Here is a 114,893-nt window from a genome sequence, read left to right on the forward strand (position 1 = left end):
GAGTACCAAGACACCCACGGCACCTTCCTCGGGGACACCGGATTCGTCTGGGGCCCCGAGGGCATCGGCGAGGCGGAGCTCCGGGTCCTCGGCGACGTGGGCGGCAAGGACGTGCTGGAGCTGGGCTCGGGGGCCTGCCAGTGCTCGCGGTGGGTCAGATCGCAAGGGGGCCGCGCGATCGGCCTGGACCTCTCCCATCGGCAGTTGCAGCATTCCCGGCGCATCGACGACTCGACCGGCATCGTCGTACCTGCCGTGCAGGCGACGGCCACCGACCTGCCGTTCGCTGCGGCATCCTTCGACGTGGTGTTCTGCTCCTTCGGCGCACTGCAGTTCATCAGAGACATCGATGTCGCTGTGGCCGAGGTCGCGCGCGTGCTGCGCCGCGGCGGTCGGTTCGCTTTCTCCATCACCCACCCGACGCGCTGGATGTTCCCCGACGACCCGGGCGAGGACGGCCTGGTCGCCTCGCAGTCCTACTGGGACCGGACGCCGTACGTCGAGGTCGACGACGCGACCGGTCTGACCACCTACGTGGAGCACCACCGCACCCTCGGTGACTGGGTGGCGCTGCTTGCCGGTGCCGGCTTCCGGATCACCGATCTGGTCGAGCCGCAGTGGCCCGAGGATCACGACCGGGTCTGGGGCGGTTGGTCGCGGGTGCGCGGGCTGCTCACCCCCGGCACGGCGATCTTCGCGGCGAACCTCGACTGAGCCGGCCGGCGCTGGAGTAACACGCTGCTCGTGGGAGTAACACGACGTTGCTAGGGGGTAGCAGCCTGTCTGGACAGGCCGCTACCCCCTCGCAACGTCGTGTTACTCCCTCGCGGGAGCCCGGGTCAGGCCCGGAAGCGACGCCGCAGCAACACCCCGCCGGCCGCGACGACCAGCAGGCCGCCGGCGAGCAAGGAACGGGTGACGTTGCGGCTGTCCTGGCCGTCCGCACCGGTGATCACGAAGTCGTACGCCGTCAGTGCGGTCGCGCCCTGAGGTGCGCCGACTGCCATCGCACCGGTGTTGGCGCGCTTGGCCTCCGCGACGAGCTCGGCGTACATCTCGCCGTAGCTCTGCGCGGTGTCCTCGCCCGCCGCGGCGATCTTCTGGCTGCCCTTGACCGAGAGCTTCTTGGCTCCGGACACGATCTGCGGGGCACCGTCCGAGGCCGTGCCGAGACCGTCGTTGATCTGGCCGGCGCCGTCGGCGGCGGTGCCGAGCCCGTCGGCCAGCTGGTGCGCACCGGAGTTGGCCTGGCCAAGACCGTCGCTGAGCGTGCCGGCACCCGCCGCCAGCTTCGTGCTGCCGGCCGCGAGCTGGTTGACGCCCGAGCGCAGCTGCGGAACCGCCTCGTCGAGCTGCTTGCCGCCGTCGACGAGCGCCGACGCACCGCATCGCAGCGTCGCGGTCGGGTCGCAGCCCTTGGTCGGTGTACCGATGGCCGCCGTGAGCTGGGCCTTGATGCCGGCAGTGATCTTGTCGACCATGACGGGAAGCTGCGACGCGATCGTGTTGACGACGGACGAGCTGGAGTCCAGATCGTCCGCAAGGTCCGCCAGCGAGCCATGCGCCGCGGCATCGGACGTGACCTTGTCCACCTTGGCCTGGTCGCCTCCGCTCAGACCCGTGATCGACGACAGTGCCTCCATGTCTGCCCGCACGGACGTCAGCGTGCTCTTGCCGTTCGCATTGATATTGAGCAGCCGCGGAAACAGGGTTCCGGTCAAGAACTTGTAGTCCGGGTCGGCGTTGACCTGGTCGCGCACCTGCGAGGGCAGACCCTCGACGCCGACGTAGAGCTGCCGCAGGCCCTCGGCGAGCGCCTTCTGGCCACCGTAGATCTGGCTCACGCCGTCGGCGAGCTGAGGCGCCTTCGACTTGAGCTGGTGCAGGCCGTCGTTGAGCTGACCAGCGCCGTCCTTGAGCTTCTTGCCGCCGGCGTCGAGCTGCGAGGTGCCGTCGGCGAGCTTGGCGGCGCCGGGCACGGCGGTCGCGGTCAGGCCGGTGCTGAGCTGGCCCGCGCCGTCGTGCAGCTTGATCAGGCCCGCGACCAGGTCGGAGGCGCCACCTTGGAGCTTGACCAGGCCGGCGTCCATCTTCAGCGCGCCGCTCGTGAGCTCGACGCCCGTGTCGGCGCCGCCCTTGTAGCTCGAAGCCGCGCTGGCGAAGGTCGGGCTACCCAGCGGGTCGACCGGCAGAGCACTGATCTCCGCCCGGGGCACGACGCCGTCGGTGATGTCGGCGCTGTAGCCGAAGGTGGAGGTGGCCGGACCGACCGGCGGCAGCAGGGTCAGGGTGAACTGCATCATCGTGCCGCCGTGCCCGTCGCCACCCATGCTGGCCTCCTTGGAGGAGACGTTGCGGAAGTTGTCCGGGGTGGTGGTGCTCATGCTCGCGACCATCGGGATCGGCACGTTCACCGTCTTGGTGACGGTGCCGCCCTTGCCGTCGGCGAAGGTCAGCTGGGTGGGCTTCCCACTCACGTTCTCGATCGTGTACGAGACGTCGAGGTGGCCTGACTTGCCGACGATGTCGGCGGCCTTGACCGGCTTGCCGTCGAGCTTGTAGGAGACGGACAGCTTCAGCGGCAGGTCGCCGTGGTAGTCGCTGACGGTACGCAGCTGCTTCTCGCCGTCGACGGTGGTGTCGACGACCTGCTTGCCGTCCTTGACGTCGACGCCCGAGAAGCCGTCCAGGTTGCGCAGCCCGGTCGTCGTGATCGGGTTGGCCAGGTCGGCCTTGCCGTGACCGGTCAGCACGAGTTGCTCGTAGATGTGCTGGTCGCCGAGCTTGCCGTCCGGGCTGACGTAGACCTGCACGGTCTCGGTGTTGGTCACGTCGACGCCCGAGGCCGTGCCGGTCGCGGCGCTGGCGGCTCCCGTGCCGACCAGTCCAGCGGCCAGGACGGCGGCGACGGCCAACGGCCGGACGAGGATGGTGCGGTTCATCGGGTCACCTCGGTGTTGGTGGCGGCGGTGTCGGTCAGCTCGCGGCGGCGGGGTCGGGTCGACCGCAGCGGTACGCCCGGGGCGTCGTCCGTCGCCGCCTCGCGGCTCTCCGCCGGCACACGCCGGCCGGAGGCGACGACCGCGACCGCGAAGCCGACCGCGACAGCGAAGATGAGTGCGGTGGCAGCGTCGAGCGAGGTCGAGGCGACCTCGGGCTCGTTGGCCACGAAGGCCGCCTCGTACGCGGCGCTGAACAGAGCGACGCCCAGCAGCATCGCCGACAGTGGCAGCCGGGAGCGCCCGAGCGCGACCGCGACCAGGCAGATCAGCAGGGTGACGACAGCACCGGCGGCGCGGCCGCCCTCGGTGTCAGGCAGGAGGGCGGCACGCAGCACGAACCCGATCCAGACGGCGACGAAGCCGATCGCGAAGGCAGCGAGCCGGGACCAGGCCGAACGGTCAGGGATCAGCGCCACGATGCCACCGGCGAGTACGCCGGCAAGCGCGTAGGGCTCGATCTCCAGATCGAGAGCGGAGCTCACCCCGATCACGACTACCACTGCGACGGTCAGCAAGACCCCCGTCAGCAAGGACGACAAAGTTGCGCGCATGGCGCGTGCTCCTCCCAGAAATGTCCGCGTACGCCGGTGCACGCGGAGCGTCTACCCCTCCCACAGGCGCAAACGCTCGAAGTGTAGGGTCCGTCACATTCTTTTCACATTCATCGGGACTTTCGTTGCCGATTTGTGCACGTTGGGTCTGGGTTTGCCAGATCGTTACCTGCCCGCGGCGACCCGTGTCCCTGTCTTCCCTTGGCCTAGGCTCTGCCCGTGACTTTGACCGCCACCCCCTCCGCGCGCTCCAGGCTGCTGTCCTTGCTGCAGGGCAGCGGCGGCCTGGCGATCGCGATCGTGGTCATGAATGTCGCGACGTACGGCTTCCAGATCGCCGCAGCGCACCGGCTCGGTCCCGAGCAGTACGGCGGGGTCGCCGGCCTGATGGCGCTCCTCATGGTGATCGGTGTCGTGCAGCTCGGCCTGCAGGCCACCGCGGCGCGTCGGATCGCGGCGGAACCTGACCACGTCGCCAGCATCGAGCGGCGGATCAAGACGGTCAGCCTGCGCGGCAGCCTCGTCGTGGGCGCGATCATGCTGATCGCGTCGCCGCTGGTGTGGAAGGTGCTGCAGCTCGACAGCATCGTGCCTGCCCTGCTGGTCGCGCTCGTCGCCGTACCCCTGACGATGATGGGCGGCCAGGCCGGCATGCTGCAGGGCGAGCGCCGGTGGCTGCCGCTCTCGCTGCTCTATCTGGCCCTCGGCATCCCACGGCTGGTGATCGGGATCGTCTGCATCCTGATCAGTCCTACCGAGACCTCGGCGATGCTCGGCGTCACGCTGTCGGCGTTCCTCCCGGTGCTGGTGGGCTGGTGGGCGCTGCGCCATCCCCGCCCCGACTCCGCGCCCGCGGGCGCGGAGGAGCACTCGCTGCGCAACGTCGTCGTCGAGACGGTGCGCAGCTCGACCGCGCTGCTGGCTTTCTTCGTGCTCTCCAACCTCGACATCGTGATCGCTCGCAACACCTTGAGCCACCACCAGGCCGGGCTGTACGCGGGCGGCCTGATCATGACCAAGGCGGTGCTGTTCCTGCCGCAGTTCGTGGTGGTGGTGGCGTTCCCGTCGATGTCGACCGAGGGCAGTCAGCGCAGCACGCTGATGCGCAGCCTGATCGCCGTCGGCATCGTCGGTGTGGTCTCGACGCTGGGCGCGTGGCTGCTCTCCGGGTTGGCGATGGTCTTCGTCGGCGGTGCGTCGTACTCCGCCGTGGAGCACCGGCTCTGGCTGTTCGCCGTCATCGGCACGCTGCTCGCGATGCTGCAGATGCTCGTCTACGGCGTCCTCGCGCGCCAGCACCGTGGCGCGTCCTACCTGGTCTGGGGAGCGGCCCTCGCCCTCACCCTGGCGGGCCTCACGACGAACTCAGTGACCAACCTGCTGTTGGTCGTGGTGACGATCGACGCGGTGTTGACCGCCGTCCTGCTGGTGATCAGTCTGCGGAACCTGCGCGACGAGAAGCCCGCCGCGACCGCCTGAGCTCGGAGGGCTCGGAGTGGCCGCCGGGCGACGGCACGCAGCGAGCGCGCGCCCGGTCGCGCTAGTGGGCCGCCTCATGCCAAGAACGGCCCGTTCCCACCGACACGTCCAGCGGTACGGCGAGGGCAGCGGCGCCGCCCATCTGCTCGCGGACCAGCACCTCGAGCGCGTCGTGCTCGCCGGGCGCGACCTCGAACACGAGCTCGTCGTGGACCTGGAGCAGCATCCGGGACGTCAGCCCTGAGGCATCCAGCGCCGCCTGGGTGTTGAGCATGGCGACCTTGATCAGGTCGGCGGCCGACCCTTGGATCGGCGCGTTGAGGGCCATCCGCTCGGCCATCTCGCGACGCTGACGGTTGTCGCTGGTCAGATCGGGCAGATAGCGGCGACGGCCGAGGATGGTCTCGGTGAAGCCGGAGCGCCGAGCCTCGTCGACCACCCCTGCGAGGTAGTCGCGAATGCCACCGAAGGTTTGGAAGTACTCGTCCATCAGGCCGCGCGCCTCTCCCGGCTCGATGCCGAGCTGCTGGGAGAGGCCGAACGCGGACAGGCCGTAGGCGAGGCCGTAGTTCATCGCCTTGATCTTGGCGCGCTGTTCGGAGGAGACCTCCTCGGCGGGCACGCCGAAGACGTGCGAGGCGGTGGTGGCGTGGAAGTCGTGCCCGGACTTGAATGCCTCGATCAGCGCCTCGTCCCCGGACAGGTCGGCCATGATGCGCATCTCGATCTGGCTGTAGTCGGCCGTCATCAGGGACTCATAGCCCGGGCCCACCACGAACCCCTCCCGGATCCGGCGGCCCTCCTCGGTGCGGATCGGGATGTTCTGCAGGTTGGGATCGGTGCTGGAGAGTCGACCGGTTGCCGCGATCGTCTGGTTGAACGTGGTGTGGATGCGGCCGTCAGGTTGCACCGTCTTGAGCAGACCCTCGATCGTCACCCGCAGCCGGGTGACGTCACGGTGGCGCAGCAGGGCGAGGAGGAACGGGTGCTCGGTCTTGACGTAGAGCGCCTGCAGCGCATCGGCATCGGTGGTGTAGCCGGTCTTGGTGCGCTTGGTCTTGGGCATGTCCAGCTCGTCGAAGAGCACGACCTGGAGCTGCTTGGGCGAGCCGAGGTTGATCTCCTTGCCGATCACCGAGTAGGCCTCCTCGGCGGCCTGCTTGACCTCGCCTGCGAAGTGGCGCTCCAGCGACTCGAGGTGGTCGGCGTCGATCGCGATGCCCGTCTGCTCCATCCGGGCGAGGAGACCGAGCAGGGGCAGCTCGAGGTCGGCGAGCAGACGGGTGCCGCCAGCGCCCTCGAGCTCGACGTCGAGCGCCTGCGCCAGGTCGACCACCGCGCGGGCATGGAGCATCCCGGTGGCCGCCAAGTCGTCCGCGCCGCCGTCGAGCTCGTCGAAGAGCGCTCCCTGCCCGTCGTCCGATTCGTGCTTGAGCTCACGCTTGAGGTAGCGCAGCGTCAGGTCGGCCAGGTCATAGGAACGCTGGTCGGGGCGCACCAGGTAAGCGGCCAGGGCGGTGTCGCTGGCCAGCCCGGCGAGCTCCCACCCATGGGCGGCCAGCGCGAGCTGCGGGCCCTTCGCGTCGTGCAGCACCGTGGGGCGGCTCGGATCGGCGAGCCAGCCGGCGAGAGCGGTCTCGTCCTCAGGTGTCAGGTCGGCGACGTCGAGGTATCCCGCACGACCGGCGCCCTCCTGCTCCGGCGCGGTCGCGAACGCGATGCCGTCCACCCGGCCGGTGCCCGAACCCCAGGCACCGCGCACGTAGAGGCCGACGCGGTCGGCGCCGAGGCCGTCGAGGAAGTCGCCGGCCGCCCCCGCGGCGATGCGACGACCGTCGAGCTCGAAGCCGCCCTCCTCGACCTGCTCCTCGCTGGTGAGCGTCTCGAAGAGGCGATCGCGCAGCACTCGGAACTCCAGGCTGTCGAAGAGCGTGTGGACCTCCTGTCGGTCCCACGGCTGCACGGCCAGCTCTGCCGGGCTCCGGCCCAGCTCCAGATCGCAGACCAGCGCGTTGAGCCGACGGTTGCGGATCACGTCGCCGAGGTGGGCCCGCAGGTTGTCGCCGGCCTTGCCCGAGATCTTGTCGGCGTGGGTGATGACGTTGTCGAGGCCGTCGTAGGTGGCGATCCACTTCGCCGCAGTCTTGGGACCGACGCCCGGCACCCCGGGCAGGTTGTCGGAGTCCTCCCCCACCAGTGCCGCCAGCTCGGGATAGCGCTGCGGGGTCACGCCGTACTTGGTCTCGACCGCCTCAGGGGTCATCCGGGACAGGTCGGAGACGCCGCGCATCGGGTAGAGAACCGTCACCTCGTCGCGGACCAGCTGGAGCGAGTCGCGGTCGCCGGTGAGGATGAGGACGTCCATCCCCTGCTCCCGCGCCCGGGTCGCGAGCGTGGCGATGATGTCGTCTGCCTCGAAGCCGTCCTTCTTCAGGAACGGGATGTGCAGCGCGGTCAGGACGTCCTCGATCAGCGGCAGCTGGCTCTTGAACTCGTCAGGCGTCTTGTTCCGCTTCGCCTTGTACTCGCTGTACTGCTCCAGCCGGAAGGTCTGCCGCGAGACGTCGAAGGCGACCGCCACGTGCGTCGGCTGCTCGTCGCGCAGCACGTTGATGAGCATCGAGGTGAAGCCGTAGACGGCGTTGGTGTACTGGCCGGTCGTCGTCGAGAAATTCTCCACCGGCAGCGCGAAGAACGCTCGGTAGGCCAAGGAGTGGCCGTCGAGCAGGAGCAGGCGCGGACGGGCGGGAGAGGCGATCTGGCTCGGCACAGCAGGAGCCTAGACGACACCGCCGACATCTTCGGACGGCGCGTTCTGCCACCATGCTGGCATGACGAACGCGGAGAGCACCGAGACGACCGGGACGACCGGGAACAGCGCCGAGCAGATGCGCGCCTTCATCGACTCCATGCCGCACGGAATGGGTGGACTCAACGACAAGATGGGCGTCGAGCTCCTCGAGGCGAGCCCCGAGCGCGTGGTCGCCACCATGCCGGTCGAGGGCAACACCCAGCCTTACGGGTTGCTCCACGGAGGCGCCTCGATCGCCCTCGCCGAGACCCTCGGGTCCGTCGGCGCGGGGATGCACGCGCACGCGATGGGCAAGCTCGCCGTCGGCGTGGACATCAACGCCACCCATCACCGTTCGGCGACCAGCGGGATCGTCACCGGCGTGGCGACGCCGGCGCACCTGGGTCGGACGTCGGCGACGTTCGAGGTGGTGGTCACCGACGAGCGCGGCAAGCGGGTCTGTACGGCGCGCATCACCTGTGCGCTGATCGACCCGGAGCGGATCGGCTGATCCCCGGACCGGGGGTCTGCCTCAGACCGAGGCCGAGGTGCCGCGCGGGTGCCGCATCGAGCGCCGTGCGGCCAGGACCTGACCGAGGTGCCCGCGGTTGGCCACCGCCCGCTGACCGGCGGTGAGGCGGGAGGTGAGCCGACCGCGCAGCATCGCGGTCGGCGCGACCCGTAAGGTCGCGTGCGAGCCGAACCCCAGCCGGGCCAGGAACCGGTTGCCGTCGCGCGATGTCGACGACGCGGCGGTCATCACGTGGCCGACGCCGAGCTCGTCGGCGAAGGTGACCGCCTCCTCCATCAGCGCACGCCCGACGCCCTTGCGACGTGCCGAGGCCAACACGTGCGGTGCGATCACCTGCACGATCGGCTCCAGGTTGATCGGACTCATGCTCGCGGCACGCAGGAAGACCGCGCCGACGGGCTCGCCGTCGTACTGGGCGATCACGAGACGCTGCTCCGGAGAGACAGCGGCGGCCTTGATGATGACCTCGAGGTCGGCAACCTGATCCTGGCGGTCCGCACGGCGCAGGCTCTCGTGCCAGACCTCCGCCAGGAACAGCGCATCGCCGACCACGGCCTCCCGCAACGTCACGACTGAGCGCGTCACTCCACTACACCCCACTAGTCGCTGGATCCCTTGTGTGCTGGGAGCGCTCCCGTCCTCCCCCGGACTGTTGGGCTCCCAGCGGCAGAGAGTACGCCGCCAGACCCGCTCGGTACACCCTTGACAGAAGTCGCCCAGACTGCATAGATCCGGTGGGGCCGGACGGCGGTGCCACGCCTTGTTACGAACGTGAAAACTCCGTCCTGCAACGGTGCGTCAGAGTCCGACCGCGGGTCTAGGGTGTGCGTCCATGATCAAGCGCACGTTGCTCGGCGTCACCGCCGCAGCCGCCACCCTGATGCTCGCCGCCTGCGGCAGCTCCTCGAACACCGCGACCGACACCTCCTCGACAACAGCAAGCGGCCCGGCCGCCAACCTGTCGCTGGTCTCCTCGGGCACGCTCACCGTGTGCAGCGACGTCCCCTACGCCCCGTTCGAGGACTTCGACAAGTCCGCTCCGTCGGGCTTCAAGGGCTTCGACGTCGACATCGTCTCCAAGATCGCGGGCGACCTCGGCCTCAAGCTGAAGTACCTCGATGAGGACTTCGACGGCCTGCAGAGCGGCCTGACCCTCAACGCCGGCACCTGCGACCTGGTGGCCTCCGCGCTGACCATCACCCCCGACCGCGCCAAGCACCTGGACTTCTCCGACGGCTACTACGACTCCGAGCAGTCGCTGCTGGTGCCGAACGGCTCGTCGATCACCTCCATCGCCGACCTGAAGGGCAAGAAGGTCGGCGTCCAGAAGGGCACCACCGGCAAGGACTACGCCACCCAGCACGCCAGCGGCGCAAGCATCGTCGACTTCCCCAGCGACGCAGAGGAGTTCCAGGCTCTGAAGGCCGGCCAGGTCGACGCGCTGCTGCAGGACCTTCCGGTCAACCTCGCCCACCAGCAGGCCGGCGGCTACAAGGTCGTCGAGACCTACAACACCGGCGAGAAGTACGGCCTGGCCGCGAAGAAGGGCAATACCGGCCTGATCACCGCGGTCAACGCGGACCTGGCCAAGATGCACAGTGACGGGTCGTACGACACGATCTACAACAAGTACTTCTCCACCAAGTGATCTCGTGAAGAGATCAACCAAGCGGCGACTCCGCCAGGGTGGCTTGTACGCCATCCTGGTGGTGGTCGTCGTCTTCCTCGCCGCCTCGGTCAACTGGACGAAGGTCCACGACAACTTCTGGGCGCCCGGCCTGGGAGGCAACTGGCACGACCTGATCCTCACGGGCTTGAAGAACACGGTGATCTATACCGCGATCGCCTTCGGGCTCGGCCTCGTCCTGGCGCTCGCTCTTGCGCTCCTGAAGCTCTCCCCCGTCGCGCCGTACCGCTGGATCGCGACGGTCTACATCGAGATCTTCCGCGGCCTTCCCGCCCTCGTCACCATCCTGCTGATGGCCTTCGCCGTACCGATCGCGTTCGGCTGGCACGTGCCCGGCGGCACCGTCGGCGCAGGCCTTCTGGGCCTGGTGCTGGTGGCGGGCGCCTACATGGCCGAGACCCTGCGCGCCGGGCTGCAAGCGGTGCCGAAGGGTCAGGCTGAGGCGGCCCGCTCCCTGGGCATGGGGCCCGTCGCGACGATGGCGCACGTCATCATCCCGCAGGCGTTCCGGGTCATCATCCCGCCGCTGACGAACGAGTTCGTGCTGCTGATCAAGGACACCTCGCTGCTCTCGATCGTGGGGGCGACCGCCGGTCAGCGGGAGCTGACGAACGTCGCGCGTGACTTCCTGACCTCGGGTCCCACAGCGGGCACCGGGACAAGCCTCACCCAGGTCGCGATCCTGTACCTGGTCATCTCCCTTCCCCTCACCCGCCTGGTGGCGTGGTTGGAGAAGCGTCAGCAGAGGGCTCGGTGAGTGCCGTGACGGTAGAAGCGACGTCAGCAGCGATCCATGTGAGCGCCCTGCACAAGTACTTCGGCGAGAACGAGGTGCTCAAGGGCATCGACTTCCAGGTTGATGCGGGCCAGGTCGTGTGCGTGATCGGCCCCTCCGGTTCGGGGAAGTCGACGCTGCTGCGCTGCGTCAACCGCCTCGAGGAGCCGACGAGCGGCCAGATCCTCGTCGAGGGCATCGACATCACCGATCCCGAGACGGACCTGGACAAGGTCCGCGCCCGGATCGGAATGGTCTTCCAGCAGTTCAACCTCTTCCCGCACATGACGGTGCTGCAGAACCTCTGCATCGCCCAGCGGACCGCGAAGAGGCGTTCCAAGGCCGAGGCCGTCGAGGTCGCGCGAGCCAACCTCGCCAAGGTCGGCCTGGCGGAGAAGGAGTCGGCCTACCCGGCCCACCTCTCCGGCGGCCAGCAGCAGCGGGTCGCGATCGCGCGGGCACTGTCGATGGATCCCGACATGATGCTCTTCGACGAGCCCACCTCCGCGCTCGACCCCGAGCTCGTGGGCGACGTCCTGGCGATCATGAAGCAACTCGCCGCCGAGGGCATGACGATGATGGTCGTCACCCACGAGATGGGCTTCGCCCGCGAGGTCGGCGACAAGCTGGTCTTCATGGACGGCGGCGTGATCGTCGAGGAGGGCGATCCGCGCGAGGTGCTCGCGGACCCGAAGCACGATCGCACCAAGGCGTTCCTGTCCAAGGTGCTCTGAGCAGCAAACCCGCGCACGACGTACGACGAGGGCCCCAGCCGATATCGGCTGGGGCCCTCGCGCTGTGCTGGGTTGCTCTCAGAGGTCTCCACCCAGATAGGCGGCCTTCACCGAGCCGTCCTTGGCCAGCTCAGCACCGGTCCCGGACCGGACGATGGAGCCGGTCTCGAGGATGTGGGCGGAGTCGGCCCGCTTGAGCGCCTGAGCAGCGTTCTGCTCCACGAGAAGCACCGTGGTGCCCTGTGCCTTGATCTCGTCGATGATCGAGAAGATCTGCGCGATCAGCTTGGGCGCCAGCCCCATGGAAGGCTCGTCGAGCAGCACCAGCTTCGGCCGCGCCATCAGGGCGCGTCCCATCGCCAGCATCTGCTGCTCGCCACCCGACATCGTGCCGGCGACCTGGCTGACTCTCTCGAGCAGGCGCGGGAAGAGCTCGAAGACCCGGTCAAGGTCGGCCTTGTACGCGGCCGTCTTGGTATCGGTGCGGACGTAGGCGCCCATCTCGAGGTTCTCCCGCACGGTCATGCCGGGGAAGATGCCACGCCCCTCGGGTGACTGGCTCAGCCCCATCTTCACCCGCTCGTAGGGAGGCAGCCCGGTGATGTCCCGGCCGTCGAAGACGATCTTGCCCGCTCGCACGGGGCGCAGTCCCGAGATCGTCTTCAGTGTCGTCGTCTTGCCCGCGCCATTGGCTCCGATCAGGGTCGAGATCGAACCCTCCTCCACATCGAAGGTGATGTCGCGGACGGCCTCGATGTGTCCGTAGTTCACACACAGGCCCTGCACCTCAAGAAGCGGCATCGTCGTCGTCCTCCTCCACGCCCAGATAGGCAGCGATCACAGCAGGGTTCTCCCGCACCTCGGCCGGCGTACCCTCGGCGATCTTGCGACCGAACTCCAAGACCACGATCCGATCGGTGACGCCCATGACGAGCCGCATGTCGTGCTCGATGAGCAGCACGGTGTAGCCCCGGTCGCGAACCTTGCGGATCAGCTCCATCAGTCGCTGCTTCTCCGCGGGGTTGAACCCCGCCGCGGGCTCGTCGAGGCAGAGCAGCTTCGGCTTCGTGGCCAGTGCCCGCGCGATCTCGAGCCGGCGCTGGTCGCCATAGGAGAGGTTGGCCGCCAGCTCGTCCGCGCGACCGCCGACGCCGACGAACTTCAACAGCTCGCGGGCCTCCTCGATCGCCGCCGACTCCGTACGTCGATGCCGCGGAGTCCGGAACAGGGCGTTGAGGACCCCGACCTTGCTGTGCGCATCCGCCCCCACCATGACGTTCTCGAGGGCCGTCATGGTCTTGAAGAGCCGGATGTTCTGGAAGGTGCGCGCGATGCCCAGCTTGGTGATCTGATGCCGCTGCATCTTCGCCAGCGGGCTCCCGGCGAAGCGGACCTGACCGCTCGTCGCCTGGTAGACGCCCGTCATCACGTTGAAGCAGGTGGTCTTGCCGGCACCGTTCGGCCCGATCAGACCGAGGATCTCCCCCTCCTTGATGTCGAAGGTGACTCCGTCCAACGCGGTGAGTCCACCGAACTTGATGGTGACGTCGTCGACCTCGAGCAGTGCCCTGCGGGTGTCGGTGGTCTCCTCAGACATCGACTGCCTCTCCTTCCAGTTCCTCGATCTGGGCCTCGGCGGCCAAGGCCCGACGGGTGCGTCGTGGCGGGAAGATGCCCTGGGGTCGCCAGATGGCGAGGGCCATGAGCGCCAGTCCGAACACGAGCATGCGCCAGTCCGAGAAGCTCCGGAAGCGGTCGGGCAGGTAGGCCACCAGCACGCCGCCGAAGGCGGCGCCCCAACGGTTGCCGGCACCGCCGACGATGACGGCGGCGACGAAGAGCTCGGAGAGCAGCAGCAGGAACGTCGCCGGTGAGATGAAGCCGTTGCGGGTGGCGTAGAACGCCCCTGACAACCCGCCGACGGCAGCCCCGAGGGCGAAGGCGAGCAGCTTGAACTTGAAGGTCGGCACGCCCATCAGCTCAGCAGCGTCCTCGTCCTCACGAGTCGCCTCCCACGCCCGGCCCACGCGACTGTTCTTCACCAGGATGTCAGCGATGATCACGATGAAGAACGCGGTCACGATCATCCAGTAGAACGGGATCGCGTCGATCGGGCCGAACTTCAGGAACGGCGTCTTGTGGCCCACGTCGATGATGTTCGGGAAGGTGCCCCAGGACAGGTGCGGGACCTGGAAGAGCCCACCGCCCTGCCCTGGCGCGTTGGGGCCGATGTTCGGTGGGGCAGGGATGTTGTCGATGCCCTGCGCGGCGCCGAGCCAGTGCGTGTTGACGATGACGAGCCGGATGATCTCACCGAAACCCAGCGTGACGATCGCCAGATAGTCACCGCGCACACGCAGGGTCGGCGCGCCCAGGATCAGACCGCTGAGCATGGTGACAGCGATGGCCACCGGCAGTGCGAGCAGGAACGGCCAGTGGAAGTGGTACGTCGTCAAGATGCCGGTGGTGTAGGCGCCGATGGCATAGAAGCCGACGTACCCCAGGTCGAGCAGCCCGGCGTATCCGATCACGATGTTGAGACCGACGGCGATCAAGGCGTACGCCGCTGCATCGAACATCACGCCGCCGAAGTCGACACCCGAGGTCGTGATGACGGGCAGATTGAGCAATGGGAGCGCGTAGACGAAGACGATGCCGACAGCGATGAGGGCCACCCTCGTCGGCTTGTTGTCAAGGAGCCCACCGAGCCAGCCCCTGAAGGCACTCCAGCCCCTACTGAGACCGGACGGGGCGAAGTCGTAGTAGCGATTCATGCGCGTGCCTTCCCGAGGGACTCGCCGAGCAGGCCCTGCGGCCGGATCAGCAGGATCACGACGAGGAGCACGAAGGCGACGACGTCCTTCCACTGGCTGCCGAGGAACGCCGATCCCCAGTTCTCGGCCACGCCGAGGATCAGACCGCCGAGGAGAGCACCGCGAAGGTTGCCGATGCCGCCCATGACGGCTGCGGTGAACGCCTTGACACCGAAGATGAAGCCTGCATCGTTGCGCGTGCTACCGATGCGCAGCATGTAGAGCGTCGCCGCGGCGCCGGCCATCAGGCCGCCGAGGAAGAAGGTGAGCTGGATGACTCGGGTGGAGTTCACCCCCATCAGGGCCGCCGACTCCGGGTCCTGGGCGACGGCACGGATGCCGCGGCCGAAGCGGGTCCGGCTGACGAAGACCTGCAGCGCGAACATCATGCCGAGCGCCGCGACGATCGTGATCACATCGATGTCGGTCACCGTGTAGTCACCGATGGTGAACAAGCCCTTGGGATTGATCTGCACGGGCATGGTGTAGTTGTTGCGGGCGTTCCCCACGTAGTTGCCCAGATTGTCCTCGAGGCCGAACCACGCCGCGATCCGGTCGCGCAGCCCCATCGCCTCCGATAGCACGAACGACGCGCCGATAGCGGAGATGAGCGCGATCAGCTTCGGCGCGTTCTTCTTGATCAACGGCCGGTAGGCCACGCGTTCGAGGAGCAGGGCGACGCCGCCGGAGACCAGCATCGCCACGACCAGGGCGATGAGCAGGAAGCCGATCTCGCCGCCGATGCTATTGACGCCGGTCTGGTCGAAGAAGACGAAGACCCAGGCAGTTGCGAAGGTGCCGTACATGAACACTTCGGAGTGTGCGAAGTTGATGAGCTGAAGGACGCCGTAGACCATCGTGTAGCCGAGGGCGACGAGGGCGTAGATCGAACCTAGTACGAGACCGGTGATCGTCAGCTCGAAGAATTGGTGCGTGAAGGTATGCACAGGTGAGGTCTCTCCACTCTGCTGCAGTTGACGGGCAGGCACACGCGGTGGCGGGTCCGCGGCCGCGGCTGATGAGCCTCGGCCGCGGACCCGTCGCGGTGCCTCAGCGGATCACTTGATAGGTGCCGGGTTGGCCGTGTCGAGCTGGCCGTTCTTGACGCTGTAGGCGTAGATCGTCGACGTCTGGATGTCGCCCTTGGAGTCGAACTTGATCGGACCGCTCACGCCGGTGCCCGAGTAGTTGGTCACGAAGTCATTCATCTTCGACAGCGAGGTGTCCCCCGCGTCGATGCCGGCGAGGAAGATGTTCGCCGCGTCGTAGGACTGGGTGGAGTACAGGCCCGCGGTCTTGCCCGGGTTGGCCGAGGCGTACTTGGTGCCGAAGTCGGCCGGGGCCGGAGCAGCCGGGGCCGAGAGGACAGCACCCTCGGCGGCCTGCGAGCCGGCGACCTTGACGAACGCCGGGTCCTCGGAGCCGTCACCGGACATGAACAGGCCCTTCCAGCCAGCCTGGCGCAGCTGCTTGACCAGGAGGCCCGACTCGGCGTAGTAGCCGCCGTAGAAGACGGCGTCGGCGCCGGAGCCCTTGATCTTGGTCACGGTCGCGGAGAAGTCCGTCTGACCCGTCTGGACCTCGTCGTTGCCGACCGGCTTGAGGCCCTTGCGGACGACGTCCGCCAGTCCCTTGCCGTAGACCGAGGCGTCATCGACGACGAAGACCTTCTTGCCCGTCAGGTACTTCGCGTCGGCGGCGCCCTGGGCCGAGTCGTTTCCGATGACACGGTGCCAGGTGGTCCAGCCCTGCTCCGTCAGGTCGACCTCGGTCGCCGACGGGGAGATCGACGGCAGACCGGCGCTGAAGAACGTCTTGCCGGTGGCCTTCGACTCACCCGAGAAGCCGGGACCGATCAGGCCCACGACCTTGGTGTCGTTGACGACGTTCAGCGCGAGCTTGCTCGCCTGGTCCGGGTCGCCCTGGGAGTCGAAGGTCTTGACAGTCACCTTGCAATCCGCGTGCTTGGCGTTGTACTCCGACAACGCGGTGTTGATGCCGCCGAGCATGTTCTGGCCGAGAGCGCCGTTCGGGCCGGTGAGCGCCCCCATGTAGGCGATCTCGTAGTGACCGCATGAGCCGCTGCCGGAAGAGTTGCCGGAGCCGGCGTTCGCGCTGTTGTTGCCTCCGGTGGTGCCACAAGCGCTCAGGGCGAGCGCAGCGACACCGGCCAGCGCGAACACGCGCGCGGTCTTCTTGGTTCCCGTCATGGGTAGGTCCTCCACTGTTTCACTGGGACGTGATCGGGCGAATGTACCCACAGCGTGGACCTGCGTGCGACCCAAGTCACAAAAACGCGTCATTACGAGGCTGAAGCGTTACCTGCGCGACTCATACGACGGCGCACGACGGTCGTGACGTTTACTCGGGCGCAGCACTGCCCGCAGCGCGCGGGCCGTGCTCGAGGACACCGTCGGCGACCTGACGCATCGAGAGCCGCAGGTCCATCGCCGTCTTCTGGATCCAACGGAACGACTCGGACTCGGTGAGGCTGAGCTGCTCCTGCAGCACGCTCTTCGCGCGGTCGATCACCTTGCGCGTCTCCAGCCGCTCCGTCAGCCCGGCGACCTCGGCCTCGAGCTGGGCGAGCTCCTGGAAGCGACTGACGGCCAGCTCGATCGCCGGGACCAGGTCGCTGGGGTTGAACGGCTTGACCAGATAGGCCATCGCACCGGCGTCGCGGGCCCGCTCGACCAGGTCTCGCTGCGAGAACGCTGTCAACATCACCACCGGTGCGATCCGCTGGCGGGCCACCTGCTCGGCGGCGGCGATGCCGTCGAGGATCGGCATCTTCACGTCGAGGATGACCAGGTCCGGCCGCAGCTCCTCGGCGAGGCGGATCGCCTCCTGGCCATCGCCGGCCTCGCCGACGACGTCGTACCCCTCGTCGGTCAGCATCTCCTTGAGGTCCATCCGGATCAGGACCTCGTCCTCGGCGATGACGACGCGGCGGGCAGTGCTCGGGCTCTCGGTCACGAGCGAAAGATTAGCGGGACTCCCTGAGTCGGCGTCGGCCGCGGTGTTCCGGTAGGTTGTGCGAGCGTTGGCCCCGGTACTCCAACGGCAGAGAGAGTGTGCTCAAACCACATACAGTGTCGGTTCGAATCCGACTCGGGGCACCACACAGACCGCGACCGCTGCAAGCGTGCAGACATGCCTCCGCTGCGACGTGGCAAAGGCTCCGGCCCTCCTGGCACACGGGGTAGCGTCGCGTCGATGCGCTGGCAGTCACCAACGCACCGATGCATCCGAAGAGGCCGCCCTCACTCCTGGGTACGCCGGGTGCGTGCATCGCAAGACGGAGGAGCGAAGGCGGCCTTTGATCGGAGCGGCCCGTCGAGCGACGACAACGCCGCGAGGTGCGTTGCCGGCGCCCTCAGGAGCGGCGGTACGCCGGGGCGACCTCATTGATCGCGTCGCCGATCCGGTGGATGCGCAGCGCGTTGGTGGAGCCGGGGATTCCCGGCGGCGAGCCGGCGATGATCACCACCAGGTCGCCCTCCTCGACCCCGCCGAGCTGGAGCAGCTGCTCGTCGACCTGTCGCACCATCTCGTCGGTGTGCTCGACCTCGGCGGTCTTGAAGGTCTCGACACCCCAGCTCAGCGCGAGCTGCGAGCGGACCGAGGGGAACGGCGTGAACGCGAGCAGCGGGATCGGTCCGCGCAGTCGGGCCAGGCGACGGGCCGAGTCGCCGGAGGTGGTGAAGGCGACGAGGAACCTGGCGCCGACCCGCTCGGCGACCTCCTCGGCGGCCTTGGCGATCACGCCGGAGCGGGTGTGCGGGTCCCAGCTGATCTGGGAGAGGTGCCCGACGCCGGAGCCGCCGGCGGCGAAGGCGTGTCCCTCGGTCGCGGAGATGATCCGGGCCATCGTCTCGACGGTGTGGATGGGGTATTCGCCCACGCTGGTCTCGGCCGAGAGCATCACCGCGTCGGCACCGTCGAGCACCGCGTTGGCTACGTCGTTGGCCTCAGCGCGGGTCGGCTGGGGGTTGGCCACCATCGAGTCGAGCATCTGGGTGGCGACGATGACCGGCTTGGCGTTGAGGCGGGCCTTCTCGACGATCCGCTTCTGCAGGAAGGGGACCTCCTCGAGCGGGCACTCCACGCCGAGATCGCCTCGGGCGACCATGAACATGTCGAAGGCGTCGATGACCTCGTCGAGGTTGTCCACCGCCTGCGGCTTCTCGATCTTGGCGATGATCGGGACCATCCGGCCGACCTCGCGCATGATCTCGCGCACGTCCTCGGCGTCCTTGGCGTTGCGCACGAAGCTCAGCGCGATCATGTCCACGCCGAGCTCGAGGGCGAACTTGAGGTCGTCGATGTCCTTCTCGCTCAGCGCGGGCACGGAGACGGCCACGCCGGGAAGGTTGATGCCCTTGTGGTTGCTCACCGGGCCGCCGACGAGCACCTCGGTGACCACGTCGGTGCCGTTCTCGACGGCGGTGACGCGCAGCCGCACCTTGCCGTCATCGATGAGCAGCGGGTCACCGACGCTCACGTCGCCCGGCAGGCCCTTGTACGTCGTACCGCTGATCGTGTCGTCGCCCTCGACATCACGGGTCGTGATCGTCCAGCTCTGCCCGCGGCGGAGCGTCACCGGGCCATTCGCGAACGTCTCCAGCCGGATCTTCGGGCCCTGAAGGTCGGCGAAGATGCCGACGCCGCGGCCACTCGACGCCGCGGCCTCTCGCACCATCCGGTAGCTCTCGGCGTGGTCGGCATGGGCACCGTGACTCATGTTGAGCCGCGCCACATCCATCCCCGCATAGACCAACTCACGGATCCGGCGCTCGGTCCCGACGGCCGGCCCCAACGTACACACGATCTTCGCTCGCCTCACGGAGTAGAGCCTAGCGGGAATGGAACGTTCCAATGAGAGTCGGGCCACGGACTGGTGGGTAACAAATGGCGAACAGGCGCAGACCCACGCGGTGAGGCATGGACCTGCGCCTGCTCAGGCGGTGCGAAAGCTCAGACCATCAGCGGACGGTCTGTGGGCTTGATCGGCGCCGGCAGCGTCGTCGAACCGGTCAGATAGGCGTCCACGGCTGCGGCCGCGGCACGTCCCTCGGCGATCGCCCAGACGATGAGCGACTGCCCGCGACCGGCGTCGCCAGCGACGTACACGCCGTCGACCGACGTCTTGAACGAGCTGTCCCGCACGATGTTGCCGCGCCCGTCCAGCTCCACGCCGAGCTGCTCGACCACGCCGGGCTGCTCGGGCCCGGTGAAGCCCATCGCGAAGAGGACCAGGTCGGCAAGGATCTCGCGCTCGGTGCCCTCGATCTCGGTGAGCTTGCCGCCCTCGAACACGACGTCGACCAGCTTCAGCGCGCGGACGTTGCCCTCCGCGTCACCGAGGAACTCCTTGGTGGAGACGCCGTAGACCCTCTCCCCGCCCTCCTCGTGCGCCGAGGAGACCCGGAAGACCATCGGGTACGTCGGCCAGGGCTGGCCGGTCGGCCGGTCGTCGGAGCGACCGCTCGAGTCGGCCGGTCGCGGCATGATCTCCAGCTGGGTGATCGACTTGGCGCCCTGACGGATCGAGGTGCCGAGGCAGTCCGCGCCGGTGTCACCGCCACCGATGATGATCACGTGCTTGCCGTCGGCGAGGATCTGATCCTCGACCGTCTCCCCCAGCGCGACCCGGTTGGCCTGCGGGAGGAACTCCATCGCCTGGTGGATGCCGGCCATCTGACGGCCGGGGACCGGCAGGTCACGCGCCACGGTGGAACCGACCGCCAGCACGACGGCGTCGTAGCGATCGCGCAGCTGCTCGCCGGTGATCGCCGTACCGACCTCGACGCCGGCGCGGAAGACCGTGCCCTCGCGGCGCATCTGCTCCAGCCGCCGGTCGACGTGCTTCTTCTCCATTTTGAACTCGGGGATGCCGTACCGCAGCAGGCCGCCGATCTTGTCGGCGCGCTCGTAGACGGCCACGGTGTGGCCGGCCCGGGTGAGCTGCTGGGCCGCGGCCAGGCCGGCGGGGCCCGAGCCGATCACGGCGACGGTCTTGCCCGAGAGCCACTCCGGGGGCTGGGGCTTGACGTTGCGGTCGTCCCAGGCCCGGTCGATGATCGAGACCTCGATGTTCTTGATCGTCACCGGGTCCTGGTTGATGCCCAGGACGCAGGCCGTCTCGCAGGGGGCGGGGCAGAGCCGACCGGTGAACTCGGGGAAGTTGTTGGTGGCGTGCAACCGCTCCATCGCCCCCTCCCAGTCGTCGCGCCAGACCAGGTCGTTCCACTCCGGGATGATGTTGCCCAGCGGGCAACCCTGGTGGCAGAACGGGATGCCGCAGTCCATGCAGCGGCTGGCCTGGGTGTTGATGATCGGGAGCAGCGCCTTGCCGATGCCGCCCGGGTAGACCTCGTTCCAGTCCCCCACGCGCTCGTCGATGGGGCGGCGGGTCGCGACCTCGCGCCCGCTCTTCAAGAACCCCTTCGGGTCAGCCATGCAGCACCTCCATGATCCGGGCCGCGGCCTCGTCCTCGGAGAGGCCCTCCTCGAGGGCCTCCTCCTGGGCCTCGAGGACCCGCTTGTAGTCACTGGGCATGATCCGGGTGAACCGGGTCAGTGCCTCGGGCCAGTCGGCGAGCAGCGCCGCCGCGACCTCGGAGCCGGTCTCCTCGTGGTGAGACCGGACGATCTGCTGGAGCTCCTCGGCGAACTTGCCCTCCACCGCCCCGAGCTCGACGAGCTCAGGGTTGACCCGCTGCTGCTTGAGGTCGAGCACGTAGGCCACGCCGCCCGACATGCCGGCCGCGAAGTTGCGGCCCGTCGGACCGAGCACGACCACCCGGCCGCCGGTCATGTACTCGCAGCCGTGGTCGCCCACGCCTTCGGTGACGACCGTGGCACCGGAGTTGCGCACGCAGCACCGCTCACCGACGCCGCCGCGCAGGTAGATCTGCCCGGAGGTGGCGCCGTAGGCGATGGTGTTGCCGCCGATGATGTGCTTCTCGGGCTGGAACGTCGCGGCCCGGTCGGGACGGATCACGATCCGGCCGCCGGAGAGCCCCTTGCCGATGTAGTCGTTGCCGTCACCCTCGAGCCGCAGGGTCACACCGCGCGGGAGGAAGGCACCGAACGACTGGCCGGCCGAGCCGGTGAAGGTGATGTCGATGGTGCCGTCCGGCAGCCCGGCGCCGTGGTAGCGCTTGGTGACCTCGTGACCGAGCAGGGTGCCGACCGTGCGGTTGACGTTGCGGATCGGCAGCTGGGCGCGGACCGGCTCACCGTTCTCGAGCGCCGGCTTCGCCAGCGGGACGAGGGTGGTGTAGTCGAGCGAGCGCTCGATGCCGTGGTCCTGCGTCTTGGTGTGGCGCAGGTCCTGGTCGGCGAACTGCTCCGGCGATGTCACCACGTGGAAGATCGGCGCCAGGTCGAGACCCGCGGCCTTCCAGTGGTCGACCGCTTCGCGGGTGTCGAGCACCGCGGCCTGGCCGATCGCCTCCTCGATCGAACGGAAGCCCAGCTCGCCGAGGAGCTCGCGGACCTCCTCCGCGATGTAGCGGAAGAAGTTCACGACGTACTCGGCCTTGCCGGTGAAGCGCTCGCGCAGCACCGGGTTCTGGGTGGCGACGCCCACGGGGCAGGTGTCGAGGTGGCAGACCCGCATCAGGATGCAGCCACTGACCACCAGCGGGGCGGTCGCGAAGCCGAACTCCTCCGCGCCGAGCAGCGCGGCGATGACCACGTCCCGACCGGTCTTGAGCTGACCGTCGGTCTGCACCACGATCCGATCGCGCAGGCCGTTGAGCAGCAGCGTCTGCTGGGCCTCGGCCAGGCCGAGCTCCCAGGGACCACCCGCGTGCTTGAGGCTGGTGAGCGGGGAGGCGCCGGTGCCACCGTCGTGGCCCGAGATCAGCACCACGTCGGCGTGCGCCTTGGAGACACCCGCGGCGACGGTGCCGACACCGACCTCCGCGACCAGCTTCACGTGCACCCGAGCCGCCGGGTTGGCGTTCTTCAGGTCGTGGATCAGCTGTGCCAGGTCCTCGATGGAGTAGATGTCGTGGTGCGGCGGGGGGCTGATCAGGCCGACGCCCGGCGTCGAGTGCCGGGTCTTGGCCACCCACGGGTAGACCTTGTGGCCGGGCAGCTGACCGCCCTCGCCGGGCTTGGCACCCTGAGCCATCTTGATCTGGATGTCGTCGGCGTTTGTGAGGTACTCGCTGGTGACGCCGAAGCGCCCCGAGGCGACCTGCTTGATCGCCGAGCGACGGCTGGGGTCATGCAGCCGATCGGGATCCTCGCCACCCTCACCGGTGTTCGACTTGGCGCCGAGCATGTTCATCGCGATCGCGAGGGTCTCGTGCGCCTCCTTGGAGATGGAGCCGTAGGACATCGCGCCGGTGGAGAACCGCTTCACGATCGCCTCGACCGACTCGACCTCGTCGATGCTGATCGGCTGGCGCCCGGTCGCGGCGGCGTCCCTGAACTTGAACAGGCCGCGCAGCGTCATCAGCCGCTCGGACTGCTCGTCCACCCGCTGGGTGTACTGCTTGAAGATGTCGTAGCGCCCCTCGCGGGTGGCGTGCTGCAGCCGGAAGACCGTCTCCGGGTCGAACAGGTGCGGCTCGCCCTCGCGGCGCCACTGGTACTCCCCGCCGATCGGCAGCTCGCGGTGCGCCGGAGCGACCCCGTCGCGCGGGTAGGCGGTGGCGTGCCGCTGGGCGACCTCCTCGGCGATGACATCGAGCTCGATGCCCCCGAGCTTGGAGGTGGTGCCGGTGAAGTACTTGTCGACCACGGCCTGGGACAGGCCCACGGCCTCGAAGATCTGGGCACCCGTGTAGGAGGCCAGCGTGCTGACGCCCATCTTCGACATCACCTTCAAGACACCCTTGCCGAGCGCCTTGATCAGGTTCGCGACGGCCTTCTCCGGGTCGTTCTTGACGAAGAAGCCCTCGTAGGCGAGGTCCTCGACGGACTCCATCGCGAGATAGGGGTTGACCGCGGCTGCGCCGTACCCGACCAGGAGGGCCACGTGGTGGACCTCGCGGACGTCGCCGGCCTCGACGAGGAGACCGACCTGGGTGCGGGTCTTCTCCCGGACCAGGTGGTGGTGCACGGCACCGGTGAGCAGGAGCGACGGGATCGGGGCCAGGTCGGCCGTCGAGTGCCGGTCGGAGAGCACGATGATGCGCGCACCGTCGGCGATCGCCCTGCTGACCTCGGCGCAGATCTCGTCGAGCCGCGCCGCCATCGCGGCGCCGCCGCCCTCGACGTCGTACAGACCGCGCACGACGTGGGTGATGAAGCCGGGCATGTCGCCGTCACGGTTGATGTGGCGGATCTTGGCCAGGTCGTCGTTGGAGATGACGGGGAAGGGCATCACGACCTGGCGGCACGAGCGCGGGCCCGGGTCGAGCAGGTTCGCCTCGGGGCCGATGGTGCTCTTCAGGCTGGTCACCAGCTCCTCGCGGATGGCGTCCAGCGGCGGGTTGGTGACCTGGGCGAAGAGCTGGCTGAAGTACTCGAAGAGCATGCGGGGCTTGGCCGAGAGCGCCGCGATCGGGCTGTCGGTGCCCATCGAGCCGATCGGCTCCGCACCGGTGTTGGCCATCGGAGCGAGCAGCACGCGCAGCTCCTCCTCGGTGTAGCCGAACACCTGCTGGCGGCGGGTCACCGAGGCGTGGGTGTGCACCACGTGCTCGCGCTCGGGGATGTCCTCGAGCTTGATCTGGCCCGCGTGCAGCCACTCGTCGTAGGGGTGCTCGGCGGCGAGCTCGCCCTTGACCTCGTCGTCCTCGATGATGCGGTGCTCGTCGGTGTCGACGAGGAACATCCGGCCCGGCTGCATCCGGCCCTTGCGAACCACCTTCGCGGGGTCAATGTGGTCCAGGACCCCGGCCTCCGACGCGTAGACGACCAGGCCGTCCTCGGTCACCCAGTAGCGACCCGGGCGGAGCCCGTTGCGGTCCAGTACGGCGCCGACCTGCGTGCCGTCGGTGAACACGACGTTGGCGGGGCCGTCCCACGGCTCCATCAGCGCGGAGTGGAACTCGTAGAACGACGTGCGCTTGGCGTCCATCTCGGCGTGGTTCTCCCACGCCTCGGGGATCATCATGAGCACGGCGTGGGGCAGGCTGCGGCCGCCTAGGTGCAGCAGCTCGAGCACCTCGTCGAAGCTCGCCGAGTCCGAGGCGCCCGGGGTGCAGATCGGGTAGAGCCGCTCGAGGTCGCCGGGGATGACGTCCGAGCCGAGCAGAGCCTCGCGGGCCCGCATCCAGTTGCGGTTGCCCATCACGGTGTTGATCTCGCCGTTGTGCGCGATGTAGCGGAACGGGTGGCTCAGCGGCCAGCTCGGGAAGGTGTTGGTGGAGAAGCGCGAGTGCACCACGGCGATCGCCGACGTCATCCGCTCATCACGCAGGTCGGGGAAGACCTCGCCCAGCTGGTGGGTGGTCAGCATGCCCTTGTAGACCAGCGTGCGGCCGGAGAGCGAGGGGAAGTAGACGTCCGTCTCGAGCTCGGCGCGCTTGCGCAGGCAGAAGGCCTGTCGCTCCAGCGCCATCCCCGTCACGTGGCCGCCTTTGGCCTGGACGAAGAGCTGGCTGAAGGTCGGCATCACCGCGAGCGCGGTGGCGCCGAGGCTGTCGGGGTTGACCGGGACCGCGCGCCAGCCGAGCACCTCGAGGCCCTCGTCGGCAGCGATCTGCTCGATCTGCTCCCGGCTCTTGGCCACGTGCTCGGCGTCGCCGGGCAGGAAGGCGGTGCCGACGGCGTAGGAACCCGCTGCAGGCAGCGAGAAGCCCGCCTCCGTGGCGACGGCGCGCAGGAACGCGTCGGGGACCTGGAGCAGGATGCCGGCACCATCGCCGGAGTTGGTCTCGGCGCCGGCGGCACCACGGTGATCGAGGTTGACCAGGGCGGTGATGCCCTGCTCGACGATCTCGTGGCTCGCCTCACCGGTCAGGGTCGCGACGAAGGCGACGCCACAGGCGTCCTTCTCGAATCGCGGGTCGTACAGCCCTTGCGGGGTGGGGAATGAGTGCTCGTACGGCACCAGGTTCTCCCGTCGTTGTCGGAGCGCCAGCGCGTCCCGGCTCCCCCATGAGGAGTCGACAGGTGCGCGCACCTTGCTATTTTCGGCAATGGCAGGTGGTGTGCATGGGACGGCATTGGCCCGCGCGATGACCAAACGTTACCACCTTGTAACGCCGGCTGTCGCCTGAGATTACCCAGGCGTGGGATGAGGCTGGTGCGAGCCCGGATCAGGCCTCGGCCGCACCGTCGTCCGCGACACCCTCGGAGGTCTCGTCGCCGACCGGATCGCGGCCGTCGACGTACACGCTCTCCTCCCGGCCAGGACGCTTGATGGTGGCCCAGATGAAGTAGGCGGCGGCGACAACGAACAGGATGATCGCCATCCAGTCGGCCCATCGCAGACCGAGCACGTCGTTGAGCTCGATGGTGTCGATCCGCAGTTGCTCGATCCAGAAGCGACCGACGGTGTAGGTCATCACGTAGAGGGCTGCCGTGCGGCCGTGGCCGAGCCGGAAGCGGCGCTCCATCCAGATCACGAAGAAGAAGCCCAGCAGGCACCAGAGCGACTCGTAGAGGAAGGTGGGGTGGAACGTCGTACCGACAGGGAACGTCCGCCCCTCGGGCCAGTTGCTCGGGTCGATCTTGAGGCCCCAGGGCAGGGTGGTCGGGCGGCCGTAGAGCTCCTGGTTGAACCAGTTGCCCCAGCGCCCCATCGCCTGGGCAATCAGGCAGGTCGGCAGTGCCACGTCGAGCAGCGGCGCGACCTTGATGCCCATCCGCCGCGCGGCGATGATTCCACCCACGGCGCCGAGAGCGATCGCGCCCCAGATGCCGAGCCCACCGCGCCAGACGTAGAGCGCGTCGATGGGATGCCGGCCAGCGCCGAAGTAGAGGTCGTGGTCGGTGATGACGTGGTAGAGCCGGCCGCCCACGAGGCCGAACGGGACCGCCCAGAGCGCGATGTCCTGGATCTGGCCCGGCTGACCGCCACGGGCCTTCCAGCGGCGCTCGGAGAGCCATACGGCGACGACGATCCCGGCGATGATGCACAGCGCGTAGCCGCGGATCGGGATGGGGCCGAGGTGCACGACACCCTTGCTCGGACTCGGAATCGACAACGGCAGCATGCTCGGGCCCTATCTTCTGGTGCAGCCCTCAGGCTGACTTCTGCAGCAGCGCGTGGATGTCGGAGGCGAACTCCGCCGACGAGGTGTCCATGTCCCACAGCACCCGTGCTTCGTTGTCGGCACCGATGGCCGTCACCTGGGTGGAGTGGGTGTTGAGGTCGTAGCCGCCGTCGGGCAGCTTCTGGCCCTGGGCCACGTAGACCGCAAGTGGCTCGGAGATGGACGCGATCGTGCCGATCGGCCCGGTCAGGCCGACGAAGCCCTTGTCGTAGTGGTCCAGGTAGCGGCGCAGGACGGTGGTGGTGTCGCGGGACGGGTCGGTGGTCACGAAGACCACGTCGACCTTCTTGCGATCGGCGCTGTCGAGCCGGGTCATCGCGCTGGCCAGGTTCGACATCACCATCGGGCAGTAGTCGGGGCAGTGCGTGTAGCCGAAGAAGACCAGGGTGAGGGGCTTCTTCGTGCTCGTGACCAGACTGTACGGCTCGCCGTCGGTGTCGGTCAGCGGTGTCGGCAGCACCTTGTAGGCGTCGTGGGTGATGCCGGCGAACTTCGCCTCTCCCCCACTGCTGCCGCACGCCGAGACCGCGAGCGCCAGCACGGCGAGGGCGGCGGCCAGACCGCTGCGGATGGGACTACGCACCGCGGCGCACCCCGCCGGCCAGGTCCTCGGTGAGCGCGGTCAGCGCGCCGAGGGCGGCCGTGCGGTCGCCAGGATGGTCGAGGATGGCGCGCACGAAGGCGCTGCCGACGATCACGCCGTCGGCGTAGCGGGCCAGCTCGGCCGCCTGATCGCCGTTGCTGACCCCGAGGCCGACGCCGATGGGCAGATCGGTGGCCTTCTTCGCACGAGCGACGAGCGGCCCCGCCAGGTCGGAGGTGGTGGTGCGGGCACCGGTGACACCCATCACCGCCGTCGCGTAGACGAAGCCACGACAGGCGGCGGTCGTCATCGCGATCCGCTCGTCCGTGCTCGACGGCGCAACCAGGAAGATCTTGTCGAGCTCGTGCGCGTCAGCGGCCGCGATCCAGTCCTGGCCGTAGTCGGGCGTGATGTCGGGCGTGATGAGGCCCGCTCCGCCGGCGCTGGCCAGGTCGCGGGCGAAGCGCTCGACGCCGTACTTCTCGACGGGGTTCCAGTAGGTCATCACCACGGTCGGCACCCCGGTGGCAGCGACCGCCTCCACGGTGCGCAGCACGTCGCGGGTGCGGACGCCCTGGTCGAGCGCCTGCTGGGCAGCCGCCTGAATGGTCGGACCGTCCATCACCGGGTCGCTGTAGGGCAGCCCGATCTCAATCACGTCACAGCCCGCCGCGACCATCGCCTTGATCGCCTCGATCGAGCCGTCCACGTCGGGGAACCCCGCCGGCAGGTAGCCCACGAGCGCGGCACGATTCTCGGCCTTCGCGGTGGCGAAGGCGGTGCTGGTGCTCACTTGCCGGCCTCTCGATCCTGCGCGGCCTCAGCCGTCACGTCGCCGGTCTCCTCGTCGGGGTCACCCAGCTTGAACCACTCCATCGCGGTTCCCATGTCCTTGTCGCCGCGGCCCGAGAGATTGATCAGCAAGGTGGCGTCAGCGCCGTACTCCTCGCGCAGCTGCGGCGCGATCCGCAGCGCGCCGGCGAGCGCGTGCGAGGACTCGATCGCCGGGATGATGCCCTCCGTCCGGGCCAGCAGCGCCATCGCATCCATCGCCTCGACATCGGTGACCGGCTCGTACGTCGCTCGGCCGCTCTTGGCGAGCCACGCGTGCTGCGGACCGACGCCGGGGTAGTCCAGACCCGCCGAGATCGAGTGCGACTCGATCGTCTGGCCGTCCTCGTCCTGCAGCACGAATGTGCGGGCGCCGTGCAGCACGCCCTGGTCGCCGGCGAAGATCGTGGCCGCGTGCCGACCGGTGTCCACGCCGTCGCCGCCGGCCTCGAAGCCGTAGATGCGCACGGACGGGTCCTCCAGGAACGCGGTGAACAGCCCGATGGCGTTGGAGCCACCGCCGACACAGGCCGCGATGGCGTGCGGCAGAACGCCGTACTGCTCCAGGCACTGCGCCCGGGCCTCGTCGCCGATGCCGCGGGTCAGGTCGCGCACCAGCGACGGGAAGGGGTGCGGGCCCGCGGCGGTGCCGAACAGGTAGGCGGTCTGATCGACGCTCGCCACCCAGTCGCGCAGCGCCTCGTTGATGGCGTCCTTGAGCGTCGCGCTGCCCGAGTCGACGGCGATGACCTCCGCGCCGAGCAGGCGCATCCGGGCCACGTTGAGCGCCTGCCGCTCGGTGTCCACCTTGCCCATGTAGACGGTGCAGTCCAGACCGAAGTAGGCGGCTGCGGTGGCGCTGGCGACGCCGTGCTGACCGGCACCCGTCTCGGCGATGACGCGGGTCTTGCCCATCCGCCTGGTCAGCAGCGCCTGGCCGAGCACGTTGCGGATCTTGTGCGCGCCGGTGTGGTTGAGGTCCTCGCGCTTGAGCAGGATCCGGATGCCGGTGCGCTCGCTGAGCCGCTGCGCGTGGTAAAGCGGGCTGGGCAGGTTGGCATAGTCGCGCAGGATCGCGTCGAACTCCGCCACGAAGGCCGGATCCTGCTTGGCCTCGGCCCAGGCGACGTCGAGCTCGTCGAGCGCCTTGATCAGCGCCTCGGGCATGAATCGCCCGCCGAAGCCGTCGGCCGCGCCACCGAACCAGCCGAGCGGGTCGGCGTCGAAGCTGGTGGTCTCGTTGAGGTGGGTCGTCATCGGGTGAGTCCTGTCATGCTGCGCACGGCAGCCTCGGGGTCGCCGTCCTTGACCAGCGCCTCACCGACGAGCACCGCGCGAGCGCCCTCGGCGACGTACGTCTGGACATCGGCGGCGGAGAAGATGCCGGACTCGGCGACCTTGACCCGGTCGTCGGGGATGAGCGGAGCGAGCCGCCCGAAGACCGCCGGGTCGACCGCGAGGGTCTTGAGATTGCGGGCGTTGACGCCGATCAGCTCGGCACCCAGGCCCACGGCACGCTCGGTCTCCTCCTCGTCGTGCACCTCGACCAGCACCGTGAGCCCGAGCTCGCCTGCATAGGAGAAGAGCCGGCGCAGCGCCTCATCGTCGAGTGCGGAGCACATCAGCAGGGCGAGGTCGGCGCCGGCGGCACGTGCCTCGAGCAGCTGGTAGTCGTCGACGATGAAGTCCTTGCGCAGGATCGGGGTGTCCACCACGGCCCGTACGGCGCGAAGGTCCGCCAGCGAGCCGCCGAAGCGACGCTGCTCGGTCAGGACCGAGATGGCAGCGGCACCGCCGCGGGCGTAGCTGGCGGCCAGGTCCGCAGGGTCGGTGATCTCGGCGAGGTGGCCCTTGCTCGGGCTCTTCCGCTTCACCTCCGCGATCACGCTGCTGCCGGCACCACGGAAGTGCGGCATCGGGTCGCGCGGAGCGTCGACGTCGGCAAGCGCCGCGCGCAGGTCGGCGACGCTGACCTGCGCCTTGCGCCCCTCGAGATCCTCCCGGACTCCGGAGACGATGTCGTCCAGTACCGACATCACGCCTCCGTCAGTGGGTCTCGGTGTTGTAGCCCATCTTCGCCAGCACGAGGAAGAGGACACCGGACGCGACGACGATGGCGACGCCGACCCAGAACACCACGTAGCTGATCGGGCTGAGCATGAGCCCGACGGAGCCGACTAGGAAGCCCAGGAGCCCCACGACGACGGCGCTCCAGGCGGCCGGGGTGTTGCCGTGGCTGTCGGACATTGCGAACTCCTTGGTGGTGCGAAGGCTTGGACGGGTCGTGCTCTGGGAGAGTCTATTCAGTCCGGGCGTCAGTCCACGTCCTGGGTCGGGTCGTGGCCCTCGTCCAGGGACTTCCACAGGTCCAGGCTGCTCTGCTCCTCGAGCGGCTGCTGGGTGGTGATCACCGTCGCGCCAGCGCCGACGGGGGCGTCGTACTTGGCGCCCATCTCGGGCCACTGCGGAGCCTTCCGTACGGCGATGACAGCCATCGCCGCGCTGAGGAGCGCCGCGACCAGCGCGATCCAGGGCCAGGCGTTGGCCTGGCTGCCGCTGTTGCTGGCGAGAAGGTGGTGGCGGGTGGTGAATACGGTCGGCACGACCGCCAGCGCGGCCACACCGCCGAGGATCGCGATCCCTCGGCGTACCCACCCTCGGGTGACCAGGACGACCCCCCATGCGGCCAGCGCCACCAGCGCGAGCGCGGTGGTGGCGGGGCTGTCCAGGCCGGCCTGCTGACCGGCCGAGAACGGGTCGGCATGGTCGAGGCTCACCCAGTGGTGGTGCCCGGCGTAGGCGGCAAGGCCGGCGCCGGCCGCACCGAGCAGGACCGTGGGCCAGAACGTGCGGCGGCCCTCAGCCATAGACGAGGTCCGCGTCGAAGCAGGTCCGGTCACCGGTGTGACAGGCGCCGTCGACCTGCTCGACCTTGACCAGCAGCGTGTCGCCGTCGCAGTCCAGCCGGATCTCCTTGACCGCCTGCGTGTGGCCGGAGGTCTCGCCCTTGACCCAGTACTCCTGGCGGCTGCGGCTCCAGTAGGTCGCGCGGCCGGTCGCGATCGTGCGGGCCAGGGCCTCGTCGTCCATCCAGCCGAGCATGAGCACCTCGCCCGTGTCGTGCTGCTGCACCACCGCCGGAACCAGTCCATCGGCGGTGCGCTTGAGACGGGCAGCGATCTGCGGGTCGAGGCTCACAGGGCCATTGTCCCAGACCCGTGGTCGTCGCTCCGACCCGCCGCCACTGTGGTGACCGACACGCCTGGGCGCTCGCGGCACCCAGCCCACGGACGACCGACTCAGGCCCGCTGCTGCGCCATCCAGGAGGCGTGCAGGCCGGCGTACACGCTGCCCTCCTGCTGCACGAGATCGCGGTGCGGTCCGCGCTGCACGATCCGTCCGTGGTCCACCACGATCACCTCGTCGGCGTTCTCCGCCGTGGTGAGCCGGTGCGCGATCGTGACGCTCGTGCGCCCGAGCATCAGCCGCTCCAGGGCACGGCTGATCCGCATCTCCAAGGCGGGATCGACGGCTGAGGTGGCCTCGTCCAGGACGAGCAGGTCGGGATCGGCGAGCTGCGCGCGCAACAGTGCGACGAGCTGTCGCTCGCCGGCCGACAGGGCCTCGCCCCGCTGCCCCACCCGCGTGAGCACGCCGTGGGGCAGCCCTGCCAGCCAGTCCCCCAGTCCGAGGTCGGCGGCGGCCGCGACGATCTCCTCATCGGTGGCGCCGATCCGGCCGTAGCGCGCATTGGCCGCGAGGGTGTCGTCGAACAAGAAGCCCTCCTGCGGCACCAGCACCACGCTGCGCCGCAGACCGCTGCCCTCGATCTGTCGGACATCGACACCGTCGAGCCGGACACTGCCCGTGGTCGGATCCATCAGTCGGGTCAGCAGCTTGGCGATCGTCGACTTCCCCGACCCGGTCTCGCCGACCACCGCGACCCGCCGGCCGGGCACGATCTGCAGGCTCACGTCGTGCAGCACCGGCACACCGCCCGGGTAGGCGAAGGACACGTCCTCGAAGGTGACGCTGAGTGGCCCCCGCGGCAACGTCACGCCATCGGCTCCCGGGTCGACGAGGTCGGCGGGGGTGTCGAGGATCCCGATCACGCGTCGCCAGCTGGCGACGGCGTTCTGGGCATCGGTGAGGATCTGCGACCCGGTCTGCACCGGACCGACGAACAGCGAGACGAGGAAGGCGAAGGCCAGGATCTTGCCGCTGGTGAGGTTGCCGTGGATCCCGAGCTCGACGCCGAGCACGACGACGCCGGCCAGCGCCAGACCGCCGGCGAGGCCACCCAGGCTGAAGAAGCTCGCGACCAGGCTCTGCGTCCGGATCTGGGCGGCCATGTTCTCCGCGACGGCCTCGTCGATGCGCTGTTGGGTGCGGGCCTCCACGGCGTAGGCCTTCACCACCGCCGCACCGACCACCGGCTCCGCGATCGCCGAGAGCAGCGCGCCCACCTGGCGGCGCACGATCGTGTAGGCCTGCGAGAGCCGCTTCTGGAAGAACGGCAGGGTGGCGAAGAGCGGTACGAAGCAGATCCACACCACGAGTGCCAGCTGCCAGGAGTAGACCACCATCACCACGCTGGCGATCAGCATCTGCCCGACCGAGACGACCAGCAGCAGGCCGCCGTAGACCACGAACTGGCTGATCTGGTCCACGTCGCTCGTGACCCGGGAGACCAGCGCGCCCTGGCGTTCGGTGTTCTGCGTCAGCATCGGCAGGTCGTGGACGTGGCGGAACGCCTTGGTGCGCAGCGTGGCGAGTCCGCGTTCGGCGGCGGTGAACAGCCGTGCGGTCATCAGGTAGGAGGCCCAGCTCGCGACGACCAGTGCGATCGCCGCCGCGACGCCCATCCACACGGTGAACGACACGTCCGGTCCACCGGCGTGGTTGAGACCGTGGTCGAGAGTCTGCTGCACGGCGACCGGCACGATCACCTGGCCGAGGCTGGCGACCACGGCCAGCGCGAGCGTCCGACCCGCCCCCTCGACCAGCTCGGGTGAATGGTGGATGCCACGGCGGATGGTATCGATACCGCCGAGCTGCTCGCCGGACTCGACGGCGCTCATCGCTCCACCTCGGTCTCGGCGAGCTCGTCGAGCTCGGTCTCGTAGGCGTTGACCAGCTCGGCATAGGCCGGGCTCGTGACGAGGAGCTGCTCGTGGGTGCCGCAGGCGAGGATCCGGCCGCCGTCGAGGTGCACCACCTCGTCGGCCAACGCGATGGTCGCCTTGCGATAGGCCACCACGACCAGCGTGGCGCCGCCTTCGGACGCGCCCGTCGCACCGCGCAGGGCAGCCAGGATCCGCTGTTCCACCTCGGGATCGACCGCCGAGGTGGCATCGTCCAGGATCAGCAGTCGCGGACGGCGTACCAGGGCGCGGGCGAGGGAGATCCGCTGCCGCTGGCCGCCACTGAGGCTGGTGCCACGCTCGCCGAGCCGGGTGTCGAGGCCGCGTGGCAGCGCCGCCACGAAGCCGTCGGCCTGGGCCGCACGCAGAGCCGCCCAGACCTCGTCATCGGCGTACTCGCCACCGAGGGTGACGTTGTCGCGCACGGTGTCGTCGAAGACGAACGCGGTCTGCGGCACCACGGACACCGCTTCGGCGAGGGCCCCGGGTGCGAATTCGCGCAGGTCGATGCCGTCGACACTGATCCGGCCGGCGTCGGGATCCACCAACCGTGACATCAGCGTGGTCAAGGTGGACTTGCCGGACGCCGTCGGACCGACGATGGCGACCGTGCGGCCGGCCGCGACCTCGAAGGTCACCCCGCTCAGCAGCGGTTGCTGCGGCTCGTAGGCGAAGGCCACGCCGTCCAGCTCCAGCCGAGCACCACCTCGGATGCCGTCACCCGAGAGAGCCGGGAGGCGCTCGTCGCCGTACTCGAGGCCTCCGGTGGCGTCGAGGACGTGCTGGACGCGGCGGAAGCCGACGACGCTGCGCGGGAACTCCCCCAGCACCCAGCCCAACGAGCGGATCGGGAAGGCCACGATGGTGAGCAGGTAGCCGATCTGGACCACGTCGCCGGCGGCAGCGTGGCCGTGCAGGACCCGGATGACGCCGACCGAGAGCACGACGAGTACGCCGATGTCAGGCAGCGCTGCCAGCGTCGGATCGAAGGCGGCGCGGATCCGGCCGGCTCTGATGTTGGTGTCGCGCAGCTCGCGGGCCTTGGCGGCGAACCTGTCGGTCTCCTCGCCCTCACGGCCGAGTGTCTTGACCACCAGCGCGCCGTCGAAGGACTCGTGTGCCACCTCGCTGAGCTCCGCACGCAGCTGCTGCGCACGCGTGATCAGGGGACTGGCACGGCGCTGGTAGGCGAGGTTGGTCAGGATGACGGCCGGGAACACCAGCATGCCGAGGCAGGCCAGCACGGTGTCGGCGAGGAACATCTGCGCCACCGCGATCACCATCATCGCGATCGTGCCCACCGCCATCGGCAGCGGCGCGATCGGAGCCCACGCGGCCTCCACGTCGGCGTTGGCGTTGCTCAACAGCTGCCCCGTGGGGTGTGCCTGATGCCACGCGAGGGGCAGCCGGAGGTACTGCCGGGTGACGGCACGGCGGTAGTGGGCCTGCATGCGGTACTGCATGACGCCCGCGCCGAGACGACGCGCGATCACCCCGACCGCGCGCCCGATCGCGACGGCCACGAAGAGCGCCACCACGGCGATCAGCCAGCCGGTGCCGATGTGTCCGGTGCGGAACGCCGGCAGGATGACGTGGTCGGTCGACCAGCCGAGCACCCAGGCGTCGGCGACGGTCAGGGCACCGAAGAGGGCACTACCGACGGTGGAGAGGGTGAAGATCCACGGCTCGCGCCTGATCGCCACGGCGAGCACCTTCAAGCCATCCATCGTGCTCGCCCGCTCCACTCGGAGAATCCTAGGACTCGGCTGCTCCCGTGCCCGCACGGGTGCGGCCTAGGGTGGGTGATCATGACCGATTCACTGGCGCGCCGCGAACGCCTGGCGCTGTGCGACCTCGCTCTCTCCGTCGGCCCGTCGGCGCCGACGCTGTGCGCTGGGTGGACCGTGCAGGACCTGGTCGTGCACCTGTTGGTGCGGGAGCACAAGCCGCTGGCCGCCGGAGGGACCCTGGTGCCGGCGCTGCGTGGGTTGACCGAGCGGGCCTCGGCTCGACTGCGACGCGAGCCCTTCGAGACGTTGGTCGAGCGGCTGCGAACGCCCGCGTTGCTGATGCGAGCGGCGCCGGTGGAGGCGCTGGTGAACACGACGGAGTTCTTCGTCCATCACGAGGACGTACGCCGTGCGCAACCCTCGTGGACGCCCCGCGACCTCGCGCCGGCCGACGAAGCGACGCTGTAGCGACAGGTCGCGATAGCCGGAAGGGGCCTCGTACGACCGGCCGGAGTGCCGGTGACGATCTCCTCCGGGTCCCGGCGTGCCGTGCTGAGACGCGGCGAGGATCCGGTCGCCGTCGCCGGACCGGTCGGCGAGATCACGCTGTTCGTCTTCGGCCGCGGGCAGGTGCGTGAGCTGAGCTTCGACGGTCCGGCCGAGCGGATCGCGGCCCTGCGAGCCGCGAAGCTGGGTTTCTAGCGGCCGAGCCGCGTCGGTGCGGTCATCAGCGCCACTCCGTCGACGTACTCCGCTCGGACGTCGCTCGGCAGCGCGTTGAACGGCGTGCGTCTTTGCGATAGCAGCCCTTGCCGCTGTCGGACCCCGGTGCGAGGCTCGACCCATGACCACGATCACGAGCATCAGCACTGCCATGTTCACGGTTGCCGACCAGGACGCCGCGATCGAGTTCTACACCAAGAAGCTCGGCTGGGAGCTGCGCTCCGAGACGACGTTCGGTGAGGGCGACCAAGCCGGCCGCTGGATCGAGGTCGCTCCGCCCGGCTCCGGTGCGGTGCTTGCCCTCAACCCGCCGATGAACGGTGAGCCCGGTGGCGGCGCGATCGGTGTTGACACCCCCGACGCCGAAGCCGAGCGGACGCGCCTCAGCGGTGTCGACGGCGTCCAGGTCGGCGACCTGATGGGCGGGGAGGGGCCGGTGCCGAAGATGTTCCCGGTGACCGACCCCGATGGGAACTGGATCTGGGTCGTCCAGACCGGGAGCTGAGCCCCCGCCGAGCTCGAGCGATCGTTCAGTCCAGCGGCAGTACGGCGTAGCGCAGCTCCGCGAACTGCCTGACCTGCTTCACCTCAAGCAGCCGCAACCGCGAGGACTCGATCCGGCGCGGCAGCAGCGGCGCCCCCGAGCCGAGCGTCACCGCGGCGACCGAGACCATGATCTCGTCGAGCAACCCCGCCTCGTGGAACTGACCGGCCAGGTCTCCCCCGCCGACGATCCAGACGTCCTTGCCCGCGGCAGACTCGCGCAGCAACTCCGCGTGCGTGGCGACCGACCCGCTCAGCACCCGGATGTCAGCACCCGGCACCAGCGGCAGATCGGTCCGCGTGGAGAAGACGTAGGTGATCTTGTCACCGTAGAGCTCCTGCCACTTGGCAGGCGAGGCCATCAGCTTCTCGTGTGCGAGCACCCACTCGTAGGTCGTCGACCCCTCGACCATCACGCCGACGCCCGCCACGAACGCCGACAGCCCGGCGATCGACTCCTCCCCGCCGTCGACGGCGAAGAGCCAGTCCAAGGAGTTGTCTGCGTCGGCGAGGAAGCCGTCCAGGGAGGTGGCGGTGGCGTAGACGAAGCGGGTCACACCCTGACGCTAGCGGTCGGCGTGCCCCGACTCGAACGCCGTCGGGGCGCCGGCGGGCGCCGTCGGGGTCAGCGCACCGGCAGGCCGGCCTCCGACAGCGCCGACTTCACCTCGCCGATCCGCAACGTGCCGAAGTGGAACACCGACGCCGCCAGCACCGCGTCGGCACCGGCGGCCACCGCCGGCGCGAAGTGCTCCACCGCGCCGGCGCCACCTGAGGCGATCACCGGGATCGAGACCTCGGCCCTGACCGCACGGATCAGCTCCAGGTCGAAGCCGTCGCGGGTTCCGTCGGCGTCCATCGAGTTGAGCAGGATCTCGCCGGCTCCCAGCGAGGCCGCCTGCACCGCCCATGCGACCGCGTCGATCCCTGCCGATTGCCGACCACCGTGGGTGGTGACCTCGAAACCCGACGGCGTACCGGCAGCGCGGCGCGCGTCCACCGACAGCACCAGCACCTGGTTGCCGAACCGGTCCGCGATCTCGGCGATCAGCTCCGGTCGCGTGATGGCGGCCGTGTTCACGCCCACCTTGTCCGCGCCCGCTCGCAGCAGCCGGTCCACGTCCGCAACCGCGCGCACGCCGCCACCGACGGTCAACGGGATGAAGACCTCCTCGGCCACGCGAGAGACGATCTCCATCGTGGTCGCCCGGCCGTCCGCCGATGCGGAGATGTCGAGGAAGGTGAGCTCGTCGGCGCCCTCGGCGTCATACGCCCGCGCCAGCTCGACCGGGTCACCGGCGTCGCGCAGCTGCTTGAAGTTGACGCCCTTCACCACCCGGCCTGCGTCGACGTCGAGACACGGGATCACCCGTACGGCGAGGCTCACGAGGCACTCACCCGAGTCACGGCGAGCGCCTCCTCCAGCGAGAGCGAGCCGGTGTAGAGCGCCGTACCGGCGATGGCGCCCTCGACGCCATCGGCGACCAGCGTCATCAGCGCCCGGATGTCGTCGATCGTGGTGACGCCGCCCGAGGCGACGACCGGCGCCGAGGTCCGTGAGCAGACGTCGCGCAGCAGGTCGAGGTTCGGCCCCTGGAGCATGCCGTCCTTGTTCACGTCGGTGACGACGTAGCGAGCGCAACCCTCCGAGTCGAGGCGGGCGAGCGTCTCGTAGAGGTCCCCGCCGTCGCGGGTCCAGCCGCGGGCTGCCAGCGTCGTACCGCGGACGTCCAGGCCGATCGCGACCCGGTCGCCCCACGTGGCGATGGCGGCTGCGCACCACTCCGGCTGCTCGAGCGCCGCGGTGCCGATGTTGACCCGTCGACAGCCCGTCGCCATCGCCGCTTCGAGCGATTCGTCATCGCGGATGCCGCCACTCATCTCCACCGAGATGTCGAGACGGCCCACGATCTCGGCCTGCAGCTCGCGGTTGGAACCGCCTCCGAAGGCCGCGTCCAGGTCGACCAGATGGATCCACTCCGCGCCCAGCTCCTGCCAACGCAGCGCGGCCTCGATCGGGTCGCCGAATCGCTTCTCGGACCCGTCGACGCCCTGCACCAGCTGGACGGCCTGGCCGCCCTTGATGTCGACGGCGGGGAGCAGCTCGAGATAGGACACGTTTCAGGCCTTTCGGAACAACACGGTGTACAGGACAGGGGCCACCAGCACGCTGGCGACCAGGGCCAGCGCGCGCGCCGCCCAGGAAGGATCGATCAGCCATACGACCACGTTGGCCACCACGAGCAGGGCGATCAACAGTCTGGTCTGGTTGCGGCGGCGTACGGCCAGCGCACCGGTCTGGCGACCGCGGCCGCGCGTCGACGGGCTCAGCGACCGGACGCCGAGCTTGTCGAACCGGACGCCGAGCTTGTCGAGGCGGGCGCGTCGTCGCGCAGCAGCCGCCGCCCGCGCTGTCCGCTCGGCAGCCGCTTCGGCAGCGAGCCGCTCCCGCTCCGCCCGCGCTCTCGCACGCACCCCGGACGGCACGACTCAGGCCGACTTCAGCGACTGGACCCAGTTGCGCAGCAGCGCAGCGCCGGCGTCACCGGACTTCTCCGGGTGGAACTGGGTCGCTGACAACGGACCGTTCTCGACCGCGGCCACGAAGCGATCGCCCGCTCCGGACACCGATCCGGTCTCGGCCCAGGTCACCAAGGGTGCCTTGGTCCGGTCGTTGGTGACCAGCTCCCAGCGCCGGACGCCATAGGAATGCACGAAGTAGAACCGCTCGTCCTCCACCCCGGCGAACAGCTCGGAGCCGGCCGGCGCCGCCACGGTGTTCCAGCCCATGTGCGGCACGACCGGGGACTCCAGCCGCTCCACGACGCCGGGCCACTCGTCGCAACCCTCGGTCTCGACGCCGTGCTCGACGCCGCGGGAGAAGAGGATCTGCATGCCCACGCAGATCCCCAGCACGGGCCGACCACCGGAGAGCCGGCGCCCGATGATCCGCTCGCCGCGAATGGCCCGCAACCCACGCATGCACGCCTCGTAGGCTCCGACTCCGGGCACGAGGAGGCCGTCGGCCGCCATCGCCGCGTCGAGGTCACCGGTCAGCTCGACCGAGGCACCAGCTCGCTCCACCGCTCGTACGGCGGAACGCAGGTTGCCGGAGCCGTAGTCCAGGACGACGACCTTCGGTGCCGTCACAGAGCGCCCTTCGTGGACGGCACGCCGGTCTCGCGCGGGTCGAACGCGATCGCGTCGCGGAACGCCCGGGCGAAGGCCTTGAACTGCGTCTCCACCAGGTGGTGCGGGTCACGGCCGGCCAACACCCGCACGTGCAGCGCCAGGTGGGCGTGGAACGCGATCGTCTCGAAGACGTGGCGGGTCAGGGAGCCGCTGTAACCCGGACCACCCGTGCCGTCGTTGCCGATCGTCACGTAGATCTGGCCCTCGGGCTCACCGGTGTGCACGCAGTAGGGGCGACCGGAGATGTCGACGACCGCCTGCACCAGTGCCTCGTCGAGCGGCACGGTGGCGTCGCCGAAGCGGCGCGTGCCGCGCTTGTCGCCCAGCGCCTCTCGCAGCGCCTGGCCGAGCACGATGGCGGTGTCCTCGACGGTGTGGTGCGCGTCGATGTGAGTATCGCCCGAGGTCTGGACGGTCAGGTCGAGCAGCGAGTGCCGCGCGAAGGCGATCAGCATGTGGTCGTAGAAGCCGACGCCGGTGGAGATGTCGTGCCGGCCGGTGCCGTCGAGGTTCACCTCGACCAGGACCTTCGATTCCGACGTCTGACGCTCGATGCGGGCGGTGCGGCCGGTGCTCATCGGGTGACCTCCAGTAGGGCCTTCTTGAATGCGTCCATCTCGGCGGGAGTGCCGATCGAGACCCGCAGCCAGCCGCTGGGGCCGGTCTCGCGGATCAGCACGCCGCGCTCCAGCAGACCCTCGAAGACCGCGTGCCGGTCCGGGAAGGTGCCGAAGAGGGCGTAGTTGGCGTCGCTCTCGGCGACGGTGAACCCCTGTCCGCGCAGCCACGCCACGGTGGCGTCGCGCTCCTCGCGCAGCGTCGCGACGTTGCCGAGGAGCTCATCGGTGTGGCGCAGCGCTGCCAGCGCGGCAGCCTGCGTCACGGCGGAGAGGTGATAGGGCAGCCGTACGACGCGGATGGCGTCACAGATCGCCGGGTCGGCGGCGAGGTATCCCAGCCGCAGGCCGGCCCCGGCGAACGCCTTCGACATCGTCCGCGTGACCACGAGGTTGCGGTGGGTGGCGAGCGACTCCAGCGCCGAGGGCACACCGGCACGGCGGAACTCGCCGTACGCCTCATCGACGACGACGATGCCCGACTCGCCCACCGCTGCGCACAGTGCACCGATCGACTCGGGGTCGAGCGCCGTGCCGGTGGGGTTGTTGGGGCTGGGCAGGAGCACGACGCTGGGGCGGACCTCCTCGACCAGCGCGCGCGCCTTCTCCAGGTCCAGGGAGAAGTCGGACTCGCGCTGACCGGTGACCCACTCGGTGTTGGTGTCGCGGGCGTACTCCGGATACATCGAGTACGTCGGCGCGAAGCTCAGCGCGGTGCGGCCCGGACCACCGAAGGCCTGCAGCAGCTGGAGCATGACCTCGTTGGACCCGTTGGCCGCCCACACCATCTCGGGCGTGACCGGCGCGTCCCGCGAGAGGTAGTCGGCCAGCGCCTCGCGCAGTGCGACGAACTCGCGGTCCGGATAGCGGTTGAGCTCGACCGCCGCCTCCGCGACCGCCGTCGCGATCTCGGCGATGCATGCCTCGGACGGGCCGTAGGGGTTCTCGTTGACGTTGAGCTGGACGGGCACGTCGAGCTGCGGGGCACCGTAGGGCTCGATGCCCGCCAGCTCCGCGCGGATCGGAGGGAACATCAGGCCTCGGCCCCTGCGTTCGCCGAGCTTGTCGAGGCGTCGGCGAATCGCGCCGACACCGCCGCGCCGTGACCCGGCAGGTCCTCGGCGTGCGCCAGCGTGACGACGTGGTCCTTGACCGCGGCCAGGCCCTCGCGGGAGTAGTCGATGACGTGCACCGACTTGGTGAACGCGCGCACGCTCAGCCCGGAGCTGTGGCAGGCACATCCGCCGGTGGGCAGGACGTGGTTGGAACCGGCGCAGTAGTCGCCGAGGGAGACCGGTGCGAACGGCCCGATGAAGATCGCGCCGGCGTTGCGGATCCGGCCTGCATCGACCGTCGCGTTGCGGGTGTGGATCTCCAGGTGCTCGGCGGCGTAGGCGTTGACCACCTCGATGCCCTGTTCGATGTCGTCCACGAGCACGATGCCCGACTGGGAGCCGGCCAGCGAGGTGCGGATGCGCTCGACGTGCTTGGTCACGCTGACCTGCTTGTCGAGCTCGGCCTCGACCTCGGCGACCAGCGCCTCGGAGTCGGTCACCAGGACCGCGGCGGCCAGCGGGTCGTGCTCGGCCTGGGAGATCAGGTCTGCGGCGACGTAGGCGGGGTGGGCCGAGTCGTCGGCGAGGATCGCGATCTCGGTCGGGCCGGCCTCGGAGTCGATGCCGACCTCCCCTTTCAGAAGACGCTTGGCGGTGACCACGTAGATGTTGCCCGGGCCGGTCACCAGGTCGACCTTCTCGCACCCTTCGGCGGTCGAGCCTGTCGCTCCGGCGGTCGAGCCTGTCGAGACCCCGTAGGCGAACATCGCGATCGCCTGCGCGCCGCCGACCGCATAGACCTCGGAGACACCCAGCAGCTCGCACGCCGCCAGGATGCTCGGGTGCGGGAGGCCGCTCGCCCACGAGTCGGACTGGGTGCGTTGCGGCGGCGAGGCCAGCGCGATCGACCGCACGCCGGCGACCTGCGCAGGCACGGTGTTCATCAACACGCTGGAGACCAGCGGCGCCAGCCCGCCAGGAACATAGAGCCCGACCCGGCCGACCGGGACCTTGCGGTGGGTCACCCGGGCACCCGGACCGAGCTCGGTGACCGCATCGGTCTCCAGCTCGTTGGCGCACGTCGCGCGCAGCCGGGCGATGGACTCCTCGAGACCGGCGCGGATCACGGGGTCGAGCTCGGCGAGGGCGCGGGTCAGTGCCTCGCGAGGCACCCGGATGTCGTCGACACGTACGCCGTCGAAGCGCTCGCCGTACTCTCGGATCGCCTCGACGCCGCGCGTCTTCACCGCATCGAGGATCGGCTGCACAGCATGCGTGGCCGCCTCGATATCGAACTCAGCGCGCGGCACGACGGCGCGATAGTCCAGGGGCGCGCCGCTGGCAGCGCGGACGCCTCGGAGGTCGATGCGGCGGATCCGTTGGATCGAGCCTGTCGAGATCCGCTGGGCCGAGCCTGTCGAGGTCATGGGTCGATTCTACGAGTACGGCGCCGGTGGACCCTGCTCGGACGACGTCATGCGGACGGCGACCTCAGGGCATGCGCGCTTACGGACGCAGCCGGCGCCCAGCCACTAGGTTGGTCGCGTGTCCGACACGCTCCCGATGTTCCCCTTGAACGCGGTCCTGTTCCCCGGCGTGACCCTGCCGCTGCACGTCTTCGAGGAGCGCTACCGCGCCCTCGTCGAGCACCTGCTGACCATCGAGGACCCGGCCGAGCGGGTCTTCGGGTCGGTGGCGATCCGCGAGGGTTACGAGGTCGGCGATCACGGCGCCCAGTCGCTGTTCCGGATCGGCTGCCGGATGCAGCTGACCGAGGTGGCGACCAATCCCGACGGCAGCTTCGAGGTCGTCGTGGTCGGCATCGACCGGATCCAGCTCGATGCGCTGGACGGCCGTGGGCCGTTCCCTGTCGGCGAGGTCCAGGATCTGCCGGAGCCGTCCGTCGCCGTACCGGACCATGTCGTGGAACGAGCCCGTGCGACCTTCTCCGCGTATCGGCTGGCGGTGACCGAGTTCCGTCCGGACCCGTACGACGGCACGCTGCCGCGCGACGCGGAGTATCTCTCCTGGACGCTGGCGGCGTGCGCGCCGCTGCCCATGTCCGAGCGCCAGAGTCTGCTGGAGGCGAACGATGCCGAGGAGCGGCTGACCCTGGTCACCGATCTGCTGCGCAGCGAATTGCAGGCGATGAACGTCATTCCCTCGCTGCCGGCCACCGAGGTCGCTCGCAACCGCTGGTCGCCGAACTGAGCCGGGTCGACGCAGCCGCCACTGAGCCACTACTTGGTGCTCAGCCGCATCAATCCGTGCGAGATGCCGTCCTCGACCCAGCTGCTCGACCCGAACGCCTGCAGGTGCTGCAGGTTGGCCCGCGCGTCGGCGGGGACCCCGGCGGCGTCGCTGTCGAGGATCTTGCGCATGTTGTCGAAGGAGACGAAGAAGGCTGAGGTCGCCTTGTCGGCATGCGGGATCACGTCGGTGAAGGCGTGGCTCTTGCCCAGTGAACCGTCCTTGACCAGCTCGGCACGGTAGTCCGCGTCGGGGCCGACGGCTACCACGCCGTCGCCGCTCGTCGTACCGAGGATCTGCTGGGCGTCCGGAAGCTTGAGCTTCTGCAGCACGCCGTTGATCTGCTCGGGATCGCCCTGCAGCTTCAGCCCGACGGCCAGGTCGGTCGGCTCGGTGGAGTTGCTCAGTGCCTCGGGGTCGATCGATCCGGAGGCGGCGAATGTCACGCCCTTGCCGAACAGGGTGTCCAGGTCGGCGGGCAGGGTCAGGCCGGTCAGCTTGGTGAGACCCTGGCTCACCTTGGCGGGCGTGGTCCCGCAGCTCTGGGCGAAGTCCTGGGTGAAGCTGGTGAACCACGTGTCGCTCGCCTGGCCGCCGTTGCCGCTGCCGAACGCGACGGCGGTGTCCGAAGGCAGGGTCGCAAGACCGGTGCTGCCAGCGGTCGAGCCGGAGGCCTGGGCGTCCTTGGCCGCCGCTGCGGACTCGACCTCGAAGCCGCCGTGGGCGAAGCGGAGGGTCGCGGCACCACCCTGCAACTGCTCCAGCGCCTGCTTCTGCAGCTCGAGCTGGGGGGTGCTGAGCGCCGTGCCGCCTGCCGCCCCCGAACCGGGGCGCGGGCAGATCGAGAGGAACGACGACATCGGGCCGTCACCACCCGAGGTGTCGAAGAGGCCGAACGGATCGGCGGGGTCGTCGGTGGGGCCGTCGTCGGCGGCGAGACCGCTGGCGGAGGTGTAGCCGGCTGGCGAGAATCCGGAGCCCGAGGACTTCTCGGCGTATGACGACGAGCCGCTGCTACTCCCCGTGGCGGAGCCGAACTCGGTCATCGCCTTGTCCAGGTAGCCGGCCATCGTCTTACCGGCGTCCTTGGAGGCATAGAAGGTCGCGACCCCCGGATCGCCGGTGCGATCGACCCAGGTCTTGAAGTCGGTGTCGTCACCGAGCGAACCGCTCTCGGCGCCCGTGCTCACACCGCGCGCGACGTTGTCGGTGGCTGCGACCACCGCCCAGCCGTGGGCGACCGAGAGACCGTGCGGCAGCTGGGCACAGTCGAGCAGCTTGGGCAGGTCCTTCTTGGCGGCCGCCTCGTCCGTGACCGCGAGCACCGCCACTGGCTGCGCGCCGTTGCCGGCGGTGGGCACCAGTGCGGCCCCGATGTCGTTGCCGAGCCACGGCGCGACGTCCTTGCTCCAGTCAAGGCTGCAGCCGTCGCTCTTCAGCTGGTCCTGGACCAGCAGCTTGCGCAGGTCGCTGCTCGGATCGATCGAGAGCCCGTGGGCGAACGCCGGGAACGTGCGCAGCGCCTTGATCGCCTCGATCTTCTGTCCCGCGGACGGATCCAGGTCGATCCCGGCGTAGGCCAGCGTGTCGCTCGGCAGCCCGGCTGCTGGGCCCGGGTCGTGGTGGTTGCCGATGTGGCTGGCTGCGAAGACGGTCCCGCCTGCGACCAGCGCGATCGCCGCCACGGCGCCGCCGCCGACATACCACCAGGTCCTGCCGTGCCGATCACCCTTCGGGTCGTTCCAGGCACCCCCACCGAGGGTGACGGTGTCGGGGGGCGGCATCGGCATGTTGCTGCTCGGGGCGCCGTAGTTGGGCTGGGATCCGGACGAGGAGGGGCCGTAGGACGGACCTCCGGCTGGCGGCTGCTGGTCGGACACGGATCCCCCATGACTCGGTGCCGGCGCCGATATCGCCGGCGAACTCCTCGAGTTTACGCCGCTGGGGGCGCAGCCGCTGCCGGTTCTCCCACGCCCTGTGGATGACGCCGAGGCGCACGTTTGGAGACGGTCAGGAAGACCACGCTGAGCGTGGCGAGCGCGCCCCCGGGCACCGCCATCAGCATCCACCAGTTGGTCAGGGTGAGCTGGCTGGGCAGCTTGGTGCCGTCGGCCGCCGTCTTCGCGATCCGCTGCGGGTCACCCGGACCCCGATGCAGGCCGACCACCCGCATCAGGTACGCCGCCAGCAGTCCGCCGACGACCACCGCTGCCAGCGTGACCAGCTCGGCGCGATCGCACAGCCAGGCCGCAAGCGCGCCCACGATCGCGCCGGCGACCATCCCGATCACGACATACCACCCCGTGCCGGCGAAGTAGGTCGGCTGAGCCCGGTCCCAGGAGATCGGATACCAGACGTGCTTGACCACCTCGCCCTGGGCCGGGCTCCATGCAGCCTCCCAGATGAAGCCGCAGACCACACCGACCACGGCGAAGGCGACCACGATCGCGCCCGCCTGCATCAGTGCTACTCGCAGGTCCCGTCCCCGCTCGGAACGCCGCTCGGCGGGCTGAGCGGGCTCGGCAGTGCCGGTGGTCAGCTGGTCAGACATCCAGGTCCCAACAGGTGCTTGAGGTCGGCGAACAGCGCGGAACTCGGGGTGACGCGGAGACGGTCGTCGAGCCGCAGCACCCTGGTGGACTCGCGTGTGAGCAACCGTAGCCGCACTTCGGTCATCCCGGGATGGGAGGCGAGCACGTCACGCAGCTGCGCCACCACAGGCGGCGTGCAACGGGTCGCCGGCAGGCTCACCACGACCGGCCCGCTCGGGCCGTCGGTCAGGTCGGGTGCGCTCACCTCCTGGCCACGGATCTCCGGCTGCTCCTTGTCCCGGGAGAGCTGGCCCTTGACCCGGATGATCGCGTCCTCGATCAGGTGGGGCGCCGCCAGGACGTAGCTGCTGGGGAAGAACAGCACCTCGATGGCACCGTCGAGGTCCTCCACGGTGACGGTCGCCCACGGATCGCCCTTCTTGGTGATCCGCCGGTTCACGGCAGTGACCAGCCCGCAGATGTTGATCGTGCTGTTGTGCGGCCGCGTCTCATCGACGAGCAACTGGCCGATGGTGCAGTCGGAGCCGTTGGCGAGCACGTGCTCGAGCCCGAACAGGGGGTGGTCGGAGACGTAGAGGCCGAGCATCTCCCGCTCGTGGCCGAGCAGGGTCATCTTGTCCCACTCGTCGATGTCGGGGATCGTCACCGATACGCCGAAGGATCCGCCCATGTCGTCGTCGAGGCCGCCGAAGAGCGAGTCCTGACCGATCGCCTCGTTGCGCTTGATGTCGACGAACTGGTCGACAGCCGTCTCGTGCACCGCCACCAGAGCGCGGCGCCGGTGCTTCATGTCGTCGAAGGCACCCGCCTTGATCAGCGACTCGATGACGCGCTTGTTGCAGGCCATGGCCGGCACCTTGGCGAGGAAGTCGTTGAAGTCCTCGTAACGGCCCTTCTCCTCACGGGCGCTGACGATGCCGTCGACGACGTTCCACCCGACGTTGCGCACGGCCGTCAGGCCGAAGCGGATGTCGTTACCGACAGCGGTGAAGTTGTGGGCCGACTCGTTGACGTCAGGGGGCAGGACGTTGATCTTCATCCGGCGACACTCACCGAGATAGATCGCCATCTTGTCCTTGTCGTTCTTGACCGAGGTCAGCAGCGCCGCCATGTACTCGGTCGGGTAGTTGGCCTTGAGGTAGGCGGTCCAGTAGGTGACCACGCCGTAGGCGGCGGAGTGCGACTTGTTGAAGGCGTAGTCGGCGAAGGGGACCAGGATCTCCCACAGCGTCTTGACCGCGTCCTTGGGATAGCCGCGCTCCAGCATGCCGGCCTCGAAGCCGGCGTACTGCTTGTCCAGCTCCTCCTTCTTCTTCTTGCCCATGGCGCGGCGCATGTTGTCTGCAGCGCCCAGCGAGAAGCCGGCGAGCACCTGCGCGATCGCCATCACCTGCTCCTGATACACGATCAGGCCGTAGGTCTCGCCCAGCACCGGCTCGAGCGCCTCCGCTAGAGCCGGGTGGATCGGCTCGATCGGCTCGCGGCCGTTCTTGCGGTGGGCGTACTTGTTGTGCGAGTCGGCGCCCATCGGGCCCGGTCGGTAGAGGGCCGAGACAGCGGTGATGTCGGCGAACTGGTCGGGCAGCATCGAGCGCAGCAACGCCCGCATGCCACCACCATCGAGCTGGAAGACGCCGAGCGTGTCGCCACGGCCCATCAGCTCATAGGTCGCCCGATCGTCGAAGGGCAGCTCCTCGAGAAGCAGATCCTCGCCGCGGTTGGCCAAGATGTTGGCGACCGCGTCTTCGAGCGTGTGGAGGTTGGACAGACCCAGGAAGTCCATCTTGACCAGTCCGAGCGCCTCGCACATCGGGTACTCGAACTGGGTGATGACGGCGCCGTCCTGCTTCGGGTCCATCAGCGGGACCACATCGAGCAGCGGCTCGCTCGACATGATGACGCCCGCGGCATGGACACCGGTCTGCCGGATCTGGCCCTCGAGCCCGATAGCGACCTCGTAGATGCGCCGCACCTCGGGGTCGGTGTCATGCAGGGCGCGGAACTCGCCGCCCTCGCCATAGCGCTTGTGGTCGGGGTTGAAGAGCTCCTTGAGCGGAACGCCCTTGCCCATCACGTCGGCCGGGAGGGCCTTGGTGATCCGGTCACCGATGGCGAAGCCGTGGTCCAGGATGCGGGCGGCGTCCTTGATCGCCTGCTTGGCCTTGATCCGGCCGAAGGTGGCGATCTGGGCGACGCGCTCGGAGCCGTACTTCTCGGTGACGTACTGGATCACCTCGCCGCGGCGGTGGTCATCGAAGTCGATGTCGAAGTCTGGCATCGAGGGTCGCTCAGGGTTGAGGAACCGCTCGAAGAACAGGCCGTGCTCCAGCGGGCACAGGTCGGTGATCTTCAGCGCGTAGGCGGCGATCGAGCCGGCACCGGATCCACGGCCCGGACCAACGCGGATGCCGTTGTTCTTGGACCACTGGATGAAGTCGGCGACCACGAGGAAGTAGCCGCAGTAGCCCTTCTGCGAGATGATCCCGAGCTCGAACTCGGTGCGATCCTTGACCTCCTGGTTCAGCCGCTCGCCGGGGTAGCGCAGCTCAATGCCTCGCCAGACCTCCTTGCGCAGCCAGGACTCCTCGGTCTCCCCCGCTGGGATGTCCGCGCGCGCCATGTAGCCACCGGTGGACTCGGTGAACTCGACGTTGCACCGCTCCGCGATGAGCAGCGTGTTGTCGCAGGCCTCCATCAGGTCCTGGGAGCCCCACAGCTCACGCATCTCGGCGGCCGACTTGATGTAGTAACCGGTGCCTTCGAAGGCGAACCGCTTGCCGCCCTGCGCATAGGTCGGCTCGGAGAGCCGGCTGCCGGAGTTGACGCACAGCAGCGCCTCCTGGGCGCTGGCGTCCTCGGGGTTGTTGTAGTGGGAGTCGTTGGTGGCGATCGGCTTGATGCCCATCTCCCGACCGAGCTTGAGCAGGTCGTCGCGGACCCGCTTCTCGATCGAGATGCCGTGATCCATCAGCTCGAGGAAGACATTGTCCTTGCCGAAGATGTCCTGCAGCTCACCAGCCTCGCGGATCGCCTCGTCCCACTGGCCCAGTCGCAGCCGGGTCTGGATCGCACCACTCGGGCAGCCGGTCGAGACGATCAGGCCCTTGCTGTAGGTCTGCAGCAGCTCCTTGTCCATGCGGGGCTTGAAGTAGTAGCCCTCGAGGCTGGCCTTGGAGGAGAGCCGGAAGAGGTTGTGCATCCCCTCGGTCGACTCGGCCCACATCGTCATGTGGGTGTAGGAGCCGCCGCCCGAGACGTCGTCGCCACCCTCCTCGGACTGATCGCCCTTGCCCCAGCGGATCTTCTTGCGCACGCCACGCGGCGTGCCCGGCGTGAGGTAGGCCTCGATGCCGATGATCGGCTGCACGCCGTACTTCTTCGCCTTGGAGTAGAAGTCGTAGGCGCCGTGCAGGTTGCCGTGGTCAGTCATCGCGATCGCGGGCATCTGCAGATCGCTGGTGCGCTTGAACAGACCGTCGAGGAGTGATGCCCCGTCCAACATCGAGTATTCGGTGTGGACGTGGAGGTGGACGAACGAGTCGCTCGACATCTCACGCTCCTTCTCGCTGGGTCGATCTGGGCATGCGTCACCAGGGTCGGTCGCAGGCCGCGACCAGGCTCTGGGGGAAGGCCCTCAGACTACCTGGTCATCAGCCCGTCCCGGACACCCCCAGAGCGTGTCATCGACCCCCGACAACTTTGCTCAGCCGCGTCGGTCGGGACCGACCCACTCCATCCGCAGGTCAGGCTCGCGCTCCTCGTTGGCGGAGCCGTCGTAGCGGTCCGTGACGACGAAACCGCGTCGGGCATAGAAACGTTGGGCCGGCAGGTTCGAGGCGAAGACGTAGAGGCCCAGTCCGCCTGGCCGCAGCGACTTCACCAGGTCGAGCAGCATGCCGCCGAGCCCCTCGCCCTGCCAGGCGGGGTGCACGTAGAGATCGTCCAGCCAGGTGCTGGTGAAACGGGCGTAGGCGACCGCCTCGCCGTCGACCTCGGCCACCCACGCCTCGTCGGTGTCGAGCCGGGCGGCCAGGAAGGCAGCGATGTCGGCCCCGGGATGGATGCTCACCGGCATCGGCGCTCCCATCCGGGCCCCGACCTGGATCGTCGCCATCTCGGCGACGTCGGCCGGAAGGGCGGGCCTCAAGACCGTCACCGGACGACCTCGAGGGGGTCACGGAGCGACGTCTCCACGGCCATCGCGTGCCCCCGGACCTCAGTCCGCCTGGCGGATGACGTCGAGAGCACGCTGCAGGTCGTCAGGGTACGGCGAGGAGAACTCGACGTACTCGCCCGTCTCCGGGTGATCGAAGCCCAGCCGGTGGGCATGCAGCCACTGGCGGGTCATGCCGGTCCGGCTGGCAAGCGTGGGATCGGCGCCGTAGGTGAGGTCGCCGACGCAGGGGTGCTTGGTGGCGCTCATGTGGACCCGGATCTGATGGGTCCGCCCCGTCTCCAGGTGGATCTCCAGCAGCGAGGCGAACCGGTGCGCCTCCAGCGTCTGGTAGTGGGTGATCGACGGTCGACCGTCGGCGCGCACGGCGAACTTGTGGTCGAACTTCGGGTTGCGCGCGATCGGGGCGTCGATGGTCCCCTCCAGCGGGTCCGGGTGGCCCTGGACCAGCGCGTGGTAGACCTTGCGCGGCGTGCGGTCACGGAAGGCCTGCTTGAGCACCGAGTAGGCATGCTCCTGCTTGGCGATCACCATCAGGCCGGTGGTGCCGACGTCGAGTCGCTGCACGATGCCCTCGCGCTCGGTCGCGCCCGAGGTGGAGATCCGGAAGCCGGCCGCGCGCAGATGACCGACCACCGTCTGCCCCGTCCAGCCCGGCGAGGGGTGTACGGCGACGCCGACGGGCTTGTCGATCACCACCATCGCATCGTCGTCGTAGACGATGCCGATGCCCTCCACGATCTCGGGCACGATCTCGAGCGGGTCGCGCTCCACGGGGATGGTCGCATCCAACATCGAGCCCGCGGAGACCCGGTCGGACTTCATCGCCGCCTTGCCGTCGAGGGTCACCAGACCCTCGGCTATCAACTCGGCGGCGCGGGTCCGGGAGACGCCGAAGAGGCGCGCCATCGCCGCGTCCAACCGCTCCCCCTCGAGCCCATCGGGCACGAACAGCGTGCGCTGGTCACTCATCAGGCTTCTCCTCGCCTGACCGGATCGCGTCGTCCGACCCGGACACCGCCCTGGTGCCGCCCACCCGCACGCCCTTCCAGGCGAGGATCAGGATGAGCACCGCAGCAACGTTGATGCAGACGTCGGCGATGTTGAAGATCGGCCAGTGCGGAAGCTCGAGGAAGTCGACCACGTGGCCGCTGAAGCCCTGAGGCGCACGCACGATCCGATCGGTCAGGTTGCCGGCGATGCCCGCGGCGAGCAGACCGAGCGCAACCGCCCACATCCGGGTGCCGGCGCGGACCGCGAAGTAACAGGTGACCACGAGGGCGACCATCGCCAGGACGGTGAAGAAGACCGTGTGCGACGTGCCGGTGCTGAACGCCGCCCCGGCGTTGCGGGTCAGGTCGAGCCGCAGCAGCGAGCCGACCAGGTGGCGCGGCTCGCCCGGCGTCAGGTGCGACGCAGCCAAGGCCTTGGTGACCTGGTCTACGGCGTACGCACCGAGCGCGACAGCGACGAAGAGAAGTCGCAATGTCGTGCTCGGGCCGGACGGGTGGTCCTGGGTTGCCTCGTCGCTCAGCGACGTTCCTCGCGCGTCTTGCATGTCATGCAGAGTGTGGCACGCGGGAAAGCCATCAGCCGCATCTTGCCGATCGGCTGGCCGCAGGACTCGCACTGGCCATAGCTGCCGTCCGCGATCCGACCCAGGGCGCGCTCGATCTGGTGGAGCTTGTCTCGCTCGCTGTTGACCACGGTCAGCTCGTGGTCGCGCTCGAAGCTGGTTGCGCCGACGTCCGCCTGGTCCTGCCCGGCCCCGTCACCGGAGTCCTTCATCAGACCGTCGAGCTCGGCCTCGGCCGCCTCGAGGACCTCGATGCTGTGCACGCGGGTCGTGGTCAGCTCGTCGAGGACCTCGTCCAACTCGTCCTTGGTCCAGGGGTCCTCGCCCTCCTTGACCACGAGGGTCTCGGCAGAGGCCTTCAGGGGTGCTGCCTTCTTCGCCACGACGCTCACTTTCTTCGGAACGGACTGCGACAGTGTTGCGGATGCGGCCAACTCGTCGGGCATGGTTTCTATTCCCGCTCTCTCCCCTGGCCTGCTCCCGGATCGCAGGCGCGTCCGGGGAGGTTAACCGCTGGGGAGCGCACGCTCAACCGACAGGCCGGGCCCATTTCTCGGTAGCTGTATGAATTCTTGGCACCCAGACGCGCCGACGGCCGGCCCCCAGGAGGGAGCCGGCCGTCGGCGGTGCTTCGGTGAAGGACTCAGCCTTCTTCCTCGCCGAGGATCGAGCGCAGGCGCTTCGGCGCTGCCGGAGCCTCCTCGCTGCCGCCCTGACCGGGCGTCTCGGGCGTGGTGTTGAGCGACTCGAGCTGCTGAGTGAAGTAGCTCTTGAGGCGCGAGCGGTACTCGCGCTCGAAGGAGCGCAGCCCCTCGACCTCGTGGGTGAGCTTGTCCTTCTCCCGCTCCAGGTCGCCGAAGAGCTGCTGGCGACGCGCAGCGGTCTCAGAGTCGAGCATCGACGCGCGGGTCCGCGCGTCCGACTCCATCTTGTCTGCCTTCTCCTTCGACTCCGACTCCAGGCGCTCGGCCTTGGTGCGGGCCTCGCCCACGATCTTGTCGGCGTCGTTCTTCGCCTGGTCGATCAGCGCATCGTGATTGCGCGTCGCGAGCTCGAGGAGTCGAGCCGCGGCGTTGGACGCCTCGGGCACGGTCTCCACGCGGATCGTCTCGATCCCACCCGTCGCCGGCGCGGCGGCCGGAGTGGCAACCGGAGCAGGCTGAGCCGGCGGCTCCGGGGCCTTCTCGACCACCGGTGCCGGGGTCTCGACCGCGGCACTCCGTGCGCCACCGCCGCTCTGCGCGGCAGCGAGCTTCGCGCGAAGGTCCTCGTTCTCCTTGGTGAGCCGCGCGAGCTCTGCCTCGACCTCGTCGAGGAACTGGTCGACCTCGCCCATGTCGTAGCCCTCGCGGAGCCGGACGGGAGTAAAGCGCTTGTTGCTCACGTCCTCTGGCGTCAGCGGCATGACCTCACCCATTCATCTCGTTGTTGCAAAACAATGTGGTGCTCGAGTCGAAACTCTAGCGCTTGCGGACCGGGTGGACTCCCCCACCGTCCCTGCCTCACCTGCCGAAGACGGCGTAGTGCGGTTCAGAGCAGGTATCTGACATCGATCTGCAGCAGGATGTACGCCGCCAGCATGACGATCAGGAAGCTCAGGTCCAACGCCACCGTACCGATGCGCAGCGGCGGGATCACCTTCCTCATCGCCTTGATCGGCGGATCGGTGGCGCTGTAGACCCCTTCCAGCACGACGAGGAGCGCTCCCCGTGGCTCCCAGGAGCGGGCGAAAACCTGCACCCAGTCCACGATGAAGCGGATCCACATCAGGCCGAGGAAGACCCAAAGAATGACCTCGATGACGGCGCCGATCGTATGCATATCGGTCGTAACCCTAGTGGAGGCCGTCAGCTCTGGTTGAAGAACCCACCCTCGGCCAGCCGCGCCTTGTCCTCAGCGGCGATGGTGACGTTCGGCGGGGAGAGCAAGAACACCTTGTTGGTGACGCGCTCGATGTCGCCCCGGGTCGCGAAGACCAGGCCGGCGGCGAAGTCCACCAGCCGCTTGGCATCGGAGTCGTCCATCTCCGTGAGGTTCATGATCACCGGGATGGCGTCGCGGTAGGTCTCGCCGACCGTGCGCGCCTCGTTGTAGGTGGTGGGACTCACCGTGACGATCCGGGACAGCTCGACGTGCGCGGGCGCTGACGGCACCGGCGTGGGGCGACGGCGCTCGGCCAGGTCGGCGACCGGCGCCGGGCGCTGGGGCTCGCGCACGCGGGGCGCCTGGGTGCTGGTGGCACCTCGGCCGTCGTGCTCGTCCTGCTGGTAACCCCGCTCGTAACCCCGCTCGTCGCGGCGGTCGTAACCGCGGTCGTAGGCGGACTCCTCGTCGTACCGGCCGGTGTCCTCGACCAGGCCGAGGTACTCACCGATCCTGCGCATCGCGCCGCTCATGTTGTTGCCTTCCGGTGATATCGAACTGTTTCGGACACTACTTGACCGCCGGCCTCGAGCCGAGGACCGCCGAGCCGACACGCACGTGTGTCGCGCCGTGGCGGATCGCCTGCTCGAGGTCACCGCTCATTCCGGCGGAGAGCCGGGTCGCCTCAGGATGATCGAGGAGGAAGTCTGCGCGAATCTCAGCGAGCCGCGCAAAAGCCTCCTCGGGGTCGGCACCCAAGGGTGCGACCGCCATCAGGCCGCGCAGTCGCAGCCCGTCGTACGTCGTGGTCTGCTCGGCCAGATCCGCCAACACCTCGGGCGCGGCGCCGCTGCGATGGGCGGCATCGGCGGCGTCCAGGCTGACCTGCAGCAGCACCTCCACCGGCCGGCCTCGCTCGGTGGCGCCGCGATCCAGCCGGGCCAGCAACTCGGGACGATCGACCGACTCGACCACGTCGGCGTAGCGCGCCACGGCCGCCGCCTTGTTGGTCTGCAGACCACCGATGAAGTGCCAGGCGATCGCGAGGTCGGCGCACTCCGCGGCCTTGCCCTGCGCCTCCTGGTGCCGGTTCTCGCCCACCTCGCGAACCCCCAGCTCCGCGAGCAGGCGTACGTCGGAGGCCGGGAAGAACTTCGTCACGACCACCAGTCCCACCTCGCCGGCGGCCCGGCCTGCGGCCGCCTCGGCAGCGGCGATGCGCACTCGCACGGCCGCCAGGTTGTCCTCGAGCTCCCGCGCCCGCTGCTCGCCACTCATGCGACCCACACCAGGGCGGCCAGGCGCCCCGCCTTCTCACCGTCGCGACGGAAGGAGTGCAGGGCCTCGTCCTCGAGGGTGCAGCGCTCGACACGCCTCACGCAGGCGGCTGGCACCCCGGCGGCGGTGAGCTGAGCGCCGACGGCTGCGCCGAGGTCGAGCGACGGCGTACCCCAGGAGGTCTCGGCGTGGGACTCCGGCACGACCGCCGCAACCTCGGCACGCATCTCCTCGGGCACCTCGTAGCACCGGCCACATACGTGTGGCCCGATCCAGGCATGGAGGTCGGTGGCGCCGAGCGCAGCCATCCGCGCCACGGCGCGACCGACGACGTTGAGGGCTACACCCTTGCGACCGGCGTGGACGGCACCGATGATCCCGCCAGCAGGGTCGGCCAGCACGATCGGGACGCAGTCGGCGACCCGGACCATCAGTCCGACGTCGTGCCGCGTCGTGATCAGGGCGTCGGCGAGCGGCAGGTCGTCGTCCGGCGCCAGTGCCGTCGTTTCCCGGATCTCGAGCACGTCGTCACCGTGCACCTGATGCAGACGGGCGAAAGGCACGCCCGTGACCGACTGGACCCGTGCGAGCGCGTCGGCGAAGCCGGGCTTCATGCCCTGCAGGTCGATGGTCGCGTCGGTGAATGCGACCTCGACCCGGAGGCTGTCCGGGCCGAGGTCGCAGGTGTCACGAAACGCGAACATGGCCGGTGAGGAGGGAGCGTCGCGAAGCACGGCTCACTTCAGGAAGTCGGGAACGTCCAGGTCGTCGTCCTCGAACTGGACCGACGGAGCCGCCTGGCGCGGAGCCGCCGGGGGCGGGGTCGACGGGCCGGCCGGAGCAGCGGCCTGCTGCGGCGCCTGGTGCGCCTGGTGCGCCTGGTGCGCCTGCGCCGGAGCGGCGGCGACCGGGGTCGGGCGCTCATCCCGGCGTACGGGGGCCTGGGCGGCCGCCGGACGGGTGTCCTGGCCGCGGAGCGTGGTCTCACGCTTCTTCGGCATGCCACCGTCGAAGCCCGCCGCGATCACCGTCACCCGGACCTCGTCACCGAGGGCGTCGTCGATGATCGTGCCGAAGATGATGTTGGCCTCCTCGTGGACGGCGTCGGCGACCAGCGCGGCGGCCTCCTGGATCTCGAACAGACCCAGGTCCGAGCCACCCGCGATGGAGAGCAGTACGCCGTGGGCGCCGTCGATGCTGGCCTCCAGCAGCGGGCTGGCGACAGCGATCTCCGCGGCGGCCACCGCGCGGTCCTCGCCGCGGGCCGATCCGATGCCCATCAACGCGGAACCGGCGTTGGACATGACGGCCTTGACGTCGGCGAAGTCGACGTTGATCAGGCCAGGGGTGGTGATCAGGTCGGTGATGCCGGAGACGCCCTGCAGGAGGACCTGGTCGGCCTGCTTGAACGCGTCGATCACCGACACGCTGCGGTCGGAGATGGAGAGCAGCCGGTCGTTGGGGATGACGATGAGGGTGTCGACCTCCTCGCGGAGCTTGTCGATGCCCTCGTCGGCGGACTTCCGGCGACGAGCGCCCTCGAAGGCGAACGGGCGCGTGACCACGCCGATCGTCAGGGCACCGAGGCTGCGTGCGATCCGAGCGACGACCGGGGCGCCGCCGGTGCCGGTGCCACCGCCCTCTCCGGCCGTCACGAAGACCATGTCGGCCCCCTTCATGACCTCTTCGATCTCGTCCATGTGGTCCTCGGCGGCCTTCTCGCCGACCTGCGGCTGCGCGCCGGCACCGAGACCGCGGGTCAGCTCGCGACCGATGTCGAGCTTGACGTCGGCATCGCTCATCAGCAGCGCCTGCGCGTCGGTGTTGATCGCGATGAACTCGACCCCCTTGAGGCCGACCTCGATCATGCGGTTGACGGCGTTGACGCCGCCTCCACCGATACCGACGACCTTGATGATCGCCAGGTAGTTCTGTGCAGCTCCCACGATGGTCGCTCCCTCACTTGTTGCTTGCCGACGCTCTTGCTTCTGAAGTCTTCCGGCGTGTCCCTCAACCCTGACCCTCATCCTGAGGGTTATAGTTATGTCAACCTCGCCGTGATCAGAACAGTAGGCAGCGCGACGCCCCAGATCGTGGAGACACGCAGGGCGTGTTGTGGCCGATGGACAAATCGCTGTGCAGCCGGGCCGCCGGCGGACGCGCCGGGGCCGGGCGGTCGTCGTGGGTGGCGCCAAAGGGCGCTGGGGCCGGGCGATGGTCGTGGGTGGGTGCCAAAGGGGCGCTGCCGCAGCCGGAGCGCGTCGTGAGGGACGAGCGAGGCGCGGAGCGAGGCCTGCCCCGTGGCAGCTACCCACGGCCGCCGCCCGGCGCCGCCACGGAGGCCCGACTCAACCCGGACGGAGGCCCGACTCGACCCGGACGGAGGCCCGACTCAACCGGACGTGATCGGCTGCCCCGGAACCGAGACGTCATAGCTGCGAACGTCCGGCTGCGCCTTCATCAGAGCTGCCAGCACTTGTGCCTTGGTACCGGAGTCCGAGGCGCTCCCCCACTGCACGTCCTGGCCGGACGCGAGGGCCAGGGAGATCTCGTCGACGCTCTTCACCTCGACGTGGTCGACGTCGGCGGACAGATCGTGCGGCAACGCCGTGACCACCTCGGCGGCCTGCTGCAACGCCTCGGAGTCGGTGCCGGCGGGCGTGGAGACCTTCGGCAGGTCGCTCGGCGCGTGCCGGTAGGACGAGAAGACCACGCCGTTGGCGTCGAGGGCGTGCAACGCGCCACCGATCTCGATCACCGCAACGGGCGTCCGCTCGACGACGTCGATGCGCACCTTGGAGGGCCACTCCCGCGAGACCTCGACCGACTTCACCGCCGCCAGCGCCGCGATCCGGCGCTGGACAGCGCCGAGGTCGGCGCGCAGCAGTGGCCCACCGGTCGGTACGTCGGCGACACGGCGCACCTGTGCCGCGGTGAGGGTGGTGTCGCCCGAGACACCCTTGATGTCGACGGTCTTGACCGAGAGCCAGGAGGAGAAGTACGCCGCCCAGATGCCGCCGCCGACCAGCGCAACGACCACGAGCGCTGCCACGACGTACCGCCAGGCGAGCCAGCGGCGACGCCACTGCCGCCGCGCGAAGCGCTTGCGGGTGCGCTCCGCGGTGTCGGCGTTCGCGGTGCCGCCCGCGCCTCGGCGCAGGCTACGCACCCCGCTCACCGAGCAGCTCGAGCACCATCGGGCCCACCTCGGTGACATTGCCGGCCCCGAGCGTGACGACCAGGTCGCCCGGCCGAGCGAGGTCAACCAGTGCGGCGGCTGCCTCCTGCAGGGTGCTGACGAACCGCTTGTTGCCGTGCGGCACCGCGTCGGCGACCAGCGCGCCGGTCACCGCCGGGTCGGGATCCTCGCGTGCGAGGTAGACGTCGAGCACCACCACGTCGTCGGCGGCCCCGAGCTCGCGACCCATCTGCTCGCCGAAGATGCGCGTCCGTGATACCAGGTGCGGCTGGAAGGCCACGATCAGCCGGCCCTGCCCCGCCACCGAGCGGGCGGCGACCAGGTCGCCGGCGATCTCGGCGGGATGGTGGGCGTAGGAGTCATAGACCCGCACACCGGCGACCTCACCCTTGCGCTCCATCCGCCGGCGGGTTCCGGTGAAGCTCTCCAGACCCGCCTTGAGCAGGTCGAAGGAGTAGCCCAACCGCAACCCGACGGTGAGCGCCGCCAGCGCATCGGCGACGTAGTGCCGCCCCGGGATCTGCAGGGTGATCCTGCCGAGCTCGCGGACCACGGTGCCGTCGCGATCGACCACGGTGAACGCGGAGGTGGTGCCCTCGAGAACAACGTCCACGGCGCGCACGTCGGCCAGGTCGGACTCGCCGACGCCGACGAACCGACGGCCGAGCGAGGCGGCGACGGGGCGTAGCGCGGCGGCTCCGTCGTCGTCGACGCATGCGACCACCAGGCCACCCTTGTCGGCCGGGTCCACCCGCCCGATGAACTCGGCGAACGCCTCTTGGTAGGCCTCCTCGGTCCCCCACTGGTCGAGGTGGTCCGCCTCGACGTTGGTCACCACCGCGACATGCGGGCGGTAGACCAGGAACGCACCGTCACTCTCGTCGGCCTCCGCCACGAACAGGTCGCTGCCACCCTGGCCGGCATTGGTACCGCTCGCGGTGAGCTCGCCACCGACGGCGTACGTCGGATCGGCGCCCGCCGCCTGCAGGGCCACCGTCAGCAGCGAGGTGGTGGTGGTCTTGCCGTGGGTCCCGGCGACCGCCAGTACCCGGCGGCCGGCCATCACCGCGGCCAGTCCGGCCGAGCGCGGCAGCAGCCGCAGGCCCAGCCGTCGTGCCTCCAGGATCTCGGGGTTGTCCTCGCGCACCGCGGTGGAGACCACCAGCGTGTCGGCACCCTGGACGTGGTCGGCGTGATGGCCGACGAAGACCGTCGCGCCCGCTTCGCGGAGCTTGTCCAGCGTCGGGGAGGCCACGCCGTCCGAGCCGCTGACGGTGATGCCACGGGCCAGCATCAGCCGAGCGATCGCGGACAGGCCGGCACCGCCGATGCCGACGAAGTGGACCCGGCCGAGCTCGTCGGCCGGCAGGATCTGCTCCGGAACAGGGACTCTCATCGGCCCGCGACCTCCTGCACCATCCGGGCCAGCCTCTCGTCGGCGTCGCGCGGGATGAGGGCGCTGGCACTCGCGCTCATCGCGGCGAGCCGATCCGCGTCCACGGCGAGCGGGACCACGGTGTCGGCCACCCAGTCGGCCGTGAACTCCGCGTCGGCCACCAGCAGCGCGCCGCCGGCCTCCACGACCGGCAGCGCGTTGAGCCGCTGCTCACCGTTGCCGATCGCCAGCGGCACGAAGACAGCAGGTACGCCGACGGCAGCGGCCTCGGTGACACTCGACGCACCGGCCCGGCACACCATCAGATCGGCAGCCGCCAGGGCGTAGTCCATCCGGTCCACGTAGTTGACCGCGACGTAGGGAACGCCGCTGGGCGGCACCTGCGGCAGCTCGTTCTTGGGACCGACGACGTGCAGCACCTGCACCCCCGCCTGCGCGAAGACCGGTGCCGCGGCGGTGATCGCCTCGTTCAGCCGGCGCGCACCCTGGGAGCCGCCCGTGACCACTACCGTCACTCGCTCGAGGTCCAGGCCGAAGAACGCGCGCGCCTCCGCCCGGAGCGCGGCCCGGTCCAGCGTCGAGACGAGCCGGCGGATCGGCAGGCCGACGTACTCGGCGTGCGGGAGGGGGGTGTCGGGGAAGCTCACGCCCACCCGCACAGCCACCCGGGCGCCGATCTTGTTGGCCAGGCCTGGCAGGGCGTTCTGCTCGTGCACCACCACCGGCACCTTGCGCCGGCGAGCCGCCAGGTAGACGGGCAGCGAGACGTAGCCGCCGTATCCGACGACGACATCGGGACGGACCCGGTCAAGAACCTCCCGGGCCGCGCGCACCGCGCGTCGCAGGTTGGTCGGGACTCGCAGGAGCTCGGCGTTGAGCGCACGCGGCAGCGGCACCGGCGGGATCAGCTCCAGCGGGTAGCCGGCGGCCGGGACGACGGTGTTCTCCAATCCCCGAGGCGTGCCGACGCAGGTGATCTCCGCGCTCGGATCGAGCCGTCGAAGGGCGTCGGCGGTGGCGAGCAGGGGCGAGGTGTGGCCGGCGGTGCCGCCACCGGCGAGAAGGACGCGCATGGTGCTTGAAATCTACCGGGCCGAGATACCAGCGGAACGGGACCTCTTGCGCTGCGCGAGCGCCTCGGCCGCCTCGGGCTCGCGGCGGGCGAAGCCGATCACCAGGCCGAGCGCGACCAGCGAGGGCAGCAGCGCCGATCCACCGTAGGAGACCAGCGGCAGCGGGATGCCGATGACCGGCAGGAAGGCCAACACCATGCCGATGTTGATCACCGCCTGCCCGACCAGCCACACCACCACGCCGAAGGTCACGTAGCGGACGAACGGGTCGGCGGTCTGGCGCGCCACCCGCAGGGCCGCGTAGGCGAGCACAACGAACAGGCCGATCACCAGCAGCGTGCCGACCAGGCCGAGCTCCTCGCCCAGCACCGCGAAGATGAAGTCGGTGTGCGCCTCGGGCAGCTGGCCCCACTTCTGCCGCGACGCACCGATCCCCTCCCCGAACCAGCCGCCGGAGGAGAGCGCGTAGAGGCCGTGGCCGGCCTGCCAGCCGGCTCCCTGGAAGTCGTTGAACGGGTTCAGGAAGTTGGCGATGCGCACCTGACGCTCGTGGCTGATGCCGACGAAGAACAGCGCCACCGAGCTGACGACGAGAAGGGCGATGGTGAACCACTTGCTGGGAAAGCCGACCACCCACAGCAGGCCCAGCAGGATGGCGCCGAAGACCAGCGCGGTGCCGAGGTCGTGTCCCACCAGCACCAGCGCCGTGGCCAGCAGGAGACCCGGCACCACCGGCATCACCATGTGGTGCACGCTGCGAAGTCGACGCTCCTTGAGCGCGTAGATGTGCCCGGCCCACAGCACCAGCGCCAGCTTGGCGATCTCCGAGGGCTGGATCTGGATCGGGCCCAACGCCAGCCAGTTCTTGTTGCCGTAGACCGAGATGCCCATGAAGGCGGTCATCAGCAGCAACCCGAGCGAGAGCACGTACGCCGGCCACACCAGCCGACGGATCCAGCGCTGCGACATCCGACTCGCCAGATAGGCGACCGGCAGCCCGAGCAGCACCCACATCAACTGCTTCTTGACCACCGCGTAGGAGTCGCCGTTGTAGTGCTGGTAGGCGTAGACGCTGGAGGCGCTCATCACCATGATCAGCCCGATCACCAGCAGCAGCGCCGAGGCACCGAGCAGCAGGTAGTAGGACGTCAGCGGGCGCTCGAGTGCCTCTTGCAGGGTGCTGAGACGGTGGTTGAGCCAGGAGGCCGACGAGGCACGGAGCGGCAGCCGCTCCGGGGAGGAGGTGCCGGCGGTCTCCTCGGGGTTGGCCGTGGTCACCGCTCCCCCTTCCGCTCGACAGCTAGCTGATCTGTTCCTTCACCGCGGCGACGAACGCGTCGCCCCTCGCCTTGTAGTCGCGGAACTGGTCCTGACTCGCGCATCCCGGCGCCAGCAGCACCGTGTCACCGGCGACTGCGAGCCGGGTCGCGGCTTGGACCGCGTGCCCCATGACTGCCGCACCAGTCTCGTCGGCGGGCAACGCGATCACCGGGACATCGGGCGCGTGTCGCGCAAGAGCCTCGGCAATCACGTCCTGGTCACGTCCGATCAAGACGACGCCGCGCAACCGCTCCCGGATCACCGGCACTAGCTCCTCGAACCGCGCCCCCTTGGCCAGCCCGCCGGCGATCCAGACCACCGGGTCGTAGGCCTGCAGCGAGGCCTGGGCGGCGTGCGGATTGGTCGCCTTCGAGTCGTCCACCCACGTGATGCCCGCGTGGGTCGCGACGGTCTCGATCCGGTGGCCGTCGGGCCGGAAGGACCGCAGCCCGTCTCGCACCGCCTGCTGGCTGACGCCATGGGCTCGAGCGAGGGCGGCCGCTGCCAGGGCGTTCTGCACGTAGTGCGGGGCCGGGGTGTGACCGAGCGCCTCGCCCAGGTCGCTGATGGTGCACAGCTCGGCGGCGCTGCTCTGCCGCTCGGCGATGAAGGCCCGGTCGACCAGGATGTCCTCGACCACGCCGACCATGCCGACGCCGGGCATGCCGAGCGTGAAGCCGATCGCCCGCGCGCCTTCCTGGACGTCGGCCTCCTCGACCAGGCGGCGGGTCACCTCGTCGGCGGCGTTATAGACGCAGGCCCTGCTGACGCCTTGGTAGATGCGGCCCTTGTCGGCGACGTACTCCTGCATCGACGGATACCAGTCGAGATGGTCCTCGGCGACGTTGAGCACCGCCGCGCTCTCGGCGGCCATCGAGTCGGTGTAGTGGAGCTGGAAGCTGGAGAGCTCCACGGCGAAGACGTCGTACGGCGCCGGGTCCATCACCGCCTCGACGATCGGCAGGCCGACGTTGCCGACTGCGACCGACCGCAGCCCAGCGGTCCGCAGGATGGTGTCGAGCATCTGCACGGTGGTGGTCTTGCCGTTGGTGCCGGTGATCGCGAGCCATGGGGCCGCGTTGCCCCCAGGGCCGGTGTCGCGCAGCCGCCAGGCCAGCTCGACCTCGCCCCAGATCGGGATCCCGCGGTCACGGGCCTGCGCCAGCAGCGGGGCCGAGGGCTTCCACCCCGGTGACGTCACGAGGAGGTCGACGTCCGCGGGCAGCCGTGCCGTCTCGCCGGCATCGAGTCGGATGTCAGCACCGAGCACCCGCAGCAGCTCGGCCTTCTCCTGGCGCTCGCCGTCGCCGGTCGACTCGTCGAGTGCTGTCACCGTGGCACCGAGGTGCAGCAGGTTGTCCGCCGCGGCGAAGCCGGAGACGCCGAAGCCTGCCACGACCGCCCGCACGCCCTCCCAGGAGTCGCGCCGACCAAGCTTCGTCGGGTCCGGACCGGTCATGCGGGCTCCTCGTTCGCGGCGTCGCTGTGGCAGAGGAAACCACGCGAGTCGTCGAGCACGGTCGTCACGAGACGGCCACCCAGGCGCCGTAGAAGAGACCGAGTCCGGCCGTCACGCAGATGCCCGCGATGATCCAGAACCGGATCACGACGGTGACCTGCTCCCAGCCGAGCATCTCGAAGTGATGGTGGATCGGCGTCATCCGGAACAACCGCTTGCCGGCACCGCCGTTGCGCTTGGTGAGCTTGAAGAAGCTGACCTGCAGGATCACCGAGACCGTCTCGAGCACGAAGATGCCGCCGATGACGGCCATCAGCAGCTCGGTGCGGCTCAGGATCGCGAAGCCGGCCAGCGCGCCACCGAGCGCGAGCGAGCCGGTGTCGCCCATGAAGATCTTGGCCGGCGAGGCGTTCCACCACAGGAAGCCGAAGCACGCACCAGTGATGGCGGCGGCGACGATCGCCAGGTCGAGCGGGTCGCGAACGGTGTAGCAGTGCAGCTGATCGACGTTGGGCCGGCTGCTGCCGCAGCGCTGGTTGTTCTGCCAGATGCAGACCAGGGTGTAGGCGCCGAAGACCATCATCGAGACGCCGGTCGCGAGACCGTCCAGACCGTCGGTGAGGTTCACCGCGTTGCTGGTCGCGGTCACGATGAACCAGATCAGCACGATCACGACGACCAGCGGCAGCTTCGGGCCCCAGTCGTGGATGGTGGAGAGGTAGCGCGAGGCGGGGTGCACACCGCGGTCGTCGGCGAAGAACATCGTGGCGAGGATGCCGAAGATCACCGCGACTGCGGTCTGCCCGATCATCTTCGCCCCGCTGCGCAGACCGAGGTTGCGCTGCATGAAGACCTTGATGAAGTCGTCGAGGAAGCCCACCAGCGCACACCCGACGAACAGGAACACCAGCAGCCAGCCGCTCGCGCTGGGCGCATCGCCCTCGGCCAGCTTGGCCACCAGGTAGGCGATCACCGCGGCGAGGACGATCGCCACGCCACCCATCGTCGGCGTACCGCGTTTGGTGTGGTGGCTGGTCGGCCCGTCGTCGCGGATCTCCTGGCCATAACCCCACCGGGTGAACTGGCGGATCGCCAGCCTGGTGCCCAGGAGCGAGAGGAGCAGCGCAATCACGCCGCTCAACAGAATCGCCCTCATGCACCCACCCTCACTTCGCTGACACGGCCGTCGGCCATTCTTCCTCACCCCGAACCCGGGGGGACGATGCCCCGCCGTCGCTATGCGTCAGTTGTGAGACTGCTCTCGGTCGGATCCGGTGATGCCTCCACCGCGAGACGCGCACGGATCACCTCGCGGGCCACGTCGCGGTCGTCGAAGGGGTGCGTCCGCTCCCCCACGGTCTGCCCACTCTCGTGACCCTTGCCCGCGATCAGCACGATGTCGCCGGCCGAGGCGGCGACGATCGCGGCGATGATCGCCTCGCGCCGGTCGCCGATCTCGCTGACCTCGGCGCGACCGGCGGTGGTGCCGGCGAGCACCGCCTCCCGGATGGCGGCCGGGTCCTCAGTGCGCGGGTTGTCGTCGGTCACCACGAGTACGTCGGAGAGGCGCGCGGCGATCTCGCCCATGATGGGCCGCTTGCCCGGGTCGCGGTCGCCGCCCGCGCCGAGGACGGTGATGATCCGGCCGTCGGTCAACGGGCGCAGGGTGCGGATCGCGGCCTCGACCGCGTCCGGCTTGTGGGCGTAGTCGACGACCACGGTGAAGTCCTGGCCCTCGTCGATCCGCTCCAGCCGACCGGGGACGCCGCCCGAGCCGCCGAGCGCCGCCGCGAACGCCTCGACGTCCAGCCCGGCCTCGGCGACAGCGGCGACAGCGGCCAGCGCATTGCTGACGTTGAAGTCACCGGGCAGCGGCACCTGCACGTCGTAGCGGCCGGTCGGACCGACCGCGGTGAACGTGGAGCCCTCCGCCTCGAGGTGGATGTCGCGGGCCCGCCAGTCCGCCTTCGCACCCCTGGTGGAGAACGTGCGGACCGGGATGTCGGTCTCGCGCACCAGCCGCCGACCGTGCTCGTCGTCGATGCAGACCAGGGCGAGCCGGGCGCGCTGCGGCGTGAACAGCGACGCCTTCGCGCGGTAGTAGTCCTCGATGTCGGCGTGGAAGTCGAGGTGGTCGCGGCCCAGGTTGAGGAAGACCGCCACGTCGTAGACGACACCGTCGACGCGGCCCATCACCAGGGCGTGGCTGGAGACCTCCATCGCGCACGCCTCGACGCCCGACTCCCGCATCACGCCGAAGATCGCGTGCAGGTCCGGGGCCTCGGGGGTGGTGAGCGCGGTCCGGATGTCCCGGCCCGCGACGCGGGTGCCGACGGTGCCGATCACGCCGGCCGGCACCTCGGCGGCCTCCAGACCCGCGGTGATGAGCCGGGTGGTGGTCGTCTTGCCCTGGGTCCCGGTCACGCCGATCATCCGCATGCCCGCGGCCGGCTCGCCGTAGATCCGGGCCGCCAGCCGCCCGAGCAGCCGGCGTGGCTCCTCCGCGATGAGCACGGGTACGCCGGCCAGCACGGGCGCGTTCGGCCGCACCCGCTCGATGCCCTCCTGGTCGGTCAGGATCGCCACGGCACCGGCCTCGACGGCATCCTCGACGTACTCGATGCCGTGCACCCGGCTGCCAGGCAGCGCTGCGTAGAGGTCGCCTTCGAGGATCCGCTGCGAGCTCAGCGAGAGCCCGGTGACCTCGGTGTCGGGATCCCCCGCCAGCGTGAGCATGGGGTCGCCGGTCTCGGCCAGGATCTCCGCGGCGAGCGCACCGACCCGGGTCCGCAGGGGTCGCTGCGGACGGGTCGAGGCGATCTGACGCTGGCGCTCGCGCTGCTCGCGGTCGGCAAGGTTCATGGTGGGCACAGGCTAGTCCAGCACCATCCGAGCTCGGTCGCTCAGGGGCGGCCGTGCGGGTTGTTGCCCTTGCCCCACATCGTCGGCAGGTTGGACGGCTTGGTGTTCGTCGGCGCGACGCCGTAGCGACGCAGGGCGAAGCTCATGATCTTCTGCCACACCGGGCCGGCCGTGACACCACCACCGGCCGCGCCGCTGCGCGGGTCGTTGACCACCACGTAGACGGTGAAGCGCGGGTTGTCGGCCGGGGCGAATCCGGCGTACGAGACCGTGAGGCTGCCGTCGTAGCCGCCGTTGACGGCGCGCTGCGCGGTGCCGGTCTTGCCGGCCACCCGATAGCCCGGGATCTGCGTCTGCGGCGCCGTGCCGGTCTTCGGATCCGGCACCCGCTCCATCATCTTCATCATCTGGGTCGCGGCCCGCTTGCTGACCACCCGGTGGCTGGTGGTCTCGTCGGTGCCCACCACCTGGCCCGAGTCGGTGGTGGCCTTGCCCTCGATGAGACTGGGATCGACCCGTACGCCGCCGTTGGCGACCGCGTTCACGGCGCTGATCTCCTGCAGCGCGTTGACCGAGACCGACTGACCGAAGTCGACGCGGTCCTGGATCTGGTGGTTCCACTGCGCCATCGTGGGCAGGATCCCGGGCGACTCGCCGAGCAGGCCGACATTGGTGCGCTGGCCGAGGCCGAACTGCTCGAGGTACTGGTGCAGCTGGCCGGAATCGAACCGGTCGGAGGCCAGCACCGTGCCGATGTTGGACGACTGGGCGATCACGCCGGCCAGGGTGAACCTCAGCGTGCCGTGGGTGAACCAGTCGTGGATGACCCGGTCCTGGCGATGCAGCTCGCCGGGCACGACCAGCTTGGTCCGGTCGGTGACCTTGCCGGCATCGATCAGCGCCGACAGGGTGAGGATCTTCTCCACCGACCCGGGCTCGTAGACCTCGTTGAGCGAGCGAGCGCCACGGTCGGCCTTCGGCGAGGCCCCGGGATCGGAGGCGTCGAAGGTCGGGTCGTCGGCCAGCGCCAGGATCTCGCCGGTCTTCACGTCCTGGACGATCGCGATCCCGTTGAGGGCGTTCGACTTCTCGTCGGCCTGACGCAGCACCCGCTGGGCATACCACTGGAGCTCGCGGTCGATGGTCGTGTGCACGTCGGTGCCGTTGACCGGCTCGACGGTCGAGGAGTCACCCAGCGGGATCCGGGTGCCACCGGAGGCCTCGTAGGTCTCCTTGCCGTCCTTGCCTGCGAGCTCGTTGTTGAGCGACTTCTCCAGACCGGCCAGCGGACCGTCGGTGCCCAGGAAGCCGACCACGTTGGCCGCCACGTCGCCCGCCGGGTACTCACGGATCGGGTCGTCGGCGGTGTAGAGGCCCTTGAAGCCCGCGGTCTGGGCAGCGTCGACCGCCTCGGTGACCTTGGCCGCCGGCTGCTTGCGGGCGACGTAGACGTAGTGCTCGCCGCTGCCTGCGGCCTTGCCCTCCAGCGCGGTCAGCGTCGTGGCGTAGTCCAGGTCGAGCTTGTTCGCCAACAGGGTGGCCAGCTGGGGGGCGTACTGACGCGTGATCGTCGGATCGGCAGTGATCATCAGGCCGTCGGCGGAGTCCGCCAGGGGCTTGCCGTTGCGGTCCAGGATCTCGCCGCGCTGCGCCGGCAGCACCTGGTGCTGCAGGTTCACCTGCTCAGCCGCCTGCGCGTAGGCGTGCGGATCGAAGCCCTGCAGCTGCACCAGGCGCGCGCCGAAGAGCGAGAGCACCATCGCGATCAGCACGAAGCCGATCCGCATCCGCAGGTGCGGTGATCCGCGGCGCGAGCCCCGGCGCTGATCGTTCGGGCGCACTGATTCCCTCATCTGTGACTGGTGTGACTGTTGGGGACTTGTCTATCGCGTCGAGACGTTGCCGCCGGGCACCGTGGGCGCGTGTCGCGTCAGTGCTGCGCCGCGTGATTCTTCGCAGCCTGCTTCTTCGCCTGCTTCTTGGCCTGCTTCTGGGCGGCGCTGTCCGAGGGGCTCGTCACCGGCTTGGTCTTCGGCGCTGTCGCCGTCGGCTTCGGGTTGCGCGCCCACAGCTGCGGGGTCGAGTCCGCGGTGGCCGGCGCGGGCGTCCCCTCCACCTTGCCGGACGGCACGTCCAGCACGGCGGGGTTACCCGCGATCACCATGCCGTGCGCCTGAGCCTTGGCCGCGATCACCTGCGGATCGTCGAGCCGCTGCAGGTCGGACTGGAGCCCCTGCTGGCGCGCGGCCAGGTTGTCGGCCTGTGTCTGGAGCCTGCTCTCCACGAACGCGGCCTGCTGCATCGAGGTGTTGAACATCAACAGTCCGATCACACCCGCCAGCAGGATGGCGGTGATCAGTGCGATGAACGGCAGTCGTGGCGCAGTCGAGCGACGCACGCCCGGCACCACGGTGAGCCGGGCGCGCTGGAGCGCGGCCGGATCTGCCCAGCCCGCGATGCGGCGTACGGAACGGACCGCTGCTGATGCGGTGTTGCTCATCGTCTGTCTCCCCCGGATGCAGTTCTCTTGACGCGTTCGACAGCGCGCAGCCGGACCGAGGCCGCGCGCGGGTTCTGCTCGATCTCGTCGGGCGAGGCCTGTTCGGAGCCTCGGGTGACGAGTCGGAAGTCGGGTTCCATGCCCTCGGGCACGAACGGCAGGTCCGGCGGAACGTCGAGCCGGGTCACTGCCGTGAAGGCGTGCTTGACCAGCCGGTCCTCGAGCGAGTGGTAGGACTCCACCACCACCCGGCCGCCGACACCGATCGCGGCCAGCGATGCGGGCAGGGCACGGCGCAGCGCGCCCAGCTCGTCGTTGACCTCCATCCGCAGCGCCTGGAAGGTGCGCTTGCCGGGGTGTCCACCGGTACGCCGCGCGGGCGCCGGGATCTCGGCGTAGAGCAGCTCGACCAACGGCCCGCTGGTGGTCCACGGCACCGTCTCACGTCGCCGCACGATCGCACCGGCGATCTTCTTGGCGAACTTCTCCTCGCCGAAGTCGCGCAGCACCCGGGTCAGCTCGCCGGCCGAGTAGGTGTTGAGCACGTCGGCCGCGGTGATCCCGCGAGTGGCGTCCATCCGCATGTCGAGCGGTGCGTCCTCCGCGTAGGCGAAGCCACGCTCACGCTGGTCGAGCTGCATCGAGGAGACGCCGAGGTCGAACAGCACGGCGTCGACGTGGTCGAGCCCCTGCTCCTCGAGCACCTCGGCGATCTCGTCGTACACCGCGTGCACCGCCGTCCACCGCTCGCCGAAGGGCGCCAGCCGGGCCCCTGCGAGGGCGAGTGCGGAGGTGTCGCGATCGATGCCGAGGACCCGTACGCCGGGCAGCCGCTGCAGCACCGCCTCGGTGTGACCGCCGTGTCCGGTGGTGGCGTCGATCATCACCGCGGGCGCCTCGGGAGTGCCGTGGGCGAGCGCCGGAGCGAGCAGGTCGACGATGCGGTCGAGCATCACCGGCACGTGCTGTTGCTCCACTTCTCCCCACCTCCCTGTGGCGTCGATCTGTCCTGGTGCATCCCGGGTCCGAGGACCCGAAAAGCGGACCCGCAGAGCCAGGTCTCATGCCCGCCTCCGGGGCTGCGTTGAAGCCCTGGGCGACCTCTTCTGGAGCCGGGGAAGTGACCCCAGAGAAGTCGGGAGAGCGGGACTGAGACCTCGTCCTGCGGATCCGCTGTTGTGTTATTTCCGGCTACTGCAGTGGTGCCTCGTCCAGGTCGGAGAACTTCTCCGCCGTCTCGGCGTCGTACTCCAGCCAGCGCGCCTGGTCCCAGACCTCGATCCGGTCCCCGACGCCGATGACGGCGACGTCCTTCTCCAGCCCTGCGTAGGCCCGCAGCAGTGGCGCGATCGCGATCCGCCCCTGCTTGTCGGGGGTCCCGGAGTCGGCGCCGGAGAAGAAGGAGCGGGTGACGTCACGCGTCCCCCGCAGCTCCCTCGGCTGCGCCATCACCCGGGCCGCCTCGGCGGAGAAGACGTCCTCGGGCCACACGACCAGGCATCGCTCCTGCCCCCGTGTGACCACAACGCCCTCCGCCAGTCGGTCCCTGAACTTGGCCGGGAGGATCAGCCGCCCTTTCTCATCGAGCTTGGGAGTGAAAGTCCCCATGAAGAACATGGCGCCCCTCCACTTCCGTGGCCTCTTCCTCCACTTTGCTCCACCCTACTCCACTTCCCTCCACCGTCAACCACTTCGCAGGCGTTTCGCCCCACGACGCGCCTCGCGTCGCGCTCCACCGCGGCCCCGCTCGACTGCGCCTGAGTGGCAGACACCTCCACCGCTCACGCCGTACGGTGGAGGGGTGAGTACGCCGAGCGCCGATCTGGAGACCGTGGCCCGGGTCTCCGGCCGCATCCGTGGCAATGTGGAGCGCGTCATCGAGGGCAAGTCCGACGTGGTCTTCTCGACGCTGGTCGTGCTCCTGGCGGAGGGTCACCTGCTGATCGAGGACGTGCCCGGTGTCGGCAAGACCCAGCTCGCCAAGGCGCTCGCACGCTCGATCGATTGCACGGTCCGCCGGATCCAGTTCACGCCCGACCTGCTGCCCTCGGACGTGACAGGGGTGTCGGTGTTCAACCAGAACACCCGCGAGTTCGAGTTCCGGCCCGGCGGAGTCTTCGCCAACATCGTGGTCGGCGACGAGATCAACCGCGCCTCACCCAAGACCCAGTCGGCGCTGCTGGAGTGCATGGAGGAGCGCCAGGTCACCGTCGACACCAAGACCTACCAACTGGAGTCGCCGTTCCTGGTGATCGCCACCCAGAACCCGATCGAGATGGAGGGCACCTACGTCCTTCCCGAGGCGCAGCGCGACCGCTTCATGGCCCGGGTCTCCATCGGCTACCCGCCGACCGCGGCCGAGATGGCGATGATCACCGCGCACGCGGGCGCGAACCCGCTCGACGACCTCGAGCCGGTGACCGACGCCGCCGAGATCCGCAAGCTGGTCGGCATCGTCAGCCAGGTGCACGTCTCCGAGCCCGTCCAGCGGTACGCCGTCGGCATCGTCACCGCCACCCGGGCCAGCAGCGAGCTATCCCTGGGCGCCTCGCCGCGTGCCACCCTCCACCTGGTCCGCGCCGCCAAGGCCGCGGCCGCGCTGCAGGGTCGGGACTTCGTGCTGCCCGACGACATCAGCGCGCTGGCACTGCCGGTGCTGACCCACCGCCTGCTGCTCAGTGCCGAGGCCGCCCTGGGCGGGCGCCAGGTCGCCGACGTGCTGCGCAGCCTGCTCGGCGCCGTACCTGTGCCGTCGGCCTGATCACGCCGAGCGGAGTCGAGAGCGATGCGCGAGGCACTACGAGGACTCACCCTCCGCGGCCGCGCCTTCCTGGCATCAGGGGCGACGGCGATCGCCTGCGCGGTACTGCTCGGCCAGCCAGGGCTCACCCGGGTCGGCGTGCTCCTGGTCGTGCTGCCGCTGGTGGTGGCGGTCGTGGTGGGGCGCAGCCGCTACCAGTTGGCGCTGACCCGCTCCGTGGTGCCGGCGGTGGTCGCCGTCGGCCAGCCCGCCCGCGTGCGGATCAGGCTGAGCAACGAGGGCACGCTTCCCTCGGCGCCGCTGCTGCTGGAGGAGACCGTGCCGTTCACGCTCGGCGCGCGGCCACGGTTCGTGGTGCGCAGGCTGGGCCGCCACCGCGAGCTGGACTACCAGGTCCGAGCCGAGCTGCGCGGACGCTTCGACCTCGGCCCGATGACGGTGCACGTCTGCGACCCGTTCGGGCTGGTCCGGCTGGGCCGGGCGTTCTCCTCCACCGCTCCCCTGGTGGTCACGCCGCGCACCGTGCCGCTGGATCAGATCAACCTCACCGCCGCTCGCAGCGGCACCGGCGACAACCGGCCGCGGGCGTTCGCCGGCGGTAGCGCCGAGGACGTCACCGTGCGCGAGTACCGCCGCGGCGACGATCTGCGCCGGGTGCACTGGCGGAGCTCCGCCCGCATCGGGGAGCTGATGGTGCGCCGGGAGGAGCAGCACTGGCAGGCGCGCGCCACCGTGCTGCTCGACACCCGTGCGGCTGCCCATCGCGGGGTCGGCTCGGCGGCCTCGTTCGAAGCAGCCGTCAGCGCGACGGCGTCGATCGCGGCACACCTGACCGAGCGCGGGTATGCCGTCCGCCTGGTCGCCACCGACGGTCGCGACCTCACCGCCTGGCAGCGTGCCTCGGTACAGGCCGCCAGCACCGCGACGCTGCTCGAGGCCCTTGCGGTGGTCGACACGACGCCGTCGGTGGGCATCGAGGCGGACTGGCTCGACGGCCCGGGTGCCGGCGGCCTGCTCATCGCGGTGCTCGGTGCGCTCGACGGGACCGAGACCGCCGCCCTGCGCCGGCTGCGCAACCAGTCCCCCGCAGCCTTGGCGCTCGTCCTCGACGTCGCTGGCTGGGCTCCGGCCCGCCCCGAGGACATCGCATCTCCCGTCGACGCGACGGTGCTGCTCAGGCAGCAGGGCTGGCAGGCCGCTCCGCTGAGAGCCGGCGAACGCCTGGAGACGGCGTGGCGAGGACTGGCGGTCAGCAGAGCCGGCATCAGGCTGGGAGGTGCGACCTGATGCGCGCCTCCCGCGACTTCCTGCTCACTCTCCTCACCGCAGCGACCGTCCTGCTGGCGGTCGGCTCCTGGAGCCGCATCGTCTACGGCCTGGACCACGCGATGGTGCCCATCGTGCTCATCGGCACGTTCGTGGCGATCGCCGGCTGGGGCCTGCGGCTGACCACGACGCCACGCTGGGTGATCCCGCTGGTCCAGCTAGCGCTGGCCTGGTCGGTGGTCTCGAGCCGGCTCACCCGCACGCCTGTCCCGCTGCGACACGTCCCCCGGCTGCGGTTGGAGGACGCGTTCCTCGCCGCCGGCGACGCCATCGCCCATGCCGCTCCGCCGGTACCGGTGATCGATGGCGTGTTGCCGTTCGTTCTCTGTGGCGCCGCGCTCGCCTTCGTGGTCGCCGACCTGCTCGCGCACACCCTGCGCCTGCCCGCTGTCGCCGGCCTGGTGCTGCTCACCGTGCTGGCGGTGCCGATCAGCGTCGTCAGCGGCCAGGCCGGCATCACCGGCGCCGCCCGCAACGGAGTGGCGCCGTGGCTCTTCGCGCTCGTCGTCGCCGGCTGGCTCGCGCAGGTGGTGATCGCCGAGGGCGACCGGCTGGACCGTGGGGGTCGGCAGCTCGACGTCGACGATGCTGCGAGCTCAGCGGTCACGTCCCGCTCGGTCGTCGCGACCGTCGCCGTGGGTGGCACTGCCACCGTGCTGGCCCTCGTCGTACCGTTCGCGATCCCGACCATGCATGTGCGCCTCGACGGCTTCGGCGCCGGCCCGGGTGGCGGGCACGTCACGGTCACCAACCCGATGGTCGACGTACGGCGCAACCTGGTGCAGGGCGCCGACGTCCCGCTGGTCAGGGTGACCACGGACGACCCGGACCCCGGCTACCTGCGGATCGCGGTGCTGACCCGGTTCAACGCCACCCAGTGGTCGGCCGGCGATCGCAGCATCCCCAAGTCGCAGGGCTCCCACGGTGAGGTGCCGATCGCCGGGCTGTCGCCGAAGACGCCCGTGGCGACCTACAACTACAGCATCGCGATCAATCCCGACTTCGAATCGCGCTGGCTGCCCACCCCGGCGCCGATCAAGGCGATCGACGCCGCGGGCGACTGGCGCTACGACACCAGCACCGACGACTTCGTCGCCGTCGGCAAGGGGCTGAATACGGCCGGCCTGACCTACACGGCGGTCCGGTCCGAGCCCGATCTGACCGCCGCCGATCTGGACGACATGAGCTCGGGCGTCGGTCAGGTCGCCTCGTCCTACACCGACCAGCCGCCGAATCTCCCCGCGATCGTCTCGCAGCTGGCCCACAAGGTCACCCGCGACGCCGATGCCAGCACTCCGCTCGAGCAGGCCGTGGCGCTGCAGGACTGGTTCCGTGAGAGTGGCGGATTCACCTACTCCACCGCCACGGACCTCGGCTCCGGCGCTACCGACCTGGCCCGCTTCCTCGGCTCCGGTCCGGACAGCAAGACGGGCTACTGCCAGCAGTTCGCCGCCGCGATGGCCGCGATGGCCCGCACCCTCGGCATCCCGGCCCGCGTGGCGGTGGGCTTCCTCAGCCCGACCGAGCAGTCGGACGGAACCTACGTCTACTCCAGCCACGACATGCACGCCTGGCCCGAGCTCTACTTCGCGGGCGCAGGCTGGATCCGTTTCGAGCCCACCCCGGCATCGGGGACGGTCGTGCCCGGCTACGCCCACGACCCGACGTCCCTCACCCAGCAGCCGTCCATCGGACCCAGCGCGAGCGCGTCGGCACAGCCGCAGGCCGCGCAGACCGCAAAGCCTCGAACGAACGCCCAGCAGTCCGCCGGCGACAAGTCGATCCCGATCCCGCTGGAGAGCCACCACACCTGGCGCTGGGTGGCACTGGCTGCGCTGCTCGCACTGCTGGGTGCACTGGTCGCCATGCCCGGAGCAGTACGTCGCAGGCGTCGGCGTACGCGCCTGAACGGCACCGCCGAGGACGCCTGGGCCGAGATGCGTGACACCGTCATCGACCTCGGCATCGCCTGGGCCGACGGTATCTCGCCGCGGGCGACCCGGCAGCTCGTCGACCGCTACGTCGGCACCCACGAAGGCCACCTCGCCTTGGACCAACTGGTCGACGCGGTCGAGCGGGAGCGCTACGCCGCAAGCTCGACACCACTCGATCCGCAGGTGATGACCGACCTTCTGGAGGGGCTGAAGCTGGGTCAGCCGGCCGCGACCGTGCGGCACGCGGCCTGGTGGCCGCGATCGGTGCTGCACCGACACCGCGGCCCTGGCGCGGCCGACCGCCCGATGGACCGGGTGGGCTGATGTCGCCCTACCAGCCGAAGCCGCCGCGGCGACGGCGCCAGCGGGCCTCGACCTTCTGCATGAAGGTGCCGCTGCTGCGCGCCTTGCTCCGACCGTTGCCGCGGCCGGAGCGGCCACCGTCGATGACGGTGAAGCGCTGTGCGCCGCGGGGGCTGTGGTGCGCATTGCCGTGACCGGCGGCGAACGGCAGTGGCCGACCGCGCAGAGCCGTCAGACCGACGGTGGCCGCAGCCAGCATGATCAGGAAGCCGACGATGCCCAGCGCCCACAGGCTGGTGACGACACCCGCCATCAACAGGCCGACGCCGACCACGAAGGCGACGCCGGAGATGATGACGCGCCGTTGCGCGGCTCGACGCAGGGAGTGACCGCGCAGCGTGGAGGCGAACTTCGGGTCCTCAGCGGAGAGAGCGCGCTCCATCTGCTCGAGCAGTCGCAGCTCCTCTTCCGACAATGGCACCGGATCCTCCTTGGTTGCGATGCGGTCAAGTCTAGGCAGGCAATGCCGGGGACGGTAGCGCACCAGGCGAAATTCCTGACGCCCGCCCAGGCGACAGCGGTCCCCGGGGGCAGGACGGGTCAAGCGCGGACGGCCAGCAGGTGCAGCTGCGAGGCCAGGGTCAGGAACTCAGCGCGCTGGGAGACGGCACGCTCCAGCTCGATCAGCGCCGCCGTCGCGCCGGCCTCCAGGTCGAGCAGCGATCCAGGAACCAGGTCGGCGAAGACACGCACCCCGTGCACGGCGAGCACTTCGAAGTCGGCGCTGACGGCGGCCACCGTCGCCTCACCAGCGGTGAAGCGACGCCCGACCCGGCCTGCTGGGGTGGGGTCGTCGAGCATCGCCAGCGCCTGGGTGAAGTGCCCGGCCATGGCTCGGGCGACCACCGCGGCCGTGCGCTGGGCCACCATCAGGCTCAGCACGCCAGCCGGGCGCAGCACGTCGTGCAGGCTGCGCATCGCGGCGGCGACATCCTCGACGTGCTCGAGCACACCGTGGCAGAGCACCACGTCGGCGCCCTCGGCGCCGATCACGTCCAGCAGACCCGAAAGATCGCCCTGGTGGGCGGACACCTCGGCGCCCTCCTCACGGGCACGGCGATCGAGCGCCGCCAGTGCGTCAGGGCTGGGGTCGATGACCGTCACGCGGTGCCCCAGCTTCGCCACCCGTACGGCGAACCCGCCGGTGCCGCCGCCGATGTCGACCACGTCGAGCGGGTCGCCCTGCAGGTGCGGCTGCAGCGCCTCCCACATGATCGCGTCTCGGGCGAAGCTGCGTCGCTCGCTGGGAGTGCTCATGGAGGTGCTCATGGGCGCAGGCCTCTCGCTCAGCCCCGGGCCGCGGGGACGGCCGGATGCGCGGGCTGTTGCGACGCACTCGGGTGGATGTAGCGGGTGACGGGTGGCAGCCACATGAAGACCAGCGACGTCACGCCGGTGACGATCGCGATGATCGTGCAGACCACGAAGAGCGCCGGCGGGTCGGTCAGGATCGCACCGACGCTGGCCACGGCCGACCCGAGCAGCAGCAGGGTGATGCCGATCCGGCCCCACTCGAAGCCGTTGCGCAGGAACTGGGAGAGGACCCACAGCAGGCCGAGCATCACGACGTACAACGTGACGGCGGGGGCGACGAAGTGCGGCGGCTTCACCGTGCCGGCCCGCACCGCCGCGAGGCCCTGGGTGCGCAGCAGATGACGGGTGGCGGGGTTGCCCTCGGCCCACGCGCGAGCCAGCGAGTCTCGGAACAGCACCACGAAGAGCACCGTGATGCCGCCGACCACGACGAGCGCCGCCAAGGCCTGCAGCGCGCGGGTCAGCTCGACTGGTCTCTCTTCCACGTGTTTCCTCCTCCGGCCCGCTCGATCCCTGAGTAGGGTCCCGAGCGTGGCAAGCGAACATCCTTCGATCAGCGCCTTCCGGACCGCACACGACGAGCGGGGCGGTACCGGCGACATCGTCATTCTGCCCGACTCGGTCCATACCGCGGCACTGGCGGCCGAGGCACTCGGCTGTGAGGTGGGTGCGATCGCCAACAGCCTCCTCTTCGAGGCGGCCGGCCGGCCGGTGCTGATCCTCACCTCCGGCGCGCATCGAGTGGACACCACCCTGGCAGCCGAGCGGATCGGCGTGCCGAAGCTGAAGCGGGCCAGTCCGGAGTTCGTCCGGGAGCACACCGGCCAGGTGATCGGCGGCGTGTCGCCGCTGGGACATCCGGCGCCGGTCCCGACGTACCTGGACCGCTGGCTGGCCCGCTACCCGGTCGTGTGGGCAGCCGCCGGGCACCCCGCCTCGGTGTTCTCCACCACCTACGCAGAGCTGCTGGCCATGACCGGCGCCACCGAGCTGGCCGTGGACTGAGCGTCCGCTGCACCAACGCTTCACCAACGCAGCACAATGGCAGCACGACGGCTGCCGACGCGCACCCGCTAACGTTCCGCGGGTGGCGCGCGTGGTGGTGATCGGTGGAGGGTTCGGCGGGATGGCCTCGGCGGCCCGCTTGGCCAAGCTGGGCCATGACGTCACGCTGCTGGAGGCGGCCGACCATCTCGGCGGTGCACTCGAGCCGATCAGCCAGGACGGCTTCACCTGGGACGGCGGCCCGACCATGACGCTGCTGCCGGCGGTGACCCGCGACCTGTTCCGCAAGTCGGGCAGGCCGCTGGAGCGCGAGCTCGACCTGGAGCCCGTCGAGGTGATCCGCGAGCACCGGTTCGAGGACCGCACGCGGGTGCAGATGAGCGGCGGCTCCCGGGCGGCGCAGCTGGAGGCGTTCGACGCGCTCGGCAAGGGCCTGGGGCGGCAGTGGGTCGACTTCGTCGCCTCCTACGCCGAGGACTGGGAGGTGCTTCGCCAGCACTACTTCGAGGTGCCGTGGAGTCCCACCGCACTCCCCCGCGAGGTCGCCGCCCTGCTCGAGTCTCGCGAGACGATGGCCAAGCGCATCCGGCGCACGTTCAAGGATCGCCGGATGCGACTGGTGGCCGGCTTCCCGTTCGAGGCGGAAGGGCACAACCCCCGCGACGTACCGGCCTGGGCAGGGCTCGTGCACTACCTCGAGCAGCGTTTCGGCGCCTGGACGGTGCCAGGTGGCATGCACCAGGTGACAGGTGTCCTCGAGCAGCGGCTGGCGACCCGCAAGGTCGCCGTCCTGAAGGGCACCGCCGCCACCGACGTGGTGCTGCGGGGCGGCAGGGTCGTGGGCGTGGCCATCAGCGGGCCGGACGGGGAGGCCGAGATCGAGTCCGAGATGGTGGTCAGCGCCATCGACCCGCGTCGCCTCCCTGCCACCGAGCGGTACGCCGACAGGACCCTCCCGGCAATGCCGCCGCAGGTCTTCCACCTCGGCCTGAAGGACGCCCCCGAGTTGCCGGCCGCCGAGGTCGTGCTGCACGGCGACCCGCTCCTGGTGGTGCGCGCCTCGGGAAACGCCTGGACCGTGCACGTCCGCGGCCGGCTGCTGGAGGACGTCACCGTCGCGTTGGCCCGGCACCGGCTCGATGTCCGCGACCAGGTCGTCAGCCGGGTGGATCTGGGGCCGCGCGAGCTGGTGGGCCGCTGGGGCGGGTCGCCGTACGGGCTGTTGTGGATGGGCCGCAACACGGTCCGGCACAGGCTCGGCCCCACCACCCCGATCCCGGGTCTGTACGCCGCCGGCGCGCACGCCACACCCGGCGCCGGGCTGCCGTTCGTCGGACTCTCCGCGGCGCTGGTGGCGCAGGCCATCACGACCGATACCGGCGGCGGCGACCTGCGGGCGTGAGCCCCTGCCGGCGTCAGACCCGGACGTTGAGCCGGTCGAAGATCTCCAGCGTGGCGGTGGAGCGGTTGAGCGTGTAGAAGTGCAGCCCCGGCGCACCTCCCTCGAGCAGCTCCTCGCAGAGCTCGGCGGCGATGGCGATGCCCTCGGCCCGGATCGCGGCCTTGTCCTCGCCGTATCGCTGGATCCGCTCGATGATGTCGGCCGGCACCGAGGTGCCGATCAGCTCGCCCTGGCGCTGGATGGCACCCAGGTTCAGGATCGGCATGATGCCGGGCAGGATCGGCAGGTCGACGCCACGCTCGCGCACGCGCTCGACCAACGCGACATAGTCGTCGGCGCGGAAGAACATCTGCGTGATCGCGAACTGCGCTCCGGCGCGCGCCTTGGCGACGAGCACGTCGGCGTCGGCCTCCAGCGAGGCGGCTGTCGGGTGACCTTCGGGGAAGGCCGCGACGCCGATGTCGAACCCGCCACGGCCCTTGACCAGCTCGACGAGCTCGGTGGCGTAGGTCAGGCCGCCGTCGGTCGGCGTCCAGGGCGCTCGCGGGCCCTCCTTCGGGTCGCCGCGCAGCAGCATCACGTTGGCGATGCCGGCGCCGGCGTAGGAGTCCAGGACGGCGTCGACCTCGGCAACGGTGTGCCCGACGCAGGTCAGGTGCGCCATCGGCGTCAGGCTGGTCTCGCGGGCGATCCGGCCGGTGATCCGGACGGTCGTGTCGCGGGTGGACCCGCCGGCGCCGTACGTCACGGAGACGAACGTCGGCCGATAGGGCTCCAACGCCTCGATCGCGTTCCACAGCTGCGTCTCGCCCGCCTCGTCCTTGGGCGGGAAGAACTCGAACGAGAACGACCGCTCGCCGGAGCGTAGGCGCTCGGCGATGCCCTGCGGGGAGCTCAGCGAAGGGCTCTGCGGTGAGACGTCTGACATGGCCCGAAGTCTACGGTCGCGCCACCGCTAGGGTTGCGGCGTGAGCAGCACGTGGGACGCAGACGGATTCCGCACCAGCGTCCAGGCGACGCTCGACGGGTTCCTCGACACCCAGGCCGAGCTGCTCGCGCCGCTCGGCTCCGACGCCTCCCGCCTGCTCGCCCAGGCCCGTGCCTCGGTCAGCGGCGGCAAGCGGTTCCGGGCGGCGTTCTGCTACTGGGGCCATCGCGCGTTGCAGGCGACGCCTGCCGACGAGCGCGCGCTGCTGCGAGCCTGCTCGTCCTTGGAGCTGCTGCACGCCTCCGCGCTCGTCCACGACGACTACATGGATGCCTCGGACACCCGCCGTGGCCGTCCGTCCTCGCACCGCGTGCTGGAGTCGCAGCACCGGGAGGCCGGCTGGCGCGGCTCGCCGGAGCAGTACGGCGCGGCAGGCGCCATCCTCCTCGGCGACATCCTGCAGGCCTGGGCGGACGAGATGCTGCGCGGCTCCGGCTTCCCGGTCGACCTCACCCTGGCCGCGCTCGGCCTCTTCGACATCACCCGCAGCGAGGTCATCGCGGGCCAGTTCCTGGACGTCTCGGTGCAGGCCCGCGGACAGGCGTCGGTCGAGACCGCGATGACGGTGCTGCGCTACAAGTCAGCCAAGTACTCCATCGAGCGACCGCTGCACATCGGCGCCGCCCTCGCCGGTGCGTCCGCCACCCAGCTGGAGGCACTGAGCGCTTTCGGGCTGCCGCTGGGCGAGGCGTTCCAGCTCCGTGACGACCTCCTCGGCGTCTACGGCGACCCGACGACCACCGGCAAGCCCGCCGGCGACGACCTGGTCGAGGGCAAGCGCACCGTGCTGGTCGCGCTCGCGCTGGACGGCGCCCCGGCCGAGGACGCCAAGCTGCTCGACTCCTCGCTGGGCCGGCCGCTCTCGGAGCCCGAGGTCGACCGGCTGCGCGCGATCATCAGCCACTCCGGCGCCCAGGCGCGGGTGGAGGCGATGATCACCGAGCTGTGCGACCAGGCGGTGTCAGCGCTGGAGTCGGCCGCGATCGACGGCACCGCTCGCGAGGTCCTCCGCGGGCTGGCGTCGGCTGCTACGCAACGTGCGCTCTGAGTTTCTGCTGGGATAGTCCGGGGCGGAAATCAGGGGTTACCGGTCGGTCACGCTGATTTGCGCCCCGGACTACCCCGCCGGCGGGATCATCCACGGATCCGCGAGAACCCGCGTCAGGGTCGGTTCAGAGGGCCATCGCCTGGGCTCGGCGCTTGACCTCCGAGCCACGGTTCTCCCGCAGCGCGTCGATCGGCCGACCCGGCAGGCCCTGGTCGAGGAAGAGCCACGCGATGCACTCGCGATCGTCGAACCTGCCGTCGTGCAGCATGGTCAGCAGTCCGGGCAGGCCCTTGACCGGGAAGCCGTCCTGGATGAACAGCGCCGGCACCCGCTGGCCCGCGCCCTTCTGCCCGGGGTTCGGTACGGCGGCAGCGAGCTCGTGCTCGCGCACCATCGTGCGCACCTGCGCGGGGGTCACGCCGAGGAGCTTGCCCACCTGGGCCCAGTCCAGCCACTCGGTGACGAGCGCGGCGAGGTCGTGATCGGCGAGTCGCCGCTGGTCAGGGGCCTGCTCAGGCGTCTGGTCGGGCATGCCCTCACTCTCCCACCTCACGTGTCGCGGCGGGAAACTCGCTGTCCTCTCCGTACCATGGGGGTCCCGGTCGCCTTCCCATGGAGCAACAGTCTCGGCCGGGTCAGCAGGAGGAGTTCCACGTGCAGCCAGACCCGCGTGGTCGCACGCGCGACGAGTCGCGCGCGCAGGGTCCTGCCCACGGACGCACCGGGGGTCAGGCCTCTGGCGACCCCATGATCGGTCGCATCCTGGACCGGCGCTACCGGATCACCGAGCGGATCGCCCGCGGCGGCATGGCCAGTGTCTACCAGGCGCACGACGAGCGGCTCGACCGAGTCGTCGCCGTCAAGATCATGCACGCCGGACTCGGGGACGGGCATGGGGACGAGGGCGCGTTCGCGGCCCGCTTCGTCCGCGAGGCCCGTGCCGCCGCCCGGCTCGCGCACCCCAACGTCGTCTCGGTCTACGACCAGGGCGAGGACGACGGCATCGTCTTCCTGGCGATGGAGTACGTGCCCGGTCACACCCTGCGGGACACCATCATCGCGGAGGCCCCGATGCCGGCGCGCAAGGCGTTGGCCGTGATGGAGCCGGTCCTGGGCGCGCTCGCCGCCGCCCACCGTGCCGGGCTGGTCCACCGCGACGTCAAGCCGGAGAACGTGCTCATCTCCTCCGACGGTCGCCAGATCAAGGTCGCCGACTTCGGGCTGGCCCGCGCCGTGACCTCCGAGACCCAGCACACCTCGACCGGCGTGCTCATCGGCACCGTCTCCTACATGGCGCCCGAGCTGGTCACCGAGGGCACCGCTGATGCTCGCGCCGACGTCTACGCGGCCGGCGTCCTTCTCTACGAGTTGCTCACCGGGACCAAGCCGCACGCCGGCGAGACGCCGATCCAGGTCGCCTACAAGCACGTCCACGCCGACGTCCCGCCGCCGTCCCGGCAGGTCCCCGGCCTGCCGGCGTACGTCGATGCGCTGGTGGCTCGCGTGACCGCCCGCGATCGCACGCTGCGGCCGGCCGACGCCGGTGTCTTCCTGCACCAGCTGCGCCGGGTCCAGCACGCCCTGGCCAACGGCGTCACCGACGACCCGGCCCTGGTCGCCGACCTGGCGCTGCCCGCCGGCGCGCTCCAGGCCGACCCCCCAGGCGGGTACGCCGAGCGCACGGAGACGCTGCGCTCCCCCACGACGTACCTCCCCGACGACCTGACGCACCACGTCCGCACCACCCCGAGCGCGAGCCGGGCCAACGCCCCGACCTCTACCCGTGGCGACGACGCCGGCGGTCCTACCGGACTTACCGGACCTACCGGAGACCGCGGCCGAGTGCGCCGACGGCGCAGGCGTGGCCCCGTCACGCTGGTGCTGGCACTGCTGCTCGCGCTCGCCGTCGGCGTCGGCGCGTGGTGGTTCGGGTTCGCCCGCTACGCCTCGACACCGGGTGTGCTGCAGCTGACCCAGGCCGCGGCGACCGCCAAGCTGAAGGCGGCCGGTCTCGAGGTGAAGGTGTCGGACCCCGCCTACTCCGACACGGTCCCCAAGGGGAAGGTGATGGCGACGGATCCCGGCGCCGGTGACCGGGTGCTGCACGGCGGCACCGTGACGATCACCATCTCCAAGGGCGTGGAGCAGTACCCCGTGCCGGCCCTCGCCGGGAAGTCCTTCAGCGACGCCAAGGCGGCGCTGACCCAGATCAAGATGGCCGTGCCCGACCCTGCTCAGGCGTGGTCGGAGACCGTGCCCGAGGGGCAGGTCATCGCGACCAGCCCGAAGGCCGGCACTGTCCTGCGACCGGGCACCGCCGTGACCGTCACCGTGAGCAAGGGACGCCAGCCGATCAAGGTCGGCAACTGGGTGCGCAAGAGCGCCAAGCACGCCGAGGAGGCGCTCACCGCGCGTGGCCTGGTGGTGAAGACGACCCAGGACTACAGCGAGACCATCCCGCAGGGGCAGGTCATCAGCCAGTCTCCCGGCAGCGGCACCCTCTACAAGGGCGACACGGTCACCCTGCTGGTCTCCAAGGGCCTGCCGATGGTGACCATCCCGGGCGGCCTGCGCGGCAGCGGCGTCGACGACGCGCGCTCCAAGCTGGAGGCGCTCGGCCTCAAGGTCCAGGTGAAGAACTCCGCCTTCTACGCCGGTCTCGGCTACGTCATCTCGGTCAGTCCCGGCTCGGGCACGAAGGTCCGCGAGGGCTCCACGGTGACGCTGTCGCTGTTCTGAGCGAGTTGTGAGTGCCAGCGCGGCCCCGGCGCCGCGCTGGCACTCACAACGCCTAGAGTTCTCCCTCGTGCTGCGCAACCCCATCGGCTCCCACGTTCCTGTCGGCAAGGGGCTCAAGGCGGGTGCGCTGGCCACCGCTGATGCGCTCGGCTGCGAGACCCTCCAGATCTTCGTCGGCAACCCGCGCGGCTGGGCCCTCTCGGCAGGTAAGCCGGCCGAGGACCGGGCGTTCCGTGCCGAGATCGAGGGGCGCGGCACCCGCGCCTACATCCATGCGCCCTACCTCGTGAATCTCGGCTCGCCGACCCCTGCCACCTACGAGAAGTCGGCGGCCGTGATCGCTCACAATCTCAAGCGCGCTGCCGAGATCGGCGCCGAGGGCGTCGTCGTGCACACCGGCTCGTTCGTCACTCCCGCTGCGGGCGAGGGCCTCGCCGAGCAGCAGTACGCCGCGGCGCTGGCTCAGGTGCGTGAGGCCCTGCTACCGGTCCTCGACACACTCGGGGAAGACGGTCCGTGGCTGCTCCTCGAGCCCACCGCCGGTCAAGGCCGCTCGCTGTGCGCAGGGGTGGAGGACCTGACGGCGTACCTGGGGGCGCTCGACCTGCACCCGAAGGCCGGGATCTGTCTCGACACCTGCCACGTCTTCGCGGCCGGTGCGCCGCTGGACGAGCCGGGCGGTGTGGCGGCGACCCTCGAGCGGATCGTCGAGATCGGCGGTCCCGACCGGTTGCGACTGATCCACGCCAACGACTCGATGGACGTGCGCGGCGCCTTCAAGGACCGGCACGAGAACATCGGTGCCGGCCACATCGGCGCCGATGCGTTCCGCGATCTGTTCGCCCACCCAGCGACCGCGGGTGTGCCGTTCATCCTCGAGACGCCGAGCTCGACCGACCCCGGCACGCCTGACCTCCCGCTGCTCAAGGCACTGCGCGCCGAGGCGGAGGCGCTTCGGATGGCCGACGAGCCGGTGGCATGACCCGACCGGCACGTCTGGGCACCGAGACCCTCGGCGCCCTGGCTCTTCTTGCCCTCACCATGGGCTGGGGCTCGACGTTCTTCATGACGAAGGACCTGCTGGCCCGGATGCCGGTGGTCGACTATCTCGGCGTACGGTTCGCGATCGCCGCGCTCGCACTGCTCGCGGTCGCACCGAGGGCGGTGACCAGGCTCTCGCGAGCAGCGCTGGCGCAGAGCGTCCTGCTCGGTGCGCTCTACGGCTTCGCCCAGATCCTGCAGACCTCGGGGTTGGACCGGACGCCCGCCTCCACGGCCGGCTTCGTCACGGGCCTCTACGTCGTGATGACGCCGCTCCTGGCCGCTCCGCTGCTGCATCAGCGCATCCCGGGTGCGGCCTGGGTCGCGGTCGTGCTGGCGACCGCCGGCATGGCCGTGCTCTCCCTCCGCGGCTTCCACGTCGGCGCCGGGGAGCTGCTCGTGCTCGCCTCGGCCGTGCTCTACGCCCTGCACATCTGCGGCCTGGGGGCCTGGTCCACGCCCGAGAGCTCGATGGGCTCCTCGATCGTGCAGCTGGTAGTGATCGCGGTGATCTGCCTGACCGCCGCCGTGCCCGATGGCGTCACGCTGCCGCACACCGGCGTGGACTGGGTCCGGATGCTCTACATGGGCATCATCGTCGGCGCACTCGGCATGCTGGCGCAGGTCTGGGCGCAGGCGCACCTGCCTCCGACCCGCTCGGCGGTGATCATGTCGATGGAGCCGGTCTTCGCCGCGCTGTTCGCGGTGCTGTTCGGGGGCGAGTCCGCGACCGTCCGGATGCTCGTGGGCGGCCTGATGGTGCTGGCGGCCATGCTCCTGGTCGAGCTCGCACCCCGCCGCAAGGTCGAGGCAGAGGTGCTGCACCCCGCGCAGTGATCGCATCCTGATATTCGGTTCCCGCATCGCGGACACCGGCGTACGTTCCTGGAGTGCCGTGAGGCGCGCACGAGAGGAATGAGCATGGTCGTGGTCATGGCACCGGACGCCACGGAGGAGGACATCGCCCGGGTCGTCCAGCGGGTCGAGGGCGTCGGCGGCGAGGCGAACGTCTCCCGTGGTGTGACGCGGACGATCATCGGCCTGGTCGGCGACATCGACTCCTTCCACCACCTCAACCTCCGCACCCTGCCCGGCGTTGCCGACGTGCACCGCATCTCGGCGCCCTACAAGCTGGTCAGCCGCCAGCACCACCCCCAGCGCTCGACCGTGTGGGTCGGCCGGCCCGAGATCGGGCTGACCCCGATCGGGCCGGACTCCTTCACCTTCCTGGCCGGTCCCTGCGCTGTCGAGACGCCGGAGCAGACCGTTGCCGCCGCACAGATGGCCAAGGCCGCGGGCGCGACGATCATCCGGGGCGGTGCCTACAAGCCGCGCTCCTCGCCGTACTCCTTCCAGGGCCTGGCCCTCGCCGGCCTACAGATCCTTGCCGATGTTCGCACCGTGACCGGCCTGCCGATCGTCACCGAGGTGGTCGACGTGCGCGACGTGGAGATGGTCGCCGAGTACGCCGACATGCTCCAGATCGGCACCCGCAACATGGCGAACTTCGGCCTGCTCCAGGCCGCGAGCGAGTCCGGGAAGCCGATCCTGCTCAAGCGCGGGATGAGCTCGACCATCGAGGAGTGGCTGCTGGCTGCGGAGTACATCGCGCGGCGCGGCAACCTCGACATCGTGCTGTGCGAGCGCGGCATCCGGACCTTCGAAACCTCTACCCGCAACACCCTCGACATCTCGGCGGTGCCGGTCGTGCAGGCCGCCAGCCACCTGCCCGTCATCATCGATCCCTCGCACGCCGCCGGCCGCAAGGACCTGGTGGTCCCGCTCTCCCGAGCCGCGATCGCGGTCGGTGCCGACGGCCTGATCGTCGACGTGCACCCGCACCCCGAGGATGCGCTCTGCGACGGCCCTCAGGCGTTGCTCGGCACCGAGCTGCGCGAGCTGGCCCAGGCCGTGCGGCAGCTGCCGCCGGTGCTCGGGCGCGTCGATGCGGCCGATCTCACCCGCCAGCTCGCCTGAACTGGTTTGGGGCACCGTACGGCGGGAAGCCTGGCAGCCATGAGGTTCTGCGCCCGGTGTGGCATCGAGCTCGGCCGGGGCCTGGACCGGGGCCGCTTCTGCGCCGCCTGCGGACACGAGGCACCGGGCAACGCGCGCTATCCGCTGTACGCCGATGGCACCGCCGCGGTGACCCGACGCCGGCCGCCATCGGTGCCGCAAGACCTCGACGCCACCGCTGTGGCGCGGGCGGTGCCGAGCACCCCGCGGACGACGGTCGCTGTCACGACCGCAGTGGTTCCCGGCGCAGCCTCGGGACCCCGTGATGTCACCCGTCGGCGGCCGGCTGCCGTCGATCCAACCTCGCAGGCAACCTCGCACGAGGCCGCGCGGCCTACACGTGCGACTGGCCAGGCCGCGGTAGCGGCCACACTGGCCACGATGCTGGTCGTCGTACTGCTGGGCTTGTTCCTCCTGCTGCGCTGACGGACGGCTATCGTTCGAGGGTGCCTCGCATCCTCGTCGACGTCGTCACCACGACGCAGGAGCGTGAGTTGGCGATGCGGATCTGGCGAGCCGCCAACCACGCGCGCCGCCGGCCCGCCGGCGAGCTGAGGGCCAGCAGGGTGCGGGAGAAGATCGATCGTGCCCCGATGCTGCTCCTCGCGCACTACGGCACCCGGCCGGCCGGCATCCTGCTGGCCGAGCAGTTCGTGGATGGGGGCGTGCCCGAGACCGGCACCGGCCACGTCTCGATGCTCTACGTCGACCCCGCCGTGTGGGGATCGGGTGTGGGCACCAAGCTGCTGCGCGACCTCGAAGGGCGCTCGTGGGCACGGCTCTCGGCCTGGACCCGCGCCGACAACCGTCGCGGTCAGCGGGTGCTTCTGGCCGCCGGCTTCAGCGAGAGCGGGCACCGGTCCCAGTTGCAGGACGGCGAGGAGATCCTGCAGTTCCGGTGGGAGCGCTGAGGGTGGCGGTTTTGACCCCTGGGGGTCAATCCCGCACGTTGGGGGTCAAAGCTTTGCCCAACAAGGTGCGGTTTTGACCCCTGAGGGTCAAAACCATGCGCAGCTCACAGCCGCGCCAGCACCGCCGCAGCCTGCTCCGCGTCGGTCTTGCTCACGTCGAGGTGCGTCACCAGCCGGACGGCCTTGGCACCGACGGCGCTGACCAGGACACCCTGCTCCCGCGCCGCGGCCACGAAGCCCTGCGCGTCGTCGCGCGGCACCACCACGATGTTGGTCGGGACCGACGCCGGGTCGACACCGCAGGCCTCGGCGAGCAGTCGCGCATGGGCGTGGTCCTCGGCAAGCCGCTCGACGTGGTGGTCGAGCGCGTGCAGGCCGGCCGCGGCCAGGATGCCGACCTGGCGCATGCCGCCGCCGAGCCGCTTGCGCCGGATCCGGCTCTCAGCGATCGCGTCGGCGGTGCCCACCACGAGCGAGCCGACCGGTGCGCCGAGGCCCTTGGAGAGGCACACGGCGAGTACGTCGGCGATCGCGCCGTACTCGCTCAGCGCCGTCCCGGTCGCGACGTGGGCGTTCCAGATCCGGGCGCCGTCGAGGTGGATCCGGGTGCCGACACCGTCCGCGAAGGCACGCAGCGCCTCGAGGTCCTCGATCGGCAGCACCGCGCCGCCGGCGAAGTTGTGGGTGTTCTCCACCGCGATCGCGGTGGTGCGCACGAAGAAGGGCCCGAGGTCAGGGGCGAACATCGCGGCGATGGTCGGCAGGTCGATCTGGCCACGCGGGTCGTACCAGGTGCGCATGGTGATCCCGGACAGTGCGCCGTGGGCACCCAGCTCGGCGCGAGCGATGTGCGCCGCCGACTCGCACAGCACCTCCTGGCCCGGCTCGACGAGGGTCCGCACCGCGAGCACGTTCGCCATCGACCCGGTCGGCGTGAACAGCGCCGCCTCCTTGCCGAACATCCCGGCCACGCGCTCTTCGAGCTCGGCGACGACGGGATCCTCGCCGTACACGTCGTCGCCGACCTCCGCGCGGGCCATGGCCGCGCGCATTGCTTCGGTGGGCTTGGTGACGGTGTCGGAGCGCAGGTCGATCACGCGCCCAACCTACTCACCCGCCGAGAGGCCAGTTTTCGCGGGTCGAGTGGTCAGATACGGGCAGGTGCTCGGCTCGCCCGAGCACCAGCAGCTGCTGGACGCCGAGGGTGAGAGCCAGGTAGAGCAGGATCGACGTGCTGCCGATGCCGGCGGCGGCATGGTCGACATGCTTGAGCACGGCGTCCACGCCGAGGTGGAGCCCGATACCGACGAGCCACAGCGCCAGCGTGGCGGCGTTGCCCTTGCGGTAGAGCACGCCGCCCTCACGCCAGACGTGCACGGTCAGCCCCCGCAGCGCGCCGAAGACGGCACCGACGATGAGACTCGCCCCGACCAGGCTCCATCCGGCCGCGGAGACGGCGTGCTGTTGCTGGAACTGCACGGTCTCGATCAGGCCGACGACGCCCAGGATCAGCATGATCCGGTAGGGCTGGGCCTCCCGAACCTCCCGGGTGCGAAGCTGGCGGGAGAGGATGAGCGCGAGGACCGCGAGCGCGATCAGGACGTTGGCGATGGGCACGAGGCGACGCTACGCATCGTCGTACGCGCGCACGCGGGTCAGCGATCACGAGCCGACCGTGACACCTGTCAGGCGCTAGCGCGCTGAGCGTCGTCCGGCGCGTGCGGCCACAAGACGGAGGAACCAAGGCGGCGTTCGAGCGGAGCGGGCCGTCGAGTGACGACAACGCAGCGGACGCTCCGCCGGACGACGCTCAGCTCTTGCGCAGCATCTCGGCGACGAGGTAGGCCATCTCCAGCGACTGCACCCGGTTGAGCCGCGGGTCCACGACCGACTCGTAGCGGTGGACGAGGCTGTGCTCGTCGAGCTCCTCGCCACCGCCGATGATCTCGGTGACGTCATCGCCGGTGTTCTCGACCAGGATGCCGGCCGGGACGGTGCCGAGAGCGCGGTGCACGTCGAAGAAGCCCTGCACCTCGTCGAGGACGTCCTCGAACCGGCGGGTCTTGTAACCGTTGGACGCCTCGAAGGTGTTGCCGTGCATCGGGTCGCAGATCCAGGCCACGTTGGCCCCCTCTGCGGTGACCTTCTCCACCAGGGACGGCAGACCGTCGCGGATCTTGCCAGCGCCGAAGCGGGTGATGAAGGTGAGCCGGCCCGCCTCGTTGTCAGGGTTCAGCTTGCGGGCAAGGGCGAGCGCGTCGTCGGCGGTCGCCGTCGGACCGAGCTTGCAGCCGATGGGGTTGCGGATGTGCCGGAAGTACTCGACGTGGGCACCGTCGAGCTGCCGGGTCCGCTCGCCGATCCAGACGAAGTGGCCCGAGACGTTGTAGGGCTCGTCGGTGCGCGAGTCGATCCGGGTCAGGGCGTGCTCGTACTCCATCAGGAGCGCCTCGTGGCTGGAGTAGAAGTCGACACGGTGGAACTCGTCCGGGTCCGCGCCGATCGCCTTCATGAAGGTCAGCGCGCGGTCGATCTCCTTGCCCATCGCCTCGTAGCGGGCGCCGACGGGGCTGCTGCGCACGAACTCGGAGTTCCAGGCATGCACCTGACGCAGGTCGGCGTAGCCGCCGGTGGTGAAGGCACGCACGAGGTTCAGCGTCGAGGCCGAGGAGTGGTAGACCTCGAGCAGCCGCTGCGGGTCGGGGATGCGGGACTCGGGCGTGAAGTCGTAGCCGTTGACGGCATCGCCACGGTAGGCCGGCAGGGTGACGCCGTCACGCGTCTCGGTGTCCGAGCTGCGGGGCTTGGCGTACTGGCCCGCGAGGCGGCCGATCTTCACCACCGGCACCGAGGCGGCGTAGGTGAGCACGACAGCCATCTGGAGCAGCACGCGCAGCTTGTTGCGGGTGTTGTCGGCGGTGGCGTCGACGAACGTCTCGGCGCAGTCGCCGCCCTGCAGGATGAACGCCTCACCGCGCGACGCCGCGGCGATCTTGTCCTTGAGCTCGTCACACTCGCCCGCAAAGACCAGCGGCGGCAGCGTGCGCAGCCGGGCCACCGCAGCGTCGACGGCGGCCTGATCGGGGTAGGTCGGCTGCTGGGAGGCGCCGATCTTGTGGAGCTCTTCGAGGGACGGGATCACGCCACAAGGGTACGGCGTTTCGGAATGCGCCGCCGACCGCTCCGGTTGTCGCGGACATGAGCGAACTCACTGCGACCTATGTCGGCGCCGACGAGCACGGCGGCGTGGACGTCCTCCAGCTGCGAGAGGAGCAGCTGCCGGACCCCGGCCCCGGCCAGGTGCGGCTGCAGGTGCGCGCCATCGGGGTCAACCCGATCGACCTCAAGGTGCGGCAGGGCATGCGCGGCGGCCAGGCCCCGTTCCGGCTCGGCTACGAGGTGGCCGGGGTGGTGGACGCCGTCGGCTCGGACGTGACGAGCGTGAGCGTGGGCGAGGACGTGATCGCATTCCGGATCGACGGTGGATACGCATCCGCGCTGACCGTGCCGGCTGCCGACGTCGTACCCAAGCCTGCGGGGCTGCCCTGGCCGGAGGCCGCTGGGCTGCTGCTGGCGGGGGTCACGGCCGTACATGCGCTCGAGGTGACCGGCGTGGGCGACGGCGACGTGGTGCTGGTGCACGGTGCGGCCGGGGCCGTCGGACAGGCCGTCATCCAGCTCGCGGTGCTGCGCGGGGCGCGCGTCATCGGCACCGCATCGGCGCGCAACCACGACCTGCTGCGCTCGCTGGGCGCCATCCCCATCGAGTACGGCGAAGGCCTGCACGACCGCATCCTCGCCGCGGCTGCCGACGCCGGTTCCCCGACAGCCGCCATCGACGCGGCCGGGACGGAGGAGTCGATCGCTGCCTCGCTCGACCTCGTCGACCGCGACCGGATCGTCACGATCGTGGTCTCGCCGCGTAGCGCCGAGGCCGGCATCAAGGGTGTCGGCGGCGCACCCGGTGCCGATCCGGGCACCGAGATCCGCAACGCGGCCCGCGCTCCCCTGGCCGAACTGGCCGGCGAGGGCAGGCTGGCGGTGCGGGTGGTACGGAAGTTCCCGCTCAGCGAGGTGCGCGAGGCGCACCGGTTCGTCGCGGAGAACCACGCGGCGGGCAAGGTCGTGCTGATCCCCTGAGCACGTAGACAGCGGACGGCGGTGTGAGTGCCACCGTGACCTATAGGTCACGGTGGCACTCACACGCCTACTTGTCGGCGATGTGCAGCCGATCGAGCAGGTAGAGGAACGTCGAGGCGAAGGGATTGTCCTTGACCACGCCCCGGACGGTGTCCCAGTCGATCTGCTCGCGCACCGCGCGGGCGGCGGGCAGCGCGGCCGACAGGTTGCAGGCGTGCTCCTCCATCGCCAGCATCTTGTCGATCATCAGCGTGGTGGCCGAGAGCACCGGCATCGCCACGGACTCGACCTCGAGCTCGTCGACGCCCTCGAAGTGGCGCCGTGTCACCGGGACGCCGGCGCTGCGGTAGAGCACGTCGACCATCGCGGGCTGCGGGCCTGAGCCGATGTAGACCTTGAACAGCCAGTCCTCGGGCGGCTGCACGACCTGCAGGCCGTGCTCGGCCAGGCGCTCCATCACCCGGGGCGCGTCATCCTCGGCCACGATGAAGTCGACGTCGTGGTCCGGTTCGGGACCGCCCCGCGCCCACAGGCCGTAGCTGCCCGCGAGCGCGAACGGCACACCCACTTCCTTGAGGGCTACGGCGACGGTCTTGAGGGCCTCACGAAGCCCGCGGCGTACCTCGTCTGGCATGCGACCCGATACCCCAGGGGGTGAGCAGGCATGCCGAGCGGGTACCGCACCTGCGTGCGACTGGTGACCTTCAACATCCTCCATGGCCGCTCGCCCGAGCGCGGCGAGGTCGACATAGCCGTCTTCGCCGACGCGATCGCGAGCCTGGATGCCGACGTACTCGCCCTGCAGGAGGTGGATCGCAACCAGGCCCGGTCCGGGCGCGCGGACCTCACCGCCGTGGCGGCCGAGGCGATGGGCGCGGACGAGCACCTGTTCGTCGCGGCGCTCTCGGGCAGTCCGGGCGCTACCTGGACGGCGGCAACGGGTGCCGAGCAACCCGATGCGGCCGCCTACGGCATCGCGCTGCTGAGCCGCTGTCCGGTCACCTCGTGGGAGGTAGTGCGACTTCCGGTGGTGCCGGGGCCGGCGCCGATGAGGTTCCACGGGAAGCGCTGGCCGACGCTCGTGCGCGAGGAACCTCGAGTCGCGATGGCCGCATGCATCGACTCCCCGCTGGGGCAGCTCAGCGTGGCGACCACGCACCTCTCGTTCCTGCCGTGGTGGAACGGCAGGCAGTTGCGCACCCTGGTCCGATCACTGCAGGCGCAGCCCCGGCCGCTGCTGCTGACAGGTGACCTCAACATGGACGTCGCGAAGGCCGCCAAGGTCAGCGGGATGCAGCCCCTCGGCGGCCGACGACCTACCTTCCCGGTCCAGGCACCGACGGCGCAGCTCGACCACGTCCTGGCCGACGGGTTCGACGGGCTGGTCGCCACGACCTCCGTACGCCGCCTGCCGGTCTCGGACCATCTGGCTCTGGTGGTGGACCTGGAGGCGGCGGGCTGAGACGTTGTGGGGATAGTCCGGGGCGGAAATCAGGGTCTACCCAGGAGTAGGCCTGATTTCCGCCCCGGACTACCCGGCTCAGCGGAGCTTGAGCACCTTCGTGGTCGCGCTTGACGTCTTCGTGGTTGCCGCGACGTGCCCGCGATAGCGGGTCTTGGCCGAGCCGTTGTGGTCACGCACCTTGATCGTGACCTTGCCGTTGGCGCCGATCACGCCGTGACCGAGCACCTTCGCGTGACCGGCCTTGGTGATGGTCACCTTCGCACCGGCGGCGCCCTTGGCGGTCACCACGATGACGTCCTTCTTGCCCTGCGAGTGGCCCTTGATGGCGGCGTGGATCGCGGCCGGCTTCTGGGGAACCGGAGCAGCCAGTACCGGCATCTGCGTGCCCAGGAAGTTGAAACTGGCGAACGTCCAGGCCAGACCGGCCTGGGTGTGGGTGTCACCGGCGAGTTCCTCGTACTGCACGGGGGTGCCGGCGGCCTGATACTTCGCGGCGAGCGCCTTCACGTCGTCGGCGACCATCACGCCGTCCCCGATGCCGTCGCTGTCACGGCCCTGGACGATCAGCATCGGCATTGTCGGCGTGCCGCTGTTGCCCATCACCAAGTTGTGGATGATGGGTTGTACGCCCGGAACCTCGGTCAGACTCGTGTACGGACCCGATGGGTCCAGGAGGTCGGCGACGTGAAGACCCGTGTAGGTGGCGGCGAAGTCGCTGATGCACTTGTCTGCCACCTCGGCCGCGATGTCCTGGCCGCTCTTCGTGGGCGTCGCCTCCGGGTACGTCGGGGTGCTGCTGAGGTACTGGGTGAAGTCCTCGCCGTAGGCTCGGCCCAGGGAGACCATCGCGGCCGGGATCACCCCGGCCCAGCTGTTACGGTCGCTGTCGCTATCGCTGTCGACGTACCCCATGACGGCGCCGAGGTCGACCGGAACGCCGCCGATCGCGGTGGCAGCCAGATCCAGCTCGGGCGCATACGCATGGGCGAGCTCGCTCGCCCAGTCGCCAGCGATGGAGCCGCCGGAGTAGCCCATCATGCCGACCTTCGTGCTAGCGGCCGGCAGCCCGAGGTACCTCTCGGTGGCCCGGATCGCGTCCAGCGTTCCCCATCCGGCCTCGTGGCCAGCTGCCCAGTCCAGCGTCTCGCCCTCGAAGTCAGGGATCGTCACGGTGTAGCCCTCTGAGACCAGCTCGTTGACGATGAACTTCTCCTGCCCAGGCGCCCCGCCTCGCAGCGTGTAGCTCGGGTCGCAGGCGACGCCCAGACCGTCATAGAAGCTCAGATACGCGACCACGCCCCTGCTGACACCGACCGGTCGGACCACCGTGGTGACAGTCTCGCTCGGGTCGCCCAGCTCGTTCTTCGTCCGGTAGACCAGTTGCGTGCCGCTGGCAGCGGCGATCTTCCCGTTCAGGTCGTTGAGCGTGAGACCAACCGTTCGAGAGCCCAGCACGTCACCTGGATGGTGACTGCCGAGTGTCGTGGAGCCGATCGTGTAGAACGAGTCTGAGGACGGCAGCGGAACGGCAGGGTCTGCAGCGTGAGCCGGACTGAGCGCGAGGGCCGTCGGCGCCAGCACGACGGAGGCGGCAGCCAGGGTGGCGGCCGCGCGGGTGAGGAGTGACATGCGCCACATCATCGCCCACGTCCTCTTACCCGGCCCCACCGCCACCCCGGCGTGTCTTCCGGTGCGTCTCCAGCGCGCGCGTGCGCCGAGCCTGCCGAGACACCTCGACAGGCTCGGCGTGGGTCACGCCGGTACGGCGAGGTCCTCCTCCTCGGGAACCACGACGTCCTCGATCATCCGCTCGATCACGTGCGTGGGCAGGGCAACCGCGACGGCCCAGTAGTAGATGACCAGCGCCAGCGCGGCGGTGAGGCCGAGCGAGGGCCAGACCCCCATCGAGTGGCTGGAGGCGCCCTTGCCGCCGAACGTGGAGAAGTAGGTGATCACGCCGATCCCGATGAGATAGACCGGAAGCCAGGAGGCGGCCCGCCAGTTCATGTGCTCGGGGTCCATCTGACGGTTGAAGATGAGCAGGCAGCCGAGCACGATCAGGATGCCGAGCTTCCACTGCGTCTCCCACCCGGTCCACAGGATGATCCAGGTCGAGACCACGAACGCCAGCGGCGAGAAGACCTCACCCAGCGGCAGCCTGAACGGCCGCTCCGCATTCGGCAGTCGACGTCGGAAGGCACCGAAGGAGAGCGGCGCCCCGGCGTACATGAGGACCGACGCGGAGGTGATCAGGCCGACCAGCGACTGCCAGCTCGGGAACGGCAGGAAGCAGACGCAACCGGCGATGAAGGAGATCAGTACGCCGAACCACGGCACCCTCGCCTTGGTCAGGCTCGCGAAGACCGAGTGGAAGTAGTTGTTGCGCGCCAGGCCGTAGGAGACGCGGGAGCCGGCAGCGGTGTAGATGAGACCGGTGCCTGCCGGCGAGACCACCGCGTCGAAGTAGAGCAGGCTGGCCAGCCAGCCCAGCCCCACGCCGGCCGCGAGCTGCGCCCACGGACCGTCGTAGGAGCCGAAGTACGGCGCCTTCATCGAGCTCCACGTGTCCCCGATCGCCGAGGGCGGCAGGGCCAGCAGGAAGGCGATCTGCAGGCCGATGTAGATGATCAGCCCGAGCACGATGGATCCGATCACGGCCAGCGGGATGTCGCGCTTCGGGTTCTTGCTCTCCCCCGCCAGCTGGTCGGCCTGCTCGAAGCCGAGGTAGGAGAAGATGATGCCCGCGGCGGGGATCGCGACCAGGATCCCCTTGACGCCGCCGGGGTTGAAGCCGTCGGCGGCATGGAAGTTCGAGGCGTGCAGCCCGCTCTTGGAGAAGATCATCACGACCACGACGGTGAAGACCGGGACGATCACCTTCCACCAGGTCAGCGCGCTGTTGGTGGTGGCGAGGATCTTCACGCCGAGGTAGTTGACCACGCACATGATCGCCATCAGCCCGATGGCGACGGCCAGCCCGGTGTGGGTCAGGGTCTGGTCGCTCCTCAACCAGCCGCTGGCGAAGTCGTAGTGGGTCAGGTAGAGGATCATCGCGGAGACCTCGATCGGCGCCACCGTGACCGCCTGCAGCCAGGAGAACCAGCCGAACCCCGCCCCGGCCACCCCGCCGAACGCGTAGTGCGGGAAGCGTGCCGACCCACCGGAGAGCGGGTACATCGCGCCGAGCTCGGCATGCACCAGCGCGAGCACCAGGATGCAGATGCCGCCGATCACCCACGACAGGATCGCCGCTGGGCCGGCGTTGATCAGTCCGCGCTGGGCGCCGAAGAGCCAACCCGATCCGATGATCGAGCCCATCGAGGCCCAGAGCAGGCCGATCACCCCGATCTCACGGGCCAGTGAGGCGCCGCTGCGGCCTGTGCCGCTCGGTGGGGCGGTTCCGTCGGTGGAGTTGTCGGTCATGGGAATACCTCCTGCCGTATCCACTTCAGCAATCGTCAGTGCCCCGATCCGGCGGTTCTCACGCCTTGCCCAGCCGTAGAGTCACGCCCGTGCACCGGTCCGCAGGCGTGTCGTTCCCCGTCTTCGCCCGGCGGCTGATCCTGGTGGTGGCCACGGTCACGGCTGCCTGCACGTCCACGACCCAGGGCGACACGTGGTGGGCGTTGCGGGCCGGCCGCGACATCTGGCACCACCGCACGATCAGCCTGACCGACCGCTACTCCTACACCGCCTACGGCGATCGCTGGCCCGACCACGAATGGCTCTGGCAGGTGCTCGCCTACGCGCTGCACTCGGTCGGCGGGCTGCCGCTGCTCACCCTCGCGGTCGGCCTGATCGCCGGAGGGACGCTGGCGTTGTCCACCGCGGCGGGCCCCGTACGCCGTACCGATCTCGTGGTGCTCCTCCTGGCGATCCCGGGCGTCCTCGGCAGCTGGACCCTGCGCCCGCAGATGCTGAGCATGCTGGCCTTCGCGCTGATCCTGTGGCTGCTGCGCAACCGGCGCTGGTGGTGGTGCGTGCCGCTGATGCTGGTGTGGGCCAACGCGCACGGAGGCGTGGTCTTCGGCGGCCTGGCACTCGGCTCGGCATGCGCCGCCGCGCTGTGGCACCGGCGCTACCTGCCGCCGCTGATCCTCGTCACCGCGCTCGGGGCGCTCGCCACCCTCGCGACGCCGCTCGGCACCGGTCTGTGGCACTACGTGCTCACCTCGGGCAGCCGACCGTTCGAGGAGCGCATCACCGAGTGGCAGCCGGCCTACGAGCACCTGACCTTCTACACGCTCATGTTCTGGGTGTGGGTGGGCGGCACGCTGCTCGCCGTCGTCGTACGCCGCCGGCGGCTGGCGACCTTCGAGGCCAAGCTGGGTCTGGTCTCGACGTTGGCGGTGCTGCCGCTGGCCATCGACGCGAACCGCAACATGACGATGTTCGTGGTCGCTGCGGCGCCGCTGCTGGTCCAGCTGTTACGCCGCGAGCAAGCGAGGGTGCGGGCGAACGACGCGGTGCCGTACGGCACGCCACTGCTCACCGTCGCCGCCGCCGTGGGCGCGCTGGTGACCGCGCTGGTCTACCTCTCCCCGCCCGCCGACCTGGGCTGGCATCCGATGAGCCCACGGATCGCCGCGGCGATCGAGCGCTGTCCGGGCCACGTCTACACCAGCTATGACTCGGGCGCCTACCTGATCTGGTTCACACCGAACGTGAAGGTCTTCGCCGACAATCGCCAGGACCCCTACTCCGAGAAGATCCTCGACCTGAGCGTCCTGGCCAGCGACTCGCCCTACGTCGGCGTCTTCGAGCAGTACGACGTGAAGTGCGCCGCTCTGCTCACCTGGGGCACGGGTGCCATCGACACCTTGCACCGTGACGGGTGGAGCACGGCAGCCAGCGATCCGCAGTGGGTCGTCCTGACGGCACCGGGCGTCACGCTGACCCGTGCCCTAACCTCGGCCTCATGACGTTCTCGATCGTGGCAAGGTCCGCTGACGGCAGCACGTGGGGCGTGGCCGTCGCCTCCAAGTTCCTCGCGGTGGGCAACGCCGTGCCGGCGGCTGTCGCCGGCGTGGGCGCCATCGCCACCCAGGCGAGTGCCAACGTCGCCTACAAGGGCCTCGCGCTCTCGCACCTCGACGACGGTGCCACCGCACCGGTCGCGCTGCAGGTGCTGCTCGAGGAGGACGAGGGCCGCGACCACCGCCAGGTCGGCATCGTCGACGTGGACGGCGGTGCCGCGTCGCACACGGGTCCGGCCTGCCTGCCGTGGGCCGGCAGCGTGACAGGCGACGGCTACGCGATCCAGGGCAACATCCTCACCGGCCCCGAGGTGGTCGAGGCGATGGAGCAGGCCTGGCTCGACTCCTCGGCGGAGCCCGACCTGGCGCGGCGGCTGCTGGTCGCACTCACCGCCGGCGACGCGGCCGGGGGCGACTCGCGGGGACGACAGTCGGCAGCGCTCCTCGTCGTACGCGAGGAGGCCGGGTACGGCGGGAACGACGATGTCGCCGTCGACCTTCGCGTCGACGACGCCGGGTCGATCGAGGGGGCGAACCCCATCACCGAGCTGGCCCGGCTGCTCGACCTCAACGACCTCTACCTGACCGCCTCGACCGAGGAGGAGAAGGTGCCGGTCACCCCGGATCTCGAAACCGAGCTCGCCGCCTTCGCCGAGCGCGAGGGCTCGCGGGACTTCCTGGCGTGGGTCGGCGCGCAGAACTACGAGATGCGGGTCGCTGAGGACCTGTCCTGGATCGACCAGCGGATCCTGGCGATCGTCCGAGCATCATGAGCCAGCTGGCTGGCGGAGGGTCCGAGCGCGCGATCCTGGCCATCGACGCGGGCACCACCGGCGTCACCGCGCTGGTGGTCGCGAGCAGCGGCGAGATCGTGGCCAGGGGCTACCAGGAGTTCGGTCAGCACTTCCCTCGACCCGGCTGGGTCGAGCACGTTCCCGAGGAGATCTGGCAGGCGACGCTGGAAGCCTGCCGGGAGGCCCTACGGCGGGTGGATCGCGAACGGCTCGTCGGCATCGGCATCACCAACCAGCGCGAGACGGTCGTGCTGTGGGACCGGGAGACACTGGGCTCACCACGGCGCGCGATCGTCTGGCAGGACCGGCGCACCGCCGAGATCTGCACCGCGATGGCCGAGCACGAGGAGCGGATCACCGAGCTGACCGGGTTGCGGCTCGATCCCTACTTCTCGGCCACCAAGCTGGCCTGGATCCGCGAGCACGAGCCGCACGCGTGGGCGCACGTGGAGTCCGGCCGGTACGCCGTCGGCACGGTCGACTCCTACCTCGTCGCCCGGATGACCCGCGGGCTGCACCACCTCACCGACGTCTCCAACGCCTCGCGCACACTGCTCTTCGACCTGGAGGCCGGCGACTGGTCGGACGAGCTGTGCTCGCTCTTCGGCGTACCGCGCGACGCGCTGCCCGAGCTGGTGCCCAACTGGGGCGAGCTGGCGGTCACCGACGCACGTTCGTTCCTCGACCTGTCGCTGCCGGTGGCCGGGATCGCCGGCGACCAGCAGGCGGCGCTGTTCGGGCAGACCTGCTTCTCCCCCGGCGAGGTGAAGTGCACCTACGGGACCGGGTCGTTCATCCTGACCAACACCGGCTCGGACGTCGTCCGATCGTCCTCGGGACTGCTCTCGACAGCAGCCTGGCGCGCGCCGTCGGGTGAGCTGACCTACGCGCTGGAGGGCTCGATCTTCGTGACCGGCGCGGCCGTGCAGTGGCTGCGCGACGGGCTGCAGATCGTCGGTTCGGCGGCCGAGACGGAGGCGATCGCCGCGACGGTGCCCTCCTCGGACGGCGTGGTCTTCGTGCCCGCGCTGACCGGCATGGGCGCGCCGCACTGGGACCCGTCCGCGCGGGGGCTGATCATCGGCCTGACCCGCGGCACCACCAGGGGTCACATCGTGCGGGCGACGCTGGAGGCGATCACCTACGAGGTCCGCGACGTGGTGGCGACGATGCCCTCGGTCACAGCTCTGAAGGTCGACGGCGGCGCCGCGGCCAACAACCTGCTCTGTCAGCTCCAGGCCGACCAGCTCGGGCTCGAGGTCTCCCGCCCGCGCTATGTCGAGACGACCGGGCTCGGGGCGGCCTTCCTGGCCGGGCTGGGCGTCGGCATGTGGTCGTCGTACGACGAGCTGCGGCAGACCTGGGCGCTGGATCGCACCTTCTCCCCCGCCGCCGATCGGAGCCACGCGGATGCGGATCACGCGCGCTGGTTGAAGGCCGTGGAGCGCGCGAAGGGCTGGGAGTAACACGCTGTTGGTGGAGGTAGCGGCACGTCTGAACAGGCTGCTACTCCCCCTGAACATCGTGTTACTCCCGATTCAGCCGCTCGACCTCAGCCGCAGCCTCGTCCTTGCGCCGTACGGCGAGCTGCGCGGCCAACTCCGCCTCCGCACGCGCCTCCTCGGCGTCGGCGAGATCGTCGTCCACCTCCTGGGCGGCAGCCTCCAGCTCGGCCAGCTGTCGCCGCAGCTCGTCGAGCTCCGCCTGGACCTGCAGCGAGCGCGCCTGCAGCCGATCCACCTCGGCGGCGGCGCCGTCCCGATCCGACACGGCGTCCGCGGCCGCTGCCGTTGCTGCCTCGAGCGCTGACCGCGCCTCCTCCAGGGCCCGCAGCTCGGGCTCGGGATCGGGCACGACGTGCAGCGAGACCGGCGGATCCGCCACCGGCGCGACGGAGAAGCCGAGCGCCTCAGGCAGCGCGACAGCCGAGGCCGCGTCGACCGAGCCGACGCCGGTGGCGCGCAGCGGCGACACGAGCAGCCCTGACCGCACCGCCTCGGCGGCGAGCGGATCGATCATGGCGGCGGTCAGGGTCTCCTCGACCTGCTCGGCGACCTGCTCGGTGACGCGCAGCCCGGCGGAACGGGCCAATGCTCGCGCTCGCACCGTCAGTGCTGCGGTCAGCTGGCGCCGCTGCTTGGTCAGCTCGCGAAGCGCGGCGGCATCCATCCCGTCCTGCGCCTGCCGCAGCGCGTCGCCGACGGCGATCATCTGGGTCACCTGGTCGCTCTCCCGGCGTACCAGCAGGTCGACCACCCAGGCCGCCGTGGCCGGCTTGCGCAGCGCCTTCACCGGCCCCGCGAGCGGCTCGCCCTTGAGCTCGCGTGCCCTCGCGTCCCGGGCCGCGGTGAACTCCGCCAACGGCAATCCGTAGAGGGCCTCGGCGATGGCCAGCAGCTCGTCCTGCGTCATCGCTGCCAGCGCCCTCGACGGTGTTGCAGCGCGTCATGGTCCTCGGCCAGCTCGGCGTGGTCGATCACCGCCGTGACCAGCAGCGACCAGCCCACTTCCCGAAGCTCCTCGACCGTCACCGAGGCCCAGGCTGTCGCGTCCACCAGCCTCGGCCCCCAGTCGGAGTCCTCGAACGTGCCAGTGCGGAAGGGACCGCCGGGTGCCGGCGCCGTACCGCCGAACGCGTCGGCCAGATCCCGATGCGCCCAGGCCAGCAGCTGCACGACAGCACGCGACCCGACCTCCAGCGACTCCCCGAGCTCGCTGTCCGGATCGACCAGCAGCAGCAGCCGGGCAGGGGCGCCGTTCGCCACCATCAGCGAGGACACCGTCAGCCCGGCGCGGTCGGCCCCGGACCCGCAGGTCACCAACGCGACCGCGCCGCCCAGGCGGCCGCGCAGGCGCCGTACGGGGTCGTCCTCGGTCGGGAACGGATGACCGCTGTGGATCGTCACGCGGCCGGCTTGTCGTCCGTCCGCTTAGCGGCCTTTCCCGACGACTCATCGCCTGCGGACCCGTTGCTCGCCGCGTCCGTGCGCGACCCGTCGCCGTCACGCTTCTTGGCGTCGGTGGCGTAGAGGTCGACATACTCCTGGCCGGAGAGTCGCAGGATCTCGTACATGATCTCGTCGGCGATCGCGCGCAGGATGTAGCGGTCGTTCTCCATCCCGTCGTAGCGGGAGAAGTCGAGCGGCTTGCCGTAGCGAACGACGGGCCGCACGAGCTTGCCGAACACCTTGCCGGGCGGAGCGATTACGTCGGTGCCGATCACCGCGACCGGGATGACCGGCGTCTTGGTCTCCAGGGCGAGCCTGGCCACGCCGGTGCGACCGCGATAGAGCTTCCCGTCGTGCGAGCGGGTGCCCTCGGGGTAGATGCCGAAGAGCTCGCCGTCGCCCAGCACGCGCCGGGCGGCGATCAAGGCACCCTCGGCGGCCGAGGCGCCGGAACGGTCGATCGGGACGTTGCCGGTGCCGGCGAAGAAGGTCTTCTGCAACCAGCCCTTGGGGCCTTTCCCGGTGAAGTACTCGTCCTTGGCGACGAAGCGCACCATCCTCGGCACGCCGAGGGGCATGAAGAGCCAGTCGCAGTACGAGAGGTGGTTGCTGGCCAGGATCGCGGGACCGTCGGTGGGGACGTTCTCCACGCCCTCCCACTTCGGCCGGAAGACCAGCTTGAGCCACGGGCCGATGACGACATGCTTGAGCACCGAGTAGAACGCCTTTTCGTTCACGGGGCGAGCCTAGCGGCATTTCGCTTGCTGGCCGCCCTGCCGTCGCTGCGGCACAATGCCCGGCATGGCGGAGCAGACCCAGGCACCCTCGTCCTCAGACATCCACGCGCCGCTCTCGGTGCCGGCCCGGCCAGAGCTCACCGGCGGCCGGCGCATCGGCGTGCTCCTCTCGCACGGGTTCACCGGCTCGCCGTACTCGATGGTGCCGTGGGGCCGCTCGCTCGCCGATCTCGGCTACGCCGTCGAGGTCCCCCGGCTGCCGGGTCACGGCACCACCTGGCAGGAGATGAACGGCACCACCTGGACCGATTGGTACGCCGAGGTCTCGCGCGCCTTCGACAAGATCCGCGCCGAGAACGACGTGGTCGTGGTCGCGGGTCTGTCGATGGGCGGCGCGCTCGTGCTCCGCCTGGCTGCGGACCACGCCGAGGACATCGCCGGCGTGGTCGTGGTCAACCCGGCTGTGGCGACCAAGCGGCTGGACGTGAAGCTGCTGCCGGTGCTCAAGCATCTGGTGCGCTCGCGCCCCGGCATCGCCAGCGACATCAAGAAGCAGGGCGTCGCCGAGCACGGCTACCTCCGCACCCCGCTCAAGGCGGCACACTCGATGTTCCGCGCGTGGCCGACGCTCGTCGCGGACCTGCCGAAGGTGACCGCCCCGGTGCTCTACTTCCGTTCCACCGTGGACCACGTCGTCGACGCCGCCTCGCAGCCGCTGATCACCTCGCGCGTGTCCGGGCCGGTCACCGTGCGTGAACTGCCGAACAGCTATCACGTCGCCACCCTCGACAACGACGCTCAGCTCATCTTCGACGAGTCGGCGGCGTTCGTCGCGCGCGTGACCGCCGGCTGAGCATACGGACTAGGTCGCTCTGGGCTGCCGTCCTACTCTGGTGGGGTGAGCGAACCGGTGAGCGACCCGGACAAGGCTGCGCAGGACGCGGCCTGGCAGGAGATCGTGGAGAACTTCGGCGACCGCGTCGAGCTCTCCGGCGACGACCTCGCACAGCCGGAGCCGGTCGAGCTGCTCTTCGACGACGACGTCGACGAGCCGTTCGATCCCGACCCCGAGATGTACGACGAGGACTACGACGACGGCTTCGTCGCCCCGAGCCCGACGCTCCCCCGCCCATCGCCGGACCGCCTGCTCGCCTGGATCGGCGTGCTCGGCACTCCCGTGGCGGCGATCGTGCTGGTCGTGCTGCACATGACCTTGGGCTGGTGGATCCCGAACTGGGTGGTCGACTTCCTGATCCTCGGCTTCCTCGTCGGCTTCGGCTATCTCGTCTTCCACATGCCGCGCGAGCCGCGGGATCCCTGGGACGACGGCGCACGACTGTAGGTCCCGTCGAGAGGTCACTTTCTGCGGGTTGAGACGTCACTTTCTGCGGTTGAAGTGCATTGGGCGTCCGTTTGCGGGTGGCTCGAGACGAACGAGCAGGGTGGGCCAGTCCCAGCGTGGTTGCGTGTCTTGATCGGGTGCCTTCGCGTACGTCGCGTCGCGCCACCAGGCGTGTGATCGGGTACGGCGGGGCTTTCGCCTGTTGCGGTCCGCAACGAGGGCCGCATGCCGTGATTCGAGTCGACATCGTTCGACTACGTTTTCGAGCTGATCTCTACTCTGTGGACACCACCACAGACGTTCCCGCGACCCCAATTATTACGCCACGAAGTCGACCAAGGGGATTGCGTCTAACCACGACGGAGATAGAAGGCGACTTTTCCACAGGTAGGCGTCTGGCCCTTCTCAGGTCGCCCCCCGCGCATTACGGTTCGGTTCATTCGCTCACTCCGCTCGGGAGGAACTGATGCGCCGCTCACCCCTGCTCCTTGTTTCCCTCGCCATCCTGCTCACAGGCTGTGGTGGCGGGACTCAAGACATCGCCGACGGTCCCTCGCCGGCCGCCTCGCCCACGACGTCGATGCCCGCAACCCCCTCGACTTCGGCGACGATCGCGACTCCGCCCGCGCACGAAAGCGCCAAGCAGTTCATCCGCCGCTGGATTCAGGTCAACACGGAGGCACAGCGCACCGGGGACCTCACCGCACTCGATTCGCTGAACGAGCCCGGCTGCGAGTCGTGTAAGTCATTCGCCAGGGCCGTCACCCGTATCTACGCGGCCGGAGGCACTATCGAGGCCGCGGACACCGAGATTCTCTCTATCGCGCGTCATCCAGACGGCCAGTACTACACACGCGAACGCGTTCCCCCAAGCCGCTACCGCGAGAGTGCGAGAGCGAAATGGACAAAATTCACTGGAGGAACGGATACTCAAATCTACCTAGTCGCGCGAGTCGGCGACCTGTGGCGCATGGCAAAGTATTCCGAACTCGCGGGGAGTGCGGAATGACCGTCGTCCGGATTCTGATCGCAGGTATCTTTGCGGCAGCGGCCTTAGGTGTCTCCGACACGGCACGGGGCGCGTCCGCGACATCATGCGAAAGTGCCGTGGATATCAGCCGCGCCACGGAGGTCTGCACGTTCTCTGGCCACGACGCAGCCAACGCGGTACAGGATGCCGGCGGCGGCACCCGGCCCAACTACACCTTCACACCCAACTGCCACAGCGGAGCCAAGACCTGCGCGGAGACACCTACCTGCCCCGCTGAGGACGGCACTCAGGGCGAGGACATGATCGTCTACGAGGGCACCACCAAGGTGGGCGAGACGTGCTGGACCGGGAAGGCGCCCGATCCGCCACAGCTTCCAACACCCGACCAGGTCATGGCGGCCGCCCGGAGCCTCAGCTGGCCCGCCGCCACCCTGATCATCCAGCCGCCCGACGGAGAGACCCTGGTCAACTTCGCCACAAACTTCTACACCAGCACGACCGCTGTCCAGAGCCACACAGTGCCCCTGCTGAGCGTCGAGGTGACGATCGAGGCGACGCCCGCGGCGTACGTGTGGCGCTTCGGGGACGGGACGAGTCACACCGGCAGCGACCCAGGGGCCGCCTATCCAGCACTGGGCGTCACTCACCGCTACCTGCGCAAGGGTGAGGTGGCACCCCAGGTGGACATCACCTACCGCGGCCGTTACCGCTTCGGCACCGGCGCCTGGCGTCCACTGCCCGACACCTTGACGATTCCAGGTACGCCACAACGCCTCCGGGTGCTGACCGCCACGCCCCACCTCGTGGGCAACTGAGGGCGGCACCCGAGCCGGGGCCGCCGCCTCGGCCTCAGCGAACGGAGCGAGCCAGGGCAGCCGCTCCGACGACCCCTGCTTCGGGGCCGAAGTGTGCGCGCACGATGGGCGGAATCAGCCGGTGGGCCGCCCCCACGAGGGACTGACGCAGCGCGGAGCGCGCCGGGTCCAGCAACAGCCCGTCCGCGGCGGAGACGCCACCCCCGACCACCACCAGCTCGGGATCGAAGGCCGCGACGAGGTTCGCGATGCCGATGCCGAGCCACTCGCCGACCTCCTCGAAGGCCTGCAGCGCGAGGCTGTCGCCGCGCTCCGCAGCGGCCGTCACCATCGGCCCGGTCAGGGTGTGCGGATCGCCGGCCGTGAGCTCCTGGAGGAGCGTCGTGCCGGCGTACGACTCGTGCCACATCCGGCCTCGGGCGTAGCGCACCAGCGCGTTCCCGGACGAGTACTGCTCCCAGCAGCCCTCCCCGCCGCACTCGCAGCCGCGCCCGTCCGGGACGACCTGCATGTGCCCGAACTCGCCGGCCATGCCGTTGCGCCCACGCAGCAGCGTGCCGCCCAGCACGACAGCACCGCCGATGCCGGTGCCCATCGTCACCATCAGTACGTCGCCGGCACTCCGCGCCGCACCGAGCGCGATCTCGGCCCGCGCCGCGCAGTTGGCGTCGTTGTCGAGCGCGACGGGCAGTCCCCAGCGCGCCTCCAGCCGCGACCGGGTCGGGTCGTCGCGCCACGGCAGGTGCGGGGCGAACATCACCCGCTCGCCATCGGCGTCGACGAAGCCGGCCGCGGCGATGCCCACCGCCGCGATCGGCTGGCCGGCGGCTGCCTCCTCGATCGCCTCGGTGAGGGCGTCCTCGACCAACTCCACCGCAACCCGTCGGCCCGGCGTCGAGCGGCGCGCGATCGGCCCGACCGACCCCGCCTCGGAGACCGTCGCGGCCACCACCTTCGTCCCGCCGATGTCGACGCCGATGTAGACGCCCGTAGGCGTGTCCGCCTCGTCGACCACAGGTACTACCTCCGGGCCAGGTCTGCGGCGCCGATCAGGCCCGCGTTGTTGCCCAGGCTCGCGCCTCGGATGTCCAGCTCGGGACGGTGCCCGCGACCGGTCAGCTGGTTGCGGAAGGCGGTGCGTGCCGGACCGAACAACAGCTCACCGGCATCGGCGACGCCACCACCGATCGCCACCACGGCAGGGTCGAGCACGGCCGTCAGCGAAGCGATGCCCTCGCCCAGCCAGGTGCCGAGCGTGGCCAGCGCCTGGATCGCGAACGGGTCACCTTCTTGCGCGGCAGCAGTCACCATCGGGCCGTTGATCGCGGACGGATTCCCACCGGCCCGCGCCACCACCCCGGCAGCGGCCGGGTCACCGGCGACGGCCGCGGCCCGGACGTCACGCACCAGCGCGCTGCCCGACGCGTACTGCTCGTAGCAGCCGAGGTTGCCACAGCCGCAGGGGATCCCGCCTGGAACCATCCGCATGTGGCCGATCTCGGCGCCGACGCCGAAGGCGCCACGGTACAGCTCTCCGTCCAGGACCAGGCCGCCGCCGACGCCTGTGCCCACCGTGACGAGGAGGAGATCCTCCACGTCGACACCCGCGCCGTAGGCGAACTCGCCCCACGCCGCGGCGTTGGCGTCGTTCTCGATGACGACCGGCAGGTCGACCTGCTTCTCCAGGCCCTGGCGCAGATTGACGTCGCGCCAGGCGATGTTGGGCGCGAACATCACCGTACTGCGGCCCTTGTCGATGTAGCCGGCGGCGCCCACCCCGACCGACGAGATCTCATGACGGCTCTTGAGCTGAAGGACCACCGAGGCGATCGCATCGGCGATCGCGTCGGGGTCGGTGGCCGGGGAGGTGACGCGCAACTCCTCGACGATGGTCCCCTTCTCGTCGACCACGCCACCGAGGATCTTCGTGCCGCCGACGTCGACGCCACACGCGAGTGCGGTCACTCCTGGTTCTCCTGTCCATCGCGGGAGTCATCAGGCCAGTCATCGGACCAGCCCTGCTCCGTGTCGAGGTCGATCTTCTCCACCGAAGTGCCTCGACGGGAATTCGGGCGCGATTCCGCGGCTGCGGTGATCACGGCCGAGGCGGCCTGCATGAGGGATGCGGCGGCCATCGAAAGGTGCGTCATCACCTCGGGCGAGGCCTCGCGGATGACGTGCACAGTGCGACAGACCGGGCAGTACGCACACTCGGGTGCACCTGTCGCCAGGTGCTCGCCGAGGTCGTGGTTGATGTCGGAAGCCACGGTCTGGGCGTGGCTGGCGAGCCCGGCCAGACCAGTGGTCAGGCCGACCGCCAGGTTCCCGGCGACGTCGCTGCCGTGCTGCTTCGCCCAGTCTCCGAGCGCGCCGAAGAGCTTGGCCGCCTCCTCGGCGGCGCTGCCGAGCTGCTCGTGCCGAGTCTCGTGATCGGCACCTGGCCGATCGTGACCGTCATCGCTCACAGCTGCTCCTCCCCGGCTCCGTCTGCTCTCCCTCGCTCGCGGAACCGTACCTGCAGCTCGCCCTGTTCCACACGTGCCCCCGCCACCTGCAGCCTGGCGAGTCCGGCAGGCAGGGTCAACAACCGTCGGTAGGAGCCGACGGTGACGACCAGGTCGTCGCCGTTGCGCCCCAGGTGCACCTGCTCGCGCGCTGCCCCCGGCAGGGCCAGGTGCGCGACCGCGCCCTCGGCGGTGCGGGTGACGCGGAACGGCCCCTCCCCGGTCGGTACGGCGAGGGCATCGGCGCCGGCGTACACCTCGTCGGCGAGTGCGACGAGGGCGGCCACGCCGACGGGTTCCCGCGGCCGGTAGACCGACCGCCACACCGGCAGCCCCGGGAACGACTCGTCGACCTCGGCCAGCACCTCGTCCTGCGCCACCACCCAACCGGCGCGCCAGTCGTCGGCACCGTCGGCCGGAAAGACCCTGTTGGCGACCACGCCATCGACCCGGTAGCCGTAGAGCGACAGCGTGGTGAAGCTTCGCCTGGCCTCCGCCGCGACGACCCGCTCGGGGGTGAGCACCAGCCGCACCGAGGCATCCGGACCGGCGAGCAGCTCACGCACCTGGCGCAGCTCGGTGTGCAGCCTCTCGACCGCGTTGAAGACCGTGTCGCCCGGCATCGGCACGCCCGCGGCCTTGGTCAGCACCGGCTTGAGTGCCTTGGTCAGCCGGCGCTGCATCGGCAGGATCCGCTGCATGTACCAGCCCAGCGCCTCGGGCAGCGCCAGCAGCCTCAAGGTCTCGGCGGTCGGGGCGCAGTCCACCACGATGACGTCCCAGCGGCCCGAACGCGCCTGCTCCAGCAGCTCGAGGAGGGCCAGCACCTCCTCGGCGCCCGGGATGACGGTGAGCTCCTCGGCAGCGACCGGATCCACGCCGACCACCTCGAGCACGCTCAGCAGGTAGCCCTGGATGTCAGCCCACGACTCCTCGAAGCGTCGCTGCGCGTCGATCTGCTGCACGAACAGGCCCGGCGCCACCTCCGTGGGCGAGCCGCCGGTGACTGTCGCGGCGTACGCGTCGGCGAGGGAGTGTGCCGCGTCGGTCGACATCACGAGCGTGCGTCTGCCCGCGGCCGCGGCCTGGGCGGCGGTGGCCGCGGCGACCGTCGACTTGCCGACGCCACCCTTCCCGGTGAACAGCAGGACCCGCATGCGTCCCTCCGAGCGGCCTTCGGGGGCAGGGGCCGCTGTCACAGCGACTCGACGCGCGTCTTCAGCCCCCGCAGCGCGGTCTCGATGAGGATCTTCTCGCCCTTGCGCTTGAGCATGCCGATGAGCGGGATGCTGACATCGAGGGAGAGCCGGTAGGTGACCTCGGTGGACCCGTTGCCCAGGTCACGCAGCAGGTAGGCACCGTCGAGCGTGCGCAGCAGGGTGCCCTTGACCAGGGTCCAGGAGACCTTCTTCTCGCCGTCCCAGACGTAGGAGAGCGTGTAGTCGTCCTTGATCGGCGGCACGTCGAGGACGAAGTGGACCTGCTCGGCCCTGCCGTCGGGACCGGTGGAGAGAGGCTCGGCGACCTTCATCCCCTTGGCCCACGTGGGGTAGGCCGGGAAGTCGGCGATCACGTCCATCACCGCGCCAGGAACCGCCTGGACGACGATCGAAGAGGTGGTCTGTTCGGCCATGAGGTGCCTTCGCGTTTCGGGCCTCTGCGGCGGCCTCGGTTGACGGGCTCCGACCTTCGTCGGACGGATTGGCAGCGTACCGGATCGGGGAGGGATGCCCGCGGGACACCTGGTCGGAGTAGTGTGCCGGAGTTCACCTACCAGCAGTATGTGCGGAGGAAGTAGTGCGCGAGTTCTCCACCCCGGCCACCTTGGAGCTCCCGACCGCGGGCAACCTGACCGACGACGTCGTGAGTAACGCGCGCGACTTCGCCGACACGGTCGCCTTCAGCCGCCCCGGCGGCAACGGCTGGGAGGACGTCACCGCGGCGCAGTTCCATGCCGAGGTCGTGGCCGTTGCCAAGGGTCTGGTCGCATCCGGCATCGAGCAGGGCGACCGCGTCGCGCTGTTCTCCAAGACCCGTTACGAGTGGACGCTGCTCGACTACGCGATCTGGTTCGCGGGTGCGGTCACGGTGCCGATCTACGAGACCTCCTCGGTGGAGCAGGTCCGCTGGATCCTCGAGGACTCCGGCGCCCGCGGCATCGTGGCCGAGGGATCCGACCACATCGCCCGCGTCGCGGAGGCGCGGGTGGACCTCGAGTCGTTGACAAGCGTCTGGTCCTTCGCGGACAACGCCGTCGACGTCCTCGTCCGTCTCGGTGGCGACGTCGCCGACGAAGAGATCGAGAAGCGGCGTACGGCGATCGTCCCGTCCGACCCGGCCACCCTGATCTACACCTCCGGCACCACCGGCCGACCGAAGGGCTGCGTGCTCACGCACAGCAACTTCATGGTCGAGCTCGGCGTCGCCGTGGACGAGCTGGACCGGCTGTTCCAGACCGAGAACGCCAGCACCCTGCTCTTCCTGCCGCTGGCACACGTGTTCGCCCGGATCATCCAGATCGGCTGCATCAAGTCCCGCACCCGACTGGGCCACTCCCCCGACATCACCAACCTGCTCGACGACCTGGGCGACTTCAAGCCGACCTTCATCCTCGCCGTGCCGCGCGTCTTCGAGAAGGTCTACAACACCGCCTCGCAGAAGGCCGCGGCTGACGGCAAGGGCAAGATCTTCAACATCGCCACCGATGTCGCGATCAACTTCTCCCGGGCCGACGAGGCCGGTCGGGTTCCGCTGGTGCTGCGCGCCAAGCACGCGCTGTTCGCCAAGCTGGTCTACGGCAAGCTGTTGGCGGCGCTGGGCGGCAACTGCCAGTTCGCCGTCTCCGGCGGTGCGCCGCTCGGCGAGCGGCTGGGCCACTTCTACCGCGGCATCGGGCTGACCGTGCTCGAGGGCTACGGCCTGACCGAGACGACCGGCGCGCTCACCGTCAACCTGCCCGACGCGCTCAAGATCGGCACCGTCGGTCGGCCACTGGCAGGCACCTCGGTGCGGGTCGCGGACGACGGTGAGCTGCTGTTCAAGGGCGGTCAGGTCTTCGCGGGCTACTGGAACAACGACAAGGCCACCGGCGAGGCGCTCGGTGACGGCTGGTTCCACACCGGCGACCTGGGCGAGGTCGACGACGAGGGCTTCGTGCGGATCACCGGTCGCAAGAAGGAGATCATCGTGACCGCCGGCGGCAAGAACGTCGCCCCCGCCGTACTCGAGGACAGGCTGCGGGCGCACGTGCTGGTCGACCAGTGCATGGTCGTAGGCGACGGCCAGCCCTTCATCGGCGCACTCGTCACCCTCGACCCCGAGTCGCTGCCGACCTGGGCCGAGGCGCACGGCAAGCAGGGCGGCGTGGAGGAGCTCTACGACGACGCCGATCTGCGGGCGGAGGTGCAGCGGGCGGTCGATGATGCCAACAAGGCCGTCTCCCACGCCGAGGCGATCAAGAAGTTCGTCATCCTGCCGGACGCGTGGACCGAGGAGGGTGGTCAGCTCACCCCGAGCCTGAAGCTCAAGCGGAACGTCGTGATGCGGGAGTTCCACGACGAGGTGGACGCGCTCTATCGACGCTAGACGGACGAAGGGGCTCGTTTTCTCCGCGGCCCGACTGGGCATCTGTCCTGTCTGGATGAGTCGTCTGGTGAGGGTGGAGGTGTGAGGTGATCGCGCTGCCGGTCCTCGGTGTCGTCGCCCTCGTCGTCACTCTGCTGCTCAACTCGACCGTGCGCGCCGCGGAGGAGTCGGCTGGGGCCGACGGGCCCGGCTCGACCGAGTGGATCCTGCGTCACTGCGTCACCCTGCGACAGGTCGCGATCACGACAGCCCGCCCTCCTGGGAAGCTCATGCAGATCCTGCGCGACATGCGGGTTGGCCACGGTCGCTCGGAAAGCTTGCGGGGCACGACCGGGCGGTGCAACGTGGACCAGGTGCGTCACGCGACCAAGGCCCGGCATCTGTCGGTGACGAGCACGCCAGTGATGCTCACCTCCATGAACAGTCGGCCGCGCAGATGAATGCCACCACGCCCGAACTCAGCCTGCTGCCCGACCCGCACCATCGTCGGGTCGCAGGGCTGACGCGCGGGTTCGCCCTGGTCGCAATGCTCGTTCCGCTGCTGTGGACGCGGGACACCGGGTCGCTGGTCGCGCTGGTGTTCATCGCCGCGACCTGGGGCATCGTCACCCTGCTCGAGTGGCGCAGCCGGGTCACCCTCGACGTCATCGGCGGGATCGAGGCGGCCGGCGTCGGCCTGGTCGCCGGCATTGCACTGGACCGGTCCCCCGCCGTCTTGGCAGCACTGGCGATCGTGCCGTTCAGCGCCGGGCTCTACCGGGGTGTGTGGGGCGTCGCGCTCTCGCTCTCGACCGAGCTCTTCGCGGTCGTCACCGCTGCGCTGGCCGTCCACCACGGGATGACGCCCGAGCAGGGCTACAGCATCTTCAGCTGGTGCTTCGCCGGTCTGGGCGTCGGCCTGATCGGCACCTTCCTGCGCAGCGCACTGCAGCAGCGGGCCGATCCACTGGCGCCCTATCTCTACGCGCAGTCGCTGCTGCGTCAGCTCATCGACATCAGTGGCGGCTTCGACGGTGGTCTCGACCCGGTCACCCTGGGCGGCGGCATCCTCAGTGAGGTCCGCGATGAGCTGCCGACGACGTCCCTGGCCCTCTACGTCACCCGCGGAGAGACCCTCTCGCGGCTGGTCACCAGGGAGAGCGGCGACAGCGTGGAGCCCGATTGGGAGGACGCCGCCCTCGCCGCCTGGGCCACCGCCGCCACCTACGTCGAGGAAAACGTCTTCGCCGTGCCGCTGCAGTCCGCGCACGACGGCAGCGTCTCCGCGGTCGTGGTCGCTTGTCTCTCCGACCGGGTCACCGCGGAGGGGCTGGGCCTGCACGACCGACTGGAGAAGCTGCGGCGCTCGCTCCAGGTCAGTGCCGTCCAACTCGACACCGCCCTGCTCTTCGCCGCGTTCCGCGACTCCGCGACCGCTGAGGAGCGACGCCGGCTGGCTCGCGAGATGCACGACGGGGTGGCCCAGGACATCGCCGGCCTCGGCTATCTCGTCGATGCCCTGGCCAGTACGGCGTCGACGCCGCAGCAGGCCGAGCGGATCGGCGTACTGCGGGAACGGATCACCGCCGTGGTGGCCGAGATCCGTCGTTCCCTCGTCAACCTCCGTACGTCGGTGGGTGCCAGCGAGAGCCTGGGCGCCGCTATCGGCTCGATCGCCCGGAACCTGACCGAGGTCTCAGGAGTGCCGATCCACGTCACCCTGGACGAGACCACCGACCGGCTGCGCCCTGAGGTGGAGGCGGAGCTGTTCCGCATCACCCAGGAAGCGATGAACAACGCGATCAAGCACGCTCACGCATCGGCGATCGAGGTGCACTGCCAGGTGCGGGCTCCGCAGGCCCTGATCACGGTCAGCGACGACGGTCGCGGCATGCAGGCGCCACGCACCGGCTCCCACGGACTCTCGATCATGCGGGAGAGGGCCTTGCTCATCAACGCGACTCTCGCCATGGTGGAGCGGGACGGCGGCGGCTTGGCCGTCACCGTCGAGATCACGAGTGGAACAGACGACGCCTCCACCCCGGAGGCTGGGAAGGCGAGGGTGGACGCATGACGTCGGTGCTGTTGGTGGACGACCACGAGCTGATCCGCGAGGGTCTGGCCGGGGTGATCGACCTGGAGGAGGACCTCGACGTGGTCGCCCAGGCCGGCACCGTCGCGGCTGCGCTGGAGCTCTACGAGCGGCTCTCCCCCGACGTCGTGGTCGCGGACCTGCAGCTCCAGGACGGGACCGGGCTCGACATCCTGCGGGCCATCCGGCGCCAGAGCAACACCACCGGCGTGGTGGTGCTGACGATGCACTCGGGTGATGACCAGATCTTCGCCGCGATGGAGGCCGGCGCGTCCGGTTTCGTCGGCAAGGACGCCCCCTCGCAGGAGGTCGTGCGGGCCGCCCGCCACGCCGCCGTCTCGCCGCGCTCCTTCGTCTGCTCGGGGCTGGTCGGCGCGATGATCCGGCGGCAGAGCAGCGAGTCCACCCGGCTCTCCGATCGCGAGCACGACGTGCTGCTGCTGCTGGCCGACGGCCTGGGCGCCGCCGCGATCGGTGAGCGGCTCTACCTCTCGGAGTCCACGGCCAAGTCGCACATCGCGCGGATCTACCAGAAGCTGGGTGCAGCGAACCGGGCCCAGGCCCTGGTCACGGCGATGCGGATCGGGCTGCTCTCCAGCGTGAAACCCACCGGAGCCTAGGCCCCGACCCGGGACCCTGCGCACCCAGCGCTAGTCCGAACGGACTACGCCGGCAGGCACCTTCACCCGATCCGTGGAGCGGCTGAGCTGCGGCACCATGGAGTCGTCGGGCGGTGCGGTTGCCTCGCCCAAGGGGATTGATCCTGAGGGGGACTTCGGATGCTGGACTACGTGCGCATCATGATGAAGGCGCGGCTCGCCAAGATGGACGAGCGCGGAGCCTCGGCCGTGGAGTACGGCCTGCTGATCGCCGGCATCGCGGCGCTGGTCGTCGGCGTCGTTTTCACCTTCGGCGGCAAGCTGCAGAACGTCTTCCAGGACACCTGCAAGGCGGTCAACGGAGGCGGCAACGCCTCGGCCGGCAACTGCACCTGACCGCCTGACCGGTGACATGGGGCCAACCGCCATCGGAGGGATAGCGATGACCCAACAGCGACCGAAGACCGACCGAGGCGCATCGGCGGTCGAGTACGCCCTGCTCGCCGCGGGCATCGCGGCCCTGATCGCGGTGATCGTCTACATCCTCGGCCCGCACGTGAGTCACATGTTCGGCAACACCTGCAACGCGATGACCAACGAGACCCA

111 protein-coding genes and 1 tRNA gene (2 of these 112 only partly in view) are annotated in these 114,893 nt (G+C 69.8%); 38 read left to right on the forward strand and 74 right to left on the reverse strand.

The genetic code is table 11. The features are described from left to right. Positions 1-714, forward strand: partial view of a class I SAM-dependent methyltransferase gene (locus H036_RS0105655; RefSeq protein WP_081615458.1) — the 3' portion only. It extends 114 nt beyond the left edge of the window; the window shows 714 of its 828 coding nt (coding positions 115-828); the start codon falls outside the window, past its left edge; its stop codon occupies positions 712-714. Between the two features lie 125 nt (positions 715-839). Here H036_RS0105655 and H036_RS0105660 read toward each other — a convergent pair whose 3' ends face one another. Together H036_RS0105660 and H036_RS21955 are read right to left on the reverse strand one after the other, a co-directional pair. Continuing rightward, on the reverse strand, positions 840-2,942 hold the full coding sequence (locus H036_RS0105660) for a hypothetical protein (protein ID WP_017933810.1): 2,103 nt from the start codon (positions 2,940-2,942) through the stop codon (positions 840-842). Then, complete coding sequence (locus tag H036_RS21955) at positions 2,939-3,553, reverse strand: hypothetical protein (protein WP_157417075.1); 615 nt, start codon at positions 3,551-3,553, stop codon at positions 2,939-2,941. Before H036_RS21955 ends, H036_RS0105660 begins: the two co-directional genes overlap by 4 nt. A 219-nt stretch (positions 3,554-3,772) precedes the next feature. Here H036_RS21955 and H036_RS0105670 point away from each other — a divergent pair, with 219 nt between their 5' ends. After that, positions 3,773-5,032 (forward strand): lipopolysaccharide biosynthesis protein, encoded by a 1,260-nt coding sequence (locus tag H036_RS0105670; protein WP_017933812.1) that lies wholly within the window; start codon positions 3,773-3,775, stop codon positions 5,030-5,032. A 61-nt stretch (positions 5,033-5,093) separates the two neighbouring features. On the opposite strand, the gene polA is transcribed toward H036_RS0105670, so the two are convergent. Then, positions 5,094-7,802 (reverse strand): DNA polymerase I, encoded by a 2,709-nt coding sequence (gene polA, locus H036_RS0105675; RefSeq protein WP_017933813.1) that lies wholly within the window; start codon positions 7,800-7,802, stop codon positions 5,094-5,096. Between the two features lie 61 nt (positions 7,803-7,863). Between polA and H036_RS0105680 the strand changes: the two genes are divergently transcribed. Further along, entirely contained in the window at positions 7,864-8,334 is a 471-nt protein-coding gene (locus tag H036_RS0105680) for a hotdog fold thioesterase (protein ID WP_017933814.1), read from the forward strand. 21 nt (positions 8,335-8,355) lie between these two features. On the opposite strand, the gene H036_RS0105685 is transcribed toward H036_RS0105680, so the two are convergent. Further along, on the reverse strand, positions 8,356-8,925 hold the full coding sequence (locus tag H036_RS0105685; protein ID WP_017933815.1) for a GNAT family N-acetyltransferase: 570 nt from the start codon (positions 8,923-8,925) through the stop codon (positions 8,356-8,358). Between the two features lie 262 nt (positions 8,926-9,187). Here H036_RS0105685 and H036_RS0105690 point away from each other — a divergent pair, with 262 nt between their 5' ends. From H036_RS0105690 to H036_RS0105700, 3 genes are read left to right on the forward strand one after another with little or no spacing between them, the layout of a single operon-like run. Beyond that, a complete protein-coding gene (locus tag H036_RS0105690) occupies positions 9,188-10,003 on the forward strand; it encodes an ABC transporter substrate-binding protein (RefSeq protein ID WP_017933816.1) in 816 nt (271 codons plus the stop codon). A gap of 4 nt (positions 10,004-10,007) precedes the next feature. Beyond that, positions 10,008-10,799 (forward strand): amino acid ABC transporter permease, encoded by a 792-nt coding sequence (locus H036_RS0105695; RefSeq protein ID WP_026145818.1) that lies wholly within the window; start codon positions 10,008-10,010, stop codon positions 10,797-10,799. Positions 10,800-10,837: 38 nt separating this feature from the next. Beyond that, positions 10,838-11,551, forward strand: a complete 714-nt coding sequence (locus tag H036_RS0105700) for an amino acid ABC transporter ATP-binding protein (RefSeq protein WP_017933818.1) — start codon at positions 10,838-10,840, stop codon at positions 11,549-11,551. A gap of 78 nt (positions 11,552-11,629) precedes the next feature. Here the strand turns inward: H036_RS0105700 and H036_RS0105705 are convergent, their stop codons facing one another. The 6 genes from H036_RS0105705 to H036_RS0105730 form a co-directional block, all read right to left on the reverse strand. Beyond that, complete coding sequence (locus H036_RS0105705; protein WP_026145820.1) at positions 11,630-12,352, reverse strand: ABC transporter ATP-binding protein; 723 nt, start codon at positions 12,350-12,352, stop codon at positions 11,630-11,632. Next, complete coding sequence (locus tag H036_RS0105710; protein WP_017933820.1) at positions 12,339-13,148, reverse strand: ABC transporter ATP-binding protein; 810 nt, start codon at positions 13,146-13,148, stop codon at positions 12,339-12,341. The genes H036_RS0105705 and H036_RS0105710 overlap by 14 nt, the downstream gene beginning before the upstream one ends. After that, the gene (locus tag H036_RS21960) at positions 13,141-14,325 is read right to left on the reverse strand and encodes a branched-chain amino acid ABC transporter permease (protein WP_081615459.1); all 1,185 of its coding nucleotides are present in this window, start codon (positions 14,323-14,325) and stop codon (positions 13,141-13,143) included. The genes H036_RS0105710 and H036_RS21960 overlap by 8 nt, the downstream gene beginning before the upstream one ends. After that, positions 14,322-15,311, reverse strand: a complete 990-nt coding sequence (locus H036_RS0105720) for a branched-chain amino acid ABC transporter permease (protein WP_017933822.1) — start codon at positions 15,309-15,311, stop codon at positions 14,322-14,324. The genes H036_RS21960 and H036_RS0105720 overlap by 4 nt, the downstream gene beginning before the upstream one ends. Before the next feature lie 111 nt (positions 15,312-15,422). Then, positions 15,423-16,574, reverse strand: a complete 1,152-nt coding sequence (locus H036_RS0105725) for a branched-chain amino acid ABC transporter substrate-binding protein (RefSeq protein WP_017933823.1) — start codon at positions 16,572-16,574, stop codon at positions 15,423-15,425. Between the two features lie 151 nt (positions 16,575-16,725). Next, on the reverse strand, positions 16,726-17,340 hold the full coding sequence (locus H036_RS0105730; protein ID WP_017933824.1) for an ANTAR domain-containing response regulator: 615 nt from the start codon (positions 17,338-17,340) through the stop codon (positions 16,726-16,728). 70 nt (positions 17,341-17,410) lie between these two features. On the opposite strand from H036_RS0105730, the gene H036_RS0105735 reads away from it, so the two are divergent. Next, a tRNA-Leu gene (locus H036_RS0105735) sits at positions 17,411-17,486 on the forward strand. 254 nt (positions 17,487-17,740) lie between these two features. Here H036_RS0105735 and pyk read toward each other — a convergent pair. The 13 genes from pyk to H036_RS0105800 all read right to left on the reverse strand — a co-directional run bounded on the left by pyk (position 17,741) and on the right by H036_RS0105800 (position 34,855). Beyond that, complete coding sequence (gene pyk / locus H036_RS0105740; protein WP_026145822.1) at positions 17,741-19,210, reverse strand: pyruvate kinase; 1,470 nt, start codon at positions 19,208-19,210, stop codon at positions 17,741-17,743. Positions 19,211-19,341: 131 nt separating this feature from the next. Further along, positions 19,342-20,826 (reverse strand): glutamate synthase subunit beta, encoded by a 1,485-nt coding sequence (locus tag H036_RS0105745; RefSeq protein ID WP_017933826.1) that lies wholly within the window; start codon positions 20,824-20,826, stop codon positions 19,342-19,344. Further along, entirely contained in the window at positions 20,819-25,384 is a 4,566-nt protein-coding gene (gene gltB / locus H036_RS0105750; RefSeq protein WP_017933827.1) for a glutamate synthase large subunit, read from the reverse strand. The genes H036_RS0105745 and gltB overlap by 8 nt, the downstream gene beginning before the upstream one ends. 208 nt (positions 25,385-25,592) lie before the next feature. Continuing rightward, positions 25,593-26,492 carry a prolipoprotein diacylglyceryl transferase gene (lgt, locus tag H036_RS21965; protein WP_017933828.1) on the reverse strand — a complete coding sequence of 300 codons (900 nt, stop codon included), beginning with the start codon at positions 26,490-26,492 and terminating at the stop codon, positions 25,593-25,595. Positions 26,493-26,520: 28 nt separating this feature from the next. After that, the gene (locus tag H036_RS0105760; RefSeq protein ID WP_017933829.1) at positions 26,521-27,135 is read right to left on the reverse strand and encodes an SCO family protein; all 615 of its coding nucleotides are present in this window, start codon (positions 27,133-27,135) and stop codon (positions 26,521-26,523) included. Further along, the gene (gene trpA, locus H036_RS0105765; protein ID WP_017933830.1) at positions 27,128-27,928 is read right to left on the reverse strand and encodes a tryptophan synthase subunit alpha; all 801 of its coding nucleotides are present in this window, start codon (positions 27,926-27,928) and stop codon (positions 27,128-27,130) included. Before trpA ends, H036_RS0105760 begins: the two co-directional genes overlap by 8 nt. Further along, on the reverse strand, positions 27,925-29,223 hold the full coding sequence (gene trpB / locus H036_RS0105770; RefSeq protein ID WP_017933831.1) for a tryptophan synthase subunit beta: 1,299 nt from the start codon (positions 29,221-29,223) through the stop codon (positions 27,925-27,927). Before trpB ends, trpA begins: the two co-directional genes overlap by 4 nt. Next, a complete protein-coding gene (gene trpC, locus H036_RS0105775) occupies positions 29,220-30,002 on the reverse strand; it encodes an indole-3-glycerol phosphate synthase TrpC (protein WP_017933832.1) in 783 nt (260 codons plus the stop codon). The genes trpB and trpC overlap by 4 nt, the downstream gene beginning before the upstream one ends. Before the next feature lie 10 nt (positions 30,003-30,012). Beyond that, on the reverse strand, positions 30,013-30,213 hold the full coding sequence (locus H036_RS0105780; protein WP_017933833.1) for an HGxxPAAW family protein: 201 nt from the start codon (positions 30,211-30,213) through the stop codon (positions 30,013-30,015). Between the two features lie 68 nt (positions 30,214-30,281). Beyond that, positions 30,282-30,833 carry a Trp biosynthesis-associated membrane protein gene (locus H036_RS0105785; RefSeq protein ID WP_017933834.1) on the reverse strand — a complete coding sequence of 184 codons (552 nt, stop codon included), beginning with the start codon at positions 30,831-30,833 and terminating at the stop codon, positions 30,282-30,284. Beyond that, on the reverse strand, positions 30,826-31,164 hold the full coding sequence (gene hisI, locus H036_RS0105790; protein WP_017933835.1) for a phosphoribosyl-AMP cyclohydrolase: 339 nt from the start codon (positions 31,162-31,164) through the stop codon (positions 30,826-30,828). The genes H036_RS0105785 and hisI overlap by 8 nt, the downstream gene beginning before the upstream one ends. 101 nt (positions 31,165-31,265) lie before the next feature. Beyond that, entirely contained in the window at positions 31,266-33,047 is a 1,782-nt protein-coding gene (locus H036_RS0105795) for an ABC transporter ATP-binding protein (protein ID WP_017933836.1), read from the reverse strand. Next, positions 33,044-34,855 carry an ABC transporter ATP-binding protein gene (locus H036_RS0105800; protein WP_017933837.1) on the reverse strand — a complete coding sequence of 604 codons (1,812 nt, stop codon included), beginning with the start codon at positions 34,853-34,855 and terminating at the stop codon, positions 33,044-33,046. Before H036_RS0105800 ends, H036_RS0105795 begins: the two co-directional genes overlap by 4 nt. Positions 34,856-34,918: 63 nt before the next feature. On the opposite strand from H036_RS0105800, the gene H036_RS24240 reads away from it, so the two are divergent. The 3 genes from H036_RS24240 (at position 34,919) to H036_RS0105810 (ending at position 36,068) form a co-directional block, all read left to right on the forward strand. Next, positions 34,919-35,308: a maleylpyruvate isomerase family mycothiol-dependent enzyme gene (locus H036_RS24240; RefSeq protein ID WP_051068611.1), complete on the forward strand. Its 390-nt coding sequence runs from the start codon at positions 34,919-34,921 to the stop codon at positions 35,306-35,308. Between the two features lie 51 nt (positions 35,309-35,359). Beyond that, positions 35,360-35,542, forward strand: coding sequence for a hypothetical protein (locus tag H036_RS24245; protein WP_157417077.1), 183 nt, complete (start codon positions 35,360-35,362; stop codon positions 35,540-35,542). 142 nt (positions 35,543-35,684) lie between these two features. Then, positions 35,685-36,068: a VOC family protein gene (locus H036_RS0105810; RefSeq protein WP_017933840.1), complete on the forward strand. Its 384-nt coding sequence runs from the start codon at positions 35,685-35,687 to the stop codon at positions 36,066-36,068. 25 nt (positions 36,069-36,093) lie between these two features. Here the strand turns inward: H036_RS0105810 and H036_RS0105815 are convergent, their stop codons facing one another. The 8 genes from H036_RS0105815 to hisD all read right to left on the reverse strand — a co-directional run bounded on the left by H036_RS0105815 (position 36,094) and on the right by hisD (position 42,397). Further along, entirely contained in the window at positions 36,094-36,663 is a 570-nt protein-coding gene (locus tag H036_RS0105815; protein WP_017933841.1) for a dihydrofolate reductase family protein, read from the reverse strand. Between the two features lie 68 nt (positions 36,664-36,731). After that, positions 36,732-37,493, reverse strand: coding sequence for an imidazole glycerol phosphate synthase subunit HisF (gene hisF / locus H036_RS0105820; RefSeq protein ID WP_017933842.1), 762 nt, complete (start codon positions 37,491-37,493; stop codon positions 36,732-36,734). After that, positions 37,490-38,224, reverse strand: a complete 735-nt coding sequence (gene priA, locus H036_RS0105825) for a bifunctional 1-(5-phosphoribosyl)-5-((5-phosphoribosylamino)methylideneamino)imidazole-4-carboxamide isomerase/phosphoribosylanthranilate isomerase PriA (protein WP_017933843.1) — start codon at positions 38,222-38,224, stop codon at positions 37,490-37,492. Before priA ends, hisF begins: the two co-directional genes overlap by 4 nt. A gap of 3 nt (positions 38,225-38,227) precedes the next feature. Then, positions 38,228-38,581, reverse strand: a complete 354-nt coding sequence (locus H036_RS0105830) for a hypothetical protein (RefSeq protein ID WP_017933844.1) — start codon at positions 38,579-38,581, stop codon at positions 38,228-38,230. A gap of 15 nt (positions 38,582-38,596) precedes the next feature. Then, positions 38,597-39,256, reverse strand: coding sequence for an imidazole glycerol phosphate synthase subunit HisH (gene hisH, locus H036_RS0105835; protein ID WP_017933845.1), 660 nt, complete (start codon positions 39,254-39,256; stop codon positions 38,597-38,599). After that, positions 39,253-39,876 (reverse strand): imidazoleglycerol-phosphate dehydratase HisB, encoded by a 624-nt coding sequence (hisB, locus tag H036_RS0105840; protein WP_017933846.1) that lies wholly within the window; start codon positions 39,874-39,876, stop codon positions 39,253-39,255. The genes hisH and hisB overlap by 4 nt, the downstream gene beginning before the upstream one ends. Continuing rightward, on the reverse strand, positions 39,873-40,949 hold the full coding sequence (locus H036_RS0105845; RefSeq protein WP_017933847.1) for a histidinol-phosphate transaminase: 1,077 nt from the start codon (positions 40,947-40,949) through the stop codon (positions 39,873-39,875). The genes hisB and H036_RS0105845 overlap by 4 nt, the downstream gene beginning before the upstream one ends. Further along, on the reverse strand, positions 40,949-42,397 hold the full coding sequence (gene hisD, locus H036_RS0105850; RefSeq protein ID WP_017933848.1) for a histidinol dehydrogenase: 1,449 nt from the start codon (positions 42,395-42,397) through the stop codon (positions 40,949-40,951). The genes H036_RS0105845 and hisD overlap by 1 nt, the downstream gene beginning before the upstream one ends. A gap of 118 nt (positions 42,398-42,515) precedes the next feature. On the opposite strand from hisD, the gene H036_RS0105855 reads away from it, so the two are divergent. Next, on the forward strand, positions 42,516-43,181 hold the full coding sequence (locus H036_RS0105855; protein ID WP_017933849.1) for an LON peptidase substrate-binding domain-containing protein: 666 nt from the start codon (positions 42,516-42,518) through the stop codon (positions 43,179-43,181). A 29-nt stretch (positions 43,182-43,210) separates the two neighbouring features. Here the strand turns inward: H036_RS0105855 and H036_RS21975 are convergent, their stop codons facing one another. The 24 genes from H036_RS21975 to mraZ all read right to left on the reverse strand — a co-directional run bounded on the left by H036_RS21975 (position 43,211) and on the right by mraZ (position 70,089). Further along, positions 43,211-45,100, reverse strand: a complete 1,890-nt coding sequence (locus H036_RS21975) for a DUF3352 domain-containing protein (protein WP_017933850.1) — start codon at positions 45,098-45,100, stop codon at positions 43,211-43,213. A 53-nt stretch (positions 45,101-45,153) separates the two neighbouring features. Continuing rightward, entirely contained in the window at positions 45,154-45,771 is a 618-nt protein-coding gene (locus H036_RS0105865; RefSeq protein WP_017933851.1) for a hypothetical protein, read from the reverse strand. Next, positions 45,756-49,322, reverse strand: a complete 3,567-nt coding sequence (gene dnaE, locus H036_RS0105870) for a DNA polymerase III subunit alpha (protein WP_017933852.1) — start codon at positions 49,320-49,322, stop codon at positions 45,756-45,758. The genes H036_RS0105865 and dnaE overlap by 16 nt, the downstream gene beginning before the upstream one ends. Before the next feature lie 153 nt (positions 49,323-49,475). Next, positions 49,476-49,928, reverse strand: coding sequence for a GNAT family N-acetyltransferase (locus tag H036_RS0105875; RefSeq protein ID WP_017933853.1), 453 nt, complete (start codon positions 49,926-49,928; stop codon positions 49,476-49,478). 60 nt (positions 49,929-49,988) lie between these two features. After that, a complete protein-coding gene (locus tag H036_RS0105880) occupies positions 49,989-50,918 on the reverse strand; it encodes an RluA family pseudouridine synthase (protein ID WP_017933854.1) in 930 nt (309 codons plus the stop codon). Beyond that, positions 50,911-51,504: a signal peptidase II gene (gene lspA, locus H036_RS0105885; RefSeq protein ID WP_081615460.1), complete on the reverse strand. Its 594-nt coding sequence runs from the start codon at positions 51,502-51,504 to the stop codon at positions 50,911-50,913. Before lspA ends, H036_RS0105880 begins: the two co-directional genes overlap by 8 nt. Beyond that, positions 51,477-51,905, reverse strand: a complete 429-nt coding sequence (locus H036_RS0105890) for a TraR/DksA family transcriptional regulator (RefSeq protein WP_026145825.1) — start codon at positions 51,903-51,905, stop codon at positions 51,477-51,479. The genes lspA and H036_RS0105890 overlap by 28 nt, the downstream gene beginning before the upstream one ends. A 260-nt stretch (positions 51,906-52,165) precedes the next feature. Continuing rightward, complete coding sequence (locus H036_RS0105895; protein ID WP_036487663.1) at positions 52,166-52,927, reverse strand: DivIVA domain-containing protein; 762 nt, start codon at positions 52,925-52,927, stop codon at positions 52,166-52,168. A 125-nt stretch (positions 52,928-53,052) separates the two neighbouring features. Next, the gene (locus H036_RS0105900) at positions 53,053-53,343 is read right to left on the reverse strand and encodes a YggT family protein (RefSeq protein ID WP_017933858.1); all 291 of its coding nucleotides are present in this window, start codon (positions 53,341-53,343) and stop codon (positions 53,053-53,055) included. A gap of 26 nt (positions 53,344-53,369) precedes the next feature. Next, the gene (locus H036_RS0105905) at positions 53,370-53,918 is read right to left on the reverse strand and encodes a cell division protein SepF (RefSeq protein WP_017933859.1); all 549 of its coding nucleotides are present in this window, start codon (positions 53,916-53,918) and stop codon (positions 53,370-53,372) included. A 37-nt stretch (positions 53,919-53,955) separates the two neighbouring features. Beyond that, on the reverse strand, positions 53,956-54,663 hold the full coding sequence (locus tag H036_RS0105910; RefSeq protein WP_017933860.1) for a YggS family pyridoxal phosphate-dependent enzyme: 708 nt from the start codon (positions 54,661-54,663) through the stop codon (positions 53,956-53,958). Then, on the reverse strand, positions 54,660-55,367 hold the full coding sequence (gene pgeF, locus H036_RS0105915; RefSeq protein WP_017933861.1) for a peptidoglycan editing factor PgeF: 708 nt from the start codon (positions 55,365-55,367) through the stop codon (positions 54,660-54,662). Before pgeF ends, H036_RS0105910 begins: the two co-directional genes overlap by 4 nt. 33 nt (positions 55,368-55,400) lie before the next feature. Then, on the reverse strand, positions 55,401-56,612 hold the full coding sequence (gene ftsZ, locus H036_RS0105920; protein ID WP_198289919.1) for a cell division protein FtsZ: 1,212 nt from the start codon (positions 56,610-56,612) through the stop codon (positions 55,401-55,403). Positions 56,613-57,055: 443 nt separating this feature from the next. Beyond that, positions 57,056-57,832: a cell division protein FtsQ/DivIB gene (locus H036_RS0105925; protein ID WP_232421810.1), complete on the reverse strand. Its 777-nt coding sequence runs from the start codon at positions 57,830-57,832 to the stop codon at positions 57,056-57,058. Further along, positions 57,825-59,258 carry a UDP-N-acetylmuramate--L-alanine ligase gene (gene murC, locus H036_RS0105930; RefSeq protein WP_017933864.1) on the reverse strand — a complete coding sequence of 478 codons (1,434 nt, stop codon included), beginning with the start codon at positions 59,256-59,258 and terminating at the stop codon, positions 57,825-57,827. Before murC ends, H036_RS0105925 begins: the two co-directional genes overlap by 8 nt. Continuing rightward, a complete protein-coding gene (murG, locus tag H036_RS0105935; RefSeq protein WP_017933865.1) occupies positions 59,255-60,331 on the reverse strand; it encodes an undecaprenyldiphospho-muramoylpentapeptide beta-N-acetylglucosaminyltransferase in 1,077 nt (358 codons plus the stop codon). Before murG ends, murC begins: the two co-directional genes overlap by 4 nt. A 12-nt stretch (positions 60,332-60,343) precedes the next feature. Next, positions 60,344-61,609, reverse strand: coding sequence for a putative lipid II flippase FtsW (ftsW, locus tag H036_RS0105940; RefSeq protein WP_017933866.1), 1,266 nt, complete (start codon positions 61,607-61,609; stop codon positions 60,344-60,346). Positions 61,610-61,631: 22 nt separating this feature from the next. Beyond that, complete coding sequence (gene murD, locus H036_RS0105945; RefSeq protein ID WP_017933867.1) at positions 61,632-63,110, reverse strand: UDP-N-acetylmuramoyl-L-alanine--D-glutamate ligase; 1,479 nt, start codon at positions 63,108-63,110, stop codon at positions 61,632-61,634. A gap of 64 nt (positions 63,111-63,174) precedes the next feature. Further along, positions 63,175-64,266 (reverse strand): phospho-N-acetylmuramoyl-pentapeptide-transferase, encoded by a 1,092-nt coding sequence (mraY, locus tag H036_RS0105950; RefSeq protein ID WP_017933868.1) that lies wholly within the window; start codon positions 64,264-64,266, stop codon positions 63,175-63,177. Between the two features lie 80 nt (positions 64,267-64,346). After that, positions 64,347-65,972 (reverse strand): UDP-N-acetylmuramoyl-L-alanyl-D-glutamate--2,6-diaminopimelate ligase, encoded by a 1,626-nt coding sequence (locus H036_RS0105955; protein WP_017933869.1) that lies wholly within the window; start codon positions 65,970-65,972, stop codon positions 64,347-64,349. 41 nt (positions 65,973-66,013) lie between these two features. Beyond that, a complete protein-coding gene (locus tag H036_RS0105960) occupies positions 66,014-67,813 on the reverse strand; it encodes a peptidoglycan D,D-transpeptidase FtsI family protein (protein WP_232421811.1) in 1,800 nt (599 codons plus the stop codon). 89 nt (positions 67,814-67,902) lie between these two features. After that, entirely contained in the window at positions 67,903-68,472 is a 570-nt protein-coding gene (locus H036_RS21985) for a hypothetical protein (protein WP_017933871.1), read from the reverse strand. Continuing rightward, positions 68,469-69,449: a 16S rRNA (cytosine(1402)-N(4))-methyltransferase RsmH gene (rsmH, locus tag H036_RS0105970; protein ID WP_017933872.1), complete on the reverse strand. Its 981-nt coding sequence runs from the start codon at positions 69,447-69,449 to the stop codon at positions 68,469-68,471. Before rsmH ends, H036_RS21985 begins: the two co-directional genes overlap by 4 nt. A 214-nt stretch (positions 69,450-69,663) precedes the next feature. Then, complete coding sequence (gene mraZ / locus H036_RS0105975) at positions 69,664-70,089, reverse strand: division/cell wall cluster transcriptional repressor MraZ (protein ID WP_017933873.1); 426 nt, start codon at positions 70,087-70,089, stop codon at positions 69,664-69,666. Positions 70,090-70,273: 184 nt separating this feature from the next. On the opposite strand from mraZ, the gene H036_RS0105980 reads away from it, so the two are divergent. From H036_RS0105980 to H036_RS0105990, 3 genes are read left to right on the forward strand one after another with little or no spacing between them, the layout of a single operon-like run. Beyond that, positions 70,274-71,233 carry an AAA family ATPase gene (locus H036_RS0105980; protein WP_017933874.1) on the forward strand — a complete coding sequence of 320 codons (960 nt, stop codon included), beginning with the start codon at positions 70,274-70,276 and terminating at the stop codon, positions 71,231-71,233. Positions 71,234-71,257: 24 nt separating this feature from the next. Then, positions 71,258-72,520: a DUF58 domain-containing protein gene (locus H036_RS0105985; protein ID WP_017933875.1), complete on the forward strand. Its 1,263-nt coding sequence runs from the start codon at positions 71,258-71,260 to the stop codon at positions 72,518-72,520. Further along, on the forward strand, positions 72,520-74,817 hold the full coding sequence (locus H036_RS0105990; RefSeq protein ID WP_017933876.1) for a transglutaminase family protein: 2,298 nt from the start codon (positions 72,520-72,522) through the stop codon (positions 74,815-74,817). Before H036_RS0105985 ends, H036_RS0105990 begins: the two co-directional genes overlap by 1 nt. 7 nt (positions 74,818-74,824) lie before the next feature. Here H036_RS0105990 and H036_RS0105995 read toward each other — a convergent pair whose 3' ends face one another. From H036_RS0105995 to H036_RS0106005, 3 genes are all read right to left on the reverse strand, one after another. After that, entirely contained in the window at positions 74,825-75,277 is a 453-nt protein-coding gene (locus tag H036_RS0105995) for a DUF3040 domain-containing protein (RefSeq protein ID WP_026145826.1), read from the reverse strand. Positions 75,278-75,396: 119 nt separating this feature from the next. Further along, a complete protein-coding gene (locus tag H036_RS0106000; protein WP_017933878.1) occupies positions 75,397-76,113 on the reverse strand; it encodes a class I SAM-dependent methyltransferase in 717 nt (238 codons plus the stop codon). A gap of 29 nt (positions 76,114-76,142) precedes the next feature. After that, positions 76,143-76,655, reverse strand: coding sequence for a hypothetical protein (locus H036_RS0106005; protein ID WP_017933879.1), 513 nt, complete (start codon positions 76,653-76,655; stop codon positions 76,143-76,145). A gap of 46 nt (positions 76,656-76,701) precedes the next feature. Here H036_RS0106005 and H036_RS0106010 point away from each other — a divergent pair, with 46 nt between their 5' ends. Together H036_RS0106010 and H036_RS0106015 are read left to right on the forward strand one after the other, a co-directional pair. After that, a complete protein-coding gene (locus H036_RS0106010; protein ID WP_017933880.1) occupies positions 76,702-77,175 on the forward strand; it encodes a YbaK/EbsC family protein in 474 nt (157 codons plus the stop codon). A gap of 82 nt (positions 77,176-77,257) precedes the next feature. Further along, positions 77,258-78,577: a phytoene desaturase family protein gene (locus H036_RS0106015; protein WP_017933881.1), complete on the forward strand. Its 1,320-nt coding sequence runs from the start codon at positions 77,258-77,260 to the stop codon at positions 78,575-78,577. A 13-nt stretch (positions 78,578-78,590) separates the two neighbouring features. Here the strand turns inward: H036_RS0106015 and metF are convergent, their stop codons facing one another. Then, complete coding sequence (gene metF, locus H036_RS0106020) at positions 78,591-79,505, reverse strand: methylenetetrahydrofolate reductase [NAD(P)H] (protein ID WP_017933882.1); 915 nt, start codon at positions 79,503-79,505, stop codon at positions 78,591-78,593. Positions 79,506-79,545: 40 nt separating this feature from the next. Here metF and H036_RS0106025 point away from each other — a divergent pair, with 40 nt between their 5' ends. Then, positions 79,546-80,613: a polyprenyl synthetase family protein gene (locus H036_RS0106025; RefSeq protein ID WP_017933883.1), complete on the forward strand. Its 1,068-nt coding sequence runs from the start codon at positions 79,546-79,548 to the stop codon at positions 80,611-80,613. 124 nt (positions 80,614-80,737) lie between these two features. Here the strand turns inward: H036_RS0106025 and H036_RS0106030 are convergent, their stop codons facing one another. Further along, on the reverse strand, positions 80,738-81,145 hold the full coding sequence (locus tag H036_RS0106030) for an Rv2175c family DNA-binding protein (protein WP_017933884.1): 408 nt from the start codon (positions 81,143-81,145) through the stop codon (positions 80,738-80,740). Between the two features lie 122 nt (positions 81,146-81,267). Between H036_RS0106030 and pknB the strand changes: the two genes are divergently transcribed. From pknB to H036_RS0106060, 6 genes are all read left to right on the forward strand, one after another. Then, positions 81,268-83,352 carry a Stk1 family PASTA domain-containing Ser/Thr kinase gene (pknB, locus tag H036_RS0106035; protein WP_017933885.1) on the forward strand — a complete coding sequence of 695 codons (2,085 nt, stop codon included), beginning with the start codon at positions 81,268-81,270 and terminating at the stop codon, positions 83,350-83,352. A 67-nt stretch (positions 83,353-83,419) separates the two neighbouring features. Continuing rightward, on the forward strand, positions 83,420-84,334 hold the full coding sequence (locus tag H036_RS21990; protein WP_017933886.1) for a deoxyribonuclease IV: 915 nt from the start codon (positions 83,420-83,422) through the stop codon (positions 84,332-84,334). Beyond that, on the forward strand, positions 84,331-85,230 hold the full coding sequence (locus H036_RS0106045; protein ID WP_017933887.1) for a DMT family transporter: 900 nt from the start codon (positions 84,331-84,333) through the stop codon (positions 85,228-85,230). The genes H036_RS21990 and H036_RS0106045 overlap by 4 nt, the downstream gene beginning before the upstream one ends. An 84-nt stretch (positions 85,231-85,314) precedes the next feature. Then, complete coding sequence (gene aroF / locus H036_RS0106050) at positions 85,315-86,370, forward strand: 3-deoxy-7-phosphoheptulonate synthase (protein WP_026145827.1); 1,056 nt, start codon at positions 85,315-85,317, stop codon at positions 86,368-86,370. A gap of 39 nt (positions 86,371-86,409) precedes the next feature. Beyond that, complete coding sequence (locus H036_RS0106055) at positions 86,410-86,835, forward strand: hypothetical protein (protein WP_017933889.1); 426 nt, start codon at positions 86,410-86,412, stop codon at positions 86,833-86,835. A gap of 20 nt (positions 86,836-86,855) precedes the next feature. Continuing rightward, positions 86,856-87,320: a GNAT family N-acetyltransferase gene (locus H036_RS0106060; protein ID WP_017933890.1), complete on the forward strand. Its 465-nt coding sequence runs from the start codon at positions 86,856-86,858 to the stop codon at positions 87,318-87,320. Between the two features lie 104 nt (positions 87,321-87,424). Here the strand turns inward: H036_RS0106060 and H036_RS0106065 are convergent, their stop codons facing one another. The 3 genes from H036_RS0106065 to H036_RS0106075 form a co-directional block, all read right to left on the reverse strand. Continuing rightward, positions 87,425-88,417 (reverse strand): threonine aldolase family protein, encoded by a 993-nt coding sequence (locus H036_RS0106065; RefSeq protein WP_017933891.1) that lies wholly within the window; start codon positions 88,415-88,417, stop codon positions 87,425-87,427. Positions 88,418-88,430: 13 nt separating this feature from the next. After that, positions 88,431-88,937, reverse strand: a complete 507-nt coding sequence (locus H036_RS21995) for a DUF1453 family protein (RefSeq protein ID WP_017933892.1) — start codon at positions 88,935-88,937, stop codon at positions 88,431-88,433. Between the two features lie 193 nt (positions 88,938-89,130). Beyond that, complete coding sequence (locus tag H036_RS0106075) at positions 89,131-90,462, reverse strand: class II 3-deoxy-7-phosphoheptulonate synthase (protein WP_017933893.1); 1,332 nt, start codon at positions 90,460-90,462, stop codon at positions 89,131-89,133. 56 nt (positions 90,463-90,518) lie between these two features. Between H036_RS0106075 and H036_RS0106080 the strand changes: the two genes are divergently transcribed. Next, positions 90,519-91,460 carry an NADP-dependent oxidoreductase gene (locus H036_RS0106080; RefSeq protein WP_017933894.1) on the forward strand — a complete coding sequence of 314 codons (942 nt, stop codon included), beginning with the start codon at positions 90,519-90,521 and terminating at the stop codon, positions 91,458-91,460. A 67-nt stretch (positions 91,461-91,527) separates the two neighbouring features. Here H036_RS0106080 and H036_RS0106085 read toward each other — a convergent pair whose 3' ends face one another. Further along, positions 91,528-92,094 carry a nucleotidyltransferase domain-containing protein gene (locus tag H036_RS0106085; RefSeq protein WP_026145828.1) on the reverse strand — a complete coding sequence of 189 codons (567 nt, stop codon included), beginning with the start codon at positions 92,092-92,094 and terminating at the stop codon, positions 91,528-91,530. A 30-nt stretch (positions 92,095-92,124) separates the two neighbouring features. Here H036_RS0106085 and H036_RS0106090 point away from each other — a divergent pair, with 30 nt between their 5' ends. After that, entirely contained in the window at positions 92,125-92,922 is a 798-nt protein-coding gene (locus H036_RS0106090) for an endonuclease/exonuclease/phosphatase family protein (protein ID WP_017933896.1), read from the forward strand. Between the two features lie 78 nt (positions 92,923-93,000). Here the strand turns inward: H036_RS0106090 and H036_RS22000 are convergent, their stop codons facing one another. Both H036_RS22000 and H036_RS0106100 read right to left on the reverse strand, forming a co-directional pair. Further along, positions 93,001-94,554, reverse strand: a complete 1,554-nt coding sequence (locus tag H036_RS22000; RefSeq protein WP_017933897.1) for a lipase family protein — start codon at positions 94,552-94,554, stop codon at positions 93,001-93,003. Between the two features lie 123 nt (positions 94,555-94,677). Beyond that, positions 94,678-96,348, reverse strand: coding sequence for an APC family permease (locus H036_RS0106100; RefSeq protein ID WP_017933898.1), 1,671 nt, complete (start codon positions 96,346-96,348; stop codon positions 94,678-94,680). Positions 96,349-96,437: 89 nt separating this feature from the next. Between H036_RS0106100 and H036_RS0106105 the strand changes: the two genes are divergently transcribed. Genes H036_RS0106105 through glpK form a run of 3 tightly spaced genes read left to right on the forward strand, consistent with a single transcriptional unit; the run spans position 96,438 to position 100,161 of the window. After that, the gene (locus H036_RS0106105) at positions 96,438-97,847 is read left to right on the forward strand and encodes a hypothetical protein (protein ID WP_017933899.1); all 1,410 of its coding nucleotides are present in this window, start codon (positions 96,438-96,440) and stop codon (positions 97,845-97,847) included. Then, entirely contained in the window at positions 97,844-98,674 is an 831-nt protein-coding gene (locus H036_RS0106110; protein WP_017933900.1) for a DUF1028 domain-containing protein, read from the forward strand. Before H036_RS0106105 ends, H036_RS0106110 begins: the two co-directional genes overlap by 4 nt. Next, positions 98,671-100,161, forward strand: a complete 1,491-nt coding sequence (gene glpK / locus H036_RS0106115; RefSeq protein ID WP_017933901.1) for a glycerol kinase GlpK — start codon at positions 98,671-98,673, stop codon at positions 100,159-100,161. The genes H036_RS0106110 and glpK overlap by 4 nt, the downstream gene beginning before the upstream one ends. Before the next feature lie 61 nt (positions 100,162-100,222). On the opposite strand, the gene H036_RS0106120 is transcribed toward glpK, so the two are convergent. From H036_RS0106120 to H036_RS0106130, 3 genes are read right to left on the reverse strand one after another with little or no spacing between them, the layout of a single operon-like run. Continuing rightward, positions 100,223-101,107 carry a hypothetical protein gene (locus H036_RS0106120; RefSeq protein ID WP_017933902.1) on the reverse strand — a complete coding sequence of 295 codons (885 nt, stop codon included), beginning with the start codon at positions 101,105-101,107 and terminating at the stop codon, positions 100,223-100,225. After that, positions 101,104-101,601, reverse strand: coding sequence for a flavin reductase family protein (locus H036_RS0106125; protein ID WP_017933903.1), 498 nt, complete (start codon positions 101,599-101,601; stop codon positions 101,104-101,106). Before H036_RS0106125 ends, H036_RS0106120 begins: the two co-directional genes overlap by 4 nt. Further along, positions 101,598-102,380 carry a lysophospholipid acyltransferase family protein gene (locus H036_RS0106130; protein WP_017933904.1) on the reverse strand — a complete coding sequence of 261 codons (783 nt, stop codon included), beginning with the start codon at positions 102,378-102,380 and terminating at the stop codon, positions 101,598-101,600. The genes H036_RS0106125 and H036_RS0106130 overlap by 4 nt, the downstream gene beginning before the upstream one ends. A 64-nt stretch (positions 102,381-102,444) precedes the next feature. Between H036_RS0106130 and H036_RS0106135 the strand changes: the two genes are divergently transcribed. The 4 genes from H036_RS0106135 to H036_RS24250 all read left to right on the forward strand — a co-directional run bounded on the left by H036_RS0106135 (position 102,445) and on the right by H036_RS24250 (position 105,528). Next, positions 102,445-103,233 carry an alpha/beta hydrolase gene (locus tag H036_RS0106135; RefSeq protein WP_017933905.1) on the forward strand — a complete coding sequence of 263 codons (789 nt, stop codon included), beginning with the start codon at positions 102,445-102,447 and terminating at the stop codon, positions 103,231-103,233. A 45-nt stretch (positions 103,234-103,278) separates the two neighbouring features. Beyond that, positions 103,279-103,722: an AtpZ/AtpI family protein gene (locus tag H036_RS0106140; RefSeq protein ID WP_017933906.1), complete on the forward strand. Its 444-nt coding sequence runs from the start codon at positions 103,279-103,281 to the stop codon at positions 103,720-103,722. Positions 103,723-104,188: 466 nt separating this feature from the next. Beyond that, entirely contained in the window at positions 104,189-104,731 is a 543-nt protein-coding gene (locus tag H036_RS25270) for a hypothetical protein (RefSeq protein ID WP_157417086.1), read from the forward strand. Between the two features lie 98 nt (positions 104,732-104,829). Beyond that, complete coding sequence (locus H036_RS24250) at positions 104,830-105,528, forward strand: PKD domain-containing protein (protein ID WP_017933908.1); 699 nt, start codon at positions 104,830-104,832, stop codon at positions 105,526-105,528. A 34-nt stretch (positions 105,529-105,562) separates the two neighbouring features. On the opposite strand, the gene H036_RS0106155 is transcribed toward H036_RS24250, so the two are convergent. The 5 genes from H036_RS0106155 to H036_RS0106175 are packed head-to-tail and all read right to left on the reverse strand — an operon-like array spanning position 105,563 to position 109,665. Further along, a complete protein-coding gene (locus H036_RS0106155) occupies positions 105,563-106,543 on the reverse strand; it encodes an ROK family protein (protein WP_017933909.1) in 981 nt (326 codons plus the stop codon). Between the two features lie 5 nt (positions 106,544-106,548). Further along, the gene (locus H036_RS0106160; protein ID WP_017933910.1) at positions 106,549-107,493 is read right to left on the reverse strand and encodes an ROK family glucokinase; all 945 of its coding nucleotides are present in this window, start codon (positions 107,491-107,493) and stop codon (positions 106,549-106,551) included. Then, on the reverse strand, positions 107,490-107,993 hold the full coding sequence (locus tag H036_RS0106165; protein WP_017933911.1) for a hypothetical protein: 504 nt from the start codon (positions 107,991-107,993) through the stop codon (positions 107,490-107,492). Before H036_RS0106165 ends, H036_RS0106160 begins: the two co-directional genes overlap by 4 nt. Next, positions 107,990-109,189, reverse strand: coding sequence for an ArsA family ATPase (locus tag H036_RS0106170; protein WP_017933912.1), 1,200 nt, complete (start codon positions 109,187-109,189; stop codon positions 107,990-107,992). Before H036_RS0106170 ends, H036_RS0106165 begins: the two co-directional genes overlap by 4 nt. Positions 109,190-109,227: 38 nt before the next feature. Beyond that, positions 109,228-109,665: an SRPBCC family protein gene (locus H036_RS0106175; RefSeq protein WP_017933913.1), complete on the reverse strand. Its 438-nt coding sequence runs from the start codon at positions 109,663-109,665 to the stop codon at positions 109,228-109,230. A 164-nt stretch (positions 109,666-109,829) separates the two neighbouring features. On the opposite strand from H036_RS0106175, the gene H036_RS0106180 reads away from it, so the two are divergent. From H036_RS0106180 to H036_RS0106205, 6 genes are all read left to right on the forward strand, one after another. After that, positions 109,830-111,617 carry an AMP-dependent synthetase/ligase gene (locus H036_RS0106180; RefSeq protein ID WP_017933914.1) on the forward strand — a complete coding sequence of 596 codons (1,788 nt, stop codon included), beginning with the start codon at positions 109,830-109,832 and terminating at the stop codon, positions 111,615-111,617. A gap of 86 nt (positions 111,618-111,703) precedes the next feature. Then, positions 111,704-112,057, forward strand: a complete 354-nt coding sequence (locus H036_RS0106185) for a hypothetical protein (protein ID WP_017933915.1) — start codon at positions 111,704-111,706, stop codon at positions 112,055-112,057. Then, a complete protein-coding gene (locus H036_RS0106190; RefSeq protein WP_017933916.1) occupies positions 112,054-113,670 on the forward strand; it encodes a sensor histidine kinase in 1,617 nt (538 codons plus the stop codon). Before H036_RS0106185 ends, H036_RS0106190 begins: the two co-directional genes overlap by 4 nt. Then, a complete protein-coding gene (locus H036_RS0106195) occupies positions 113,667-114,308 on the forward strand; it encodes a response regulator transcription factor (RefSeq protein ID WP_017933917.1) in 642 nt (213 codons plus the stop codon). Before H036_RS0106190 ends, H036_RS0106195 begins: the two co-directional genes overlap by 4 nt. A 159-nt stretch (positions 114,309-114,467) precedes the next feature. After that, the gene (locus tag H036_RS0106200; RefSeq protein ID WP_017933918.1) at positions 114,468-114,683 is read left to right on the forward strand and encodes a Flp family type IVb pilin; all 216 of its coding nucleotides are present in this window, start codon (positions 114,468-114,470) and stop codon (positions 114,681-114,683) included. Between the two features lie 46 nt (positions 114,684-114,729). Continuing rightward, positions 114,730-114,893: the 5' portion of a Flp family type IVb pilin gene (locus tag H036_RS0106205; RefSeq protein ID WP_017933919.1), read on the forward strand. The gene runs 19 nt beyond the window's last position; only the first 164 of its 183 coding nucleotides appear in the window; its start codon is at positions 114,730-114,732; its stop codon lies off the right edge, out of view.

This window comes from Nocardioides sp. Iso805N (assembly GCF_000364605.1).
GTDB lineage: Bacteria > Actinomycetota > Actinomycetes > Propionibacteriales > Nocardioidaceae > Nocardioides.

Coding starts and splice junctions, on each gene's coding strand:
- H036_RS25270 (WP_157417086.1), top strand. CDS start 104,189: ATGCGCCGCTCACCCCTGCTCCTTGTTTCCCTCGCCATCCTGCTCACA.
- H036_RS0105990 (WP_017933876.1), top strand. CDS start 72,520: ATGCGCGCCTCCCGCGACTTCCTGCTCACTCTCCTCACCGCAGCGACC.
- H036_RS0105900 (WP_017933858.1), bottom strand. CDS start 53,343: ATGCATACGATCGGCGCCGTCATCGAGGTCATTCTTTGGGTCTTCCTC.
- H036_RS0105725 (WP_017933823.1), bottom strand. CDS start 16,574: ATGACGGGAACCAAGAAGACCGCGCGCGTGTTCGCGCTGGCCGGTGTC.
- trpB (WP_017933831.1), bottom strand. CDS start 29,223: ATGACGACCCACCTCAACGAGACCACCAGCTTCGACGCCGACCCGCTC.
- glpK (WP_017933901.1), top strand. CDS start 98,671: ATGAGCCAGCTGGCTGGCGGAGGGTCCGAGCGCGCGATCCTGGCCATC.
- H036_RS0106085 (WP_026145828.1), bottom strand. CDS start 92,094: ATGCCAGACGAGGTACGCCGCGGGCTTCGTGAGGCCCTCAAGACCGTC.
- H036_RS22000 (WP_017933897.1), bottom strand. CDS start 94,554: ATGTCACTCCTCACCCGCGCGGCCGCCACCCTGGCTGCCGCCTCCGTC.
- H036_RS0105785 (WP_017933834.1), bottom strand. CDS start 30,833: ATGGCTGAGGGCCGCCGCACGTTCTGGCCCACGGTCCTGCTCGGTGCG.
- mraZ (WP_017933873.1), bottom strand. CDS start 70,089: ATGTTCTTCATGGGGACTTTCACTCCCAAGCTCGATGAGAAAGGGCGG.
- H036_RS0105810 (WP_017933840.1), top strand. CDS start 35,685: ATGACCACGATCACGAGCATCAGCACTGCCATGTTCACGGTTGCCGAC.
- H036_RS0106170 (WP_017933912.1), bottom strand. CDS start 109,189: ATGCGGGTCCTGCTGTTCACCGGGAAGGGTGGCGTCGGCAAGTCGACG.
- hisD (WP_017933848.1), bottom strand. CDS start 42,397: ATGACCTCGACAGGCTCGGCCCAGCGGATCTCGACAGGCTCGATCCAA.
- aroF (WP_026145827.1), top strand. CDS start 85,315: ATGGTCGTGGTCATGGCACCGGACGCCACGGAGGAGGACATCGCCCGG.
- murC (WP_017933864.1), bottom strand. CDS start 59,258: ATGAGAGTCCCTGTTCCGGAGCAGATCCTGCCGGCCGACGAGCTCGGC.
- H036_RS0105795 (WP_017933836.1), bottom strand. CDS start 33,047: ATGAGCGCCGTCGAGTCCGGCGAGCAGCTCGGCGGTATCGATACCATC.
- hisB (WP_017933846.1), bottom strand. CDS start 39,876: ATGAGCACCGGCCGCACCGCCCGCATCGAGCGTCAGACGTCGGAATCG.
- murD (WP_017933867.1), bottom strand. CDS start 63,110: ATGACCGGTCCGGACCCGACGAAGCTTGGTCGGCGCGACTCCTGGGAG.
- H036_RS0106110 (WP_017933900.1), top strand. CDS start 97,844: ATGACGTTCTCGATCGTGGCAAGGTCCGCTGACGGCAGCACGTGGGGC.
- H036_RS0106175 (WP_017933913.1), bottom strand. CDS start 109,665: ATGGCCGAACAGACCACCTCTTCGATCGTCGTCCAGGCGGTTCCTGGC.
- mraY (WP_017933868.1), bottom strand. CDS start 64,266: ATGAGGGCGATTCTGTTGAGCGGCGTGATTGCGCTGCTCCTCTCGCTC.
- H036_RS0106195 (WP_017933917.1), top strand. CDS start 113,667: ATGACGTCGGTGCTGTTGGTGGACGACCACGAGCTGATCCGCGAGGGT.
- H036_RS0106045 (WP_017933887.1), top strand. CDS start 84,331: ATGACCCGACCGGCACGTCTGGGCACCGAGACCCTCGGCGCCCTGGCT.
- H036_RS0106120 (WP_017933902.1), bottom strand. CDS start 101,107: ATGACGCAGGACGAGCTGCTGGCCATCGCCGAGGCCCTCTACGGATTG.
- H036_RS0105880 (WP_017933854.1), bottom strand. CDS start 50,918: ATGAGTGACCAGCGCACGCTGTTCGTGCCCGATGGGCTCGAGGGGGAG.
- H036_RS0105955 (WP_017933869.1), bottom strand. CDS start 65,972: ATGAACCTTGCCGACCGCGAGCAGCGCGAGCGCCAGCGTCAGATCGCC.
- H036_RS0105710 (WP_017933820.1), bottom strand. CDS start 13,148: ATGTCTGAGGAGACCACCGACACCCGCAGGGCACTGCTCGAGGTCGAC.
- H036_RS0105780 (WP_017933833.1), bottom strand. CDS start 30,213: ATGTCCGACAGCCACGGCAACACCCCGGCCGCCTGGAGCGCCGTCGTC.
- H036_RS21955 (WP_157417075.1), bottom strand. CDS start 3,553: ATGCGCGCAACTTTGTCGTCCTTGCTGACGGGGGTCTTGCTGACCGTC.
- H036_RS0105895 (WP_036487663.1), bottom strand. CDS start 52,927: ATGCCGCTGACGCCAGAGGACGTGAGCAACAAGCGCTTTACTCCCGTC.
- H036_RS0106080 (WP_017933894.1), top strand. CDS start 90,519: ATGAGCGAACTCACTGCGACCTATGTCGGCGCCGACGAGCACGGCGGC.
- H036_RS0106190 (WP_017933916.1), top strand. CDS start 112,054: ATGAATGCCACCACGCCCGAACTCAGCCTGCTGCCCGACCCGCACCAT.
- H036_RS0105745 (WP_017933826.1), bottom strand. CDS start 20,826: ATGGCTGACCCGAAGGGGTTCTTGAAGAGCGGGCGCGAGGTCGCGACC.
- H036_RS0105985 (WP_017933875.1), top strand. CDS start 71,258: ATGCGCGAGGCACTACGAGGACTCACCCTCCGCGGCCGCGCCTTCCTG.
- H036_RS0105865 (WP_017933851.1), bottom strand. CDS start 45,771: ATGTCTGACCAGCTGACCACCGGCACTGCCGAGCCCGCTCAGCCCGCC.
- H036_RS0105690 (WP_017933816.1), top strand. CDS start 9,188: ATGATCAAGCGCACGTTGCTCGGCGTCACCGCCGCAGCCGCCACCCTG.
- metF (WP_017933882.1), bottom strand. CDS start 79,505: ATGTCAGACGTCTCACCGCAGAGCCCTTCGCTGAGCTCCCCGCAGGGC.
- murG (WP_017933865.1), bottom strand. CDS start 60,331: ATGCGCGTCCTTCTCGCCGGTGGCGGCACCGCCGGCCACACCTCGCCC.
- dnaE (WP_017933852.1), bottom strand. CDS start 49,322: ATGTCGAGCGACTCGTTCGTCCACCTCCACGTCCACACCGAATACTCG.
- H036_RS0106135 (WP_017933905.1), top strand. CDS start 102,445: ATGGCGGAGCAGACCCAGGCACCCTCGTCCTCAGACATCCACGCGCCG.
- H036_RS0105705 (WP_026145820.1), bottom strand. CDS start 12,352: ATGCCGCTTCTTGAGGTGCAGGGCCTGTGTGTGAACTACGGACACATC.
- pgeF (WP_017933861.1), bottom strand. CDS start 55,367: ATGTTCGCGTTTCGTGACACCTGCGACCTCGGCCCGGACAGCCTCCGG.
- H036_RS0105845 (WP_017933847.1), bottom strand. CDS start 40,949: ATGTTCCCTCCGATCCGCGCGGAGCTGGCGGGCATCGAGCCCTACGGT.
- H036_RS0106055 (WP_017933889.1), top strand. CDS start 86,410: ATGAGGTTCTGCGCCCGGTGTGGCATCGAGCTCGGCCGGGGCCTGGAC.
- H036_RS0105910 (WP_017933860.1), bottom strand. CDS start 54,663: ATGAGTGGCGAGCAGCGGGCGCGGGAGCTCGAGGACAACCTGGCGGCC.
- lgt (WP_017933828.1), bottom strand. CDS start 26,492: ATGCTGCCGTTGTCGATTCCGAGTCCGAGCAAGGGTGTCGTGCACCTC.
- trpC (WP_017933832.1), bottom strand. CDS start 30,002: ATGTCGGTACTGGACGACATCGTCTCCGGAGTCCGGGAGGATCTCGAG.
- H036_RS21985 (WP_017933871.1), bottom strand. CDS start 68,472: ATGAGCAACACCGCATCAGCAGCGGTCCGTTCCGTACGCCGCATCGCG.
- lspA (WP_081615460.1), bottom strand. CDS start 51,504: ATGCAAGACGCGCGAGGAACGTCGCTGAGCGACGAGGCAACCCAGGAC.
- H036_RS24240 (WP_051068611.1), top strand. CDS start 34,919: ATGACCGATTCACTGGCGCGCCGCGAACGCCTGGCGCTGTGCGACCTC.
- H036_RS0105660 (WP_017933810.1), bottom strand. CDS start 2,942: ATGAACCGCACCATCCTCGTCCGGCCGTTGGCCGTCGCCGCCGTCCTG.
- H036_RS0106030 (WP_017933884.1), bottom strand. CDS start 81,145: ATGCCCGACCAGACGCCTGAGCAGGCCCCTGACCAGCGGCGACTCGCC.
- H036_RS0106000 (WP_017933878.1), bottom strand. CDS start 76,113: ATGAGCACTCCCAGCGAGCGACGCAGCTTCGCCCGAGACGCGATCATG.
- H036_RS0106100 (WP_017933898.1), bottom strand. CDS start 96,348: ATGACCGACAACTCCACCGACGGAACCGCCCCACCGAGCGGCACAGGC.
- H036_RS0105905 (WP_017933859.1), bottom strand. CDS start 53,918: ATGAGCGGCGCGATGCGCAGGATCGGTGAGTACCTCGGCCTGGTCGAG.
- H036_RS0106200 (WP_017933918.1), top strand. CDS start 114,468: ATGCTGGACTACGTGCGCATCATGATGAAGGCGCGGCTCGCCAAGATG.
- H036_RS0106090 (WP_017933896.1), top strand. CDS start 92,125: ATGCCGAGCGGGTACCGCACCTGCGTGCGACTGGTGACCTTCAACATC.
- H036_RS0105680 (WP_017933814.1), top strand. CDS start 7,864: ATGACGAACGCGGAGAGCACCGAGACGACCGGGACGACCGGGAACAGC.
- H036_RS21960 (WP_081615459.1), bottom strand. CDS start 14,325: ATGAATCGCTACTACGACTTCGCCCCGTCCGGTCTCAGTAGGGGCTGG.